Source organism: Aneurinibacillus thermoaerophilus (assembly GCF_019603355.1).
GTDB lineage: Bacteria > Bacillota > Bacilli > Aneurinibacillales > Aneurinibacillaceae > Aneurinibacillus > Aneurinibacillus thermoaerophilus.
On record NZ_CP080764.1, the window covers coordinates 2723015 to 2838357 of the forward strand.

Here is a 115343-nt window from a genome sequence, read left to right on the forward strand (position 1 = left end):
TCATAAACAGAAACGTTCCAAGCAACGCAAAGATAAAAGCAACGAGCATCTTTTGCAAAGGACTCGCCGTCGTGAATATCATTAAGGAAACCAAAATTCCTAATCTGGCGGAATCCATCGTTCCAGCCGTAGTCGGAGATACGAACTTATTCCTGCTTAGCTGTTGCATAATTAAGCCGCATATACTCATACTTACGCCGGCAATAATAATGCTAATAAGACGAGGAAGCCTGCTTACCAATAAAATTTGAGCTTTATCGTCCGTCAAATCAAAAATATCTAAAGGTGATATATCTTTTACACCAATAAAAATAGAAATGAATGACAAAACAATGAGTGTAATAAATAAATATCTTTTTTTCATGACTTTCCCTTTTCTTTTGGTAACTGGTAAGTTTTATGTATGGAATTCATGCTATGATAGAGCAAAATTAGAGATAATGATATTCATTATCATTATTGTTCGCAATTAATATTATAGCATGTCATTGGAATAGATCAACACTGTTCGACATAGCACATCTAAAGAAATGCACACGCATCACACGCTCGTTACGGTAAAGCGCAGAAGCAGAGTTTTATTTTTCGTTAGTGTTTTGCATGTCTGCTTACGCTTATTTTATCGTGGCCATTCATACACGATGATTCACAATGACGATGGGGAATGTTAAGATAAAAAAGAAAAGAAGGGCCTAGTTAACTCCCCTCTCTTTTATGCACTGCTATTGACATTAGAATCTCATTTTCAATGCACCGTGCGGCATATGTAGCTAGTTTTGTTCCTTTGCTTTTCTTGTAGCTTTCGATGGCTTTGATGAGACCGATAGTGCCGATGGAGATAAGGTCTTCGCTGTCTTCCCCTGTGTTTTCAAATTTCTTAAGGTTGTGTCTTCAAACGGATGCTGCTCGATCCGAACAATTCTTCCAGTGCCCCGACGATTTTCACCTCAAATTCTCCGGCTTTTGTATAGTCAATTAGAATTTGATCAACCAGCTTCTCGATAATATAACGCCTTTCCTCAAATGCCAAGGCATCTTTTGATGTTAGCAGCTTCTGCGCTGCTTTTATCATTTCTTCTATTCTTTCTTTTGTTAAAGCATTATTCTTCTTTGTTTCAATTAGTGTTTCATATTTTTTTATTTCGCTTTCGATTTCTTTTAATTCCCGGTTTAATTTTTCAATATCTTTTTTCATCGCTTCCTGATCAATCAAATCTTCTAAAAACATATATTTTACTTTTTCTTTCTGCTTTTCCTTATCATGAAGCCGTCTTTTTTGCTTTTCTATTTCTGTATGAAAATCATGCTGATTTGTATCCAGATTTTCTTTCAGTTGGAAGCGATAGTCCTCAGGATCAGATAAAGTTTCTACAATTAAATTCCAGATGTATGCTTCAAATTCATCTGCTCGTATAGAAGGAGCGATGCATTTTTTTACTTCGGGACCGTATTTTTTTGGTGCTAGGTTCGGACAACGGTATGCTAAATATTTCTTTCTTTCTCCTGTTTCTTTGTTAATGCGCCCGCTGTATGCTGTGGCTTCCCAAGTTCTTCCACAACTACATTTGATTAATCCTTTCAGTAAATACTGATACTTTACATTACCTGCCCTGCGTGTATTTTTATCTTTCTGCACCTGTGCCATATCAAATAAAGACGGGTCAATAATTGCAGGGACTTCAATGCAAATCCAATCAGATTCATCTCGATACTCATACGTTTTTTTAGGCTTTCCTGTCTCCGTACGTTCTCCACGAACTTTTTTCGTTTTTCGGCGATTATAATAGAACTTTCCTATATAAATCTCAGAAGTCAAAATACGGCGAATTGAGCTTGCACTCCAGTTTGGGCTCTCTTTCCGCTTGGGAATTGCGCCCATCTTATAAAGTTTTTCGCCGATTTCGCGTAACGTTAAGTTATCAAATACATACCAGCGATAAATTTTTCGTACAAACTCGGCTTCCTGTTCATTAATAACAAGTTTGCTCTCCAGCCAATCATATCCATATGGCGCGACTCGCATAGGCATAATTTTTTTATCTTTTTCTACTGCCTGTAATCGACCTCGAATGGTTCTCTTTTTAATTAACGCAAGCTCATAAGCTGCGATAGCGGAAATAATATTAAAGAATAAAATGCCTTCAGGCGTTTTGGAAAACTCCGTATCGGTAAAAATAAGTTCTGCGCCATTCTTCTCGAATTCACGACAGACAATAAGTTTGTCTGTCATATCACGACTCAAACGGTCAGGATGTGTAATAATAATATGCGTAATTATTCCATCGGCAACATCGTGACGTAATTTAGTCATAGCAGGACGAATATCAATGTCCTCCCCTGTCATCCCTTCTTCACGATATACCTGTATCTGTTCATCCGAAAAGCCAAGTTGTTTTGCTTTATTCATGCAAAGTTTAACCTGGCTATCAAGACTTGTTCCTTCTTCAACTTGTTGCCCTGTGGAGACACGAGCATAGATTCCAGCTTTCATAACTACATCCCTTCACATTTAAAATAAATATATTTTTATTATAATTATGAAAAGATGTTATTTATTACGAATCGAGTAGGAGGGGGTGACTAGCCCCCGTCCTCTCACACCACCGTACGTACCGTTCGGTATACGGCGGTTCATTATGTACGCCGCAAGGCGTTGTACCGTTCCTCCTTGCGTGAGCGAAAGGTTCCATTTGTGCCGAAGGCACACTCTGCCCTTCCGAAGTCCCCCGTGGAATTCACCACATCCTCCTTCGGATAAGTCCATACGGATTGTCTGCCTTCATCGCGTGTCTTCGAACGCCTGGTCTTTCGTTCTCCATAATGTTCGGCCCTTCCATGTTATGTCGTCACATGGCCTGTACTATGACCTCTGCTGACTTCTGTCTGTTCAGCTCATTCTCGCGAATGAGGTTACCAAGGATACTCGGCCTATCAGACAGACCTCCCCGGGTAAGAGCGCCATCTTCCCCTCCATCTACCTGCCTCATTTACCTTCGCTCGCCTTCGACAGTATGGACTTCGCCTTGTTGTGCAGGCTCATCCAACGAACGCTGGCCTTATATGAGATTCGTGTTCCTCAGGCCGGAGGTTTGCCGCCGGCTTCCTTCAGATTCGACATCACGGTCGACACCCTTTCCACAAGCTAATGGCTACTACTGCCTTCGCCACTCGGGACTTGAACCCTAGAGATGACGCCCATGCCGGGCACACACAATAAAACCCAACTGGCATTCAGTTGGGTTTTTCGAGGACTTTCTGTAGGAGAAAATGAATAACCTGTCTCTTCGCTTCCATTGCTTGCTGGCTCATTTGCTTTGTATTCGAATGCGAGATATAAACGAAGCGAAACGTTTTTCCCCTCTTCTTGTTGATACTTATCACCTCAATATACGATATGAGGTGATAAGATTGTCCTATGAAATATTTATTCTTCCTGAGCTCCCATGATGTTTATCAGGTATGCGCTTTGAGCTTATATAAAACTTTAAAATCCTTAATAAAAGAATACCTATTAAAGTCCCTAAAGTATTTAAAATTAAATCATTAATATCAAATATACCGTATCCTGTATAATATTGTATTGTCTCAATAAATAAAGAGAATATTATTCCACTTGCTAGAGTAAGTAGTATAGTTCTTACTTTAAAAGTACTTTGCTTTTTTATTAAAATAAATAATATACTGAATGGGAGAAAGAGAACTACATTTCCTAGGTAGTTTTTTAGTAGATACGTTCGAGATTGAGCGTTTAATTCACTGAATAAAGTGATTGTTAAATTCGGATATCTCTGATCTTGAGGAAGCTGAAACGAATATTTTGATAAAATCGTTATATATATAACGGATAGTATGTATACAATAAATATGAAAATAAAAATTATGCGTCTTTTACTTTTCATTTTATCTCTACTTTCTATAAGAGATTTAATGTAAAAAGGAAACTTTAATTTAAAGTCTCCTTTTTACGATATTATTATATCTTTCATTGTTCCCATACGGAACCATTACCTGTTATATCGCCATTCTGTTCACGATCAGTCCAGGTTAATCTATGTTTACTCATGTAAAAATAATAGGTTCCTCCTGCTTTTAGATCCTTAAAAGTCCCTGTTTGTTCTCCTGCCCCGATGTCATAAACTACAGTACCATAGCTTTTTCCATTACCATAAAGAGTAATAGTATAATAATCGTAGTCAGTACCACTCCACTTTTTTTCTGTTTCTGGTGAAACCCAAGAAGCTGCGGAAGTGATTTTTAACATAACACGCGAGAAGTCCCCTTCCTCCACGCCTCCGGCGTAGGCGGGGGATGAATCGCGCTTCTTTTTCCCTTCTATTCGTTGTATACTAGGAATGTACGTTCGTAGTGAAAAAGAAGGGGATTCAAATGATTCGAACCGCAAAAGTCGCTTTTACCGCATCCCGCTCCACCATAGATGCCCTGTTTGCCTTAAATCGCTTCTCGGCAGAGGTGTGGAATACGTGCTTGGCTGAAGCGAAAGTCTACCACCAGCAAACCGGGCAGTGGATCGGTAAAACCGAACTACAAAAACGCTTGAAGCGTCGTTTCCCGATGCACAGCCAGAGCATACAAGCTGTGTGCCACAAATATCTTTGGGCGCGAGATAGCGCACATCAGGCCCGAAAGGAAGGGTACACGAACGTCCGCTATCCATATAAGCAAAAGAAGTATTTCAACACAAAGTGGGCGGCAGACGGTTTTACCATTCATCCCAACGGGCGCATTTCGTTGCGTCGCGGCATCTGGGAAGGCAAGCGTCAAGCACCGCTCGTTGTTCGTGTGACTCAGTTACCCGCTGGAACTATAAAAGAGATTGAACTCGTCTACGACCGGGGCCTGCATCTGTGTCTTACCTACGACGATGGCAAGAAAGCACCGAACCCGCCGGGTTCGCATACATGCGCCATTGACCCGGGTGAAATTCATACGCTTGCAGCCGTCGCAACAACTGGAGACAGTCTCATTGTGACCGGACGAAAAATCCGAAGCATTCACCGCCTGCGTAACAAGAAGCTTGCAGAGCTTCAGCGAAAAATGAGCAAGTGCCAGAAATACAGCCGCCAGTGGAAGCGGTACAATCGAGCCAAACAATATCTTCTTTCTAAAAGTAAACGCCAGTTACAGGATGCCTTGCACAAAACGACGAAACAGTTTGTCGAGTGGGTGGTCGCCCAGCAAGTGAACGAAGTCTACCTTGGAGACGTCGAAGGCGTCCAGCGAAAGAAGAAAAAGAAACGTTCTCGCTGCCACAATCAGCGAATGAGCCAGTGGCAGGTTGGGAAAGTAAAGAAGTACCTAACGTACAAACTGAAGGCGAAAGGCATCATGCTCCACAAGCGCGAGGAACGCTATACATCGCAAACCTGTCCGGTTTGCGGGGCGAAAAAGAACGTGCGTGGGCGTATGTATCGCTGTTCGTGCGGCTATACCCAACATCGGGACATTCACGGTGCGGCGAATCTACTGTCCAAAGTGTTGTATGAAAACCGGATTCAGTCCTTGCCGTTTGAAATTCAGAAACCCACGTATCTACGGATCGCCTAAGCGAGAAGTAGTAGATGGTTTGTTCCGACCCACGCCCGTAAGGGTGTGTTGCTGAATGATTCCCCTCGCAGACGGCACGTGTCTGTGAGATCAGCGACAACCCGCTGATCGCCTGTTCTGCCGAGGTGGATAGTTCAGAAACCCCCACTTCAACCTATGGTAAGTGGGGGAGGTTCATTGTAGTTTTATTAACCTTAAAATCTCTAGATTTAAGATTAGAATCAAAAGTAAAAGGGAATGTAAAGATCTGGGTAGCGGCTGCTAATTCTTTGTTTGTATTTTCCTCGGGAACAGCTCGTTTTATCCCGTTAACTTTCATATCATTTTCAATTTGTTTATAAATTTTTTCTCCTTCTTCTCTACTAACAGGTATTAATTGCATTACATTTTCATTTTGCGGGATTGTTTGGGCAGAAACTGAAGTCATTAGTCCAGTCATAGTTAAAGCTGTTAAACTAGCCAAAACAATTTTTTTCATACAGCACCATCCCATATTTTTACTTGTTAATATTTTCTATTATACTGTGTTTTTTTTATTTATCTATGTGTCTAAGAGATTAATCAAATCAAAACTTTATAGTAAAAAAATAACAAATTTAATAAGATGAACACAAAATTAGTAGATAAATATCCAAAGATTAAACCTGCTAATATAGGGCCAATTACATTACCTAAGAATATACAGGACTAATTCATACCCGTTATCTTACCAAAATGTTCGCCTGATGAATTCATTTTTAATACACCTACTACGGTAGGAGAAATTGATGCAATAAATAGACCTTGTACAAACCGAGTAATGTATAAAAAATTAATGCTCTTTATAAAGTAAAGTAAACCAATAGCTAATTCAGCCATAAGCATACACAAGGATAATAATCTGGTTTGCTCTAACCGATCAGCTATTTTACCCCAAAACGGAGATACAATAGAACCAATTAAAAAAGCAACAGAAAATATAGCTCCGGTCCATAATGATAAAGATTTGCTGTCACTAACTCTTAATTCCTTTAAAAAACAGGAAGTACTAGTAACAGCAAACTCATCGCACTTGAAGTAAGAATATTACAAAACCAAAGTATTTTTACATTTTTCCATCGAGTATTATCAATATTATTTTATTATTTTAAATTACATTTTTATTAAAAATAATTTGATAATAAATACGATAAACAGCTTGAACACAAAAAAACAAGATTCTAGTCCATTTTCGGTTTTTTCTTTATTAGACGTAGGGAGACATGGTCTGCGATCAGCAGTAGATATAAAAATGATTTAGAACACATTAAACAATTAGCATATATTTGATAAGCGGAAGGTCTTAGGATTTATTGATGAAAATGATCAGCGTGTAAAGAAACGATGGGGTTCTCTACACGCTGGAAACCCGTTAGGATTTATTTCGCATAAAAATTTTTGAATAGTTTACACTAATCTCCTATAAAAAGTGCAAAACTTATTCTGAAACTTTCCTAGCATAACCTTAGCTTGATAGCGATGTGGCTGTACCCATTACCTAAGCTGATGGATGTGTTGTTTGGGAGGTATACTCAAAAATATCACCATATCAATAAATATACAAGTTATATAAATCTAACTTGAATCTTCAACTTTTGTGTAATGGACGGAAATTTTGTCCATACTGCTCCTAAAAACCTACGATGGTAAAGGAGCGGAATGAAGAATGAAGCGAGTAAAAATTACGAACACTCATGGCTGGACAGTCAAAACATTACGAAAACAGGAACGGAAAGTCAAAGATCCTGCCTTACGGGCGCGTGTCATGGCGGTTCGTCTTATCATGGAAGGCGATCTTGGAAAAGAGGTCGCCGCCATGCTCAATCTTCATCATCAATCTATCTCTACCTACGTCGCTATTTTTAACTAGGGTGGTTTAGACACTTTGCTAGAGCGGAAAAAATCGCCTGGAAAAGAATCCTATCTGACAGAAGAACAACAGGTGGAATGGAAACGAATCATTTTAGAAAGCACTCCTACCGAACAAGGAATGGGCATGTATGCTTTATGGGATACCAAATGTTTTTGAAAGAGAAATTCGGCGTTTCTGTGACCCATGTCGGCATTCTGAAAAAGCTTCGTCGATTGCGTCTTCGTTATACACGCTCTACCTATACACTGGCGAAAGTCGATACAAAAAGGCGGGAAGCTTTTGTCACACAAATGAACATGATAAAAAAACTTGATCACAGAGGATAAGGTTCTGCTTTATGAAGATGAAAACCACATTCGTTCCTATCAAGCCCTGCGCTCTACATGGGCAGAAGTAGGGAAACAGAAACAAATTCCTACTTACTGTTACTCTTGTTTTCTCTGGTTTTCCCTTAATTTTAAGAAATATAAATTCATTTAATATTTGTAAAAATCTATAAAAAAACAAGGTGCGGAGCACCTACAGGCTGTCAAAAAAGTCTCGGTAGCTTTTTTATTTTTTACTATTCAAGTTATGAGCACCGAAAGGTGCCTTTTGTATACTTTCGTTTGAGTTCACAATCTCTTGACGATATGAGCCACCAAACGCAGATTGTGTTCAATCAACCTGTTTCGCGCATGCTTATCTCCTTCTGCCATTCGTTCCAGATACATATTTTCTTCTTCTTCACTTAACGGTTGCGGAAACGCATTATTTTTGATGTATGACACGAACAGCATCAAGTCTCTGAAAAACATCGTGATTACCGTAAGTAACCCTGCCATCGCGTTCACCCCCAGATTATTCGCCCTTATCTTCAGCCTATGAGGCGAACGCCTATCGCGTGCCTGTACGTTGTTCAGATGTAAGCTTAATTTTTTCGTAAAAAAACAAGTGGTTTCACTTTGTAAGCCACGGAATCACAAACGGGGCAAGAAAAGAAACGAAAATTCCGTTGAGCCCCATAGCTACTCCAGCGATCGCTGCCTGAAGCTCCCCCTCTGCTGCGGCTTGCGCAGTTCCGATCCCATGAGCCTGCGTGCCAAAGGCAAGCCCTCTAGATAAAGGATGATAAATCTTCATTTTATTCATAATCCAAGGACCTGTCATGGCCCCTACCATTCCTGTTAATATTACAAAAATAGCGGTCAGAATCCCATCTCCGTGAATGATTGAAGCCACCTCGATAGCAATAGGGGTCGTGATAGTTTTTAAACTCATGGAACGAATAATTTCAGACGATAGATGCAGGCTTTTTAACAGAAAAACGGTCACCATTATACTAACTAGGGAGCCGGCTAACAACCCTGCAAATGAAGGAATGATATTTCGAAATAAAACTTCTCGGTTTTGATATAACGGGATAGCAAGTGCCACTGTAGCAGGACCCAAGAAAAAAGCCAAAACATCCTTTGTGATCTGGTATTCCGTGTAATGAATGTTACTGCATACAAGAACAAAAATAATGAGTAAAGTGCTTACAAACACCGGGTTGGTAAAAGGGGAAGAATATCTTTTATTTAAGAACAGACTCCACATATAAGCTCCAGCCGTTACTGCAAAAGTATATAACGCGATTAATTTATCCATATCGTCGCTCTCCCCTTTGTAGATATTCTTCTTGCTTATGTTCTTTTTTATGGATGAGAAATTGAGAAATACCCCCAGTTGTGTAAATTCCGATCCATAAACTTATCAAAATAAGAAGCAAAAAAATCCAGCCTTGATGTAAAAAAAGATGCCCATAATTCATTAATCCCACCGCAATCGGAATAAAAAAGAGAGATAAATGCTTTAACAAAATGGAAGAACCTTCTTTAACCCAATGTAATGGTACAGCTCCCATCATTAATAAAAGAAAAAGAAGTAACATCCCGATCAAATTTCCGGGTAAAGGAAGACAGGAAACCTCAACGATGAGATTTCCCAGTTCATTAAGCCCGCACAAAAATAAAATTTGAATGGACATCCGAAGGGCCAATCGAATCTTCCCCTTCACATCTCCCACCCCTATCTATAAATTTAAGTAATATTTATCATTTGGATTTTTACTTTAAATATAAAAACTTCAGGATAGGGCGCAAACCCTATCCTGAAAGCAAACCAATATCCAGGCAAAAATTTGATTTCTATTCCAACATTAAGCACCAAAAAAAGGGAATTCCTACAGGGATACATTCATTTTAATTGTTCTTTTATTCTTCCATATTATTTATGCACCGTTCACAAAGATGTAGATAGGATTCGTATTGTTCTCTAATTTCACAGCCGCATTCAATGCATTCTTTTTTCGGAAGATTCTTGTGGAATTCCGATTCCATTTTAGATTCCTCCAGTTTGCTATTTATTGCCCATTGCTGTATAATAAATAAGAATTATCTATAAAACTCATCAGCCTAGATAGTAGAAAAAGTGAATTAGGCTTTGGTGAACTGTTCGGCTTCTGTTGAACCGGCAAGCGCGATCGTGGAAGAGGTTCCGCCGCTAATAACTTGAGAAACTTCATCAAAATAACCGGTACCAACTTCGCGCTGATGCCTTGTCGCAGTGTAGCCGTATTCTTCAGCAGCAAACTCTGCCTGTTGCAATTCGGAGTACGCCGCCATACCGCGCTCTTTATAGCCACGAGCCAAATCAAACATACTATAGTTAAGAGCATGGAAGCCGGCGAGGGTAACAAATTGGAACTTGTATCCCATTTTGCCTAGTTCAATCTGGAATTTTGCGATGGTTTCATCATCCAGCTTCTTCTTCCAGTTAAAAGAAGGCGAGCAGTTATAGGCAAGCAGTTTTCCAGGGAATTTTTCATGAATCGCTTCGGCGAAGCGTCTTGCCTCTTCAAGATTAGGTTCAGAAGTTTCACACCAAATCATGTCCGCATATGGTGCATATGCAAGTCCTCTGGCAATCGCCTGATCAAGACCTGCTTTAGTCCGGTAAAATCCTTCCGGAGTACGCTCACCCGTAATGAACGGAGCATCATACGGATCGGCATCGCTAGTAATTAAGTTTGCTGCGTTTGCATCTGTTCTGGCAATTAATACAGTCGGAACTCCCATTACATCGGCAGCCAATCGTGCGGCAATGAGGTTGCGAACAGCGGTTTGTGTTGGCAGCAGAACTTTACCACCCAGGTGTCCACACTTCTTCTCAGAAGATAATTGGTCTTCGAGGTGGACGCCAGCTGCACCTGCTTCAATCATGGCTTTCATCATTTCGAATACGTTTAACGGGCCGCCAAATCCTGCCTCAGCATCGGCAACGATTGGAGCAAACCAATAGATATCATTTTTTCCTTCCGCATGATGAATTTGATCTGCACGTTGCAGAGCCTGATTAATACGCTTTACGACATGCGGTACACTGTTTGCCGGATACAAGCTCTGGTCAGGGTACATATGTCCGGCAAGGTTCGCATCAGCAGCAACCTGCCAGCCGCTCAGGTAGATAGCTTTTAACCCGGCTTTTACTTGTTGAATGGCCTGATTTCCCGTTAAAGCGCCAAGCGCATTAATATAGTCTTCAGTATTTAAGAGATGCCAGAGACGCTCAGCACCCATGCGGGCAAGTGTATATTCGATTTGAATAGAGCCACGGAGCCGAATTACGTCCTCTGCTGAATATGGTCTCTCAACCCCTTTCCAGCGATCATCTTTCCAGCTTTCCTTTAATTGGGATACATAATGTTCTTTCAACATAATCTCTTCCACCCTTTCAAAAATTAATCAATATATTTATAACCAGGGAGAGTTAAGAAGTCTTCAAACTCATCGTCCAAGATAAGTTTGGAGAACAACTCACTCGCCAGCTGATATTTACCGGAATAATAACGATCTTCCCCGACAGTTTTTTCGATTTTTACTAATTCCTCAGCAAGCAGTTGCTTGAATAACTCAGTAGTAACCTTACGTCCGTCATCAAGGATTCCTTTTGGATGACGAATCCACTGCCATACCTGCGCCCGAGAAATTTCTGCCGTAGCCGCATCTTCCATAAGGTTAAAGATTGGAACAGCGCCAGAACCACGAAGCCAAGCTTCAATATATTGAATTCCTACACTAATATTGGTACGTAATCCTTCCTCTGTAATAGCTCCTTCAGGTACAGCAAGAAGATCCGCAGCCGTCACCTGTACATCCTCACGTTTTTTGTGAATTTGATTTGGTGTTGGCATTAATTCATCAAATACTTCCATTGCGACCGGAACCAATCCCGGATGAGCCACCCAAGTTCCATCATGACCATCTCTGGCTTCTCTTTCCTTATCCGCACGCACCTTGTTAAACGCTTCTTGGTTCGCTACCGGGTCGCCTTTAATTGGAATTTGGGCTGCCATACCACCGATTGCCGGAGCATTCCGTCGATGACAGGTTTTAATGGTCAATTGCGTATAGGCCCTCATAAACGGTACTGTCATGGTAACTGTTGCACGATCGGGCAGGATTACATGTTGTTGATTACGAAACTTCTTGATGTAGCTGAAGATATAGTCCCATCGACCACAGTTTAGTCCCGCTGAATGTTCACGTAATTCGTATAGAATTTCATCCATTTCGAATGTTGCTAAAATCGTTTCGATAAGAACGGTCGCTTTAATTGTTCCCTGCGGAATTCCCAGCTCCTTCTGCGCCAAAACAAACACATCATTCCAAAGTCTTGCCTCCAAATGGCTTTCCATCTTCGGAAGATAAAAGTATGGCCCTGTTCCATTCTTCAAAAGAGTGTGGACATTATGATAAAAGTAAAGACCGAAATCGAACAAACTGCCGGAAACAGGTTCCCCATCGACCAGTACGTGCTTTTCCTCCAGATGCCATCCACGCGGACGAACGATTAATGTTGCAATGTTTTCCTTTAATGCATATCGCTTGCCTTCAGGGCTTACAAACTCAATCGTTCTTCTAATCGCATCCCTCAAGTTAATTTGACCTTCAATCGTATTCCTCCAAGTTGGAGAATTAGCATCTTCAAAATCTGCCATAAATATCTTCGCACCCGAATTAAAGGCGTTGATTACCATCTTGCGATCCCCTGCCGGTCCGGTAATCTCTACCCTTCTGTCTTGCAGATCCCATGGAAGAGGCGCAATGGTCCACGAACCGTCACGAATATGTTTAGTCTCCGGTAAAAAATCCGGCATTTTCCCTGCATCAATTTCTTTCTGTCTTTCTTCACGTTTCCGGAGCAAAGAAATCCGTGTCTTATTGAACTCCCTTTGCAATTTAGCTACAAACCCCAGCGCTTCGGGTGTAAGAATCTCGGCATATCCTTCAGGTACCGCTCCAAGAACCTGAACGCCTATCGGGTAAGTTGTCGTACCCATAAATCAAAAACCTCCTATCCATGACTTTTTACTTGCAGGTTATATTATATAACAGTTTCCGATTTGTTGTTTTTATTATATTACAGAGATTTTGTTTCGGCAATAATTTTTTATTTTTTTTAGAATCGAATGAAAATTAAAATCGCATTCGTTCAAAATCTCTATAATAAGTAAAAAGAGACATCATCATTCATCCTGTGTAAAAATAGATGTACTCCCAACCATTTTTACACAGAAAAGAATGTTAGATGTCTCATGCATATGGCATAGCATCACCAGAAAATTAACAACCTATTTCGTGCGTCGTGATGGCCGCTTCATTTCTCAAAAGCAGTGATGAGCTATTTGTTATACATTTACACATTAGAAAAGTGCAAGCACTTCTTTGGCTTTGTTTCTATTATTCCGATCACAACTTATATTGCGCTGAACTTCTAAGGTTCTAATTTGGGCAGAGGCATAGGCCTTCAAAGTAAAATCGGTCTCATGATTGGAAATAAGGACTGGAATGTTTCGGTCTGCCAGTTCTCTTGCGATGCGCGCCAGTTCGAGTTGCTGTTCCTTGCCAAAACCGCCTGCGCTGTAAGTTGTAAATAGCGCTGTTTCCGATAAAGGCACATATGGAGGATCGCAATATATAACATCGCCTTCTTGGGCGGTATACATTGTATCCGTAAAACCGGCGCAAACAAATGTAGCTCTCTTTGCCTTTTCATAAAAATAATGCATTTCCGCTTCCGGAAAATACGGCTTTTTATAACGTCCGAACGGAACATTGAACTTGCCGCTGGTATTATAGCGGCAAAGACCGTTATATCCGTGACGATTCAAATATACAAATAAAGCTGATTTTACCGTAATATCCTGTTCACTGTTAAATCGTTCCCGTAATATGTAATACATCTCTTCAGAATTATGTTCCGGCGTAAAAAACGACTTGCAGAACTGTATAAATGCCGGCCCTTTTTCCTGCAATGTCTTGTATAAATTGATTAAGTCCCGGTTTATATCTCCCAGTAGGTATTCATCATATTCTATATTTAAAAAAACTGCGCCGCTGCCAACAAACGGCTCAATCAGGCGCCGGGTTTTGGGAAGCAATTCTTTAATATGAGGGACCAGCTTATATTTTCCCCCTGCCCACTTCAAAAACGGCTTCAAAGGGGTTTCCTCCTTACCATTCTGATCAGAGAACAATCTGTATATGCAAAATAAGCAATCATGAAAATATGTAAGAAAAACCTGCAAGCATTGCCGCGCTTCCTTTACCATGAAAAAAGCCCCCTCTTGCATGATACGGGGGCCCCGTTCTTTGCTAGTAGTGGTTCTGGCGTTGCAACGCAAGCATAGTCAACTTGTCTTTCAGCTCTTGTTGCATCTTTTCGATCTCCGCTTCGGCCTGGCGGCGCTTCTCACGCCCCTGACGCTGAATATTCAGCGTTTCCTCCAGCGTTTCCAAAAGATTCGCCTGCGTTTTCTTCAACGTACTGATATCGACAATTCCTCGTTCATTTTCTTTGGCAATTCCGATAGCGTTCATTTTCAGGAGTTCCGAATTTTTCAGCAACAGCTCATTTGTGGTGTCAGCGACCTGTTTTTGCACCTCGAGCGCCTGTTTTTGTCTGTGCAATCCGATGGCAATAACCAGCTGGTTTTTCCAAAGCGGCACAGTTGTGAGAATAGAGGATTGAATCTTTTCCACCAATACCTGGTTATTGTTTTGTACCAGCCGAATTTGTGGCGCCGATTGGATGGTAACCATACGGGTCAATATAAGGTCATGGATTTTCTTCTCCAAACGGTTGATAAGTTGACCCATATCATTCAATTCCTGTACATCCGCCGGATCCTGGGACGCTTCAGCCTTCCGTTTCAACTCTGGCAGGACTTCGCGCTCAAGCTCCTGCAATTTCAACTGGCCTGCAGCAATATATAAATCCAGCTGACGTACAAATTCCCTGTTTTTTTCGTAAAGTGTGTCCAACAGAGAAATATCTTTCAACAATTGCGCATTCGCTTTATTCAATTGACGCGTAATCGTCTCTATCTGGCTGCCCAGCTTTTCATACTGAGCCACTAACTTTTTCCCGGAGTTCACAAGGGAACCGAGCACCGGCATTTTAGAAAGAAATCCTCCTCTTCTGCCGGATAATGTATCGGTGTCTACCTCTTTAACCTTTAGCATTAATTCTGTTAGCGCTTGTCCTACTTCACCGCTGTCTTTGGCACGCACATGATCGAGAACAGTATCGGAAAAACGGGAAATTTCACTCTGCAATCCTACGCCATATTGTAATATAGACATACTATCTTTTACTTCAATCTGTTTCGCCAGTTCCTGTACTTTCTTCCGTTCTTCTTCCGACAAGGACGCAATGTCGAACTGCCCGTTTCTCAAGGTAGCAGCTTCTGTTAACGATAAAAAATCCGCATGCTGGCGATCATTTGTGTTCGATAAGTCATCCATCCCTATCACCTCCCAATATATAAGCCACAAAGGCATTTGTAATTATAAACGATACAACCATAAAAAAGTTCCCTTTACTATTCAATTATAGCGTATACATACAATAAAAAAACGATAGAAATCATGGATTCCTTTATTCAATGCCAATGGCAAACATATTGCCAAAGAAACTATTTTCTTCCTTGTGCGTCTATATAATTGAACATGTTCTTCACTTCCTATTATAGTCGTGATGTAAAATTATAAAAAAACTTTCACTAAAAAACAAGATAACAAGGGAGAGGAAAAAGTGAAAAAAGCATTATCGCTTATGCTAGGACTTCTTCTCGTTTTCGGTGTGTTTGCACCATCGGGTGAAGCGAGAAGGAGCGATTTCAAACTTGGGAATGAGGTATTCCTAGAAAAATATGCTTATCTTATCAATGGAAAGCGGGTCGGACTTGTTACGAACCAGACCGGGGTCAACAGCCAAGGAAAAAGCACGATTTCCGTGTTAGCTGAATATCCGCATGCTACATTAACGGCGCTCTACGGTCCTGAACACGGTATTGACGGCAAAGCGAAAGCCGGAGCTTACGTAGAGTCGTCGATGCACCCAACCTTAAAAATCCCGATTTACAGCCTCTACGGCAAAACGAGGATGCCAACCGCTAAAATGCTGGAAAATATCGACGTGCTTGTTTTTGATATACAAGATATCGGTGCGCGCTCCTATACATACATATCTACCTTAAATTACTGTATGAAAGCTGCCAAACAGAATAACAAAACGATAGTTGTGTTGGACAGACCCAATCCGCTCGGCGGAACTATTGTGGAAGGCCCGGTGCTTGAAGATAAATATAAATCATTCGTCGGTGTTGATAATCTGCCAATGACCCATGGCATGACAATCGGAGAGTTGGCTCTGTTTTTTAACCGCAACATCGGCGCCGATCTTCATGTAGTGCCGATGGAAGGCTACACACGCGATATGATTTTCCAGGACACAGGGCTGCGCTGGGTACAAAGCTCTCCGCTGATTCCGGATTTGCAGTCTGTATTCGGTTACGCAGCTACCGGATTGGGAGAAGGGACAGGCATTTTCCAGGCAGATGCGTTCAAGTGGATTGGCGGCAAAGGAATTGACTCGAAAAAATATGCCGCTCTGCTAAACAAAGCCGGCCTGCCTGGTGTCACTTTCATTCCAGAGAAACGCGGCTCCGCGGGCGGAGTACGTTTGAAAATTACCAATTACCACGCGTTTAATCCGGCCAAAACAGGAATTTACGCGCTGGCGTATGCCCACTCGCTCAATAAATTCAAAGTACCGAAAAGCGGAAAAACGATTGTAATGTTCGATAAAATCATGGGTACCGATAAGATCGGCAAATATCTTTCTCAAGGATTAAGCCCGCAGCAAATTGAAGCAAACTATGCACCGCAATTGAATAAATTCAAACAAGAACGCAAACAATATTTAATTTATAATTAAAAACCACTCAAAACATTTTTTGAGTGGTCAGCTTGCAGACAAACTCCCTCGTTGCCACTAATAGGAGAGGGGGTCTATCTGCAAGCTGACCCTGCCTTCTAACAGGCAGGGTTGATTTTAAGGCACCGTTTTGATAAAAACTTCCATTCCTCTGATCGTTCAATGTCATACACGGAAAAATCGCATACAAATGCGGCGGGCGTTCAGCAGCTGCCAGCAATTGTGTGAATCCATAGTAAGATAGACCAAACATTCCGACTTTTCCAGAAGAATAAGGCAATGATGCAGCCTATTCTACCGTATCATAACCATCTTCTGCTTCATATGTGAATGGATGAAATTCCCCTTCGGAATGATAACGGCCCCGAACATCCTGGATGATGACAACATAGCCATTGCTGACAAGGCGGTTTGTATCAAGGTAACGATGTGAATAAAAGGGCAAATCTTTGCCATAAGGAAGTCGTGTCAATAATACAGGAAATTTCCCTTGCTGATTGGGTCGATAAATATTGGCATACAACACCGTCCCGTCTCGCATCGTACATGGAACATTTTTTTCTAACAAGATTTGTGTTATTTCCAAACCATTCACCCCCTTTGTTTTTCGTATCGTTATTATTCAAAAGTAACTCTTTTCTCAATATATGCTCTCACCCTTGCTTTACTAGTAACAACGCTAACTAGTAACATAACTACTGTATTAATCGTAATCGCTACTATACCAATATCAAGATCCTTTATAAACTGTGGGAAATTAGGAAACAAGGTACCCATAGTCATGTCGGTAATTGTTACATAAGCAACCGTAGCTACACCAGCTATTATCCCGGCAGAAGCACCTAGTTTGGTAACAGGGTTTTTCTTCCATAAACTAAAGAATAAAGCTGGAAATAATTGTAACACAAAACTATAAGCCATTATTAGCAATGCAATCATGGTGTTTCCACCATAAAAAGTAAAAAATAAAGAGATTAGTGCAACGATAGGTACAAAAATACGAGTTAATCGTGCAAGTTGTTCATTGGTTGTATTCGGTTTTATCGCTTTATAAATATTTTTTGACAGAATCGTAGACGCTGTTAGCAGTAACATGGAACAGGGCATAAGCGCCGCCAACAATCCCGCAGCTCCTATGACACCCACAAACCATGGGTCAAATGTTGCTTTTGCTATTTTAAATAAAGCTAAATCTGTATCTGCCCCTTTTAAATTCGGTATTTGTAAAAGAGCAGTGAATCCGATAAATAGTATGAATACCAAAATAATTTGGTAAATTGGTAAAATGGCTGCATTCTTACGCAATGTCCCTTCATCCTTTGATGATAAACTTGCACCAAAGCAATGCGGCCACATATACTGTCCCAAAGCAATGATTAAACATGTAGAAATGTACCAGGATATGCTAAGTCCTTCGTTAGGTAGTAATAAAAATCCCGGCTTTGTAGCATCTAATGTTTCAAACATAGGTTTTATGCCACCATAATAGTGATAGGGTAGATAAATACCTAAAAATAGGATAACGACTAGCATAAGAATGTCTTTTAAAACTGATGTCCATGCTGAGCCATGAATCCCAGACACATAAACAAATATAGTAACAGCAATCATACCTATCCATACTGCTAAATTCGGTGAAATTCTTCCATAAGAAGCTTCTGATACAATGATTTGAAATCCCTTTAACTGTAGAACGATATAAGGGATCATAGACACGACACCAACTGTTGCTACCAATAACCCTAGTGCCTTACTATTATATTTCTTCGCAAAAAAATCAGATTGAGTAAGTAAATTATGTTTTTTTGCATAACGCCAAATAGGAGGTAAAATCCAGTACGGTACAATATAGGTTAGAGCACAAAATATATAAATAGCAGGGCCCCCCATTCTATATGCGCCTCCGCTTGCCCCTAGAAACACAAATGTCGAAAACATTTCTCCTGCCATTAGTACAAACATGATTAATGAACCGAAATTACGATTAGCAACTGCCCACTGTTCTAGTTGCATTTCTTGCCCTTTACGAGCGCGAATACCTAAATAGAAGGCAACTAAAAAAGTGACTATTATGATTAATATTGCGCTATTCATTTATTTACCTCCTTTTTGTCATGGATCATGCTACTAATATATAAACATACTGAAGTTAAAATGAGCCAAGCGGTTGCCCAAAAGACAATAAAGGGTAAACCAAGTATATAAGGTTCTACACGGTTTATTACCGTTAATGAACCAATAGCAGGTATAAGACTCAGTAACCAAATTAAAATTTTCATTACTGCATTCCTCCTTTTAAAAAATATCAATCGTGTTCTGAAATGCTTTTACAAATGCAGGCTAATTAAGTAACTACATTTCCTATCTTTTGTATAAATTATTTTAAATTATCAATCTTTTGAATGTAATAATATATCAATTTTTAAAACGAACCAAATAGTGTTAATAGATCAAAGAGAATACTAGCCTTTCCGCTGCAAATATTTTGCCATTTGAAAGGCTAGTATGCATCGTTATCTTACTCTTCTTCTATCTCAATCACTTCACGAATCATATCATGAAACTGTACGACCCCGTTTTCTGTAGGTGAAAAAATACCTTTTTTAAAGGCTCGAGAGCGGAAACCAATTTGCTCCAACTCGACTAATTCCACATCTTCATCCCGCACTTGTTCCATAAATTTGATTAAATCAAGCTCTTCCTGTGTCAGATTTTCATCTCGGAAGAAATACGTATACACACCTAATGTTGTTTCATGATCAATCGGAATCATTTGGATAAGCGACATATTTCCCGGGCCTGGATAAATTGTAACCATCAGGTTCGGCCAGAGCCAATAAAAACGGCCCCCTTGCATTTCCGCTTTATCCAGTTCTACGCTTCCCACCTGTTTGTTCCGCTTTACAGTCGTACCTTGAATCGAATAATTCTCGCAAGGGATAATCTTGTAATTATTCATATCTAACGTAGCAACCAGAGCCGGATGGGAAATCGGACAATGATCACATTCCAGATAATTGTCAATGAATGCTTTCCAGTTCGCCTTAATGACTCGTGTTTTTTGTCTTACCTTTTTCAATTCTCTAATGAATTCAAATCTATTTAGATCTTCAAAAAAATCACCGTAGCTTTCAGCAAGTGGTTTAGCGCTTTCATCAAGATTCACAAAAATCAAGGAGGCTTCCGTTTCTACCCGAACTGAGCGAAGACAGGCGCTTCCTGAACAAAAATCAGGGACATCCTTAAAGTTCGGCGCTTTATGCAAAGAACCATCCAAATTAAAAGTCCATCCATGATAACCACATTGCAGAACCTTCCTATTCCCTTCTTCCTTTTTCTCTAATTTGGTTGCACGATGTGGACAAACATTATAAAACGCTCTTATTTCTTCGTCTTTCCCACGCACAACGATAATAGGCTCGCCGGCTACCTCACATGTGAAATAGTCACCCTGATTTGCTAACTGGCTAATGTGTCCTACAAATTGCCAACTTTTCGCAAAAATCTTCTCTTGTTCTACCCTTAATACATTCGGGTCGGTATAAAGATAATACGGAATCGTTTGTTTGGGTTTGGATACAACCTTCTGTTCTTTTACTTCCATGACTGAAAACTCCCTTCTCACACTTTTGTTTAAAAATTCGGAGAAAATTGCACAAGTTGTTGCTTTCTTTAACTATTTTTTAAAGCAATATTAATGCCAATAAAAATTCCGCTATTCCCAACACAAATAACTCTATTTTTTCTTTTTTTAACTATAAAAATGAGTTATAATTAACTCAATCGAGTGAATTTATACTCAATTTATTAAATTCTGAATGTTTATACAAAAAATGGAATTAGAGTAAGGCGTGGTGATTATACATGCAAAGAACTGCGGAAAACAATAAACAAATAGAAATCAGTGCCGAAACTCTTATGAACATTCTCGATCATTCATCGGATGAAATTTTTGTGTTAGACAAAGAGGGTCGTATCATCTATGTCAATAAAGTTTGTGAGCGGCATTACGGCTTGAAGCCAAGCGAAGTCATCGGAAAAACGAATGATGAGTTCGTTTCGAAAGGATACTGGTCACCTTCGATCGTTCCTTTCGTTTTAACATCGAAAAAACCAATCACCATTAAGCAGACAACATATATAGGGGGAGAACTCATTACAACAGCCATTCCGATTTTGAACAAAGATAATGAAATCGAATTGATCGTTACGACCTCTCAGGAGCAAAACTACAAAAAGCTCCAAATGCCAGATACTCACGAAAAGAATGATTCCGAAACAGAGTATCCATCTTCAAAAAATCTCATCACAAACAATAAAGAGATGAAAAAACTTATTGCCTTTTGCGAAAAGGTAGCAAAAGTGGATACAACCCTTTTAATTCAGGGGGAATCTGGCACCGGAAAAAGCGTGCTAGCAAAATATATCCACCAGATGAGTACACGAAAAAACGGCCCTTTCTTATCTCTTAACTGCGCGGCCATTCCAGAAGAACTGCTCGAATCGGAACTATTCGGCTATGTCCATGGAGCATTTACCGGAGCAAGCAAAGGAGGAAAAATGGGACTCCTGGAAGCGGCGAACGGCGGTACAGTTTTCCTGGATGAAATCGGAGAAATCTCACCAAAAATGCAGGCTAAACTGCTACAAGTGATTCAGGAACGCCAATTCTTTCCTGTCGGAGGGCGGGAAGCAAAAAAATTGGATATCCGTATTATTACGGCAACAAACCAAAATTTATACGAAATGGTGCAGGAAAAACGCTTCAGAGAAGATCTTTATTATCGGCTCAATGTCATCGAAATCAAATTGCCACCTTTACGAGAGAGAGTAGAAGATATTATTCCTTTAACATATTACTTCCTTAACAAGTTCAATAAAAAATATGAAGTATATCGGCTCATTTCACAAAAAGCGCTCGATATTATATTCAGTTACGATTGGCCCGGCAACGTCCGGCAACTAGAAAATGTCATCGAGAGACTGGTCGTCACAACTGACTCCATAATTGAAGTAGAGGACTTGCCAGACACGATTGTACAAAGTGCAAAACCGAAATCATATTTTACATCTTCCGCTTCGTTGGATGAGGCTATAGAAGAACTTGAAAAAAACATGGTTATCAACTCATACCAAAAAAACAAAAGTTCCCGAAAAGTCGCCAAAGATTTGCAAATTAGCCAAACGAGGGCATGCAAGCTGATCAGAAAATATTGCCGAACCTCATAAACACAAAAAGGATAAACATGCAACCAATCCTTGTGGCGATATTTACGTATAAATCAAACCATATTCTACACAGCAAAAATGAAAGCCCCCTATTCGATAGGGGACTTCCAACCATATCATATCGCCATATTATTGTTGAGAGAACAAGGGACGTTCAAGCTGTTCATCATGCAACATGGAAGAGAGAATTTCTACTATTCTGTCCCCTACTTCCGAAGTAGAAGACGTGCCGTTCATATCCGGGGTGAGAACTTCTTTTTCTTGCAATATTTTTTCGATAGCTTGTATCACAGTGTCTGCCAATGCTTCGTATCCCAAAAATTCAAGCATTTGGCTCGCAGACCATATCGCCGCAAGGGGATTGGCAATGCCCTGGCCTGCAATATCCGGCGCAGATCCATGAATCGGTTCAAACATTGAAGGGTACGTTCGCTCTGGATTGATGTTCGCTCCGGCAGCCAATCCTATTCCTCCGGCAATCGCAGCCCCTAAATCCGTTAATATATCGCCAAATAAGTTCGAAGAGACGACGACTTGAAAGCGTTCCGGCTGTTTCACCATAAACATGCTGGCCGCGTCCACGAGATACGAGCGTGTTTCAACATCCGGATACTCCTGACTTATCTCATCAAAAATTTGATCCCAGAATACCATGGAGTAATTTAACGCATTTCCTTTGCTTATGCTTGTTAACGATTTGCCCATTTTCCGTGCCGTCTCAAAAGCATATCGAATAATTCTCTCCGTCCCTTTGCGAGAAAAAACGCCCGTTTGTAGCACAACTTCTTCAGGTTTCCCTTTAAACAACCAATCCCCGGCACCGGCATATTCCCCTTCGCTGTTTTCGCGGATAAATAGCATATCAATCTCTTCTTTTCTAACATCCTTTAACGGACAAGGCGCTCCTTGTAATAATTTAATGGGACGAATGTTCACATATTGATCAAATTCTTTACGAATCTTTAACAACAAATCCCATAATGAAACGTGATCCGGAACGCCCGGATAGCCGACAGCTCCAAGATAAATGGCATCAAACGCTTTTAATTGCTCAATCCCATCATCATCCATCATTTTTCCATGCTTTAGGTAGTATTCACATCCCCATGGGAAATACGTAAAGTCAAAACAGAAATCTCCGCTACATTCAGCCACTTTGTTTAATACCTTCACACCTTCACCAATAACTTCCGGCCCGATTCCATCACCTGCAATGACTGCAATTTTAAATTTTTTCACCAATCTACTCCTCCTATGCTCTAGTTTTATCTTTGAAGAAGGAAAATTCCTGTTCCCAGATCACTTGACACTAATTTCGGTTCCAGACAATAAGTTTTAGTTCTGTCATTTCCTCAATAGCAAACTTGACCCCTTCACGCCCCATGCCGCTTTCTTTCACACCACCGTAAGGCATGTGATCGACACGGAATGTCGGAATATCATTCAGCATAACCCCGCCTACATGCAATTTCTCAGCTGCATCCAGCGCAGTACGCACGTTTTCCGTATAGATTCCGGCCTGTAGACCAAAACGAGAATCATTCACAAATTCAATGGCTTCTTCAACAGACTTCACTTTATTAATCAACACGATCGGGGCAAACACTTCCTGACAGGAAACTTTCAGGCACGCGTCCGCTTCCAGAATGACGGTCGGATACAAAACATTCCCTTCCGCTTTTCCACCTATCGCTACTTTTGCCCCTCCTTGTTTTGCTTCTTCAATCCAATCAAGCGTACGCTGTACATCCTGGAAAGAAATCAACGCAGATATATCGGTGGCTGGGTCGAGTGGATCGCCTATCTTTAATAGCTTCGTCGCCTCCACAAACTTTTCAACAAAAGCCTCGTATATCTCTTCATGGGCATATACTCGCTGCAAGGAAATGCATACTTGTCCCTGGAAAGAAAAAGCACCGGTAACACAACGAGAAATAATACGGTCAATATCAACGCCCTTATCGATAATAACAGCAGCATTCGAGCCGAGTTCTAACGCAACCCGCTTTAATCCTGCTTTATTGCGTATGCTAATCCCAACGCCAGGACTGCCGGTGAATGTAATCATATTCACTCTCGGATCAGTAACAATTTTCTCCCCTACGTCTTTTCCGCTTCCGGTCACTACATTTAACACTCCTGCAGGCAACCCCGCTTCTTCAAATAATTCAGCCAAAAACAAAGAAGATAATGGAGTTTGTAAAGCAGGCTTCAGCACAACGGTATTTCCCGCTGCAATTGCCGGACCTACTTTATGAGCGACAAGGTTCATCGGAAAATTAAATGGTGTAATCGCTCCAATCACACCGACAGGTTCCCGAACCGTATACGCGACTCTTCCTTCCCCGCCTGGCGCAGCATCAAGTGGAATTGTTTCACCGTGTATTCTTTTTGCTTCCTCAGCAGAAAACTTGTACGTTTCAATCGTACGCGCTACTTCCGCCCGTGCCAATGCAATCGGCTTGGCCGCTTCAACTGCAATGATTTTCGCCGCTTCTTCCATGCGCTCTTGGAGAAGAAAAACCAGTTTCTCCAAAATACTTGCCCGCTTGTGCGCAGGCATCTTTGCCAATATATCTTTGGCCTGACAGGCTGATTCAATGGCGTGTTCAACTTCTTTTTCTGTAGCCATAGGAATGTAAGCAAGCAGCTCGCCTGAATAAGGCGAATAAAGCGGATGATATTCCTTCGATTCGATCCATTCTCCATTGATAAACAATCTTTTTTGCATACTCCCATCCTCTCTTCCTTTGAACATCATCAAGGTGACAAAACATTCATGCATGGATAAGTATAAAAATTTTTACACTATTTTTATAATTGCAAAAGGAATGCCAAGCGAATTTTTCTGATGTTTAACCATATTTTCATTCTCTTGATTTTGTCACTGCGAGTTCATACTAACTCATTTCGAATTGCTATCAACTCAAAACAACCTCAGTATTTATCGGGGTACCGCCACATGCCCATCAAGTTAACGGGATAAAAACCCAAGAGAACGATAAAACTCTATCATTTTATTGCTTGGAAGAATTTTAGGAAATGCGGACAGGAATCCGCTGCCTTTTTAGAGGAGAGGGGAATGTCAATTATTATATCGTCTGGTCTGTAAAATATCGAAGAAAAGTGCTTATGCTATCTGAAAAACCTTTTTTATGTGAAGAGTATAAGACTGTTCATTCGCAAGTTTTGCAAAACGTAGTCGAACGTTTGGATAAAGCGTATCAAGCCTTTTTCAGACGTTTGAAGCATTGACAGGAATAAATTTCCTTCCACAATTATACTAAAACAAAAGTCAAAGAAAGTAAAAGTCGAAAATTGAAAGCCTCCTGTTTTCTCAGAAGGCTTTATTGTCTTCCTAAATAAAAATTTATCCTTTCATTTTCCAGAATAAATCTTACCTTAAAGTCCCAGTTTCTGATTCCAAAAACAGTATTAGCATGGGTTATACGTCAAAATGTTGGCGGTACCCCTTCTAGGCATCTACACGAAACTTCCTTGACCAAATCGTACTTCTGCTATCGCTTGTAGTTGTTTTCGATCTGTCTTTCCATTAGCTAGAACCGGTAAATCAGGAAGCATTTCATAAAAACTCGGTCGGGAAGGCTCTTCTATTCTATCTTTTATAAATAGGTCAATGTCTCTTTTCGTAATAGACTTATCCCCTACCACAAAAGCACACAATCGATTTCCGCGTGTTGGATGAGGAATCCCCACAACAGCTACGTCTCTTATTCCATCATATTCTCTTATGGTTCTTTCTACATATTCTGGGCTGACATTATATCCATTGACAATAATAATATTCTTTTTTCTTCCCAAAATCGTCACATACCCCTGCTCATCCCTCATTGCCATATCACCAGTAAGCAGCCATCCATCCTTAAGCATTGAGGCATCTACTTGTCCATCGGCATAATACCCTAACATTATAGAAGGACTTCGTACCCATAACTCTCTATCCTCGGAAAAGCAAATTTCTGTTCCAACAAGTGGTTTGCCAACCGTTCCGTAACGATAATCGTAAGGACTATTCAGTAATACATTAGGCCCCGCCTCAGTTAACCCGTAACCATCCAATATAGGAACACCCGTCATTTTCACCCACTGTTGAACAAAAGCATAGGGAAGTAAATCACCTCCACATCCCCATCCCTTTACTCCAATATCTACAATCCCTCTACGTTCTTTTAATAGATAAGGAAGCATAGATTGATAAAAAAAAGGAGCACTTTCTACCCATCTAACTCCCTGCTTCTGTAGTACAGTAAGTATAGATCGGGGACGTAAATTAGCAGGAATGACCAAATCCATACCATTTTGCTCCAAGATACCCACAATACTCAATCCATATGCACCCCAAAGCGGTAATGTGAAAAGAAGTCGCTCCCCCTCCTTATACTCGAATACTCGTGTTGTCTCACGTTTCTGATATTCAATTCCCTCTTTACTCCATACTACATATTTAGGTATTCCTACAGTAGAGCCTGAGGTTCTACAAATGAGGGCGGTATTACTAGGTATATTCTTTTCCCCTACCAAGGACAGTCTCTCAATCTGTATCCTGTAATGATCGCTCATATAGCACACATAGTCAGCTCGAACTATCTCTAACTGTTTGTCTAATTCAGCCACCTTTCCGAGCATGATAGGAACCGCTTCTAGTTCCTTGCATGCATAATAGGCAATTAACCAAGAGATAGGCTCATGAATAGCGATTGCAACCAAATGACCCTCAGAAACCCCTAAACGATTCATACTAAACATGAGTTGTTGTATTTCTTGTTTAATAAAACCTGTATAAGATGTACTACCAACAAAAACTTCATAATTAATCAAACCGCTTCTTTCCTTCCTTGAAAGATCATATTTGGATTGCTTTTATGGGTTTTACTAAAGAAATTTGAGAATGTCTTTGGAGGAACTCAATAAAAAATTGATTTTCTTGCATCTTTGTTTGCTCTACTGACTCAATTGTTGCTTCTAAAAACTTTTTAAGTGGTGACTGTCGCATAATATTCTTCATCAGACCAATACTTATAGCTTCCCATTGTTTTACAATCCTATTAAACCAGGCCAAATCCTCCTCATAAGCAGAACCGTATAGCATTACCAAATCTTTAAGCAAATCTAGGTAGTAGTAGCGCATTAATTTTATTTCCAGAACAGCTTGACCATAATCAGAAAGATGACCTCCATTCAGGTGATCATCATATTTATAGGAGATCAAATCCTCTACTAGCTGATTAATCGCACTTCTTCCAAAGTAATGCGTGTCATTACCTTCTCGGATTATGAGCCCCCGATTATATTCAAAAGCAACTGTAACAGCTACACTCTCCATCAATTTCATTACGTCACTCTTACCTATTTTGCAAATTTCATATAGCTGTAGCATTTCAAATTCTTTTTTACCCTGTACTTTCGTATTTTTTTCTAATTGCTTAATAGCCCGATCTCCACGCCAGCATGCTTCAAAGTCTCGAATTTTTATGCTCCCAACATAATCTGCTGGAACACCATCATAAATTAATGCCTTCTGCTCATCTATCCCATATACAGATATCCAATGCTTAATAATTCCAGGGTGAAGACTATTGTACTCAATCAGATACTTATCACTATGATAATATTCACTGTAAGGTAAGTGGAAATACGTAGCACCAATCAATGAGAGATGTTTATTTTTAATATTATGAATAATCGCTGCTTTACCTTCCTCATAGGTTTTAAACGATATGTTCTCTACTTTATAGCCCATATGCTCCGGGCTGACTCCATAGCCCAGCTTACTTAAACGGAAAGAATCTATATATTCGTCCCATAAGCCATACTCCATGTTGATTACATCTTTTTTCTTAGAATAAACCGTTACGCTATACATCTCTAAATTGGGATGTAAACTAAGGAAACTAGTCATTCCCTCATGCCTTAGTCGTTCATGCAAAATAACGTGAAGACAAATGGAATAATACGGAGCTTTCCTTTCTGGTGCGAATGGTTGTATTTCCATTACTGTACGCTCCCTTTCTTATGCAAATGATCGTATTTTCATTATTGTACGCTTCCCTTTTGAACGTATTGGCTCTATACGTTACACAGGGTAAGAGCAATTATAATCAGATATGGATTCCTTGGCAGTATGATTTGTTTAATACGCTCTGGATACTGAAGAGATACTTTCTGCAACCAAATGGTTCTTGGGAGTTCAGTAAGAATCATGTTCTCTACATAATAGGGGAGAGACATTGCTATCTGCTCTCCAAACAATGGTGTCCCAGTTTTATACTGTTTCCAGTTAGTCAAACCAAATCGTGCTTCTTTTTCCATCCCATCCACATATCGAATTATAAATTTATCCTGATAATCACCAAACAGCGAAAAGCCTAGGAAAGCTAAGGTTTGAAAGGAACTTTGAGCGTTTACTTCAATAATTTGACCATCACAACTTATAACATCATTATCAACCGTTTCAGTTAATGGGAAGAAAAAAGGAATTCCCCCATATGAAATTATTTCATCACTTGGAAATATCTCCCCAGGAATACTGCTGTGTACATGATCTAATTGAGCAACATACGTTGGGTCTTGAGTTGATACTCCCTTTGTATTAAAAACGGATGCCAAACTAATTATATGTGCATCTGTCATACTCATTGTTCAAGCACCTCAATTACTTTTCTAACAATCTAGAAATAGCTGATTAACTTTTCATAGACCTCTTTTTCTTTTTCAATAATTTTATCAACCCAATCAATCTGTTTTTGGAAATTAACACTACCTGTAATCTTTGCTTTAATCAAATAATTTCGAAACACAGCCCACATATTTACCGTCTCTTCTACTAAAATAATAAGTGCTGGATCTATCTCACCGCGAACCGGACTTGTTTGATCCTGATTTACATATAAAACAAACTCTAAAAAACCATCCCGATAATTTATTACTCGTTTTAACATATCAAACATTTTATTTAGATGAATTCCCAAATCTCTTCCATACGATATCATATCTTGCTTACATGTAAGCAATGCTTTTTGTCCGCTAAGATAGCCCTCATATCCGGGATCAGTACCAATAATTTTGTCGCAAACAGACCTAAATTGCTGTAGAAGCAATTCCTCGTTGATTTGTAAGGATGGTTCGGTCAATACAAAGCTGTATCTACCTTCTACTTCATAGGCTTGCTTAGTAGGTTCAATCGGGAACCAGCCAGAAAATTCATATGGCCACAAATCTGTTATATAAAAAACCTTGGATGCAGGGTCATAGTCCTGAATTAAAACAAAATGTGAGAAGATTTCCATATCGGTATACCATGGAAGGAATCTACCATCCACAACAGTAAAAAGTTGTCGATTTTGATTGATGGTTTCTTTTACTACATCCAATAGCTCACGTTTTTCGTAATGAATAAATTTTGCCTTGTAAATTTTTTGTAATGTACTTGGAAAAGGTATTAACACCTCTTCTTTTGCTGCTGTAAAATCATCAATGCTTCGATAATAAAATCCCCATCTGTCGGAAAGAAGCCAGTGATACGGTACTCCAAATCCTTGAATATAAGAACAAATAAGATACTCTAAACAATCTAAAAATTCTTTTCGTTTGTTATACATGACAGGATGGTATGTCGGAATAGTCAGATTCATTGGACTCCCCCTAACTTATTTAGACATCTACATATATTGCTTTGAATCAAATACTCCTATGAGACACACTTATTATCCTTTGTTCCCATATTGCATCATTACTGTGATTGGTAAATCTTGATCCCAATTGACTACTAATTCTAGCAAGGCAATCTTATTTTGTTTTGTGTACAACCTTGCTTCTTTTAATGCTACTTGGTATTCATTTAGAGTAGTTAATTTTGCATAATAACCACCAACAGATCGGGCTAAAGCTGCATAGTCTAGCTGTATTTGAAAGCAACACCCTATTTCCATTCCGCTCATGCTTTGTTGAAATCTTGGCCAAGAAAATCCACCATTATTTATTACTATAAAAGTGATACCTAATTGATGCTCAGCGGCACTACCTACAGCAGAGTATCCCATTTCAAACGAACCGTCTCCGAGTAAAGCGATAACATTCGCTTTTCTATCAGCAATCTTCGCTCCTAAGGATATACCCATAGGTAAACCCAAGGCTGTCTGTTCACCTGGAACAACTGTACGACCAGGCGGAGCAACCGTATAAACAGGATACGAATATCCCCACATATCATGTAAGCCGTTATCTTGAACCAAAATGACATATTCTCCAAACTCACGTTCGATTCCCTTCAGAATACTTCTTACAGGTGCCTTTACGTCTTCTATTTCTGACCAGACTGACAAAACTTCTTGTTTTACTTCCTTCATTCTTTTTATCCACTCGTTTTTGTTATTGATACCGCAATTCATATCCTCGCATGAGATTCGCCATAAATTTTGCAGAAAAAGTTGGGCATCCCCAAGTAGCCTGTGATTGGCATGAACAGAGCGTTCTAGCGACTCATAATGGCAATCAATATGCACAAAGAATGTATTTGAGAAAGCTTCCTTCCAACCCATCAAAGCAGTTTCCTCTAATTGAGTTCCAATCGCCATAATCAAATCTGCTTCGAAAAGAAGTTTCTTGATTTGTGGTAACGTATACAATCCTACACTTCCAAAAGCATAGGGATGTCTCTCATCTATGATTCCTCTTCCAGATGCTGTAGTAAAGATGGCTAATCCATGTGCCTCTGCTAAGGAAATTGTTAGTTCAGACACAAATGGACGATGTTGACACCCTCCTCCTAACAGGATGATGGGGCGTTTTGCTTCCGTTAGCTGCTTGAATACTTTATATATACTTTGTTCCTCTGGCTGAGAAAAAATAGGGCCTTGTTCATGAAGGCTCTTTTTATCAGCATCCCATAACAATTCACTACTTAGCTCCTGATATGTGAGATCATCTGGAATTTCAAGATAGACAGGACCGGGCTTTCCATTAATAGCCATAAAAACAGCTCGTCGCAGGGCCCAAAGGGCTTTCTCTGAATGCTCAACACGATAGCACCATTTAGTCATAGACTGCATCATAGCAATAGAGTTGGTTTCTTGAAAGGCTCCTTCACCACGTATGTTCCGTGCTGTGGCATTTGAGATAATTATTAAAGGTACAGCAGCAGAGTATGCCTCTAAAACACCCATCATGCAGTTTGCAATTCCAGGTCCCGGACTGGTAACAAGCACAGCTGGATCTCCTGACACCTGAGCATATCCCATTGCCATTCCAACCGCTATTCGCTGATCACGTGCCGTGAAAATATTTAGCCCCTCTTTTTTGTGTGCAGCTTCAATTAATCCCGCACCATCTCCTACCATACCGAAAAGTTTTGTTATCCCTTGCTCTATAAGTACATTCACATAAGCATCCCAGATCGTTAGACCTTTTATTCCCTCCATTATTTCACATCCTTCTATATGTTAATGTAGCGATTTATTTGCTACCAAATGCAATTGATACTTCTTTGGAGATTAAAAGAGGACGACTAATAAAACTTCCTTGATAGCACACATAATTCGCTTGTAAGCCATAACCACCGAATGGATGATTTCCGTTCTCAATATCATACAGACTCAAATCCTCTGAAACGATATGGGTAGAACGTAATTTTTCTACTAGTTCTGGTACTCCAAAAACAGATGCACCGAGAGTACTCTCTACACGTTCAGGCGCATGCAACCAATCTACTACCTCTTGTTCATCTCGGTAGGTTACAACATGAAAGATAGGGCAGAAAAACTCAATAACGTTACCAATTTTTTCGAGTGGGGATACAACAACAGTCGGCTCTACAAAATTAATGGACAAATCCACTTTTCCACCATAAACAATACGATCCTTCATTTGTATAAGATAATCCTGTGCCTGCTTTGACAATCCATCGTAAAATAACGGAGTAATTACATTTCCTGGTATGTTTCGCTCGCCAATCTGCAATTTTTCAATATCCTGAATCAATGTATTTAGAAAACGATCTTTAATATTCTCATGGACAAAATACACATTGGGGCACATACAATCTTGTCCCGAATTATAAACACGAGCAGCTACGGCTCGTTTGGAAGCATCCTCTATATTTGCTTTTTGTCCAATGATAAATGGGTTGATTCCAGCTCCGAAATACAAGAACAAAGACTGCGGATATGTTTTCTGTACATTCAAACTATTTTTGTAATTACCGGTAAAGACAACTACATCTGGTTGCCCTACCTGTGCCCTAAATTCCCGTTGGGAGATAGGGAGCAGCCGGGACGGTATATCTACCTGCCTCATCAAGAAATCATGAAGTTTTACCATTGTAGATAAAGATTTTGTAGAGGGTCTAATCAAGATTTCCTTGCAAAATAAACTTGGTACTGCGGCATATAACACGTAGGAGTACAGCAAAACATTTGATGAATGATAAACAGCAATTCGATTAATAGTAGGGGGATTGTAAAGATTCACTTCCTCTTCAGCTCCAAGCAAAGTCGAGATGGAAGATTCTATCTCAGCCTCAGCACTATCATAAGTAGCAATCTCCGTCAAAATATCTAGCAGTTCTACTTTGTTGGTTCGAATTCCTGAAACAAGCCTTTCCAATCGTTTTAATTGCACATCTCTTTCTTTTGTGGAAAAAACCATAAATAGTAACCCTCCTTCTATTTACAAACAGAAAAAAATTTATATATCCAAAATTTCCTTTATGTAAGTAGGCCATTCTTGAAGTTGAGTACCATACACAGCTAGCAAAGCATATACCCATCGGTCAATCCCAAAAGCTACACATCCTGAATGTAATATCGAACCATTTGATCCAGTAATGCTAAACTCTTTACATAGTGTATCTTTTACATTATTAAAGGAAGCAATCGAAAAATTACCTATATCCGTTGAAATAATCAGCTCATATTTCATGTGAGCCATCAACTGATACTGGCTTTTTCCAGCATGATGAGGAAAATAAAACGGATCATGTGCCGTCTCTATATAACCTCTAAATCCCAAATTAACAAATAAAATCCATATTAGATCTAAAAAAAAGGACCTTGTTTCCTCTACAAATGATTCATCTCCCATAAAAACAAACTCTCTCATTCTAAAATTATGCAGTCGGTGTTTTCCCAGACGCCATGGGGCTTCATGACGGAAGCAAACACCTTCTGTACTAAGTAGTAATGGTTCATGCAATGTTTGATTGGAATACTCCTCATAGCAATGAAAACATAGGGCTGGCGAAAGAAGATACTCACTACAACGAATATATTCTTCATAATTATCTGTTTGACTAACATTATTAAGCACTTCATACTCATGAGGAAATTCGGCAACTACATATAAGTTTTGAGGGAAGTTTTTCACATACTGACATTTTTCCAATGTCTGTCTTAGAATTAAAGAAGAATAGATTCTCGCCCTCGCCTGTTTAGAAATTGCATATTTGGTAAAAAGGCGCTGTAATGCATCATATAAAATAACTGCAGACTCTTTTCGAATCAGCTCTGAAAACTCCGCTACTATTTTTTCCTCATCAGCCTGTACTTTTGTGATGTCACCATCGGTCTTTCGAATAATTCGCTTAGGAAAAGGTCGGATACTCTTTTGTTCCTCTATCATAGTTTGAATAACCTGGTCAATATGTTTTTCTTTACTTTTGTCCACAATGTCAATTTCAATTTGCTTTGTTTCAGGATAAAAGCAGCAATGAGAAATCCCCTCAAGACTATATATCAATCTCGAAGTAATCGCTTCTACTTGCGATTGAGAAAGTTCTTCAACTACTTGATACTGTTTCTTCATTAATATTCACTCTCTTCTGTATAGACTACTTGCTCTAATTGTCGTTCATTAATTAGAGTTCCTATTTTCTCTAGAGTTCGGAAGTTTTCAAGTAAGAGGTCTTCGTCTCTAAACTCCAGATCAAATTCTTGCTCTAGTGCAACGATTAAGTTAATCGCAACCATGGAATCTAAACCTATATTTGTTAAGTCTTCGCATTCAGCAATAGGCTCTTCGATCTTAAGCAGGTCTTGTAATATTTTACATATCTTATCCTGAATCATTCCTATCATTCCCTTTCATTAGATAGTTTGAACATTCGCCCCTTTTACAAGCAAATGCAAACGTTCCAAACTCTCCATAATTTTCTGTTTTTCTAATCCAAAGTCAATCAGCGCAGCAACCTGTGTAACACCTATCTCCTCTAGCTTTTTCAATACGGTTTTACACGTCTCTGGAGTACCCAGCAAGGAATAATGAGGAGAATACTTTCTAAGCATCAAGGTTTTCGCAATCTCTTCTTCGCGCTTACTTACATAATGGGGAGTAGCCTCTGCCAATGACAGGAAAGCATACTGGTACTCGTAAAAGGCATTTTTTACGACCTGTTCTACCGTTTTAAGGTCATAATCCAGATAGGTATGAAGCAAAATGGTTACATCTTTATCTTTTATACTATGTCCTCCATCTCGTAATCCCGCATAATACAACTCAATCTTCTGCTTTACATCATTCATATCATTAAAAATAAAATGAGTTAACAAATGGTATCCACGTTTCCCCGCTTCATAACAAGTCTTTTTTGAAGAGGCTACTGTTACGTAAATCGGGATTCGTTTCTGGTAGGTTTTAGGAAATATTGTTATATCTTTTTCTCGGTCATTCCAAAGGTTTTCAATCCTTTTCATCCCCTCCCACATTAGTTCTTTTCTATTATCGAAATTCTCTGGATTTTCTATAAAATCGTTAGGGTTCCAACCAGAAGCAAAGGAAACGCTTACTCGCCCTTTTGACAATTGATCCACCATCGCCCATTCTTCTGCAATTCGAATAGGCGAATGGAGAGGCAATATGACACTCCCAACCTGAATACGCAGTTTTTTTGTTTCTCTTGCTACAGCCGCAGCAAAAACGGATGGACTAGGAAATAAGCCACCAAAAGTATGATAATGTCTTTCAGGAAACCAGACACCATACCAGTCGTGCTCCTCCGCAAACTGAATTACTTTGAATAAAAATTCATAGTGATTCTGCATATTTTGCGCTACAGAATCATTTATGTTTGAAAAAAAACTAACTGAGAATTTCATTACTCTTTCACCTCTCTGTGAAAACTCAACTGCTTGCACTGGAATAATTCCGAACAGCTGCCTTCCATAATAACCGAGTCAAAAACAATAATGCTAGTGGAGCAAAGATACCCCACATTATATTCGCTGTGCTTAATTGATTTAAGAGATACAATGGTCCGAAGTTACTTGCTAAAAACAACGGAATAATATAAATACCAATAGTCTGGATTATCTTACCATAAATTCTCGCTGGCATATGACCAAATTCCCAAATGTCATTGCTTAAGTCGTTCACAGATGATGTATTAATAAACCAAAATGAAAAGAGGTGCGGAATCAACATAATCGTATAACTAATTACAATTCCTCCGATTAAAAATAGCGCATAGCCTACGATATTAGCAAAACTAACCTCAATTCCCAATCGAACCCATCCCATCACTAATAGCACACTTCCAACTATTAAGTTTGGAATCGCCAAGCCGAAGTCTATATATCTCATTGTAGTAAGGAATTGTAGGGATATCGGTTTTGTAATATACAAATCTAATTTCCCTTCTTGTATATATTCCTCTGAAATTTTGAAAAAGTTAACGACAAAAAGGCTTACATATGCCCCTGTCACCAACATAAATGTGCCTGAGAACAATAGAATAGAATCTCTGCTTAATCCTTCGATAATCAACCCCGACTGGTATATTACGAAAATATAAATCAACTTCGATAATACAAAACCACTCTCCACAATGACTCCAACAAAGAAATTAAAACGATATTCCATCTGCGCCATCATACAATTTTTACCGAATAGATAATAAATCTTTAGTAATTTTTTTACTTCTCTAACCCATGCCACGTTTATCCACCTATAGCAATATATTTTTTAATACCAATACCCCATAAAAGTTTGGAGATAAGAGCAAAAGCCACAATCCAGAATACCTGTATACCCACTCCTCTCACTAGCTCCATACCTTGGTACTTCCCAATAAGCACATCTACTGGATAATTTACCGTATATTTAAAGGGTAAGTAGTTCAGAAAGGAGAGAATTGTATCACTAAAGACATCTAGTGGAAAAATCCCTCCACTTAAAATCACCAGTAAAATCTTCGGAGCTTCAAATATATAAGAGACATTCTCAAGCCAAAAGGCTATGGTAGTAATACAAAAGAAGATAAAGAAGTTTAATACGAGAGCAAGCAAAAGTGTAATAAGAAAATAACCGATATTAACAGGTCTAATCTCTACTTGAATCAGCCTATTTAACATGAACAAAATAATAAAGATTAAAATAAAACTGACAACAATATAAATTAGCTTAGAACCAAGAAAAGAATAGATTTTATAAGGAAGATAGCCAATCGGTCTAATTATAAATTTGTTAAGTCCACCCTCCTTTATATCTTCCGCTACATCATACTCAAAACCAGCTTGAATGATCCTGGCTGTCACTGCCGCAATCAGTGTATAAGTAATCATCTCCCGATATGTGTACCCAAAAACGGTAGAGCCAGGACTTTGACTATTAAAAATAGCTGTCCATAAGTAAGTCAATATGGTGATGGAGAATACACTTCCTACAATCCCCAAAACAAAATTAGCTCGATATTCAACTGCTGATTGTATACCTAATTGAAAAGTATGAATGTACTTCCTATAACTGCGCAACCTTCTCATTTTTCTCATCCTTCTTATACAAAATCGTAATGCTATCTTCGATGGGGATATCCTCTACATTAATGTCACTTACAGGCAAATGTTCTAATATCAATTTAGAATTTTGTTTTAATTGCTCGCGATCCAGCTCAATCAAACTTTCAAATTCATTGTGTTCTTTTACAATCCCATAAGCTTCTACAGCTGTTTGTGGAACAGGAGAGGAAAATTGAATTTTAACAAGCTTCTTCTGATTCAGTAATTCATTTACTTTGTTTAAGTTGCCATCATAAGCAATCTTTCCTTGATTGATAATAATAACTCTTTTACAAAGGTCTTCTACATCTTTCATATAATGCGTTGTTAGAATGATCGTAGCTTTCGTCTCTTCATTGTAATACTTCAAAAATTTACGAATACTTTTCTGGGAAATAAGATCTAATCCAATTGTAGGCTCATCCAAGAAAATAACCTTAGGTCGATGAATTAATGCAGCCACCAATTCTAGCTTCATTCTTTCTCCCAAAGAAAGTCTTCTCACCTGTACATCCAAAACATCCTTAACATCAAGTAACTCTGTTAGTTCATCCAATGTTTTTTGATACTCACGATCTTCAACTTCATAAATAAATTTATTTAAATATAGGGATTCATTAGCAGGTAAATCCCACCATAACTGACTTTTTTGTCCCATAACGATAGAAAAGTTCATTTTAAATTCCTTTTTACGCTCCCATGGAACATAACCCATCACAGTTGCTTCTCCACTTGTTGGATGCAAGATGCCCGATAAAATTTTCAAGGTTGTTGTTTTTCCAGCACCATTCGGTCCAAGAAAAGCTATCATCTCTCCTTCATCAATATCAAATGAAATCTTCTGTACCGCTTCCTTAACCAGCTTTTCCCGATGAAACAGGTTTTTAATAGAATTGAGTAATCCAACTTCTTTTCTGTAATAAGCATATTCTTTCCGTAGATTAGAAACGTGTATAAAACTCATACTTCCTCCTATTTTCTGACACTATCGCACAATTTTTCTACAAAAATACACTTTTAATACTCATTGTTTCTTAAGATTTCGCTGAAGTAACTACCATAGACACATAATTTCCGCAGAAACCAAAACTATTGATAAGCACAGACTCTACTGTTGCTTTCATACTACGTCCGATTACTGCGTGAATAGTACAGGCCCGATCGAGGTTTATCAAACCAATAGTCGTTGGTATTGCTTGACATTTCAAGGAAATTACCCCTGTAGCTAATCCCATTACTCCTGAACAACGTAATAAATGCCCAATAGCACCTTTATGGGAGCTAACCGGAATCATGTTCCCCTCTTCTATAGCCTCTACAATGCTCACTGCCTCAATAAGATCACCTTGTGGTGTGCCTGTTGCATGTGCCTGAATGCAATCAACTTTTTTACGCTTCGCTTCCTCTAGTGCTTCACGCATGGTTTGCATCGTACTCTCTTTATCTAGCTCAACCATATTTGTTCCATATCCACTAACAATATGACTAATTCCATCTATCCATGCTAGCGGCTTTTTCCCACGATCTCGCAAACATTCCTCTGACTCTAGTAAAATGACCCCCGCCCCTTCTCCTACTAAAATTCCATTACGATTTTGGTCGAAGGGACGTGCTGTGTCTGTTGAAATAGCTTTAACAATGTCAAGTGAAGCATATTCATATTCATTTAATAACTCTGCTCGTGCAATCATTACCATATCAAGCTGTTCTTGTGAAACAAGGCTTTTGGCCATTGCGATTGCAGAACTAATGGAAGAGCATGCTGCTGATACACGTAATACAGGTGTTCGCTCACGCCATGCAAAAGGGAGGAAATCCAAAGGATCTTTTACCCAGATCTCTGCCCTTTCTCCATATGTAGATGAAGAATCCCCACTCACAACTGGTAAAATAATAGCTTTCTTACAGCTCCGCCACGTCTCTATCTTGCATTCTGCTTGTTTTATTGCCTCTTCTAAGGCTTTGTTCAACCAAAATTTCGATATTGATTCCTCCAATTTGTCACTTTGAAAGTCAACTTGTCCACCCACTTGAGATCGAAACCCTCGAGCATCAAATCTGGTTAAAGGAGTAAGCGCGCTTTTTCCAGAAAACAGACCTTTAGAAAACGACTCAAGACCGAATCCATAAGGAGAAACAATACCCAGACCAGCTATACCCACTCTCACTCCTTGTCCCCCCTATGATTTGGTAAAGCAAATTGCCCAGTTGTCGTGATCGACATAACCAAACCTTGGCAATGAATTCTCTGATTCAAGCCAGGTCATTGCCTGTTCTAACTTACTTCCGTATAAACTATCATTTCCTGGATGCCTAAATGACCAATCCACTAATTTACCGATTGGTACTATCCCCCCCAGGGAAGTCTCTTTCATTAACGCCGCAACACTAATACTTCCAACAAAATTATCTGTTAAGGACCGTTCTCTATCTATATCAACTACTAACATTAAATCAGTACGATCCTCCTTTATCAGATTATACGCCCAGCCTAACCCGCTCAAACCACCATACAAGTCAGTCAATGTAGCTGAGGGTCCTTTAAAATTGAATTGTAAGGTAACAAGTGCAGTTGGGGAGCTTGAATCTATAGATAAACTCTGATGAGGTCTGATTCTTCTGCGCGGTTGATGGAAAGCATTAAGATAAGAATCAATTTCTATAGAGATAGCATTAGGCACATTCATAATGACTCCTCTTCGATCCGGTTCCGGTAAAAGATTTCTCTGTTCTAACAAAGAAACAACATAAGCAACGGATTGCAGAAGAAACGGTGCCAATTTTTGATGAATTTTGAACGGTTTTAGTGTAAGTGTTGAAGTGAAAGTTACATCATTTATTTTGCCAAACCATTTATTCGAGCTTATTTGTTCTTTATTTATAAAGAAATGATACCCGGTCACAACTGTAATCAATTCCCTATCCATCACCCTAACCTCTCCATATTTTTCAATATATGTTATTACAAACCAATTTATTTACATATTATCACCATATTTTCCAAAAAACAAGTTGCAGAAATTATATATTTATTACAATATACCATATTTTTCTTGTTATTATACAAAAATATATAGCGAAGTTGGCATAAAAAGAGTATTTGTACTAGCAATATTATCCCTCTCCCCTCTTCCTTTATCAGGTAGCGGAATGAAGAATGAAGCGAGTAAAAATTACGAATACTCATGGCTGGACAGTCAAAACATGACGAAAACAGGAACGGAAAGTCAAAGATCCTGCCTTACAAGCGCGTGTCATGGCGGTTCGTCTTGTCATGGAAGGCTATCTTAGAAAAGAGGTCGCCGCCACGCTAAATGTTAAAAATAGTAAAAATATAATATATTTTTAAATTCATAGGGATGTTTTTTATTTGGAATATAGTACCAAATGATAGAGTTAAATTAAGTAAAAATATGTTAAAATATAGACTGTTATTTGATTTGTTAGGAGGGAGAATATTGAAGTGTAACTTTTTAAAAATTTTTTTATGGATAGGTTTTTTATTTTCTCTAAGCTATTTAATTTTTGATTTAATCCAAACTGGTGAAAAGAAATTTATCACTATATTTATAACTTTGGCTTTTTGTGTCCTTCTGTTTCTTTCGAATAAGGTTGCAGAAAATAATAATAAAGTGAGGGTGGAGTGGAAATATAAAGAGAAAAGGATGAAATCAAGTAATATTGTAGTGGCATCAGCTAATGTTAAAAATCCTGAATTTAATTATTCTTACGCATTTAATAGAGTTGGAGAAATAGGAGTTGATGAGGGTGTTGCAAAACTAAAGTGAAAATCCAAGCGAAAAATATATGAGATCACGGAATCAGGAAGACAGGCATTAATCGAGTGGATGAATGAGCCTAGCGAGCTGGAACAGACGCGCGACGATTTTCTGTTGAAGGCTACAATTCATGGCTTGTAGAGCCATCACAGATGATCAGGCAGGTTACGGAGATGAAGAAACAGCATGAAGAGAGATTAACGGCATACTTGGAAAAAGAAGGAACTTACCCGGATGCTCGAACCGTCCAACAGCGCTGACCCTATTGCCTCCAGCATCTCTGTAGTAGATTTCGGCATCCAATATGAACGGCTCTATATAGAATGGTGTGAGAATTTAATGAAAAAACTTTTAAGGGGCTAGGAAGTACTTAACTGATTCATGGAACTGCTTCGTGATTCGCCCCAACGATCTTCATGAGTTTGGATACGTCCAGGTATATGGAATCATGTTGATTTTTTCCCTATAATCAATTAGAATAAGATTACTATCTTGTTTAACAAGATAGCTTACTTTTGGTCATCTACCTTGTTAAACAAGATAGTATATGCACTACGGATTTGCCAAGCTCTGTAATATCGTAAAGGTTGTTCAGCAAAAAAATGGGGATAGTGGTGAATGAAGCGTGTCGTCTAAGAGTCAATTGCTCAAAGGAGTATTGGAAGGATGTATTTTAGCCGTAATTGCCAGTGAAGAAGTTTATGGATATGAACTTAGCGTTAAATTGGCAAAATACGGTCTATCATTTGTGAGTGAAGGGAGTATCTACCCCGTTCTTCTGCGCATGGAAAAGGATAAATTGATAGCTGGAACGCTCAGAGATTCGCCGAGCGGACCAAAACGCAAGTATTACCATCTGACGGAACAAGGGTACAAGGCTTTAGGGGCATTTAAAGAGATATGGTTGGATATGAAGAATTCAGTTGATCGTATCCTAAATCTAGGGAGTGAGAAAAATGATAGTTAAAGAGATGATTGACGCAAACAATGAACGGCGGAAGCTGTTGAACAAGAAAAACAAAGAGTATTATGAAAAGATGCTTATTTATTTGCGATTGAGTCCAATTCCCGAAAAGCGGACGGAGGAGTTGCTGCTGGAGATTCTTGATCATTTGCTGATTGCACAGCAGGAAGGAAGGTCAGCAGAAGAGGTATTTGGTGAGAATCCGGAAGCCTATTGCGAGGAACTGGTGCAATCAATGGGCAAATATTCTCCTTACAGCATTGGCCGTTTTCTCTTCATATTTGGTGTCGGACTATATGTGGGTTTTCTATATGACGGTATTTTCCGTTTGTTGATTGATCCTTTATTACATCGTTTTTTTAATCTGCCCCATAAAACAGGGATGGATGTGAGTATTTTTCTTTTCCCTATGTTTATGGTTTTCGCGGTAGATCTCGTCATGTTTTTTCTCAGGAAATCAACTTTTATGAAATTAGGCGGGCGTATACTTTGGGGCTATTTTCTGCCCTTAGCCTTTGTTTATATTGTTCCTCTGGTCATCTATTATTTCTTTAGGGATGAACTGCCAGTGATTCCTCTTCCGGCTTGGATGAGTTTGCTCATCGGAGTATTGCTTTGGATTATTCACAAAGCATTGTTTAAGCGCGTTAAAGTTTTTTGACCAACCGTTCACTTATTATGAATAATAACATATAGATGGCAATGAACATGATAACGATTTTTACCGTGCCAGTGCGGTTGTTCTATTCCTTGTTTATTTTTCAAAAAGGAGAAGACACGTTCAATTTTTGAATGGTGCAGAAATAAAGCGCGACCAAATACCAAATAGTGAGGTCTTTCCTTGATTCATCAACAGATACTTTCTGATTTAGACGTAAAACATATTCCTTTAGCTTTAATTGATAGTACTTATGACCAACAGGCAAAATGGGGCATGTCTACACGCCATAAGTGGTACAAGGGTTACAAGTTACATCTGGCAACAACACCGACAGGTATTATTTTGGCACAAGAATTAACAACAGCAAATGTGTACGATAGTGATGCTGTATCCGATTGATTAAGTCAACTTACAGATTTTAATATCCAAATGATGATTGGTGATACCGCTTATGACAACAAAAAAGCACGCAAGCAATCAGAGGAACATGGCATCCTGTTTCTTTCACCAATTCATCCTCGAAAAGGTGATGGAAAGACTCTTGTAGTAGTGTACAAGCAAAAGAGGCTGAAGATTTACAAGAGCATTTACAAAAAATACAGGAAGAAGCTGAGTTAATTTATCCTTATATCAAAGTAAACGGTGAGCAAATAACTTTTGACGCTAAAGCTGCTGAACAAAATAATGTTCCTCAAGAATTAGTTGAAAGAACAAAAAATGAAATAAATAATTATGCTAACACTATGAAACAGAAACAAAGTTCCGCCACTCATGAAAATCAAAAAATGACTGTATATGCAGCCTCTAATTGTCAAGGAAAAAGCGGTACAGAAAGTACCTGGTATGGATCTATTGTGTATTATAATAGCTGTCAAGCAAATGCAATTGTTGGCCTATTAACAAGTGGAACTGGTGCAACGGCAACAGCAGCAGCTTTAGCAGCCTATCATAACAAACCTGTTACAGCTTTATATACAGGAGTTGCAGCTGGATTAATGACTATAGGTGCTGGTGTTGTTTCTGCTGCTAATGCATGGGGAACGGGTATAACAATTAGATATGTAGATTCGTATATTACTTCTGATCTACCTTTTTGGGTGTGGGCTCAATAAATAAAATGAGGTGAGGAAACTGACAAATATATCTAGAAAGGCTTGGCTTTTTCTTTCCATAGGATTAGGTATCATTACTAACAATTACTGTACTTACTGTAATTAACGCTTTAACTTTTATTATCGTTAGTTCTAAAAAATAAAGTTCATGCTTAAGCCGATTTTCAGTACATTAAGGAAATCGGCTTTTTTCATGTGAAACATCGCTTAGCGTATAAGATTTTTTATGAAAATAAAAAACAGGTTATGACCCATTTTTACACGTATCTCGGCTGAACCCCTTATAGAGATCGTATTGATCTTTCACAAAATCTAGCATAAATAAAAAATCGATCAGCTTATTGCTTTTAACCTACCTCGCCAAAAGTCTTCTACTTCTAAACATGAAGGTGTGGTAACACGAGTGAAAGGAGGAAGGAGTATAGCTTACTTACTTCCAAAACGGTCGTGGGTATGCAGACGCGGCTGGTTTCTTGCCGCGCGCTCGGCATGTTCCAATGCTTCTTCAGATCCTGCAAGAACGGCGAACTCTCGGCATTGATTAATCCCCCAAGCATCCTTCTCTCGGGCAAGCGCATCTTGTAGGGAAAGGTCAATGTCAAGGGGGTTGAAAGGATGAAGTGGCTTCGGCTGATTCGTGACGGTATGCGTCTCACGTATCATCACACTCACCTCCTTGCCGCCTAACAACCAGTCTCTGATTTTTCAGATGCTATCGTCACAATAGTTCCCTGGGCGGTGGCACAAAGTGTCTCCTCTCCTCCATCCTTGATAACGAGAACATCACAGCGACATACCGCTTGGAGTTTGCCGGCATAAACAACAGTACCACGGGCGACGAGCTTCTCCCCAATGGCAGGCCTCAGGTAGTTTATCTTGTATTCGGATGTCAAGACATTCGGCCCCAGAACCGAGCCACCAACGAAGGTTAGTGCGTTGTCAGCCGCATAACTGAGAACACCGCCGTGAACGAATCCGTTTTGTTGCAACAATTTTTCGTGCACCGGAAGCTCCAATACAACTTCGCCGGGCTGAAACACCATAAGTTTCGTTCCAAGAAGTCTGCTGAAAGATTGCGCTGCCAATGCATGTTGACCAATACTGAATAATTCATTGCTCTCCATCACTTCAACCTCCTTTTATAATGAACCTCCCCCACCTACGCCGGAGACGTGGAGGAAGGGGTCTTCTCGCGTGTCATATCAAAATATTTCGTGGTTAATTTCCTTCATTTTCCGTATTGCTTCGCTTTAACTCCCACAACCGAGCTTCAAAGGCTTCTTTGAAACTTAGCAATTCATCCCTTAAAACGGTTAATTCTTCAATTTGCTTTTCTACTTGCTTGATTTTCTCCACACCGTATTCGATGGTTCGTTCCAGCTGTTTTACTCCTAAGCGATCTTCATAAAAAAGATCGAGCATTTCTTTGATTTCGTCCAGACTAAAACCAAATCGCTTTCCTCTAAGAATCAATTTCAGCCTGGCTCTGTCCGCTTTTGTGTAACGTCGGGTGCCCCCCGGTGAACGAGTTGGATGCAACAACCCCCTTTCTTCGTAATAACGAATCGTTCGGGTGGATATATCCAATTCACTGGATAATTGAGATATAGAGTAGGTTTCTTGCTTCTTCATCAGCCGTGATCACCTTTTCCTCATATGACTGTCAATTTTGATTATACTAAAAATTCTATTTAACGTAAACGTTATATATTTATCCTATTATATATTTACGAAAAAAAAAGGGGGCCCAAAGTGATGGGGCCCCTCTTTTTTTGCTTTCATTAGATTGCGAAATATTCATTCACACGCTCTTCAGTCATGCGATTGCCGACAATAAACGTGCCGAACTCGCCGAAACGCGCGCTCGCTTCGTCAAAACGCATCTCATACACCAGCTTTTTGAATACAATCGGATCATCCGCAAATAGCGTGACGCCCCATTCCCAATCGTCTAGTCCAACGGAACCAGTAATGATTTGCGTAACGCGTCCCGCGTAACTGCGCCCGATCATGCCGTGACTGCGCATCATCGCGCGGCGCTCTTCCATCGACAGCATATACCAGTTGTCATTGCCTTCGCGTTTCTTGTTCATCGGATAGAAGCAAATATGCTTCGTTTTTGGAAGAATTGGCTTCAGACGCGCCTGAATCGCCGGGTCAGCCTCAGGGTTTTCAGCCTGAGAGACGTAACTGCTTAGTTCGACAACAGAAACGTACGAATATGTTTGTATGGTATACATCGCAAATTGCGTCTTGTTGAATTCTGCCTCCAACGCATCCAGTTCTTCTAGGGTTGGGCGTAAATGCATAAACGCGATATCCGCTTTATGACCGACTACGGAAACCATCGTGCTGCTTCCCTGCTTGTTCGCTTCTACATCCCCCCATTTATGCATAAATGCGATCAACTCTTCCAGCGCCGCCCGACGTTCTTCTTCTGAAGCGCTTTTCCAAGCTGCCCAGTCAATGGAACGGAAGTCATGCAGGGCAAACCAACCTTCAAGCGTGTTTACTGCTTCACTCATCATCGTTCAACTCCTTATTATTTCTTCGTTTATGTATCCTTCTTCCACTATTTTTCATTATAACAAAAACCGCATTCAATTTTGTTTATATTTTTCTTGCTCTGCCTGTGCCAAGTCCGTAATAAACGAACCAAACAGCTTTGTAGCTTGATTCATACCGGTTGTTGGCTGCTCTTCCGCGAGCACCGCAATGGCATAGCGCGGTTTTTCACGCGGAACATAACCGACAAACCAGTGGTTGTTTTTTGGCTCATCCCTCACGATTGTTTGCGCTGTACCGCTTTTACCAGCTACCTTCCACGGCAATCTTTTCAGGATGGTAGCGGTTCCCTGATCCACGACATCTTCCATAAATTTGCGAAGCGTACTTGCCGTAGCGGGTGAAATGTCCGCTCCATCTAACGGTCGATCCTCAAAACGGTAAAACGTTGTACCGTTCTGATAATTAACGGACTGAACAACACGGACTTTTTGTTTTTTCCCCCCGGAAGCAATAATCGCCGCCATATTCGCCGCCTGCATCGGGGTCAGTTGCACATCGCGCTGTCCGATCCCTGTTTGAATTAGAATTCCCTCGTCCTTTACCGGTATATCATGTGCAAATACCTGTCCCCGATCCTCGCTATCAAACTGCCGAAATTTGCCCAGCTTATAAAATGGGAGCTTTTCCCACCCGATTTGCTGATTTAACCCGAGCTTGACCGCATATTGCTGAAGCTTCTCCGGGCCAACTTTTTTGACGATTTCAGCAAACGCAATATTGCATGATTGAGCGAATGCCTGTTCAAATGTAATGTCACCGTGCCCCTCTTTCTTCCAGCAAGAAAAACCATATTTACCCAGATTTCCTTTGCATGTGAAGTGATCGTCCGGTTTTACCACCCCTTCCTCCAGCGCCGCTGCAGCCACAACAATTTTGAAGATGGAACCGGGGATCGCTTGCTTTATTGCCCGATTTCTCCACGCGTCGGAAGCCGTATTCGCCTTTGATGGATCTAAATTCGGCCGCGATACCATGGCCAATACATCTTTCGTCTCCACATCAAGCACGACCGCGGCTCCTTTTCGTACCGGAGAGCTGTCGAATGCCTTTTCCAGTTGTTCTTGAATAGTGGTGTCAATCGTTGTGACAAGCGTGAGCGGATAAAAAGAATTGTCCGCTTTCTGCAGCCGCACATCGAGACCGTTTAATGGATTGCCGCGTCCGTCCACATAATACGAAACCGATGTCTCCCCGACGCCCATAAGAAACGGCTGAAACGTTCTCTCCAGCCCTGCTATGCCGACTTTGCTTGTAGGCTTGAGCACCCCTGCCTCTACATCTTCTTGGTATTTTTCTTGAATCAGCTTCGGATTTTGCCCGATATACCCGATAACATGACGGGCCAGCCAATTTTTTGGATAACGTGTCGTTACAGGTAGCGGAATGACACCGGATAGATTCAACTCGCGGATTTGTCGCGCTTGGTCTTCACGCAGAGAAATAATATTCCCATCCTTGTCCTGCCAGAATCCGGCGTACTTTACGCTCGACAAAAGCATGCCTGCTTCTTCTTTTGTAATACCTAAAATTTGCCCCAGCTTACCAACTTTCCCACTATCCCCAAGCGAATATCGCACCAGCGGAAAAATAGCCAACCCTATTTGTTCATCGCCGGTCAAGGGATTTCCCTTGCGATCGTAAATCATACCGCGCCCGGTATTGAGCACAATTTTCTCCCGACGCTGCGCCACGGCCCGTTCTACAAGATCCACATTATGTACCGAAAAAGAACGAGTAGCAATAACCTGAATCCAGGCCAACCGGGTAATAATACCTGTATACAGGAACGTAAACAGCAAAAGCACGATAAACATCCGGCGCTTTTTCCGATTGAGTGACATAAGAAAGCCCCTTTCCCAAATCGGTAGACTATTTATTCAGTTTTGCCGGGCGATAAGGGGAATAAACACGAAACAGGCCGGAAAATCATAATAAGAAAAAGCCGGGCTTTTATCGCATTGCAAACGCCGGCTTTTCCATATGTGTAAATTACATTCCAGCCGAAAGCGACTGGAGCACAGTATCAATTTTTGTGGAAAGCAAGTCAATAGCCACACGGTTCTGTCCACCTTCCGGAACAATGATGTCCGCGTAGCGTTTAGTCGGTTCGATAAACTGCATGTGCATGGGACGCACAACCGTTAAATATTGTTCCACGACCGACTCGAGCGTACGGCCACGTTCCTCGATATCACGCAGTATACGGCGGATAATACGCACATCTGCGTCCGTATCCACAAATACTTTAATATCCAGCAAGTTACGGAGCCGCTCATCTTCTAAAATAAGAATGCCTTCAAGAATAATAACATCTTTCGGTTCGATCCATACCTTTTCTTTGGCCCTTGTATGCCGTTTATAGTCATATACGGGCTTCTCAATCGGTTCGCGTCGACGCAGACACTTCAAGTGCTCAATAAGCAGATCAGTATCAAACGCCATGGGATGATCGTAGTTCGTTTTCGTCCTTTCTTCAAACGTAAGATGAGATTGATCCTTATAATAAGAATCCTGTTCAATCATCACGACGTTCATATTTTCAAACCGACGGTAAATCTCGCGAGCGACCGTCGTTTTGCCGGAGCCAGTGCCGCCCGCCACACCAATAATAACAGGTGTTACCATTCTTACTTTTTCTCCTTGCGCATCATATCATAACGGCTGACCGGACGAGCTACGCGCAGCTTTATAGTCTGCATTGCGTGCGGTGCGGACGCAATTTCCTCCCCGTCCTCATTCCACATTTCTTTTACCTTCTGCGCAAAACGATCAAGCGTCGGACCGAAAAATTCGACCGTATCTCCCACGCTGAATTTATTGCGCTGCTGCAGCGTCGCAATTCCAGTTTCCGGATCATAATCAAGCACAAGACCCGCAAAATCGTATTGCGGCATCTCTTCATTTTCTCCGTATAATTGATCTTTCTCTGTCGGTACGCCATAAAAGAAACCTGTCGTTAGCGAACGATGGGATGCTTTCCTGATTTCTTCCATCCATTCTGGGTTCAGCTTGTAGTTGTCCGGGTCAGCACAGTACGCATCCACCGCCCGGCGGTACTGGTTGGTTACGGTCGCCACATAATGAATGCTCTTCATCCGCCCTTCGATTTTGAAACTGTCTACACCCGCTTCAATCATGTCTGGCAGGAATTCAAGCATACACATATCTTTCGAACTCATCGTAAATTGTGGATCGTTCTCACTAAACATCGGCAGCGCTTTTTTGCCGATTTGTTCCATTGATTCATCATCTTTCGGTAACTCCTCGAACATATCATACTGCCAGCGACAGGATTGCGAACACCCGCCGCGATTTGAGTCGCGCGCCGTAAAGTGGTTGGATAGCACGCAGCGCCCAGAATAGGAAATGCACATCGCTCCGTGTACAAACGCCTCGATTTCAATATCAACATGCTTTTTGATCTCACAGATTTCGCGGATAGAGACTTCACGTGCAAGCACTACGCGACTTACACCCTCATCTTTCCAAAACTGCACTGTCTGCCAGTTCGTAGTCGAAGCCTGAGTGCTCAAATGGAGCTCCAAATCGGGCGCCGCCTGTTTCGTGCGCTCAATTAGCGCAGGGTCGGCTACAATGATCGCGTCGATGCCGACACGCTGCAAGTTGCGCATAAAATCGTCCACCTGATGCAAATCTTCATTGTGTGCGATAATGTTGGTCGCCACAAATACTTTTGCGCCATGCTCATGCGCAAATTCGACAGCCGCCTGCATTTCATCAAATGAGAAGTTGTCCGCGTTCGCGCGCAGGCCAAGGCTTTGGCCACCAATATATACTGCGTCCGCACCGTAACGCACTGCAAATTTCAGCTTTTCCAAATTGCCGGCCGGCGCCAGCACTTCCGGCTTTTTCAGAATGGTTCGGCGCGGCGTTACAATTTTTTTATCGGAAATGACGTTTATTTCCGTCATGGATTATCACCTCATTAATAAACTTGCTCTTTAAAGAAAAAGCCTGTCGTAAGTTCCCGATCGGCCGGCTGAATGGCGCGCAATTCTTCCATTAATCCACCTACTATGTCCCTGAATTTATCCGGACTTTCGGCGTACGCGTCAATCGCACGGCGGTAAATGGAAACGACTTTTACGTTATAGTCTGTGTCCTTCATAATTCCTTCAATCTTAAAGCTGTCAATTTCCGCTTCCATCAGTTCATCGAGATACTCAAGGATGCAGATGTCTTCTGCGCTCATAATATGAGTACCGTTCCTATCTTCATAAATCGGATAATGTAAATCCTCACGCTTTTCTTCCGTAATGAACAGCCTGCGATCCATTCCAGCCGATTTGGCTTCCTGGCCTTTGAATTTTTCGTAGTTAGACACCAGGTCACGACGGGAATGGAAAATACACGTCATCCCGTGTACCTGTACCTGAATTTCCACATCCGCGTTTTCTTTGATTTCAAAAATCGCGTCCATATTCAACTCACGCGCCACAAACGCGCGCGTCGCACCTTTGCTACCCCAATAGTTAATCGTCTCATAGTTTGTCGTCAGCACTTCCGCATTCCAGTGCAGCGGTGTTTTCAGCCCAAGCTGACGCGCCGTTACAAGAACCGCGGTATCGCCGAAAACAATCGCATCCACACCGATGTCTTCAAGCGCACGCAAGTATCCGGGCAACTCTGCTAAATCATCATTATGAAATAAAGCATTAACCGAGATATATACTTTTGCCTTCCGCCCATGCGCGAGCTCCGTCGCCTGACGAATATCATCCAGTTCAAAATTTCCCGCGACCCGGAGGCCAAATCGTTCATGGCCGATACTTACCGCATCTGCTCCGGCGTCAATGACCCGTACAAGCTCATCCAGATCGGCAGCCGTACAGAGCAATTCCGGTTTTTTCACATTACTTCCCCCCGTTTTATGCATAAAGCTAATCCATCTCCTATGGAAACAAATGACGTCTCAAGCGCCGGATGTTCAGCCAAAAAGTGATTAAACGCGCGCAATTTTTTTATCATGCCGCGCCTGCTTTTAGGAACATCTTCGTCTGCTTCAGCGATCATGCCGCGAAAAAAGACGTTATCACAAATTAAAAGCCCGCCTTCCACTAAATACGGCACATACGTATCAAAATAAGTGCGATACTGCCCCTTAGCCGCATCGAAAAAGATGCAATCAAAACGAGGCTCGCCATCGAGCCCGTCCCGTGCATCCTGATGAAACACGGTAATCCGGTCGCTTACACCCGCTTCAGCGAAGTTTTGCCGTGCGCGCCGCACCATTTCCTCCGAAATCTCAATGGACGTAATGTGGGCGTCCGGCGCCGCCTGCGCAAGCCAAATGGTAGAATACCCGATCGCCATACCTACTTCTAGAATCCGCTTCGGCTTATGCATAGTGAGCAAAAAGCGGATAAACTGAATACTGGGCAACTGGATAATCGGGATGCGCTCCGCAGCAGCTTCGCGTTCCATCCGCATAAGAAGTTCCGCACGCGGCGGAATGAGCGACTCCATATAACGATTGACTTTGTTTGAGGTTATCATTATTTTACACCCCATCGTTTCTTTATAAACTTTTATATAATAACATATCCATAGTGTAAAATCTATTTTTGGTTTGCTTTGCTTTTGTCAATATTTCTGAGGTGTTCCTCATATGTTGTCGCAAAATAATGCTGGCCTGTGCCGTCCTTTTTCGTTACATAAAACAAATAGTTATGCTTCTCCGCGTTGACGACCGCATCAAGCGCCGCTTCGCCAGGATTGGCGATCGGTCCCGGTGGGAGTCCTTTTACTTTATAGGTGTTGTACGGATTGTCCATTTTCAGATCGCTATACGTTATCCGTTCCTTCTGTTTATCGAATAAGTACTGTATCGTTGCATCCGCCTGCAAGGGCATTTGCTTCGCTAGGCGGTTAAAATAGACACCTGCTACTTTTTTGCGTTCATTCTCAGCGCGTACCTCTCGTTCGACAATGGACGCAAGCGTAATTGCCTGATGTTTACTCAAATTACGCTGTTTCAATTTGTCTTCCCATTCTTCGTTCCACACTTCTTCAAAACGGTCAAGCATCCGCCCGATAATTTCATGCTCTGTTATTCCTTTTTTAAACTCATACGTATCTGGAAACAAATATCCTTCCAGTCTGTACTTCATTCGCTTGTCTGCTGGAATGCCTTTTACAATTTCCTGAGCGAACTTTCCCTGGTTTACTTCGCGCAAAAAAGCATCTTTTTTAACAAGCCCTTTTTCCGAAAGTCGTGCAGCAATCTGTTCAACCGTAAAGCCCTCCGGAATGGTCACAGTAATAGTATCTTTATAAACATCCCCGTTTGACATTTTCACAAGTAATTCGTCGATCGACTGCCCTACGGTTAACTGATATTTCCCGGCTTTTAGGTCAGAGCCTTTGCCTTTTATTTTTGCATAAAGGGAAAAAAGGTGCGCGTCTTTAATCAAATTGTTCTCTTCAAGAATTTTTCCTATCCGGCCCACCGATGAATTCGGAGGAATTTCCACTACTTTCTTCTTCCCTTTTTCCTCCTTGACAGGCTGAAGACCATTCCAAATATAGTAATAAATTCCACCTATTACAAGCGCAAACAAGAGCAAAGTTGTAAACGCAAATGTAATGGTCTTACGCACAACGCTTCCTTTCTGATTTCGCATTGGCAATATCCTCTCTCTTTCTCTATCGTTTTCCATCGCTTTATTATACAACAAACTTATCGAAACGTCGTACGGAAAAACGAGGGACGAAGAGGGCCAAGAAGAACGTTTTTCCGTTATGATGTGACGTTCCGGTATTGTCATATGCTTCATCGCTTAGGGGTTTGCTGGAAGCACACAACCTGTGTGCTATCCAGAGCGTTTTTTTATTATTTCCATGAAGGAAGCGACCAGAATGGCTTTGTCATAAGCGTTATGGTCACCGCAGCTAATGTCCATGACAGTCAAATCTTTTCGGACGTTTTTGAACAAGTCGTGGAACATGTAGGAAAACCGGAGGCTGCAAAACGGGGAATCGACACATTTGGGCGAATTACTTGGACGAAGCAAAGCATCTGCGATACAGAAGTGAATAAACGCCTGTATGCATAATGGAAAGAAATGGTTGAACACGTATTTGCATATTTAAAGGAGAAGCATGGATTGCGTTGGCCCCCTTTACGATGACTAAAGAAAGGGACGAAGCAAGCAATGCTTGTTTTTACTCTCTTAGCTTTTGTTGATGTTGTTTAAGCATATCTTCTAAGTATTCTATAGACTTTCCTTTAGGAATACTTAAAGAGGACCAGTTTTCATTTTTAATTTGCTTACCAATGTAAACAATTTGTCCAATATGGTATGAATAGTGGGAAATTTGCCTTTGTATGGCTTTTACAACAGAGTGAGCTTCGCCGCGAATATAAATAGTTTTTAATAGGTCATTCTCCGTTAAACTATGCAAGGTAGTAAAGAGAGTGTTCCACCCATCCTCCCATGCTTGAAGAAGGGCTTTTTTTGTTGGGTATCCTCCTTTAAACTCATCATCCCGGTTTCTATTAGGCTTTTCACCATCTGTTGTTAGGAAGTCCGTCCATCTTGAAAGCATATTTCCACTGAGATGTTTGATAATAATGGCGATACTGTTTGACTGACTCGTTGGACACCAGTGTAATTCCTCGATGTCTAGTTGAGAAATGGTTTTCTCTCCTAAATCTTTGATAGTTTTGAAATTAGCAATGACACATTGTAAGTATTCATTTTGAATGCTCATTTTTCTCCCCCTTTTAAAATGACATATTAATAAGATTATACAAAAAAATGAAATCACCTTCTTGGAGAAGCGAGGTGCATATCCGATAACAGTCATTACAGCAAAAACCCGGAATTCGACCATTTTCAGCCAAAATCCGGGTTTCTTCGTTTAGCCCTATGAATGTTCATTGGAACGAATTATCCTTCAGCCAATCTGCAAACGCGTCAGCCGCGCGCTCCCATTCATCTTCCGCTTCAATCGGCGCAAGGGCGGGAGTTCCGTTCTGCGAAAAAGAATACTTAAAAAGGTACGGATGCGGATCAGCAAAGCTTGCGGGTTGAAGCAACGCATACGTCTGTTCATTCACCCTCATTTCAAACGCGATATCATATCGTTCTGTTCGTCCTAGCTGCTCATCATACCACTCGACTTGGTTTCCCCAGGAATCGCGCAAATGCCTTACCTCCACCGCGTGGCCCGTTTTTTTCCGCACGGATTAGACTTCCTCGTTATCCAGCTCGTTCATGAGTGTTTCAAATGTGGCTTCTACCTGCTCCCATTCCTTCTCGTCCTCAATCGGCTGTAGTGTATCCGTTCCATCGTAACGAAGGAATTCTACTTCGTACTCTTCCTGATCTTCCTGATCGGCCGGAACAAGGCAGAGGTACACCCGATCTTCGATTTCAAAAATATACATGACAAGATATTCATATTCATGACCTGATTCTTCATCCGTAAGCGTGATGTATTCGCCCACTTCGATTCCCATTTTGTCCAAATCCATACGGATAACCTCCTATTTCTGGGCATCCAGGTAATTTTGCAAAATCATTACCGCTGCCATTTTATCAATCACTTGTTTTCGTTTTTTACGGCTGACGTCAGCTGAGAGCAACACCTTTTCCGCCGCCATTGTCGTTAAGCGTTCATCCCACAGTTTGACAGGAAGACGCGAACGGTTGTGCAGATACTCCGCGAAAACCTGGCACATTTCACCTCGAGGGCCGATTGTACCATTCATATTTTTCGGCAATCCAACAATAATTTCTCCAACATCATACTGCTTTATGAGTTCTTCGATGCGGAGATAATCTTTTTTTCTGCTTTCCCGCTGAATCGTCTCAATTCCCTGCGCTGTCCAGCCAAGTTCGTCGCTGATTGCGACGCCGATAGTTTTCTCTCCAACATCTAGTCCCATGATACGCATACATTCTCCCTCAACATATCCGCGCGTGTCATGCCCGGCTTTTGTCATCTAGAAAAAACCGGGCTACGCGTTCAAGGAATTCCCCCTTGTTATTGGTTCGAGCGAAGATATGAACGGACAAGCTCCTCAATTAATTCATCGCGCTCCAGCTTGCGGATAAGCGTGCGGGCGTTATTGTGGCGCGGGATGTAGGCTGGGTCGCCGGAGATTAAATAGCCGACAATTTGGTTAATCGGGTTATATCCTTTTTCTTCGAGCGCCTCGTATACTTGCAACAGGACTTCCCGGGCATCTACCTCGACTTCGTCCTGCTTAAAGTTAAATTTCATTGTATGATCCATGGAACTCACTGCCTAGCACCTCTTTCAAAGGATCTTATTCCTTTCATATTCGCCCTCACCCGTTGAATTCCCTTTTTCAACGATACACTAAATTTGTTCGCTTACCCACTGTTTCACAAATGCCAGTGCTTCAACGAGCTGTGCCGGATTCTTGCCGCCAGCCTGCGCCATGTCTGGACGGCCGCCACCGCCACCACCGCAGCGAACAGCCACTTCCTTTACAACCTTACCTGCATGAATCCCCTGCTTCACCAGATCAGCAGTTACGCCCGCAACGATGTTTACTTTTTCGTCTTTTACGGAACCCAGTACGACAACAACAGAACCAAGCTTCTGCTTCAGGTCGTCTACCATGTTGCGCAAGTTGTCCATATCAACGCCGTTTACTTTCGCAGCAAGAACCTTGATTCCCTTTATTTCTTGCACTTGTTCGGTAAGGGAAGCCGCTTCCAGATTGCTTAATTTAGCACGCAACGATTCGTTTTCACGCTCTAGGTTTTTCATTTCTGCTTTCAGCGCTTCAATGCGCTGCGGCACGTTGACAATGGTTGTCTTCAGCTCATCAGCCACCATTCTCAGCGTTTGCAGCTGTGTATTCAAATATTCGTAAGCCATACGGCCAGTTACTGCTTCGATGCGGCGTGTACCTGCGCCGATGCCCGCTTCACTTACAATCTTGAACAGACCAATTTCCGCGGTGTTACCCACATGGCAACCGCCGCACAGCTCAAGGCTGTAGTCACCTACCTGAACAACACGAACGATATCGCCGTATTTTTCGCCAAATAGGGCCATCGCCCCCATCGCTTTCGCTTCCTGAAGCGGCTTATGCATAATATGGACATCCATGTTGCACCATATTTGCTCATTGACTTTCGCTTCGATTTGCTCCAGCTCTTCCGGGGTCACTGCGCCGAAGTGCGAAAAGTCAAAGCGGAGACGGTCTGGAGCGACAAGCGAACCGGCCTGATTCACATGCTTGCCCAGCACGTCTTTCAACGCCTGATGCAACAGGTGCGTTGCGGTATGGTTCTTAATAATATCGGCGCGGGCTGCACGGTTCACAGCAGCTTCAACTGTATCACCCACTTTTAGTGTGCCGTTTTCCACAAGCACCGTATGCACATGCTGACCGTTTGGTCCCTTTTGCGTATCTTCGACTTTCGCCTGCATGTCGCCCGCACTCAAAAGCCCTTTGTCCGCTACCTGTCCACCTGATTCAGCATAGAATGGTGTACGGTCAAGAATAACCTGGCACTCTGTTCCAGCTCCCACCATGTCGACTGATCGGTTTTCGTGAACAATGGCCACAACTTTGGCGCTGCTAACAAGTTCACTGTAACCGACGAATTCGCTCTTCACTTTAATATCGCCAAGTACGCCGCCCTGTACCTGCATGCTGTCTTCATCCTGGCGGGCTGCCCGCGCACGGGCGCGCTGCTCTTCCATCGCCGCTTCAAATCCTTCGCGATCAACAGTCATCCCCTGTTCAGTCGCAAAGTCTTCCGTCAAATCAAATGGAAAGCCGTACGTATCATACAATTTAAACGCTTCTGGCCCACTGATTTGCGTTTTGCCTTCTTTTTTCGCTTCCGTTACCATTTGCTCCAGAATGTGCAGACCTTCATTCAGCGTTTCACGGAAACGCTCTTCTTCATTTTTGATTACGCGCTCAATAAACTCACGCTTCTCTAGTATTTCTGGATAGTAGGATTTCATAATTTCTCCCACAACCGAGGTCAATGTGTACAGGAACGACTTATCGATGCCGAGTACTTTTCCATACCGAACCGCGCGACGCAACAAACGACGAATTACGTAGCCGCGACCTTCATTAGACGGAAGGGCCCCATCGCCGATGGCAAACACAACTGTGCGCGAGTGGTCGGCAATAACTTTTAAAGCCACATCCTTCTCCGGCGATTGACCGTATTTTACGCCAGCGATATTGCAAGTTGCTTCAATAATCGGGAACAAAAGATCCGTTTCAAAGTTATTGTCCACGTCTTGCATAATGGACGCCATACGTTCAAGCCCCATGCCTGTATCGATGTTTTTCTTTGGCAGCGGCGTGTAAGAACCGTCAGGATTATGGTTATACTGCGAAAACACAAGATTCCAGATTTCAAGATAGCGCTCATTTTCACCTCCCGGATACAATTCCGGATCATTCGGGTCATTGCCGTATTTTTCTCCGCGATCATAAAAAATCTCGCTGTTTGGTCCACACGGCCCTTCTCCAATATCCCAAAAATTCCCTTCCAAACGCACGATGCGTTCATCCGGAATGCCCACTTTTTTATTCCAGATTTCATACGCTTCATCGTCTTCCGGGTGAATGGTTACAGACAATTTCTCCGGATCGAAACCGATCCACTCCGGGCTGGTTAGGAATTCCCATGCCCACAGAATCGCTTCTTCTTTAAAATAATCGCCAATGGAGAAATTGCCGAGCATTTCAAAAAATGTATGATGACGCGCCGTTTTTCCTACGTTTTCAATGTCGTTTGTACGAATTGATTTTTGCGAGTTTGTAATGCGCGGATTTTCCGGCACAACGCGGCCGTCGAAATATTTTTTCAACGTGGCAACACCGCTATTAATCCAGAGCAACGAAGGATCGTCAACCGGAATCAGCGGTGCGCTAGGCTCTACTTTGTGCCCCTTGCTGACGAAGAAGTCCAGAAACTTCTGGCGAATCTCAGCGGATGACATTTGTTTCATTTCAATCTTACCCCTCCATAAAAGTGTATATAATAGCACTCTTTACGGATAAGAAACAGCGTCTTATCCATCAAAAAAGCCCTCCATCCCAGAGTTTCTTCAGGGACGAGAGCTTATCTTCTCACGCGGTACCACCCTGCTTACCCGCACATATAGCACGGATCGCCTTATTTTACAGATAACGGGCTTTTTAACCCGGCAGGATTTTGCGCCCTGCTCTCAGGAGTAGCATTCAACGGCTCTTCTTGTAAAGATTCTCTCAACCATGGAATCTTCTCTCTGTGACAAGGGCTGCCGTCTACTCATTCCTTCAACGATTTAGCGATATTTCTAATGATACAGTATAATTTATTATACAGATTTACCATCTTTCCTGTCAATTAACCCTCTTCTGGACATTCCGATCTGCGTATTGTATGGATAATGATATGCTGAATGACCACTTTCAAGCTTGCCACGATCGGCACCGCAAGAATTAATCCAGCGATGCCGGCGATTTCTCCACCGATCATTACCGACAAAATAATCAACAGCGGATGCATATGAAGCGATCTCCCAACAATCATCGGAGACACAATGTTGCCTTCCAGCACTTGAATGACCGCGTTAACAATAAGCGCATAGAGCGCCATTTTCCAGGAAATCGTCAGTGCAAACAAAACAGCGGGCGCCGCGCCGAATACCGGACCAATGTATGGAATAATGTTTGTAATGGCAACAAATGAAGCAAACACAATCGCGTACGGTAAACCGACGAAAAAATACCCGGCATACGCCAGCGCCCCTACTGCTACGCACACGATAAGCTGACCGCGAATATATTGCCCGAGCGCTGTATCAATATCATGCAGCATCCTGCGTACGGTCGGTCGATGCCGTTTGGGCACAAGCAGCAACATACCTTTTTGCATTGGCTTCATGTCTTTTAGCATATAAAAAACGATAAACGGTACAAGCAAAACAAACAAGATTTTTTCCAACCAACTGTCTACGCCAGTAAATAATCCATTTACATAGTTGGTCATCGCAATCTCAATCTGTTGGATACCCGCGGTTAACCCTCCGTGCAAAGAAAATGGCGTCTGCGCCTGCCGGATGCGCATATAACCAATCCAATCCCTGTACGTTCCGACAAGTTCGGGAAATTTAGCCGATAATTCTTTGTATTCGCGAATAAGGATCGGCCCGGCATTGACAATAAGGAATAGAAGAAACAGAAAAAATAAAGTGTAAATCAGGAGAATGGCCAGGCTGCGGGGAAAATGACGGCGCATCAAAAACGTAACGATAGGATTCAGCAAATAAGCGATAATCAACGCGAAAAAAAACGGCGTTAACACTTTTTTTGCAATCTCAAATGCTCCGATAAAAAATACGCCCACTTTACCCAGCAAAAAAAGAATAAGCAAAGCAAGAGAAATGATTAGCAGAAAATACAACCAGTTGGTTCGCGTAATCCGTTCCATGTTCATTCACTTCCGCCCATGCATAACCTTTTTGGCGTTTCTAGTATGCGCCAAAAAGGGAAAGAAATTTATGGAACTATTTTCCACGATGTAGCAGGATTTTTTTAGAAGGGCGCGAACATACAAGTAGAAACAACTGACAATATATAAACCACCCATGTGTAAAGAAGCAATGAAAGATAGGCCGTCACTCCTTTCTTCCAAAGCTTTAGGCAGTGCCTATCCAACCTCTTTTTACTATAAGACAGGCACTGATGCATAAAAAGTGATATGGAAATAAAGGGGAGTCGCTATGCTGGGTACAGGAAAGTTCAAAAGAATACAGTAAACTACTTAAGCAATACGGAGAAACTTATCTGTATTAAGAAAAAATGAAAAGAAAAAGGAAGTTTACCAATGAAAAAATTTATCTTTGTTATTCTTCTCATCATCTTACTGCTTTCAGCATGTTCGAAGCCTCCGAGTCCTACTCCTAATTCGGAACATACTTCCACTATCAAGAATAACTTTCTTTATATATCACCAACGGATTTATTTGAAGGAGATGCAGCAAAATTTCAAGCTTTCCTTGGTCCTCTATCCGGCGCAGTAAAAATAAAATACAAAGGTAACAAGCGAAAACTAAAATCTACCATTGAGCTTTGGGAAAACGGAAAAAAAACTCAAACGATAGGTGGAGAAGAGACTGACATTTTTAGTAAACAAGGGGAATTTAACGGAGAGCTCGCTTTTTCATTTCAAGAAGAAACCATTGAAAAGACGAAACCTCAATATACTGTCACTTCTGCTCTTATTCATGAGGGAGGATACTCAAGCTCTACTTTTCATCTTAATAAGAATGCACAGCACCATATACATGGCGTAGTGAATCTAAAACAAGACTTAGCTATCGCTGATAATGCAGATGTTGCTGTTTGGGGAATTCAAGCAACGGATGAAAATAGCATATCAACAAGTTCCCCCGAGCAAGCTTTGAAAACTGCCAAGTGGTTATTAATCGTCAAAATTTCATTATTGGATTAGCTGTTTCATCGATATTTGTCAAGCAGCCGAGTCGGAATGATTTACCACGACTACATGACTGAAAAGATACAAGCCCCCATTTCAAACGGTGTGATCCGTTAAGTGGGGGTAGTTGAGTTGGCGTAAGCAAGTCCAAAAAAACAACGACATGTTCTTAAATCACATTGATTGAACAGAGACCTTTTTTCGGCTGGCAATCCACATACTAAAGGGAATACTTAAAAATCCTAAAATAACATAAACAGGGGTGAAATATGGAGCTGCTTCAGCTTCAATAAAGTTCATTACTGTTACTCCACTGGTATCCCCATCTCCTCCAGCTGCAAGCAAAACAGCTCCAATAAAATAGATGAGTACCTTCTCACATACTACTGGTACAACACTTAGCCAAAACGCGCTTTTTACAGGATGAGAAAAAAACATCCGAGCATATATACCAGTTAAAAAATAGGGTACAATAATTAACAAAATTCCAAGATAAGTACCTGAATAGATTCGATAGCGATCAATAGGAAGCCCAGTAATTAGTCCATATAAAGTTGTAGCCACTAAAAAGACCGTAAAATAGCAAAGAGTAATCATCAACCAGCCATTAATAAATTTCCCCATAGATGCACCTCCATCCTTATTTTACCACATAGCTTCGCCTTCATCCTATATCAACTACATTTTTGAAAAAATGACTGAGAAATTATTTTGCCTTATTCTTTCCTCAAGCGTAACTTATGGTGAAGAACCATTTCCCATTCAATTTAACCAAATTTTTATATTGTATTAATATATACCCAAAATTACCCTGCTATCATAAACATTAAATTAGTTCTTAAGACCTCAATAAAGAAGAATAATTCTAGCATATTAAGGCGGAAGAATCATGAAAAAACATATAACTCTCCAGACAAGATTAATGATTTTATTGACAGTAGTAACGGTCATCGCTTTCGCTACCCTGTACTTTTTCGTGGAACGAAGCGTCACCCAATCGCTGCGCTCCGCTACTTTGCAAGGGATGGACCAAGCTTCAAGCGAAGCTGCCATCCTTGTCGGCAAGGATTTGACTGACAGGCAACAATCGCTGTTTCAATTGGCCCAATTTCCCATAATTAAAGCGGTTGACACCCGGTCAGACCAAGCGGATGAAGCGGGCCGTTTTCTGACTTCCATTACTAGAAATCAACCTGAATACGAAGCGTTGTATATTACGATGCCGGAAGGAAACATCATTGCCGGCTCAAACGGATACATGATTGGCCAAACGTTTCCCGAACTTGATGTATTACAAACAGCGCAAAAAGCGGGAAAACGCATCATTAGCAATGTGCGCTATGGAGAGGATGGAAGTCCTTTGCTTTATTTGACAGAGCCGGTTAACAATGGACGCAGCTTCCTCGTGGCTGCCATACGGCTGGACGCTATCGGTTCGCATATTGCGCGAATAAAAATGGGGAAAACGGGATACGCTTATTTGGTTGATAAAAATGGTCTCATATTGGCGCATCCACTGAAAAAACACGTGGCCAAACTCCGGATAAACAAACAAAACTTCGGTCAAGCCATGCTAAAGATGAAAAAGGGGCAACTGGAATACACGTTTGAAGGAAAATCCAACCTCGTATCATTTCGGCCCATCGAACAAACCGGGTGGATTGTGGCTATTACAATGGAAAGTCAAGAAGCGTACGCGGCCATTGCGCAGACCCGTTACATCATTTTAATGATTTCCCTGATTTCCCTTCTTGTTTTGCTGCTTATTCTATCATTCATTATGAAACGTACGCTCGTAAAACCCATTCAGCATGTTCAGGAATGCTTTAAAATAGCCGCAAGCGGCGATTTGACAACACAGGCGCATATTGTACGCGAAGACGAGCTAGGGCATCTGGCGCGTGGTTTTAATCAAATGACCGGTGACTTACGCAATCTGGTAGCTACCATGCAGCGCTCGGCAGAAGAAGTATCTTCCACCTCCGAACAATTGGCCGCCACCGCTGAAGAGACCGGCGCCTCCGCCTCGCAAATTGCCCATACGATACAGCAAATCGCGAAAAATATTAATGAACAGGCAGAAGCGGTTGACCATGTTCATGTAGAGATGAACCATGCCCATGAAAAAGTCAAGGATACCACGACCGCCGCGTCTCAGGCGCTGCAAGTGGCCGAGGAGACACGCCGAGCCGCAAATGAGGGAATGGCGTCTGTTAATGAAGCGATCCAGCACCTTGATACGGTAGCCCAAGCCGTTATCTCCACCACAGAAACCATTCAAAAATTAGGGCAACGCTCGGAAGAGATCGGAAATGTCGTGCATATGATTTCCTCCATTGCCGAGCAGACCAATCTATTGGCACTAAATGCCACTATCGAAGCCGCGCGGGCCGGTCAACATGGAAAAGGATTTGCGGTCGTCGCAGGAGAAGTGCGGAAGCTGGCAGAAGAAGCGGCAAAAGCGGCACAGGAAATTGTGAATTTGGTGAAACATATCCAAAGCGAAACAGCGGTTACTATCCGCTCAATGGAAATGAATGTGGAGCAAGTACAGCGCCAAATCTCCATCATTAATCAAGGGGAAAGGGCTCTATTCAACATTGTGGAGAAAACGAACCAAACAAAAAAAGAGATGGAAAAAATTAAACAAAAACAAGAAGAAGTTCATAAAATGGTAGAAAATTTGCACGAGCGAATCCGGTTTGTTGCGGCAGTGAGCCGGGAAACCTCGGGCGGATTACGTGAAATCTCCGCTTCCATCCAAGAGCAAAGTCAAACAGCTGAAGATATGTCCTTAAATATTGAATCATTGTCTGAACTGGCCGCACGAGCCCATCAAGAAGCCCTTAAATTCAATGTATAAGAAACCGAAGCAATAAAAAACGAGGAAGCATGCACGCGAAAAGTCTATGTCCCAAGCAGGGAAAAAGACAACACGTGTTGCTCCTCGTTTTCGTTTTTATCGAAACGCCTTTCGCAGCATCCGCATGCCGGCGCCTGTCATAAAGCGTGGCGAAATGTTTAACATCCCGGCGAATCTAAAATTGCGCAGCATACGATTTCCGAAACGGAAAATACGCTCCGCACGGCTTCGTCTCGCCCGCCGCATGATTCCGACAAGGCTCATTGCGACCAGTATCGCAGCTCCCATCCAAAGTGAACGGTTCACCGCACTCATCTCCTTACATATTAGTCTCAAACGGCGGTGGGCAATCTTCAAAAAACAAATCATTCAGCGAATGCAAAGTTCCGTCTTCTTCCACCTGGAAAACGGACGATACTTTATTCCCTGAAGTCGTAAATTCAATGTAGCAGTTCCAGCAATAGTACTGATTGGTACCGATTTTACCGATATCTTTTGACTGACAGTTAGGGCAATTTATCATTCCTTTTTTCCTCCTGTACGCGGAAGGGCCGCCTTACTCCCCAGGGGAGACAATTACCGTATCCTCGCCCATTTTTATATTCGGCGCGCTCCGAATCATTTTACGACCGTCCATAATATCCGACAAAATTCCGTTAGACAATTCGTACCCTACTATTCTCCCCGTTTCCGCAGAAAAATAAACATCTTCCACAAACCCCAACTGCTCGCCAGTGTCCGTGATAAACATTCGATTCTGCATGTGAGCCTTTCCGGTCTGAACACATATCCAGTTAGAAGGAAGAGAAGAAAAGAGTACCATCGCCCTCTCAGTTATCGTTACGCAATCGGCACCTATCGCACAAATCGCTTCCGCTGGCACATACTTTCCCTTCCTAAGAAAGTTTTTCTCCACAAGCAAAAGCCCGGCCAGCTCCATCCGTTCATTGAACAGAAGATCATGGACATAGCCCACCTCTTTGCCCCGCTTCAGTTCAATAACAGGAAGTCCAATGATGTCGCGTGCCCGCTGCATAGCGATCATCTCCTTCCATATCCTTTAGTATGGGGCAAAGAGGTGAGACTATGCTACAAAAAGGATACCAATCATCCCTTATTCACAATTCGCGCAATTCGTTCCGCAGCTTCCCGCACTTGCTCTTCCGTATTGCCGTAACCAAAGCTGAAACGAATGGCAGAAATGAGCCGATCTTCCGGCAGGTTCATAGCGCGCAGCACATGAGAAATTTCCAGCGATCCGGACATGCATGCTGAACCGCTCGCAGCGGCAACGCCCGCGATATCGAGCTTCATCAGCATCGCTTCCGTCTTCGTACCAGGAAAACTTACATTCAAAATATGCGGCATATAAAACTTGGGATGTCCGTTCACTACGTAATCAACACTTTGTTCATCCCAAACGGCCATCATCATCCGACGCAGCTTCTCATAATGCGCGCGCCTCTCTTCCCGTGTATTTATAGCGAGCTCAGCTGCGCGGGCAAATCCGACAATACCGGCTACATTTTCCGTTCCGGCACGCCGCTTTTTTTCCTGATTGCCACCGTGTATATAGGAAGCAATTTTAATTCCGCGTCTTGCGTAAAGGGAGCCAACACCTTTCGGCCCGTTGACTTTATGGGCAGAAATCGACAGCAAATCCACATGCAAGCGTTTCACATCCACTTCTTCAATCCCAAACGCCTGCACCGCGTCCGTATGGAAATATACGCCTCGCTCTTTGGCTAGCTTGCCGATTTTACCGATGTGTTGCAACGTACCAACTTCATTGTTGCCAAACATAATGCTAATCATCACCGTGTCCGGACGGATCGCCTGCGCTACATCTTCAACAGCCACGCGTCCCGTCTCATCGACAGGCAAATACGTCACCTCATAACCGAGAGACTCAAGATATTCGCATGTATGCAAAACGGCGTGGTGCTCAATCTGGCTCGTAATCAAATGCTTGCCTTTATCCCGGTTGGCCGTCATCACGCCAATAAGCGCCATATTATCGGCTTCAGTACCACCGCTCGTAAAAATAATTTCTCCCGGTTCTGCATTCACGCAACGTGCGATAATGGAACGCGCTTCATCAACGGTATGTCGTACACGCTGTCCGAATCTATGCATGCTAGACGGATTGCCATGCATGTCACGATAATACGGAAGCATTGCTTCCAGCACTTCAGGATGAACAGGAGTGGTCGCCGCATGATCCAAATAAATTTCTTGCATGGTGTCTCTCCTTACCATTCATCAATTTACCTGTGTTAAATATAAAACATATACGAATCCGTCTGATTTTCGTCTTTATAAGAGATCAAATCCTGCAACGTAGTCGTATCGAGCACCTGACTGATACTGTCACGGATGCGAATCCATAAATTGCGCTTGGCTGGATCTTCTTCCTCTTCAAATTCAACTGGACTGATCGGGCCTTCCAGCACGCGAATAACATCGCCTGCCGTAATCTCTTCCGGCGGATGAGCAAGAATATATCCACCATAAGCGCCGCGGATGCTTTTTACAAGTCCAGCATTCCGGAGCGGAGCCACAAGCTGCTCAAGATAATGTTCTGATAAATCATGTTTCTGTGCGATCGCCTTCAACGACATCTGGCCTTCCCCATATCGGTTCGCCAGTTCCATCATAATAGTCAAACCATATCTTCCTTTTGTTGATATTCTCAAATAAATCCACCCTTCTTTCTATTTTTCTTTCCTTATGGTACGCAAATACTCCTTCATATGGCGTTCATAGCCAATTTCTTTCGGCCGGTAAAATGTCTCGTTTACCCCTTCGGGCAAGTATTGTTGTTTCACATATGAATTCGGATAATCATGCGGATACAGATATCCCTCCCCATGTCCGAGTTTCTCGGCACCTTTGTAATGCTTGTCCCGCAAATGCAGCGGTACAGCACCATGCCCGTGCTGCCGAACGTAACGAAGCGCAGCATTGATTCCCTCGTACGCAGCGTTGCTTTTAGGCGCCGAAGCGAGGTATGTAGTCGCCTGCGCCAGCGGAATGCGTCCTTCCGGCATGCCAACAAGCTCCAGCGCTTGGAATGCTGCGATCGCCACCTGCAAGGCCCGCGGATCGCCATTACCTACATCTTCAGAAGCAGCAATGACCAGCCGACGCGCGATAAATCGCGGATCTTCCCCGGCATCAATCATGCGCGCCAGCCAATACAGCGCCGCATCCGGGTCAGAACCACGAATGGATTTAATGTATGCGGAAATCGTATCATAATGGTTGTCTCCTGTCTTATCATACCGCACCGCGCGCCGCTGGATAGAATCAACCGCTATGTCCAGCGTAATGCGCACATTTCCCTCACTGTCTCTCGGTGTTGTCGCAACAGCCAGTTCCAGCGCATTCAGCAAGCGGCGGCCATCTCCTTCCGCATACCGGATAAAATGATGACGCGCTTCCTCATCTAATTGTACAGAAAGTTTACCATATCCCCGTTCCTTATCGGTAAGCGCCCGGTCAATCACCCGGTTCATGTCTTCCTCCGTTAACGCGCGCAACTGAAACAGTTGGGAACGGGAAAGCAGCGCAGCGTTTACTTCAAAAAAAGGATTCTCAGTTGTCGCGCCAATTAGCCGGATGGTTCCATCTTCCACATACGGCAATAACGCATCTTGCTGGGATTTATTGAAACGGTGGATTTCATCCACAAACAGCGTTGTCCCTTGTCCGTACATCTCTCGGCGCTGCTTTGCTTCTTCCACTACCCGCCGGATATCCGCCACACCCGCGGTGACGGCATTCATATCGGTGAAGTGCGTTTGCGTCGTCCGAGCAATGATGCGGGCGAGCGTCGTTTTTCCGGTGCCTGGCGGCCCGTGAAAAATAAGCGAAGATATGCGATCAGCTTCGATCGCACGGCGCAGAAGCTTCCCTTCACCAAGAATGTGATTCTGTCCAACAAACTCGTCCAGCGTGCGCGGTCGCATGCGATCCGCCAGCGGCTGGTGTCTGCTTTGTCCGCGCTCATTTTCTTCTTCTTGAGCGTAGGAGAATAAGTCCATTCGTCGCCCCCTCCTTGCGCCTCATTCCTAAATCCTACTAATTATAGAAAAAAAATAAGCATAAGTAAAGGATGCCGCCACAAAACCAGCACCCTTTCCTTGCTTTTTTTCCTATCTTAGTCTTCCCGCAACACTTCGATACCGGCTTTCTCCAGCAGGTCACGAATAATGACACTTGTCATGATTAATCCGGCGACAGATGGTACAAACGCCACGCTCGCCGGTGGACGGATCGCTTTGCGGATCGGGGAATTCGGATCCTGCACAACCTCTTTCAATACCTCTTCACGGGCCGCGACCGGCGTTTCAGTAGAATATACCACTTTTACACCTTTCTTGATCCCTTTTTTGCGCAGCTCCCGGCGTAGCACTTTAGCTATCGGATCATAAGAAGTTTCAAACAAATCCGCTACCTGAAAACGCGTAGGATCCAGCTTATTGGCTGCTCCCATGCTGCTGATAAGCGGAATGCCGCGCTCACGACACTGAAGAATCAAGTGCAACTTGGCCGAGATGGTATCCATCGCGTCAGCTACATAATCAAGCTTATGTTTAAACAATTGCTCATACGTTTCCTCGTTGTAGAACATTTTTAACGTAACAACTTCACATTCTGGATTAATGCTCGCAATCCGCTTTTTCATTATATCCACTTTTGACTGCCCGATCGTCTCAAGCGTCGCCGGAATTTGCCGGTTACAATTCGTGATGTCGACATCGTCCTTGTCGATAAGAACCAGTTTGCCGATACCAGTACGGGCGAGCGATTCGACGGTAAAGGAACCGACCCCCCCTACACCCAGCACGGCGACGGCGCTGTCCCTAAACAATTTGATTCCTTCGCGACCGACTGCAAGCTCTGTGCGAGAAAATTGATGCAGCATAACGATCTCCTTTTCATTTTGTTTTCTTATATGGTAAAAGAAAGCCCGCAGAGAGAAATCCTCTGCGGGCCGCAGCATTAACAATAAAAGTAAGAACCCCAGGAATGCCGTGATGCCTGTGTTTTGAACCTGCTCTGGCAGGTGGGAGACCTGTCCGCTGCTTTACAGGTCCGCTCAATTCAGGGCGGCTTCTGCGCCACAGCGGAACCCCAGTTTCCCTTTTCATTAGTGTTGGTACAAAACAAACGGGTCGCTCACGCACATCACAGGGTTCTTAACTTTGTTGTGACTTCATCTTACACAATTTTGAAAACGATTTCAAGCGGTAAATTCGGCCCAATTTTCACTAATTATTACCAAGTTACTTATTTATCATCTGACTTCTTTGGCATAAAAACGCGGATCGATAACTCTTCCAACTGCTTCGGATCGACCGTGCTCGGTGCGTCCGTCATAAAATCACGGGCACTTGCCGTTTTCGGGAATGCGATCGTGTCGCGCAGACTGCTTCGACCGGCCAAAATCATTACGATACGATCCAGGCCAAACGCGATACCGCCGTGCGGAGGCGTACCATACTCAAATGCATCCAGAAGGAAGCCGAATTTCTCCTGTGCTTCTTCCTGGCTAAAGCCAAGCGCTTTAAACATTTTCTCTTGCACATCGCGCTTATAAATACGCATGCTGCCGCCGCCGATCTCAAAACCGTTCAGTACCATGTCGTACGCTTGAGCGCGAATTTTCCCAGGATCGGTATCGAACAATTCCACATCTTCCGGACGCGGGCGGGTAAACGGATGGTGCAGCGCCACATACCGCTTTGCCTCTTCATCCCATTCAAGCAATGGGAAATCCACAACCCATGCAAAGGCAAACTTGCTTTCATCAATGAGACCGAGCTCTTTACCGAATTTCAGACGCAGCGCACCGAGAGAATCGGCCACGACTTTCGGCTTGTCCGCCACAAATAACAACAGGTCATTGTTCTCTACCTGCATGCGATCTTTGATAGCGGCAATTTCTTCTTCCGTAAAAAATTTGGCGATCGGCCCTTTTATTTCATCATCTTTAAACGCCATCCATGCCAGGCCTTTCGCACCATAGCGGCCCGCAAATTTCATCAATTCATCCACATCTTTGCGGGAGTAGTGCGCGCACCCTTTTACGTTGATGCCTTTTACTTGCCCGCCTTTTTTCATTGTGCTGCTGAACACCTGGAAGCCACAGTTTTCTGCGATGTCCGAGATATCTACTAATTCCATACCGAAGCGAAGATCAGGCTTGTCTGAGCCGTAACGATCCATAGCTTCCGCGTATGTTAGGCGCTGGAACGGTGTTTCAATGTCGATATTGAGCACTTCTTTGCAAACTTTTGCCATCATTTCTTCCATCATGGACATTAACTCCTCCATGTTAAGGAACGATGTCTCAATATCGACCTGTGTAAACTCCGGCTGGCGATCTGCACGCAAGTCTTCGTCACGGAAACAACGCACAATTTGGAAATAGCGTTCATAGCCCGCCACCATCAGCAATTGCTTAAAAATCTGCGGCGACTGCGGCAGCGCGAAAAATTCACCCGGGTTCACGCGGCTAGGCACCAGATAGTCACGCGCTCCCTCCGGCGTACTTTTGGTAAGCATAGGCGTTTCGATTTCAAGAAAACCTTTGCTATCCAGATAATCGCGGAACAACTTCGTCACTTTATGGCGCAGTTCCATCGTTTTATACATTTCCGGACGACGCAGATCCAAATAACGATACTTTAAGCGAATTTGTTCATCTACATCGATATTATCTTCAATAAAGAACGGTGGCGTTTTTGCCTGGTTAATGATTTCAATTTCATTTACCTGTACTTCAATTTCCCCGGTTTCCAAGTTCGGATTCACTGTTTCCGGATCTCGCTCTACGACTTTTCCTTTTACGCTGACAACATATTCACTGCGCAGCTTATCACCAACCGCATGCGCTTCCGGATTAATCTCAGGATTAAATACGATTTGCACAATACCCGTACGATCGCGCAAATCGACAAAGATAACCCCCCCCAAGTCGCGGCGCTTCTGCACCCATCCGTTTAAGACAACCTCTTTGCCCACATCTGTTCTGCGGAGCGTGCCGCAAAATACGTTTCGTTGTTGGAATTCCATTTCTCTTCCTACCTTCCTTGCTTATCGTTTTTAGTAATTTCCTGGACTTTTGCTATAACTTTGTCAAAAGCCACTTCCTGCTGATCGCCTGTCTCCATGTTTTTGAGAACGACGATATCCCGCGAAAGTTCATCCTCTCCTATGATAACCACAACTTTCGCCTGCAAACGATCTGCCGCTTTCATCTGAGCCTTCATCTTCCGACCCAAGTAATCCTTATCAGCAGTAAGCCCTTGACGGCGCATCTCGTTCAAAAGCAGAAACGCCTTCTCCTCCGCTGCTTCCCCAAGGCCAATGACAAAGCAATCCAGTCCTTGGTCAATTGGAAGTTCTACGCCTTGGGTTTTCAACGCGAGCAGCACCCGCTCAATACTCATAGCAAAACCGATTCCTGGCATATCGTTGCCGCCGATTTCCTGCACAAGGCCGTTGTAACGTCCGCCACCGCAGATGGTGCTGACGGCGCCGATGCCGCGTTCCATAATCTCAAACGCAGTGTGTGTATAATAGTCAAGACCACGTACCAGATTCGGATTGACTACATATGCGATTCCTAAATCATCCAGATGCTTTTTCACTTTCTCGAAATACGACTTGGATGCTTCATTTAAATAATCAAGAATAGTAGGCGCCGTTTTCATTACTTCTTTGTCCGCATCTTTTTTGCAATCAAGAATACGCAGTGGATTACGCGTAAGGCGCGACTGACAATCGGAACAAAACTCATGGATGTGTGGCGTAAAGTGTTTGATGAGCGCTTCACGGTGCGCTTTGCGGCTTTCCGCGTCACCCAAGCTGTTGAGTTCAACGTGCAGTTTTTTCAGGCCGAGTTCTTCGTACAATCGCATTGCCAGCGCAATGACCTCCGCGTCAATCGCTGGATCATTGCTGCCAATCGCTTCGACACCAAACTGCGTAAACTGGCGCATCCGGCCCGCCTGCGGGCGCTCGTAACGGAACATGGGTCCTATGTAATATAGTTTTGTTGGTTGCTGCGGGGAGCCATACATTTTGTGTTCAATGTAAGCGCGTACCGTCGAAGCGGTCCCCTCCGGGCGCAAGGTTAGACTGCGGCCGCCTCGGTCTTCAAACGTGTACATTTCCTTTTCCACAATGTCCGTCGTCTCGCCGACACCGCGCTGAAACAGCTCAGTATGTTCAAAAACCGGCGTTCTAATTTCCGAATAATTGTAACGACGACAAATGTCTCGCGCCTTATCTTCAATATACTGCCACAGTTCGATCTCGCCAGGCAGAACATCAGCTGTTCCTCGTGGAACCTGGATCATCATTGGCCCTCCTTAAAAATTAAAAATGTATAAACATGGAAGAAGAATGAGCGGTTCGACGATTGCATCCGACCTTTTTTCTCCTGTCTCCTTCCACATTAAAAAATCTCCCGCCACTGACACAGTTGTCAGGGACGAGAGATTGCTATTTATTCCCGTGGTACCACCCTGCTTGGATATATAAATATCCCGCTCTATATCCCGTAACGCGGGAACACGCCATGTGTTTGTTTCCACAAGGTCTTCCGGGTTGTCGTTCATCAAGAGCTGTCGGGAATGCTTCCAGCCTCTGACATTCCTCTCTGTGCGGCAGTACTTCCTGACTACTTTGTGCCCTTCATCAGATCAATATCATTTTGTCACAATTGTTTTTTATATTACTTATTTCGACAGTGTTTGTCAAGAGTGGGGGATTATACTCCTGTCTTGATTCCAAACAAATCATCAAGAACTTTGATTTTGGCTTCAGTGTAATGTTTGTAGTTTTCGTTGTAAGCTTTCGGCTCTTTCGGATTGGCAAAGCGGGAAATAGCCCCGGTCATAGGATGAACCCATTTGCTGGCCGCGCCACATCCCAGACCGATAATGGTTTGCATTTCTTCCATGATCATAATATTGTACAGGCTTTCCTGACCCGGCTTTGCGTAACCAACATTCTCCAAATTCCCAAGGATATTTTTCTGGCGATAAAGGTAGTATGGTACATAGCCGCGCGCTTTCGTCCATTCCTCCGCCCGCTTCATCATCTCCTGGATTTCTTCGCGGCTTGCGACTTTGTATTTTTCTTTATTGCGTGTCATTTCCGAAGCGCGCTTAAAGGATAACGTATGCACCGTCACCGACTCCGGCATTAGCTTCTCCGTTTCCGCAAGCGTATGTTCAAATTCAGTCACACCTTCGCCAGGCAAACCGATAATCAAATCCATGTTGATATTGTTCATCCCAGCTTCGCGTGCGAGGCGGAACTTATCGATCGTTTCCTGCACCGTGTGGTGACGCCCGATAGCTTTCAGTGTTTCTTCAATATACGATTGCGGATTGATGCTAATACGGTCAATCTTCCATTTTTTCAGCACTTCCAGCTTTTCTAGCGTAATTGTGTCCGGGCGGCCCGCCTCCACCGTAAGCTCTCGTACTTTATCCATATGAGGGAAAGAAGCGTACATTTCTTCATATAGCCTATCCATCTCTTCGGCGGTAATGCTTGTTGGCGTCCCCCCTCCGAAATAAATCGTTGTAATTTTCATATCATGCTCTTTTAGCCAGCGTCCGATCTCGCGCATTTCATAATGTAATCCGCCGAGAAAGGAGTCAACAGAGCCCTGCTTTCCGCTAATCGCATAGGCTGGAAACGTGCAATACGCACATTTGGTCGGGCAAAACGGAATGCCGATATAAATGCTGACTTCTCCCCGCAAATGATACAAGTCAGGCACCATCGTCAACTGGCGGTCAACGATTTGTTGCATAAGATCAATTTTTTCCTGGCGAATCAAAAAATCCTCGCGCAACTCACGGTGCGCTTGCTCACGCGGTACATTTCGCTGAACTTTGCGATGCAACAGCTTCGTTGGCCGGATTCCGGTGAGAATGCCCCAGGGCTGTTCAATACCCGTATAGCGTTCCAACACGTCAAGCAGCGGGTGGCTTATCACCTGCTTGGCCTGTTTTCGCCATTCTTTATCCTCCTGACAATACGAAATCCGGCGCAAATACGATGCTTCATATACCTTTCCGCTCCGCTTTTCCGTCAGGCGGGCATGCGCGTACAGTTCCTGTTCCCCTGTAAGCGTAAGCTCGATATTTACATCCGGCGTTCTATCTTCCGCACTTATTCCAAACCAAATCTGTGCTTCTTCAAAAAACAGTTGAACAATATGTTCTAACGGCTGGCGGAATAATTCCGCCGCACCTACTACCTGTATAATCATGAAATAACTCCTTTATCAGCACTTTCCGTTAAGAGGGTAGCGAACGAGAAGAACAGGGGGGACTTTCGACAATCAAGGTAACCGGTCCATCATTGATAAGAGCTACTTCCATCATTGCTCCAAAGATACCGGTCTCGACCTTCAATCCCTGCTCACGAAGCTTCTCATTAAAAAAATCATACAGCGGTTGCGCCTGCTCAGGTCGAGCTGCTTCCACAAAGCTGGGGCGACGTCCTTTGCGCGTATCGCCATACAGCGTAAACTGCGAAACGGAAAGAATCGCCCCGCACACATCTTTTACCGAGCGGTTCATCTTTCCGTTCTCATCCTCAAAAATGCGCAAATTGGCGATTTTTTCCGCGACATACTCCGCATCTTTCTTCGTATCATTATGCGTAATGCCAACCAAAAGAACAAGCCCGCTGTCAATTTTGCCGATCATCTTATGATTTACTGTAACGGATGCTCGTTTGGAACGTTGAACAACTACTCGCATTGTGTGCCAGTCCTTTCTACGTATTCATTACACGACGAACGGAATACACATCGCGAATTTTCTTGATCCGCTCCACTACCTTGTGAAGATGATCTAAATTCTGGATGGAAATCGTCATATTGATTTTCGCCACACGATTTTTATCCGATTTGCCAGAAACGGCCGTAATCCTCGTCTTCATATCAGCTACCGTCGCCAGCACTTCATTCAACAAACCGCTTCGGTCATGACCGGTAATTTCGATGTCCACATTGTACTCATGTTTAAGATCGGCGTCCCATTCAACCGAAATAAGGCGCGCCCTATCTTCTTCACTACAGGCTTGAATATTCAAGCAATCCTGGCGATGGACAGAAACTCCGCGACCACGCGTAATAAACCCAACAATGTCATCACCTGGTACGGGATTACAGCAGCGCGAAAAACGGATCAGCAGATTATCGACACCTTTTACGCTTACTCCCTGATCCGGACGCTTGCGCGGCGCATCCTGCTTAATCTCGGTTACGTTGGATTGCTGTTCTTCTCGCTCTTTACGAATTCTGTCCGTCAGACGGGTAGCGATTTGCGCCGCTGTAATGCCACCGTATCCAACCGCGGCAAACATATCTTCTTCACCCTGAAAGTTAAACTTGTTCGCTACCTCCTGCAAATTTTCCGCAGTCATGATCTCTTTCGGTTCATAGTTATTTTTCTTCAGTTCATTTTCTACCATTTCACGGCCTTTTGCCACGTTTTCTTCCCGTTTTTCCTTCTTGAACCACTGCTTAATTTTGTTGCGGGCGTGGGAAGACTTCGTAATCTTCAACCAATCGCGGCTCGGCCCATAGCTATGCTTCGAAGTAAGAACTTCGACGATATCTCCTGTCTTCAGCTCATGATCAAGCGGAACAATTTTGCCATTGACCTTGGCACCAATCGTCCTGTTGCCGACTTCAGAGTGAATGCGGTAGGCAAAATCGAGCGGAACAGAGCCTTTTGGTAATTCGATGACATCCCCTTTTGGCGTAAAAACAAATACGTGATCGGCAAACAAGTCCATTTTCAATGACTCCATGAACTCTTGCGCATCTCTCGTCTCATTCTGCCATTCTAAAATTTGACGGAACCAAGACAGCTTCCGCTCAAAACTGTTCTCATCCCCGACTGTTTTTCCTTCCTTATAGGCCCAGTGAGCGGCAATACCGTACTCGGCAATCCTATGCATCTCATATGTGCGGATTTGCACTTCCAGCGGTTCACCATTAGGCCCGATAACCGTCGTATGGAGCGACTGGTACATATTCGCTTTTGGCATGGCAATGTAATCTTTAAATCGGCCTGGCATCGGCTTCCACAGCGTATGAACGATCCCAAGCGCTGCGTAACAATCGCGTATATCATCCACAATAATTCGAACGGCCAGCAAGTCATAAATTTCGTTAAATTCTTTGTTTTGCTTAACCATCTTACGATAGATGCTATAAATATGTTTAGGGCGTCCGGAAATCTCCGACTTGATATTAATTTCCTTCAGCTTCTCTTCAAGTGTCTTGATAACACCTTCAATATACTTCTCCCGTTCAGCCCGTTTCTTTTTCATTAAATTGACAATTCGATAATATTGCTGCGGATTGATGTAGCGTAAGCCCGTGTCCTCCATCTCCCATTTAATGGAAGCGATTCCAAGTCGATGTGCCAGCGGTGCAAAAATTTCTAGTGTCTCATCCGAAATCTGGCGCTGTTTCGCTTCCGGAAGATGCTTAAGCGTCCGCATATTGTGCAACCTGTCTGCCAGCTTAATTAGCATGACACGCAAGTCTTTCGCCATAGCGAGGAACATTTTCCGGTGGTTTTCCGCCTGCTGCTGCTCTTTTGATTTGAACTTAATCCGTCCAAGCTTCGTAACGCCTTCAACCAGATTTGCCACTTCCGTCCCAAATTCTTCGGCAATCTGTTCGCTCGTTACTTCCGTATCCTCTACCACATCATGCAAAAACGCGGCGGCCACCGTAACCGCATCCATCTGCAAATTAATCAGAATGCCGGCTACTGCAATCGGATGGATAATATATGGTTCTCCTGATTTCCGCACCTGCCCGTCATGGGCTTTACGCGCGAATTCATAAGCCTTCCAAAGAAATTCGACATCTTTTTCCGGTAAATACGCCTTTGCTTTTTCTATGACTTGATCGATCGCGCTCTCAATCGTCGTTTCGGTGCTCATGACATTAATCTCCTTTGTCACTCCCCTAGAATATTACCTTTTATTATCTGTGAATTACATGGGAAAGTAAAGAGGAAGGAAAAAATCCTTCCTTGTCATGTGTGAGGAAGGATGTTTGTCTGCATCGCGAAAGGGTCGCAAAATCAATACTGTATCAATGTAAAGATATCGTGTTCATCACCAAGTTTCTCGCGGCCGTTCAAATACGTAAGTTCGATCAGGAAAGCAAAGCCAACGATTTCGCCGCCAAGCTGCTTAACAAGGTTAAGCGTCGTTTGAATTGTCCCGCCGGTAGCAAGCAAATCATCAGCAATAAGTACACGCTGCCCAGGTTGAATAGCGTCTTTGTGCATCGCAAGCGCATCTTTTCCATATTCGAGGGAGTACTCCGCCTGGACGGTTTCACAAGGCAGTTTCCCCTTTTTGCGAACCGGCACAAATCCGGCTCCAAGTTGAATGGCAAGCGGACAACCTACAACAAAGCCGCGCGCTTCCGGCCCTACAATAAGATCCGGCTTTTTCTCACGTGCAAATTCGGCCAATTTTTCAATGGCAGCTTTGTAAGCCGGGCCATCTTTTAAAAGTGTCGTAATATCCTTAAAGCGAATGCCTTCATGTGGATAGTCCGGAATGACCCGAATTTTTTCTTTAAAGTCCATGATACATCTTCTCCTTTGTCCCGGCGTCCTGTAGCACCAATTGCTTCAAAAACGCACGCAATGATTGATATGAAGAATATAACAGCTCGGTTTCAAGTTCCAGGGCTTCTTTCTTCCGCTGGTAAACGCGGGATTCGGTCAGATCCCGCTTTTCCGTTTTTTTCACTAGCTCGTACACTTCTCCGTCGTCGGAAAGAAAACCAAGCTCAAGAAAAACTTCCAGAATGAAAGACACAGCCGACGGCATAAGCTTCTTCGCTTTGGCAAGCAACGGAATGTCTTTATGCGCCAGTTTTTTATGCTGATAAACCGCCTTATACACTTCTTTAAACTGCTCACGCGAAGGCAAAGCAGGCAAAGAATCCGGCTCCTCCCCGAACAGACAATACAGCCGCTCCAAGGTCGAACAAGCGTTCAGAACTTCTTTCAGCTCAGCGAAAGAACGCGGCAAATCATATAGCACAAGCTGGCGCGTCCCTGGCTTCGGCTCAAGATAAAGCGTGCGCCAAGAAGCGGATTGCCGCTCTAGCTGTTCCTGTCCGCGCGGCCGAAACGCGACGACACGTGCACGCACCTCCCCGTCCAAGGCTTTTAACTTATCCGCCTTACCGCGCGTACCGCGCCAATCGAAGATCTGCATTCCCGGTATGGCCAAATCTTTCAAAATAAACTGGACTCTGCGCTGGTTATTCCATTCATTCACCGCCAGTTCGCCCACAATATTTGCTTCATCACGAAGCGACAGGTCGGCGCTAATATCGGCCATTTTAAAACCGATTCCATCCAGCGTGACACCATCTTGATGGAACTGGCATTTGATGTGGTTCCCATCTTTGCCGATGATGCGCAGATCCACAATTTCTACGTCTTCGATCAAAATGCGAGGGCTGGGATTGCCAACACCGAACGGAGCAAGCCGCTCCAGCTGCTCAATCGTCTCCAGATTCGCGTCAGCAAGCCGGCATACAGCGTCCACTTTGGTAATCGGAATGTAATCTTCTTTCGTTAGCCAATCTCGCGCCAATTCGTTTAAACGACGGCGCAATTCTGGTACATCGGAAACCGCGAGCGTCATCCCCGCTGCCATTGGATGGCCGCCGTAATGCGGCAAAATATCATCGCATTCTGTGAGTGCTTCATACATATTAAAGCCGGCAATACTGCGTGCCGACCCTTTTGCCTTGTTTTCGTCCGCCTTGACGCTAAGCACGATCGCTGGACGGTAAAACTTTTCTACAAGCCTAGAAGCGACGATGCCGATCACGCCCTCGTTCCATCCTTCCTTCGCCACGACTAGTACATTCGTTTCTTCCTCCGGCATCGCAAGCACTAGCTGCTCCGCCTCCGCTGCAATCGCTTCCACCAGATCCTGTCGCTCTTTGTTTAGCATGTCCAGCTCATATGCGTATTTTTCGGCATCTTCCGGATTGTTCGTAATAAACATTTTGACCGCTCGATCCGCCGTTTCCAGCCGTCCACTTGCGTTAATGCGCGGACCTATACCGAATCCGACGTGATAAGCAGAAACTTTGCCTTCGATACCGCACACCTTCTTCAACGCCTGAATGCCAGGATTAGCAGAATGCTCAAGCGCTTTTAGACCCAGTTTAGAAATAAGGCGGTTTTCATCAACAAGCGGAACGAGGTCAGCAATCGTTCCAATGGCGGCAATTTCGAGCAAGTGATACGGAAACTCGCCGAGCAAAGCGTGTGCAAATTTAAAAGCGACTCCAGCTCCGGCCAGCATTTTAAACGGATACGGACAACCGGGCTTCTTCGGATTAATTACCGCGTACGCATCCGGCAGCACCTCAGGTGGCTCATGATGGTCAGTAATAATCAGATCAAGGCCGAGTTCTTTCGCGAGTTCCGCCTCTTTTACCGCGCTGATTCCCGTGTCGACCGTCAGCACAACCGCAAACCCATTTTCCGCTGCTTTCGTAAGTGCCCCCTCATTCAATCCGTACCCTTCTGTAAACCGGTTTGGGATATAATATTGAAACGTCGCGCCCGCCATACGCATCGTGTGAATCATAATACTGGTGCTGGTCACGCCGTCTGCGTCATAGTCGCCGTAAATCAAAATCGTTTCTCCCGCTTCAATCGCTTCCTTCACACGGGTGACAGCTATGTCCATTCCGTCCAACAAAAAAGGATCATAAAAGTCGTGCACGCTGCCACCCAGGAATTTTTCAGCCTCTTCCAACGTACAAATACCTCGTCCAACAAGAAGTTGGGCAATTAGCGGTGGAATATGTAATCGCTGCTGCAAGCGCAGTGCAAGCTCTTGATCAATTTCTTCTATTTTCCAGCGGGTCTTAGATTTTACCAACGTCTTTCCCCACCTCCCTCTAAACACTTGTTCATTATACTAGAGGGGGGAAAAATTGGGCAACTGCCGTTTAATGCAAAATCGAACCTTCGTGTTCATTTGTTTCCGTTTTGTAAAAGGGGATACGTTGCAGATCGTCTTCAAGGGTGCGCGCATACGGGTTGACATGTACAAATACATTCTGCATATTCGAAAAATTCTCCAGTAATGCTTTTTTTACATGTTTTCCGATACGGCGCCCTTCTTCTACCGTAATATTGTCATCCAGGCTAATTTTCACATCCACAATCACATAATGACATTTCAGTGTATCCTTTTATAGCAGGAGCTGTTAAATCACCATAAATATACTTATGGCCGTTCGGCTCGTCCCATACAATTTGATCAATATATAGAACTGTAACAGGCGGCGCGGAGTCAAATGCACTAATGCCAGATAGCTGCACTTCTTGTTTTGCTTCTTTTTCTACTTTCGTGCGCATTTCTTCCTTGATTTTAATTGATTCCTCCGGTGTTATCTGTTTAATTTCCAAGTTCGGATACTTCTTCTTTGTATCTTTTTCAAAATGTTCAACTACTGACAACTCCTTATCAGTCTTTTTTTCCGCTTGTGTAGCAGCTTGGATAATACCAGAGATGCTGAAACACATTAAAGTTGCAAGAATGGAAAGCTTAAACTTTTTCTTCATCTTTTATCTACCAAAAATGGTTTGATATGGATTTAAAAAACCATTATATAACATTTTATTGTAGATTAAAGTAAAAAAATGCAAATCAATTATTTGAATTTATCCGATATTATTAGTGGTAAGAAAAGCAATTAAATAAAGGAGTTATAAAATGGATACAGGATTCCTAAAAAGTCGTTCTGATTTAGAAATGAGATCTGGTTACTTTTTTCTTCGCGCTTTCTATGGATATAAGGGAAAATATCAAGATTTTAAGGATGCAATGTTAAATACGAAAGAACCCATAAATCCAGATAACGTTAAGCAAGTATCTACAGCAGATGCAAACTGGAAGCGTTCAAACGGAACTAGCGAACTGTTTGTTCAAGTAGAAGAAAGAGCCGGGGAGTTAGGTTTGTTGGATGAAAAAGCGTACCAACAAACAATGGAACGTCTTCAGCAACGTTCCAAGAAGTATGCGTATATGTCTATTGAAGGACGAGGCATAAGTCAAAGCTTCAATCTTTCTCAAGCTTTCACTAATAGCAAATGGCGCACTGTTTCTGACTTGTACGAACGTAACATGTTTTAAGATAATCTTTACGGTGGACTCCCCACCACTTAGCTATCGCTTGAAGTGGGGGCTTCTTGGGTAATACCTGCCAACGCAGATACGTTTAGCAATTTACCAAGCTAACCCCGTTGTCCCAACGGTTCAGAAAAAGGAAATATGATCATGTTTCATAAGAGAACCGTTCCTTTGGTGGTTGTTGTTTCGTCACTTCAATTTTGCCAAATGGAGCGATTCTCTTTTATATTTAAAAAAGAGAGGGCGAACCCTCAAAGGAAATTTTTAGTTCCTTTTGGGTCACCCTCTTTTTTCTATCTCCCTGTAGTATGGCTGGTCTTACGCTTCATTATTAGCAGGCGCCAATTTTTTCTTTTTCTTCAATTCGCGCTCTTTTAGCGATACCCAAATCTGGCTGGCGATAAAGATAGATGAGTACGCCCCGAATACAAGGCCGATAATCAAAGCAAGCGTAAACGAACGGATGCTTTCGCCGCCGAAAATGAAGAGGGCAATCGCGCATACAAGCACGGTCAGAACCGTATTGATAGAACGTGTGAGCGTCTGACGAATACTGAGATTCACCATGTCCTCAATGTCCTGAATCTTTTTGATTTTTGTCTTCTTCAAATTATCGCGGATGCGGTCAAAAATAACGATCGTGTCATTAATCGAATAACCAACAATCGTCAAAATCGCCGCAATGAAAGGCAAGTCCACTTCGATGTGGAACAGGCTGAAAATCGTAATAACAAGAAACGCGTCGTGCAACAACGCGAGGACAGCCGCAAAAGCAAACTTAAACTCAAAGCGTATGGTAATATAGATAATAATCCCTATGGAAGCGATAAGCACCGCATACAGCGCGGAACGCGCCAGCTCACGGCTAACCATAGAGTCAACTGTACTCTGTTGCAGATCGACATGTTTTCCGTATTTGCTCTGCATCGCTTTGGTTAGCTTCGCATAGTCCTCTTTCGTAATCGGGTCCGCAAACTGAATGACCGCAATGTCCCGATTGTCACCGGCGGTCGTAACACTGCCCGGCTTCAATCCAAGCTGCTCCGCGTCCTTTTTGATCTGCTCCTCAGAAAACGTCTTGCCGACGTGCACCTGAACGCGCGAACCGCCCTTAAAGTCGACGCCGAGATTCATCCCCATCGTCAAAAGCGAAACCACGCCGATGAGAACCAAGATAAGCGAAACAATAAAGTAATATTTTCGGTTTTTCACGAAATCAAAATTAGAGTTCACGGATGTCACGCTCCCTTACCCCGAAATACGCCGGTTTTTTGAACAGATTGGAACGTACCACCAAGTTCAGCAGGAGCCGACTTCCCACCACTGATGTAAGCATGCTCATCACGATACTCAGAATCAGGATGACGGCAAAGCCTTTTACCGAACTAGAACCAAACTGGAACAACACAAGCGCTGCGATAATGGTCGTAATGTTCGCGTCGAGAATCGTGCTCAACGAACGCTGGGAGCCTACCCTAAGCGCCGACAGAATCGTTTTGCCGCTGCGCAGCTCTTCCTTGATGCGCTCATACATGATAATATTGGCGTCCACCGCCATGCCGACCCCAAGAATAAACGCCGCGATTCCCGGCAGCGTCAGCGTAACGTCCATCAAGTTCTGCACGAGCAGCAAAAGAAACATATAAGCAGAAATCATGATGCAGGCGATAACGCCCGGCAGACGATATACTGCCAGCATAAAAATGTATACAAGGGCGATTCCGATAACCCCGGCTTTAATTCCGTTCTGCAATGATTGAGTGCCCAGCTTCGCGCCAACGCTTGTCGAGAACACTTCTTTCATTTTTACCGGCAGCGCGCCCGCATTCAGCAAAGCAGCCAAATTTTTCGCTTCCTGTATGCTTTCCTGACCGTCAATCTGAGCGCTTCCGTTCGGGATCACTTCGCGGATGGTAGGCGCAGTCAGCATTTTTTCGTCAAGATAAATCCCCATCGGCTGTCCCACATACTTCTGCGTAACTTCAGCGAATTTTTTCGCGTCTTTAAACTGCAGAGTAACAACCGGTTGCTGTGTCTGAGGATCCAATACACCTTTAGCCCCGTTCTCTGCAAGATCCGATCCTTTCATCAGGATATGACCCTGCATGTCACGGAATGTCAAATTGGCAGGCTTACCAATTACGTTGCGCGCTTGCTCCTGATCATGCACACCGGCCAACTTAACGCGAATCCGATTCGTCCCCTCCACCGTAATCTCAGGCTCGGTTACACCAAGTACATTGACGCGTCTCTCGATTGCAGAAACCGCATCTTTCACCGTCTGCTGCGTCATTTTGGCACCCGGTTCAAGCGGAGACACTTCGTATAAGATTTCAAATCCTCCGCGCAAATCGAGACCGAGCGTAGTGCTTTTCGCCACTTTTTCCCCATACACTCCAATCACGCCGAAAACAAGCAGCGTAATAAGGAGAAAAGTGACGATCCGACTCCAATTAATCATTAGCCGTACTTCCTCCTTTTTCAACCAATACACTCTATTATAGTCGCCCTTATTTTTTACTGTCAATTTAAGGTCCAATGGAAAATAAGACAGCTGACAGACAAGCTCGTCTTTTAGTCCCCGCATCATACGTAAGAACAAAAAGAAAAACGAGCGCATATGACAAATATCAATACGGCTCGTTTTTCTTTTACGCATAAATAAGCGATTGGTTTCTTAAATAGACTGTTACAAATCATTCCACTTTCTTCAAGTCGATTGCTAGCGGTTCTTCCCGATAGGCGCGCATCGTCATCCAATTCATCCAGAGACCGGGTTTTAGTGACAAAATATCGTTGACAATTTTATAAAGCGGGGGCATTTCCTTATATTTCTCTGATACACACTCCCAAATTTCCTCTATTGTAATATCCTCATAGCCGAGCATGGCGAACTCCTGTGCCTTGATTTCGCATACATAAGCCAACTGTTCGTCAAGCGGATAGTTTGCCATTTCACAAAGCCTCCTGTTCTTACAAGTTAGTTTAAGGCATGTTTGCACAGGGTACATGCATATGCTGTCAACAAATACGCATGAGAAAAGTGAGGGCATAGGATGACGAAACAAACGTTTATCAAAGGAACGATAATTCTTGTTCTCGCCGGCCTGATTGTAAAAGTATTGGGCTTCATCAACCGCATTATGCTGGCCCGCATCATTGGCGCAGAAGGGCTTGGCCTATACCAGATGGCGGTACCAACGCTAATTCTTATTATTTCGCTCGCGACATTCGGCCTGAACGTTTCGGTGTCCAAGCTGGTTGCCGAAGCGGACGCGCGGGGCGAAAGCGGAAAAGTCCGCTCCATTCTGCAAATTTCGCTCGTTATCGTTTCAATACTTAGCCTGATATTTACTGCTGTCATGACTATCGGCGCTTCCATTATCTCGCGTTACTTTCTTACGGATGAACGAGCGTTTTACCCGCTGATCGCCATCGCTCCCATCGTTCCGCTTGTCGCTGTCTCCTCCGTATTGCGCGGGTACTTCCAGGGCAAACAAAACATGGTACCAACAGCCAGTTCGCAAGTGGTTGAACAAATCGTTCGCATGTTTACGGTTATTATTCTTGCTTCTTGGCTTATGCCGCGCGGCGTTGAATATGCGGCGGCCGGCGCGATGGTGGGCGTGGTTATCGGGGAAGGATGCGGAATGTTGAGCCTGCTCTTGCAATTTCGCAGGCAACGTCTACCGCGGATTTTCCAGCAGCGCAGCCTGTCCGAAACGTTGGAGCGGAACCGCGGAACATTCCGCAGTCTGCTCGATATTTCCGTTCCGGTAACCACAAGCCGGATTGTGTCTTCCCTTACGTTTTTTATCGAACCAATTATCGTGGCGCAAAGCTTGATGCTCGCCGGCATTTCAGCCAGCGCCGCAACCAGCTTTTACGGGCAATTGGCTGGAATGGCGATTCCTCTCTTAATTTTTCCGACATTTATTACGTATTCGCTCTCGGTTTCGCTTGTTCCTGCCGTCGCGGAAGCGGCAGCGCAAAAAAACGATCAGCTTATCCACCGCCGCATCTATCAGTCGATAAGGCTGGCGCTTGTCATCAGCGCCCCATGCGCCGCCCTGCTTTACGTATTTGCCGAACCGCTTGCTTCTTTGCTGTATCATGACGAAAAAGTCGGACATTTCCTTAAACTGATGGCCCCTTACTCGATTTTCCTGTACTTTCAGGCACCGCTTCAGGCTGCGTTACAAGGGCTTGATTACGCAGGAGTAGCCATGCGAAACACCATTATCGGGGCATTATTAAAAACAGCGGCCATCTTCCTGCTCGCTTCCCGTCCGGAATTCGGATTCGACGGGGTGGTTCTGTCGGTGAATATCAGTATTTTATCGGTGACATTGCTCCATTTCTTCAGCCTTAGCAAAGTAACAGGCTTTACAGTCGAGATAAAAGATTTGCTAAAAGTTATTGTCAGTGTAGTGCTGGCAAGTTACGCCGCGCTACATATGACGCGTCACTGGTCACACGTAATGGAACTTTGGCAAGCGATACTGCTCGGAACCGGACTTGCTCTTATTGTTTATGCGCTTCTTCTCGTCTGGCTCAAAGTGCTCGGTAAACAGGACGTCGAACGCATTCCGTGGATCGGCCCGGCGCTCGCCCACTTCCTGTCTAAACGATAAGCGGTTCAAGCAAAAGCGCAGAAGCGTCCACAACTGTCTCCATCCTTGAACGCGATCCGAATGCTTTACGGACGCCGCTTTTGCTAAGAAGAATGGGATATGGATGAACAGGCTGATTTCGCTACAACCAGCGCTTGCGCTTAAAATAGAGAAGCATAAGAGCAATAACCGTAAACAATATCCCCATAATCGCCCAGAAACTGTAAGGCGAATCCTGTCCAGGCAAATGGACATTCATACCCATAAGACCAGTAATAAAAGTGAGCGGCATCATAATGGTGGAAATAATGGTAAGAATCTGCATCGTTTCAGTCGTTTTGGCGCTAACGATCGAATAATACGTATCGAGCGCACCGTTTACGAGATCGCGGGACGTCTCTGCGGAATCCACAAGCCGTTCAAGATGGTCCACCAAGTCAATATAGAATGGAATATTTTCTTCATTAATTTTGAATAGCATAGTTCCGTTCACCGGTGCGAAAATCCGTTTTTGCGGCAAAATTACGCGACGAATCAGGATAATGGTACGCTTTAGGGCCAGGAACTCTTCCGTAATGGCTTCCATCTGATGCTCATACATCTCATCTTCTAACTCATCAATCCGCGCGCTAATCCGATCCATAATCGGAAAATACTCGTCAGTAATACCGTCTACAATGGAATACAGGAGAAAATCCGGGCCTCGATTCATGTATTTTTTGCTGTGCAGACTAACAGCTGCAATCCGCCCAATACTTGGCATTGGCTTCTTATGAATCGTAACAATATAGTTAGAACCTAAAAACACATTTAATTCAAGCGTCGTAATTTCATTATCGCTCTCTTCGTTATACCTCAACGCATGAATGACGAAAAAATAATAGTTTTCATAGTCATCTACTTTCGCGCGGGGACTTACATGTAAACAGTCTTCGATCGCCAGCGGGTGAAAGTTGAAAATATCGGCCACATATTGTAGTTCATCATTGCCTACATCATACAGATCAATCCACAGCAAATCTTCCGGCGAACGAAGAAAACTATGCACCTGGCTTAAATCGACATCATGGTGCATCGTTTGTTGTGAATGATTATAAAAATATGTTTTAATCACGGATTTTCACCCCCTGAAATGCAATGCAAAAAGCATTGTGCAGTTGTTTTCATTTTACCATCATTCGAAAAATTCTTCCGTGTTTTCAGATGGAATTTATAGAGGAAGCGGGTAGATCTGCTAAGCATAATCCGTCCATTTCGTTCATAGGATTTGTACAAAAAAGCGAGGTGTGTCCGATGTTGAAAATAAGTCAAGTAAAGCTTCCAGTAGTAGCCGGCTTCATCTATACGTTTGTCATTGTATTCATCGGTGCTGTCCTTTTTTCACTTATTCTTGCGTTTACTGGCACGCGCGAAGCTTCCCTTCCCACCTTTGTTTACGCGGTAAATGGCCTGGCATTGTTTTTCGGCGGTTTTGTATCCGGCAAGCGCGGAGGCGAAAAAGGCTGGTACTATGGTGGAATGACAGGACTATTTTATTACCTTTTCGTGCTTCTGCTCAGCTTCCTTGGTTTTGACGCCAAATTCGGCGTAAGTCACCTCTACTCTCTTCTTCTTTCCTTCCTTATAGCCGCTATTGGAGGCATTATCGGAGTAAATATAACAAAGAGGTAAAAAAAAGCGGGAGCATGAGCGCTTCCCGCTTTCTTTACTATTGCGACTTCTGCACGCTTTCGCCGATGACGGACTGTACCGCCATCTTTTCAAACGTCAGCTTATGGCCGCCGGCATTGATTACGATTGTATTGTTTTCATCGTTGATTAAATCAATCGTGCCGTGCAATCCACCAATTGTGACAACACGATCCCCTTTTTTCAGGGCGGCCAGCATCGCATTTCGCTGCTTCTGGCGCTTTTGATTCGGACGAATCAAAAGAAAATAAAAGATAGCAAACAATACAACCCACAAAATTACTTGCTGCATACCCGCACTCATGGTATTCCTCCTTTTTTCATTACTTATATTCTTGCCAGTCCACGTTTTTTCCTAAAACGTTTTCTTTATTATTTTAAAAAAAAACATAGAACTAGGCGGGCTTCATATACCAAAAATTCTAGAATCCTCGCGTCTCTGTGATGCCATACTTCGCAAAAAACTCGTCCCGGAAATCACGCAGACGATCTTCCATAATCGCCTGACGTACCTGCTTCATCAAGTTTAGCAGGAAGTACAGGTTATGATATGTTGTCAGACGTACGCCGAGAATCTCATCACAACGGATAAGATGACGAATATACGCGCGCGTATAATTACGACAGGTGTAGCAATCGCAATTCGGATCAAGCGGCGTAAAATCGCGCGCATACTTAGCATTGCGAATGACCAGGCGACCTTCGCTTGTCATACACGTACCATTGCGCGCAATACGTGTCGGTAACACGCAGTCGAACATATCGATCCCTCGCATTGCCCCTTCGATCAAAGCATCCGGAGAACCAACACCCATCAAATAGCGCGGCTTATTCGCTGGAAGAAGCGGCACCGTATAATCCAATACTTCATACATCAACTGGTGGGGCTCGCCCACGCTTAACCCGCCAATCGCATAACCCGGAAAGTCAAGGGACGTGATGTCGCGTGCGCTCTGCTCGCGCAAATCACGATACATACCGCCCTGCACAATTCCGAACAGCGCCTGATCATGCGGTCGCTTATGCGCTTTTAAGCAACGTTCTGCCCAACGGGTCGTTCGCTCCATAGAAGGCCTGACATATTCTCTCTCAGCCGGATATGGCGCACATTCATCAAATGCCATAATAATATCCGCACCCAGCGCATTTTGAATTTCGGTCGCTTTTTCCGGGCTAATGAACAGCTTTTCGCCGCTTAAATGCGAACGGAACGCTACACCTTCTTCGTCGATCTCACGCAGATTGCTTAAGCTAAATACCTGAAAGCCACCACTATCGGTCAAAATGGCCCGATCCCAATTCATAAACGAATGGAGTCCGCCCGCTTCCGCCACCAACTCATGTCCGGGACGTAGAAAAAGATGGTACGTATTACTCAGAATAATCTGTGCGTTCATCTCTTTCAGCTCTTCTGGCGTCATTGTTTTCACTGTGGCCAGCGTGCCTACCGGCATAAAAACCGGCGTATCTATCGTTCCGTGTGGTGTGTGCAGTTTCCCGAGCCGCGCTCCCGTCTGCTTGCATGTTTTAATCAATTCATAGCGTACTGCCAATGTTATGTCCTCCTACTTCTTACAAAATCAGCATCGCATCACCAAAACTGAAGAAACGATATTTCAGACGAATGGCTTCTTCATAGGCGCGAAGAATATTTTCACGTCCCGCAAGTGCGCTTACAAGCATGACAAGAGTTGACTTTGGCAGGTGAAAGTTTGTCACAAGTCCATCAATGACGCTGAACGTATAGCCGGGATAAATAAAAATATTTGTCCAGCCTTCTTCTGCGACCAGCTTTCCGCCATGCTTTTTGCCGATGGTCTCCAGCGTGCGGCAGGAAGTAGTCCCTACGGCTACAATACGTCCGCCACGCGCTTTGGTTTCATTAATAATGCGAGCATTTTCCTCATTCAGCATATAATATTCGCTGTGCATCTCGTGCTCTTCCACCGTTTCCGCCATGACCGGCCGGAACGTTCCAAGCCCAACATGAAGCGTCAAAAACGCAAGATTTATCCCCATCGCCTTCAGCTCTGCCAAATACTCTTTCGTAAAATGAAGGCCCGCCGTCGGCGCCGCTGCAGAACCACGATGCTTGGCATATACGGTCTGATACCGCTCGCTATCATTCAACTGCGCTTTAATGTACGGAGGCAGCGGCATTTCTCCTAATTGATCCAGAAGCTCGTTGAAAATCCCTTTATATTCGAAACGAATCATTCGCCCGCCCACTTCCGTACTATCCAAGCATTCGGCCGTAAGTAAGCCATCGCCGAAGAGAATACGCGTGCCGGGTTTGACCCTTTTCCCCGGTTTTACAAGCGTCTCCCAACAATCATCACCAAGCGGTTTAAGCAACAGCACCTCAATATGGGCACCTGTTCCTTCTTTCACGCCAAAAAGCCGGGCAGGAATTACCCTCGTATCATTTAACACGAGGGTATCGCCGGCTTTTAAATATCCCTTCAAATCGGTGAATTGTCGGTGCTCAACTGCTCCTGTCTGCTTGTTCAGCACAAGCAGTCTGGAAGCGGTTCTCTCCGGAAGCGGATTCTGCGCGATAAGTTCTTCTGGTAAATAAAAATCGAAATCGTTGACGTTCACGGCCTATCCCTCAGCTTTATTTTAAATCATCAGTATAACGTCCTCTATCATACCGATTTTTTCCCTTATGTGCAAGGAATAGACATAAAACTGTTAATTTCCTGCTTCATAATTTTCGCTAATTTGTGCGGGAGCATAATAAAATTGTAAAATGTCCTGATAGTTCATTCCTTCTTTGGCCATTTGTCTTGCTCCCCATTGACTCATGCCAACACCATGGCCCCAACCGCTTCCAATAAACGTAACTGAAACCGGTTTGACTGCCGGATCGCTACTTCCCTGATCGAGCGTTTTTTTCTGATCGGCCCCTTGCAACACAAGCCCAGAACCAGCGACTGTTTTTTCCGTGGTTCCGTTTGTTATTGTTAATGAACCTATGTCTTTGCGCTCGGTAGTCACCCCATTGTAAGCGGACAGCAACTCTTTTGGCGAAACAGGCGCATTATAATTGACCTGTACATGATACAATGAACTTTTCAGGCCCAGCACGGAACGCGCCTCATCTTTGGTCAAGTGTACCGTACCTTTATCGCCTTCAATCATCAAATCAGCGATACGTCCAGAGGGATACGTTTGCTTTACTTCTACCTTTTTTATCGTACCAATCGCAGGCGTGCGATTTTTAAGTTTTTCCTGCAACTGGGCAATGGTCATCGTCTCCTGCCAATTTTTATACGGCGAAATTTTGGCGTCATACGGATCAGGCTTGGCTGTTAAGTACGGTGCGCCTTTAGAGTTTTTCCACACATTCTCCGGTGCTTCGCTATGTCCGCCGTTGCTAGACGCATATAACGCTTCGATTAATTCGCCATTATATGAAAGAACTTGACCTCTCGTCTCTTCTACTGCGGCGTTGGAATTCGGATGCTCAATCGAGACTCCCTGGTACGCCTGATATTGAGTCGTATCGTTAATAGCCGCACCGTGCTTTGCTATCATTTGGCGCATAGCATACGTACGGGCAGCAACCGCTTGCGCTTTCAGCGCTTCCCGCTCCCAGGAAGCGCTCATCTCTCGCGGAACAACACCTTTTAAATAGTTTTCCATTCCAAGCTCGTTAATAGGAATAATGCGGGGCTTCGTTCCTTTATATCCAAGCTGAAATTCCATGGCTCCGCGGTACTTGAAGCTCTTACTCTTTCCCTGCACTTGTATGATTGAATTTTTCGCTTCCTGTATTACCGGAACAGCCCGAATTGTGCTCTGCCCTTGCAGAAGCGGCACAGGCAAACCAATTGACCCGTATTGGTATAAACTAAGCGTTCCATTTTCGATTTGTACAAAATACTTCTGCCCTGCTAGCAACATAACATTCGGGTGGTTCTCTATGATATAATTGCTTTCTATCGTAAATGAAAGATTCGTTAACGCTTCCTCACTTCCTGACGCAAACGGAGTCACCAATTCTACTCTCACCGTTGGTTCGTCCATCGCTTGCGCTTGGCCGGAAAACGGCAACAGCAAACCTATACTCAAAACTACCGAAAATACTTTCCCCAGTTTCATCTTTCTCGCAACCTTTCTCCTCTATCCACCTGATTTGATATTTTAACAATTGTACACTGGGCATTCGTGCCACAATTCTATTCTATCAACTTTAATTAAATTAGACGTCCAAAAAGAAAGAAAGTCGCCCAAAGTTTACTAAGAAAAATCCAAAGTCTATACCAAATTTTGCGCCTGGCGAATTCTCTATGTAGTAAAATATGAATATCAAATAACCAGATTCTCTTATAAATGGGGATTTCTCGCTTCCATACTAGCTACATTAACCGCAAACTCTTCCGTTTCCTCTGACAAAAGCTGAGAGAACTCGACCCGCTCAGCTCGGCTCTCTATCACTTTCACCGCTCGCTGCATTAAATCTTGAGAGGAAATCTCCCGTCCAATTAGTTCGGATAACGAAGCGACTGTCTCCGGGCGGACAAAAGGAAACGTATCATTTGGACATGCCGCTTTATCATAAAAGCCCCGAACCAGCTCGGCTCTCGCACTGCCGCTTCCATCGGCCAGCAAAAACGCCTGCACAGCTACCGCGCCCCGTCTTCGACGCTGCGCCAGTCCACCGAATTTTCGCCCATCAATGCTTACGTCAAAATCACCCGGACAGTAAGAGCCAGCAACTTCTCCCGTCTCTACTCGCACGCCATAAGGTTCTAGCATGAGGCGAATAAACTCTGCCATTGTCCGGTAGCCAGCGTGAATATCGGCAAATGCATCTTCAGCGGGAAGGATAAGCGACAAATTCAAAACGCCAGCGTCCAGCACAACCGCTGCGCCTCCAGAGTTACGTACGATAGGCAAATATCCTTTTTCCTTCAGATAAGCCAGTCCTTCTCGGATGCCGCTTAATTTATAGTCCACGTTTCCCAGCACGACATTATTATGATGCACCCAGCCACGCATCACCGCCGGACTATGTCGCAGGCGAACTGATGTGCACAACGTATCATCCATCGCAAAGGAATACAACGCATGAAAAGACGGATGGGTTTTCGTCTGATCAATAATCCGCCATTCGGTATGGCCGAACAAACCGCTTTCCTGTTTCATTATTTTTATCCCCTTCATAATATTGAATGCCGATCTATCAAGCTATATTTATATACGATACCTCTTACTTTACAGGAATCTATCCATCGTTTGCAATCCATAATAAATAGCGGACGATGGTTAACTGAAGCATCATTGTATATTGACATTTATCTTGTTTTTCCTTATATTTAGCTAGGTAATTAATTAGTGATAAGGGGTTTTTTGTGTTATGAATGTATACGGCCACCGCATCAATCAGGCAGCCAGACATTTTGTTAAAAAGTTGAATGAACACCTTGCTCCACTCGATTTATATAATGCCCAATGGGCCGTTATCCTTCGTTTACGGGAAAACGGAACATCTACGCAAGTTGAACTATGCAACGAGCTGTGTGTAGAACCGCCCACGATGACGCGTACGCTTGCCCGCATGGAACAGGGGGGATGGATTACCCGTGAAGAAGGAACAGACAGACGTGAACGAAAAGTGAAATTGTCGCAGAAAGCGTATGAAATGCTTCCCGTCTTGGAAAAAGCGTCCGAAATGGTAGAAACGCAGGCACTCAAAGGAATTAAGGAAGAAGATTTAAGGATATTCACCTGTGTGTTGGAGCAAATGGTAAAAAACTTAAATGAAAAATAAAAAGGATGGGAGAGAAGGAGGGTTGTCAACATGAACCAACACCAAAAAGCGGGCAGGTATCTGACACGGTTCATCTTGTTTATCGCGGGCCTGTTCATTCTTTCGCTAGGTGTCGTCATAATGATGCAGGCAGGTTTGGGGGTTAACTCTTGGGATGTGCTGCACATCGGTCTTACACAAATGACGTCATTATCCATGGGTACATGGGTGCAAATCGTCGGCATTATTGTTATCGCGCTTACCTGCTATCTAGAACGTAAATTTCCTTCTGTCGGCACCGTACTCAATATTGTCCTTATCGGTTTCTTTATCAATTGGATTTTGTCCCTGCATATCATTACCTCTCTGCACAATTTCTGGCTTAATCTCATTATGCTTATTTTCGGAATTGTGCTTATGGGATTTGGCGCAGGCATGTATGTCGCTTCCGGCCTTGGTGCCGGCCCGAGGGACGGTCTTACGCTAGTACTGTCCGACCGCCTCGGCTGGTCCATTAGCCGCGTGCGCACAATGCTGGAAGGCATCGCCCTTTTTCTTGGCTGGCTGGTGCACGGCCCTATCTTTATCGGCACTCTACTTTCAGTATTTCTCATCGGCCCGGTCATGCAGGTTTCCCTGCTCTTCTGGCGCAAGCAATTGGTGCCGTCGGTCGCTAAACCGACCAAACTTCAGAAAGTGGCGTCGATTAAGGCTGCGGCACGCCGCTCATGAGAAAAACTCGCGGGTGTTTCCTTGTTTACTCACGAAGAAAAAGCCACGAGCCATCGAAGATGAGGGCTCGTGGCTTTCGTCTATCAACGAAACAGCCGGAACAAATAAAACAGAAGCGAAAGCACGATACTCAGAACGATACTGGTCATTACCGGGAAATAAAAGCGGAAATTTTCTTTTTCTATCACGATATCGCCCGGCAAACGCCCCAAATTCAGAAAACGTCCTCCTACTTGCCAAAGAAAACCAAGAACAATCAATACAACTCCAACAACAATCAGCATTTTCGCCACTGGATTCATACGCCCGGCACCTCCTTGCCGAAATACTGGTACGCGAGCGGCGTTGCCACGCGCCCGCGCGGTGTGCGCTGCAAAAAACCGATCTGCATCAAATAAGGTTCGCACACATCTTCAATCGTCTCCGCTTCTTCACTCACAGTGGCCGCCAATGTATCCAGCCCAACCGGGCCTCCCCCGAACAAGTCTATAATAGATAACAGCAATTTATGATCAATCTCGTCCAGTCCTAACCGATCCACTTGAATACGTTCCAGCGCTTCGCAGGCCAACTCGCCGGTAATCACTCCATCGCCCTGAACCTGGGCAAAATCGCGCACCCGCTTCAAAAGGCGGTTCGCAATCCTTGGCGTACCGCGAGAGCGCCGTGCGATTTCCTCCGCTCCTTCTCCGCGAATTTCGACGCCGAAAATCTCCGCCGCCCGCATCACAATGTATGTGAGTTCATCTACGGCATAATACTCCAGACGACTCACTACACCAAATCGGTCGCGCAGTGGCGCGGACAGCATTCCGGCTCGAGTCGTAGCCCCCACCAACGTAAATGGTGGGAGGTCAAGACGCACCGATTTTGCCCCTGGTCCTTTCCCAATGACAATGTCCAGCGCAAAATCCTCCATTGCCGGATACAGCACTTCCTCTACGCTGCGCGGCAGACGGTGAATCTCATCGATGAACAATACGTCCCCCGGCGCAAGACCAGTCAGAATCGCCGCCAAATCGCCAGGGCGCTCAATCGCTGGACCTGATGTCGTTCGCAAATTGACTCCCAGCTCGTTGGCAATAATCGCGGACAATGTTGTTTTCCCAAGCCCCGGCGGGCCGTACAACAACACATGGTCAAGCGCCTCATTCCGAAGCTTAGCCGCTTCAATAAATACTTTCAGATTCTCCTTAATCTGCTTCTGGCCGATATATTCGGCCAGATACCGGGGACGAAGGCTGAATTCTATGTTGTATTCTTCCATATCGTGCGCATGGGCAGATATGATTCGCTCTTCCATACTATCTCCCCCCTTATGTTGTCAAAAAGAATTGCAAAGCACGCTTTACGATTTTATCGGTAGAAGCCAAATCAGCCCCTTCTTTCTCCAGCTTTTTCATCGCTTTCTGAATTTCCGCCTGACTGTAGCCAAGCGCGGCGAGCGCCTCCATCGCTTCCTGCTTCGGCTCATCAAATGCATGAAGCAGTGTTGGCTGATCCGTTGCCTCCAGCCGATCAGCCACTTTCAGCGCCGTTTGTTCTACGTTTGACATCGCCTTCAGCTTGTCTTTCAAATCGAGAATAATACGCTGGGCCGTCTTTTTGCCGATACCAGGAAAACGCGTCAAAAATCCGATATCCTCACGGGCCACAGCGGCGATAATTTGCTCAGGCGTTCCGGCTGACACCATCGCCAACGCTCCCTTCGGTCCAATGCCAGAGACGTCGAGCAGCTTGCGGAACAAATCGCGCTCACCCCGCGTCGGGAACCCGTAGAGATGCATCGCATCCTCGCGCACATAATGGTGCGTATAGACACGCACCTGCCTTGTTTCTCCCTCTCTATATTGAAAAGGATTCCCCGAAAATATACGGTAGCCAATACCATGGGAGACGATTACAATTGAATCAGCTTCCACATAGGCGACCTGTCCCTCAATAAAATCAATCATGTCATTTTCCCCCTGCTTTTGCCATAAACCTGATTCTTTTATTTTACACTATCTTAAAAAAGGCGAACATGTATTTTACATAAGAAAAAGAGGCGAAGCCTCCTGTTTCGCCCCTTTTTCTTCTCTAATGCGCATGCACCGCTGTCTCTTTTTCTTCGTTCGTAAACTCACTGTACGTTGAGATGATAGAATTATATTCCGCCGCATTGGAAATATGAATCCCTTTGCGCAACAGATCCAATTCCTCTGGCGGAAGGCTGGATTCCAGCTTTTTCGTATCCAGTTGGAAAAATGTCTGGATAATTTGACCTTTCTCCGGGAGTCCATCAAATAAGGTCAGCTCCCCATTTTCATTGATGCCGAAATAAGCGTGTTCCTTGCAGCGTGGAGAAAGATCATTAATTTTCTTCTCGAATGTGTATACATTGCGGTCGCGGGAAACAAAATCCCAGTCATGATAGCGCTGAAGCAATTCCTCCGAAGAGGATACTGTTTCCCGGTGCGTTTCTTTTTCCGTCTCACCGCAAATGTATTCTCGCTTCAGCACAACATCGACGGTTTGCGTTGATGCTTCATTCCCTTTTAGTTCTTGAATCTTATTGTATAAATACCATGTTCCACTGCTTATAACGGTGATGAACAAAAGCGATAAAGCCAGCAGTGTTCTCCAATGTTTCGGCAATTGTTTGCGGACCATCCTTACCCCTTCTTTTCAGGACGAACTTTTTATTCCCTAGCATTTCCAATCTGTAGAAATTTTATACATAACGCTCGCCTACCCGTGGCAAAACGCCCGCCCATGCATATGATGTAAGGTAATTTTCTATGAAAGGATGGTCAAATACATGAAAATCCATATCGTAAAAAAGGGAGACACCCTATGGAAAATCGCTCAAAAATATAATGTGGACTTTGAAACATTGAAAAAAATTAATGTGCATATTAAAAATCCGGATAAAATTATTCCCGGTATGAAAGTAAAAGTGCCGACAAGCGATGTACCGCTGAAAAGCGAAATGCCGAAGGAAATGCCGGTAGCGCCTGAATTGCCAACAACTCCGCATACGCCGAAACCGCAACCGGAAAACCCGGATCTGACGATTGACATGGATACAGATATGAGCATTAATATTCAAATGGCTCCAATGTCCGAAAAAGAAAAGCCGGCAAAAGAAATACCAAAAAAAGAGATGCCTGCTCCGGCACCCAAACCCAAAATGAAACCGCCGGCAAAAGAAATACCCAAACCTTCACCCGCTCCCATAGCACCTATGCCGGCTCCGGCTCCAATGCCAGCCCCTGTGCCCATGCCACACGTGCCCATAGTGCAACCGCAATATTGTGCGCCGCCAATGCCGATGTGTCCGCCAATGCCGATGTGTCCGCCACCGCATATGGTAATGCCTTATCCATGCTACGAAGATAACGATTCTCATATAGCGGATATGCCATACATGATGCCTTGCCCAATGATGCCCATGCCGCACCCGATGATGCCCATGCCGAGTCAACCGATGCCGCAAGCGCAAATGCCGGCCGAATACAAACCGCTTCAACCGCAGCCAATGTCGCACATACCTGAGTGTGCCTACCCAACACAACCGATGATGCCGGCAATGCCGTATCCGGTAATGTCAATGCAAGAAAACGAAGTAAAAAAAGAAGAGATGATATATGATTCATATGAATCGCCCGCGATGACACACGTACCACCGTACGCCCCACCTTCCATGGGAGCACCTTCTGGCATGATGCCGTCTATGGACTATCCGCCCGCAACATCAAGCATGATGAACCCGTATGCGCCCTCGTTTGCATCTCCGTCAGCACCGCAAATGACTTCTTACTACTTCCCGCATATGTCGCATGGCTATCATCCATATACGGGAATGGAAACACCTGCTTATAAAGACAGTTGTGATTGCCGAGAAAGCAGCTCTGCTCTAGGCTCATCAGACTGCTGATCGCCCAGGCGGACTCCTTCTCTACCGGGAGTCCGCTCTTTTAGCAGTCACAGATCAAACGATGAACTCCTTGTTCCCAACTTCATACCAAATAAAGGATGATCACATCATAAGTCGTATTTATATAAAGCAGGAGGATATTTTATGAACCAGGAACTAGCCGCCGCCATTGAAAAGATGTACCGCTGCCGCGTAAAAAGCTTAAAGCCAAAACGCACCGTCTGGCTCTGTGAAACAGATCGAGGCACCTGGGTTGTCAAAGGTTATTCCGACTTTCAAAAAGCCGCATGGGTCACGTATCTGTCACGTACGCTACACGATCGTGGATTTCTCGATGTCGTTCGTTATCTTCCAACGATTCAGGGCGTTCCCGTTTTTAAATGGAACAATACGTATATGACCGTAATGGAACGCATGCCAGGAAGAGAGGGAAGTTATTTTCATAAATCGGATGTCATGCTTTCGCTTCGAAAACTGGCAGAATTCCACAAGTATAGCGTCCGTATTCCACAAGGGCCACCGCCGGAAGAAGGCATTCCTCTTATTGTAAAATGGGAAAAGCGCTATGAATCATTCCTTTGCATCCAACAGGAGATTGAAAGCGGAAGAATCAAGCCGAGTCGTCTGACATATCTTGTACAGCGCAATGCGCCTACCATTCTCAAAGAAGCGAAATATACGCTTGACGTTGCCCGCTGTTCTGGACTTGCTGCTGAATATACGAGCGCACTCTACCGCCAGCACATTGCGCACAAAGATTTAGCCAGCCACAACTTCCTTATCAGCGCTTTCCGTCAGTCGATCATCGACTTAGACACAGCCGCTTACGACACACCGCTTGTCGATATCGTTCAATTAATCAGCCGAGCGCTCGTGCTTCAGCGATGGGATTTGAACGTGTTTACAGAAGCGATCGAAACATATCGCCAAATTCTTCCTCTTTCTGAAGCACAAGTCGCGCTCATTTTCCTTCTGCTTCGTTTCCCGGACAACTTTATACGGGAAGTGACTGGCGTGTTTGAAAAGCGGAAAAACTTCCAAGAAAACCAGGTGGAATATTATTTGCGTATCATTATGAAAAATTGGCAGCACAGGGAGCGTTTCTTTGCTGGATACGAGAATTTTATCTATAACAACTATGTCTAATCCTCAACCAGTGCTCCATCAAGCGCCCTAGTCTTTCATTTGTTCGCGCAATATATAAACGCTTTGCCCTTTTTCCGTTCTTGTGCTACACTGAAAAATGGATTTTTGCGCCGTACAAACAGCGCGCGAGCAATATAGAAGAAAGAGGGATTGATGTATGGCGGGTCATTCCAAGTGGAAAAACATCCAACACCGCAAAGGCCGCCAGGACGCGGCAAAAGCAAAACTTTTCACAAAAATCTCCAAAGAAATCTATCAGGCAGCACGGGCAGGCGGCGCGGATCCAAATACGAACCCGCGTCTTAAACATGCCATCGCGAAAGCGAAAGATGCTAATATTCCAAGCGAAAATATTGAACGGACTATAAAAAAAGCCACCGGCCAGCTCGACGGTGTATCATATGAGGAAATCATCTATGAAGGCTATGGCCCAGGCGGCGTAGCAGTTATGGTGGAAGCGTTAACCGATAATCGAAATCGTACCGCTGCAGACGTGCGCCACATTTTCACAAAAAATGGAGGAAATCTAGGTGAATCGGGCTGTGTTAGCTTCATGTTTGATCGGAAAGGCATTATTGAAATCAGCCGCGAAAACAAAGATTTGGACGAAGATTCCGTAATGATGGCAGCGCTTGATGCTGGAGCGGAAGATTTCGAAGCAACCGAGGAAAGCTTTGAAATTAAGACCACGCCGGAAGATTTCGAAACGGTGCGCACCTCGCTCGAAGAGGCAGGGTATGAACTCGATACAGCCGAGATTTCCATGATTCCGCAGAATACGGTAAAAGTGACGGGAGAAGACGCGGAAAAAATGCTAAAACTGGTGGAAATGTTGGAAAGCAACGATGATGTGCAAGACGTATATACAAACTTCGATATCGATGAAGAAGAACTGGAAAAAATGCAGTAGCGGCTGTCTCAAAAGATTGGTTGATCTCAAATAGAACACAACATATATATAGATCATGTATTGTTTTTCTATACGTATATACGATAACGCAAAAGGGTGCCCCATCACTTTTGGGACACCCTCTGTTTTCGTTTATCTATCGCTATCTCTTTTCCACTCCTGAACATTCATATACTTTCATACCATCTGTTTCTACACGCTCGCGGAACGCCGCCAGCAATTCGTGTGTGACAGCGCCGGGCTTGCCATCCCCGATTTGCCGCGCATCTACCTCAATAACCGGAATCACTTCCGCCGCCGTACCTGTAAGGAAAATTTCGTCCGCAACGAATACATCATGACGGGTAAATGGCTCTTCTTTCACCACATACCCTTTCTCGCGTGCGATCTCAATAATCGTATTACGCGTAATGCCTTCTAGCGCTCCCAGATATGCTGGCGGCGTGTAAATCATGCCCCTCTTAACGATAAAAATATTATCTCCTGATCCTTCGCATATATATCCCTGCTGGTTAAGCATCAACGCTTCATTTACACCCGCGTTATTCGCTTCAATTTTTACTAGGACATTGTTCAGGTAGTTTAAAGATTTGATCTTCGGGTTTAAAGCATCAGGTGTATTACGTCGGGTTGGCACAGTGATAATGCGAATCCCCGTCTCATACAGTTCCTTCGGAAACAGCGCCAACTGTTCGGCAATAATGACAATGTTCGGTTTGGAACAGCGGCGCGGGTCAAGCCCTAAGTCTCCGGTACCGCGAGAGACGACAAGACGAATGTACGCGTTTTTGAGATGGTTCTGGCGTACCGTCTCCAGCACGCATTCACACATTTCTTCCTGTGTCATTCCAATGTCCAGCAGTATGGATTTAGCCGATTCATATAGCCGTTCAATATGCTCCTTTAATTTGAACACATTTCCATTGTACGCCCGGATTCCCTCGAAAACGCCGTCACCATACAAAAAGCCATGATCGTACACGGAAATTTTCGCGTCTTCCTTCTTCACAAATTCCCCGTTTAAATAAATTTTTTGTTCCAAAAGAATTCACCCTCCATCATTCTTTCACGAACTTGCCCTGCTCTCTGGCTGTATCTCTACCGGAGCGAGATGCGGGCCCCATTTCGCTCTTTCACAAACACAGGATATGTGCCAAGAAAACGAACCTGGCACCCCAGCGCTTCCATCTCAGCAAAAGCGCCCGGAAGCAGAACATCATCCATTTTCTGCTCAATATCAATCACAAAATAGTAGTTCCCTAACCCTGTTTTTGTCGGACGTGATTCGATGCGTGACAGGTTCAGGCGGCGCCAGGCGAACGCTGACAGCACCTGATGCAGCGCCCCCGGAAAATCGGATGGAAGGGTCACGAGAATGGTTGTCTTATACTTTTCCGATTCCGGAAATGGTAACGGCTTTTTTCCCAGCACGATAAAGCGGGTAAAATTGTTTTCTGTATCCTCAATGTTTTCGGCGATGAGCGTTACCGGGTACACATGCACCGCCTGCATGGCGGAAATCGCCACCCAAGGTTCTTCGAATCGCTCGCTGACGAGGCGCGCCGCTTCTGCCGTACTGCTTACGTATTCAATCTCTGCATGCGGTAAATGCTCATGCAAATAACTATGGCACTGTGCTACCGCCTGCGGATGTGACAGCACTTTCGTCACCTGGGAAAGCGCAAGCGGCTCTTCGCGCTTCGCGCTTACTAGATGATGGGAAATCGGCATAATAAGCTCGCTTAAAATCGGCAAATCAATTTTATGAATGATCCAATCTAACGTTAAATTCACGGATCCTTCCAGCGAATTCTCCCAAGGCACAACCGCATAATCTACTTTTCCCGCCGCGGCCGCTTCCAAACAGTCAGGAATTGTGCGGTAAGGAAGGAATCTATTTCCTTTCTCCTGGAATATCAGACGCGCGGCTTCTTCCGTATTTGTGCCGCGCGGGCCCAGAAACGCGAATGTTCTCTCCATGTTCGTTATCTCCTTTATCCAGTCACACCCGAGAAGCAGTGTTCAATCTGTACTCCAGCTTCGTCGGGTACAAGCCGCATCACCGTACAATCGACGCCGTGTCCGGCAAGCGTTCTGACCATAAATGCTTCAAGCGGTGCAACCGGCATCCGATTGTCAATAAACGCGATGATCGTTGGACCAGCGCCGGACAGCGCCGCGCCGAGCGCACCGTGCAGGTGTGCTTCATTCAATATTTTTTCCAGTCCCGGCACAAGCGGCACGCGATACGGCTGGTGGACCACATCCTGCATCGCGGATTTAAGCAACGACAAGTTACCGGTCGCCAGCGCTCCCACGAGCACGCCGGTATGACTTACCGTATGAACCACATCCTGGCGGCTATACATGGATGGGAGTACATTCCTTGATTTTTCAGTAGAAAGCATAAATTCTGGAATCACTGCGATGGCCTCAAGATGTTTCGGTACATTAAGCCGCACATATGGCACGTTTTCCCGCTCCATTAATGCGACAACAATGCCACCAAATAACGAAGCTCCTACATTGTCCGGATGTCCCTCCCGCTCTGTCGCCATCATGTACAGATGTTCCTTCGTAAAAGGCCGGCCAGCCAATTCATTGGCCGCCACAAGCGCCCCTACGATGGCGGACGCACTGCTACCGAGCCCGCGGGTCAGTGGAATATCAGAAGCGATCTCAACCACAAGCTCCGGCGCCGCGAGGCCAGCTTTCTCAAACACTTCGGTCGCCACTTTATAAATAAGGTTGCTTTTGTCGGCAGGGATGCCGGAAAGGTTCGGGCCGTGTAAACGAATCGTTGTTTCTTCCGCAAGCTCCAGCGTAATGGTGGTATACAGTTGGAAAGCCATACCTATCGTGTCGAATCCGGGGCCGAGATTAGCCGTGCTAGCTGGAACCTTTACTTTCACCTTTCCGTTCTGCACGCTATACACCCGCTCCCCGGGCGATGATGCCAAGCACTGCTTCTTCCGTGCTTTCCACCACGATCGGCTCCACTCCCACAGACATAAGTGCGATGTTCGGGTCTTTCAGGCCGTTTCCGGTTAATACGCACACAACCTGCTTGCCGGCTTCAATCCGGCCCAGCTTACGCATCTTTATGATACCTGCCAGCGATGCCGCGGAAGCCGGTTCGGCAAAAATTCCCTCTGTCTGGGCCAGCTTGCGATATGCGTCCAAAATTTCTTCATCTGTAACCATGTCGATATGACCGCCGGACTCATCACGGGCGTTGAGCGCAAGATTCCAGCTAGCCGGATTGCCAATGCGGATGGCTGTCGCCAGCGTTTCCGGATTTTCGATCACTTCGCCTTTGACAAGCGCGGCCGCTCCTTCCGCTTCAAACCCGAACATGCGCGGCCTGTTTCTGACAACCCCTGCTTCATAGTATTCTTTAAATCCTTTCCAATACGCTGAAATGTTTCCCGCGTTACCGACCGGAATCGCAAGGATGTCCGGTGCCTTGCCCAGCGCGTCGCAAATTTCAAAAGCCGCTGTCTTCTGCCCTTCAAGACGGTACGGATTCACCGAGTTCACAAGCGTAATCGGATGCTTTTCCGTAATATCGCGCACGATTTTCAGCGCTTGGTCGAAGTTGCCTTCAATGGCGATAATTTCAGCGCCGTAAACCATCGCCTGGGCCAGCTTACCCAGCGCGATGTTGTTATTCGGGATAAGCACGATACAGCGCAGATTCGCGCGCGCTGCATACGCTGCCGCCGCGGCCGAAGTGTTTCCTGTGGAAGCGCACATAATCGTATGGCTGCCTTCTTCGACCGCTTTCGCCACCGCCATAACCATCCCCCGGTCTTTAAACGATCCTGTTGGATTTAAACCTTCGTATTTGAAATAAATCTCCAAGTCTAATTGTTGCGACAATTTCGGCGCAAAAATGAGCGGCGTATTGCCCTCATGCAACGTCAACCGGGGGGTTTTCTCCGTCACCGGTAAATATTTTGCGTAGCGCTCAATGATGCCAGCCATTATTTTTCCTCCCCACCTTCTACCCGATACAGGCTTTTTATTTCAAACACGCTTTCCAGCTCTTCAAATTGGCTGCGTACGGCATAAATATTTTTGCGCGAAGCATGGTGCGTGATCAGAATAATTTCCGACTGCTTGCCGTCATTGTACGGTTGTTGCAGGACTTGTTCTAAGCTTACATCATGGTCAGCGAGAATGCGAGTAATTTGTGCAAGCACGCCCCGTTTGTCTTCCACGATTAGACGAAGGAAATACTTGGACACAATCTGGTCGTCCGTTTTCAAATGCTTCTCGCGATACGGTGCCACGCTGCCGCGTCCGTTTACGCCAAGCTTCATGTTTTTCACAACTGTTACCAGATCGGAAACAACTGCCGTTGCCGTCGGCAACTCGCCCGCTCCTGGACCGTAGAACATTGTCTCTCCCACCGCTTCGCCGTGCACATAAATCGCGTTGAAGACACCATTGACGGATGCAAGCGGGTGTGTATGATGAATAAGCGTTGGTTGTACGCTTACCTCGATCAAATCATCGTCGCGCTGCGCGATGCCGAGCAGCTTAATCTCATAGCCCAGCTTTTTCGCATATGCGATGTCTTCTGCTGTCACTTCGGAGATTCCCTTACAGTCTACATCCTCAAGGCTCATATCGACATGGAAGCCAAGCGTGCTTAAGATAGCCATCTTCCGTGCTGCGTCATGACCTTCCACATCCGCCGTCGGATCCGCTTCCGCGTAACCGAGCGCCTGCGCTTCTTTGAGTACCGCGCTGTAATCGGCACCTTCCTGACTCATCTTCGTCATGATGTAATTGGTCGTACCATTCACAATTCCCATCATTTTCGTAATGCGGTCAGACGCAAACCCCTCCACCAGCGCGCGCAGAATCGGAATACCGCCGGCCACGCTCGCTTCATAGAATACGTCACAGCCTTTTTCTTGCGCTTTGGAGAGAATTTCTGCCCCGTGGAGCGCCATCAAGTCTTTGTTGGCCGTCACAATATGTTTGCCATTCTCAAGGGCTTGCAGAATATATTCTTTCGCTGGATGAATACCGCCAATCACTTCGATAATCACATCGATGTCCGGGTTGTCAAACAGTTCAGAAGCATCGGTTGTAATCATGTGTCTATCCAGTTTCAAGTTGCGTTCTTTCTCAAGATCCTGCACCAGTACCTTAGCGATTTCAATCGCTAAGCCCGTCTGTTTCTGCAAATCCTCCTGGTGACCCTGTACGATACGTACGACGCCCGTACCCACAGTTCCAAGCCCCATAAGTCCTACTTTTACTGTGTTGTTTCGCATCCTGCTCTCTCCTCCATGTGTATATTTTTGTTTGTTTATAATAATATAATGAAAAAAATGCTTATCCCCGTCCGACAATCACTGCACGCTTGACGCCGTCGAGCGCGTTCAATTCGTCAAGAAACTCAGTTGTCGGTAAGTTCAACTGCCCGGTGTCAATGGACATCGCAACATTGGCCATACCCTGTAGCGGAATCGTCTGATTAATCGTCAGGATGTTGCCGCCCTTTTCGGCGACAAACTTCAATACCTGGGACAGCACACCTGCGCGATGCTCTAGATTAAGTGATACGGTAATAATCACTTCACGCATCATAGAATTAAATGGAAAAATCCCATCTTTGTATTTATAATAAGCGCTTCTGCTTAGTCCCACTCTCTCCACCGCTTCATTGACCGTCTCCGCTTCTCCGGAATCGAGCAGCTTTTTTGCCTCTATTGTTTTTATAATTGATTCAGGCAAAATATCGGCCCGGATTAAGTAGAACAGTTCTTCCTGTTTTCCCATTCCGTCCTCCTAGAATAAACAAATGTTTATATATAGTGGACATTATACTTTGTTTTTTCTGATTTCACAAGAGATATTCATTTATTTTTCAAATATTTTCTCTCAACGCTGTCCATAGTGGAAAAACATGAGAAAAACTCGCGGGCGTTGCCGCTCATCACCATAAAAAAAAGCAAGACTTTTCGTCCTGCTTTTTACTCCACGAATTCAAACTCAAACTTGCCAATACGTACAATATCACCATTTTGCGCGCCCTTCTCGCGCAGCGCGTCGTCTACGCCCATATTACGCATCATACGGGCAAAACGCTGGATGGAATCCCGACTATTTAAGTTCGTCATTTTCACCAATTTCTCCATTTTCTCGCCTTCCACCACGAAAATCTCGTTTTCGCGGCGAACCGTAAACGGCTCCTGTTCCTGTTCCGCCTTATACACCACCGTTGTCCCTTCGTCTGCTACATCCTCAATAAGCGGTATCCTCGAAGTATGCTCAAGCATATCGGCCACCTTATACATTAACTCGCGCACTCCTTGCTTGGTCACAGCTGAAATCGGATAAATTGGAATATCATCCCCGACTTTCTTCCGAAACTCCCGCAAATTCTCTTCCGCTCCCGGAAGATCCATTTTGTTGGCGGCTATAATCTGCGGACGCTCTTCCAGTTTCTTATTATACAACTTCAACTCTTCATTAATCTGTATATAATCTTCATACGGATCACGGCCTTCAGAACCTGCTATATCAATCACGTGAACAATGACCCGCGTCCGTTCAACATGGCGCAAAAACTGGTGCCCCAGACCAACCCCTTCATGCGCGCCTTCAATCAGTCCCGGCAAATCCGCCATTACGAAACTGCGTTCCTCGTCAATATCTACCACGCCCAAGTTCGGCGTAATCGTCGTAAAATGATAGGCCGCGATTTTGGGACGCGCCGCCGACACGACCGATAAAAGCGTGGATTTACCCACACTTGGAAACCCTACTAATCCAACATCAGCTAGCACTTTCAGCTCCAGACGCACATAACGTTCCTGTCCGGGTTCACCGTTCTCCGCAATTTCCGGCGCCGGGTTCACCGGCGTCGCAAACCGGATATTACCGCGGCCACCGCGGCCGCCTTTGGCAATCACTGCGCGCTGACCATTCACTGTCAGGTCAGCAATAACCTGTCCGGTATCATCATCAATAACGGTCGTTCCCGGAGGCACGCGAACAACCAAATCTTCTGCGCCCGCGCCATGTTGGCCTTTTGGTCGCCCATTCTCTCCCCTAGCCGCTTTAAAATGGCGTTGATAGCGAAAATCCACCAATGTCCGCAACCCCTCATCCACAACAAACACAACGTCACCGCCACGACCGCCGTCACCGCCGGCTGGGCCGCCCTGCGGCACGTATTTTTCCCTGCGGAAAGCAACGATACCGTTTCCGCCGTCGCCTCCTTTAACATATACTTTTACACTATCTACAAACATCTTGATTCCACCTTTTCCGTAATAACTTCTCCGCTCCTAGGCAAAAGGAAAGACACACTCCAAAACCGATTCTGAAGCTGTATGAGGCATAAGCAATGCTTCGCCACCACATGCCCTCATCCGCGCACACAACTCGTTCAGCCCGGCTTCGATGCCTTTCACATCAAGTTCACCCGCAAAATCTGCCACAATTCTAAGAGCGCTTTCCTGGTAATGCAACGTAAGCAGAAATGTATTACTTTCCCCGCCATTATACAGGGCATGTTGCTGATATAGTTTTACTAAAGAAACAATAAAATCACCCAGCCAATTTCCTTCTTTAAGCTTGAGTAATGAAAAAGAAGCCGGAATTTCCACTTCTATTCGCATATTGGAATGCAGTGCGTTAAACGAGAGAAGATAAGCCACAACAGGAGGGTATTCCAGGCGGGAGACTAACGTGTCCCTGTTTGCCCCCGCAATGATGCGGTGTATGTATTCCTCGCACATATCATATTTCCCAAGTTTCAAATAACTGAGCAAGACCTGAATATGATTAAGCCAGTCATGCCGTTGGTGATTAATTACTTCGATTAATTCCTTCATACCGCGTTCACCCTCTTTGGCTTTTCTGTACATTTTACCACATCCAGGGCTAGAGAAGACATGACGTGTCATAAGAAATAGGGAAAACAGGTACAAAAAGCAAAAGCTTATTTTCGACCTGTTTTCCTCATTCTGCAAAACTGGCTTTTACACACGAAGTATAGGTGGTAACGTAAAGCGTCCTTCCTCTACAAATTCTTTTATCATATGTTTGGTAAACCCTGCTGCCTGACCAAAGGTAATTTTCGGCGGCATCGGTGCTTCGTCTGCTTCCACCAATACGTCAACAATACATGGACGCCTGGCGGCGACAGCTTTCTGTAAAACAGGCAACAATTCCTCACGCTTTTCCACCCTGAATCCCACCGTACCGCACGCTTCTGCGTAAGCTGCAAAATTCGGATTTACCAAATTCGTAGCGTATTCAATATTGCCCATAGCTTCCTGTTCGAACTTAATCATGGCGATTTTATGATTATTAAATACAACAGTAATAATCGGGAGCTTGTATTTGATCGCTGTGACAAAATCGTTCATCGTCATGCCAAATCCCCCGTCACCACAAATCGCGAATACCTGGCGCTCCGGGTACGCAATCTGAGCGGCAATCGCGCCAGGCAGACCGCATCCTAGCGTAGCCAGCCAGCTGGACGTAATAAACGATTGATTTGTCACCCGAAAATGGCGGGCCATCCAGACTGTTACATTGCCGACATCACACGAAAGCACTGCGTTCTCCTCCGCTACCTCTTCCAGTGTTCGTGCTACATACTGGGGCATGATCAAGGAGCTTTCGATTTTCTCCTGCTCCTCCATTTTCCCCCACCATTTATCCATTTTTTCTTTGCACCGAGCCAAAAACTCCCTGTTTTCCTGATAAGGAATTCGCTCTGTCAATCGGGCAAGCGTATGCTTTGCCTCCCCGATAAGACCGATATCTACCGGATAACGCTTGCCGATTTGGCAAGGTTCTGTATCCAATTGGATGGTCATCGCTTTCTCCGGTAAAAATCCCGTAAACGGATACGAAGTACCTACCATAAACAACGTATCTGCTTCTTGCATAGCATCGTACGCCGCTCTCGTTCCAATTAGACCAAGCCCTCCCAGGCAGTACGGGTGTTTATCCGGTACGACGCCCTTTCCAGGAAGCGTCACCACGATGGGCGCCCCAAGCCTTTCCGCGAATGCCAGCAGTTCTTCACGTGCTCCCCGTGCGCCTTTACCCGCTAGAATGACTTTTTTTCCTTCCTTGCTGAGAACCTCGCAAGCGGCATCCATATCTTCCGTACGCGGCTCAAGATTTCCACTGTCCACTTTGGCGTACGTATAGCGCGTTTTTCTGTCTAATTCAATATCGGGCACATCACCTGGAATGGTCAGAACAGCCACGCCTTTGCGCGCATATGCTGTACGAATCGCCTGATTTACTACTGAAGGAATTTGCCCCGGGGAAACGATCATCTGGTTATATACGGCTACATCATCAAAAAGACGCGATACATTCACTTCTTGGAAATAATCAAGGCCCAATAAATCAGTTATTACCTGTCCAGTAATTGCCAGCACCGGTGCATGATCCAGTTTGGCATCATAAAGACCGTTCAGCAAATGAATTGCACCCGGCCCAGCAACAGCAAGGCATACGCCAAGCCTGCCGGTAAGTTTCGCATAGGAAGCGGCGGCCAGGGCCCCCGCTTCTTCATGGCGAACCTGAATGAACTTAATTTTATCCTTCTTCTGACGAAACGCCTCAATAACCGTATTAATCGAATCGCCAGGCATTCCATATACGTGGTCAACTCCCCACTCAATCAGCGTGTCAACAAGTGCTTCTGCCCCATTTTTTCTAAACATAAGCAGCACCCTTTCTTTTTTTTCTAGTGTGCCGCAAAACAAAAAAACAAAACGTCAAGAAAAACTTGCGGGCGTTACCGCTCGTCCTTTTTCTTCAAAGAAAGCCAAACGGCCGTTTCGTGTCCCTTCGGTACGATAAAAAAGACCGTTGACGTACGTCAACGGTCTTTTTATTTAAACGATTATTACACTTCGCTTGCTACCGGTTCAACAACCACTTGTTTGCGATCGCGGCCCAGACGCTTGAAGCGCACGATACCATCAGTCAGAGCGAACAGCGTATCGTCACCGCCGCGGCCTACGTTCGCACCCGGATAAATTTTTGTACCACGTTGACGGTACAGAATGTTACCGGCTTTTACGAATTGACCGTCCGCACGCTTGGCACCCAAACGCTTCGCGATAGAGTCACGGCCGTTTTTGGTACTACCTACCCCTTTTTTCGAGGCGAAGAATTGCAGATCCATTCTTAACATAAGGGACACCTCCTTACTATTTCAATCTGTCGATAACCCGAACATATTTGCCGTTACTTAACGCTACCGAATACAACGAGGCAATCATGCCCTCAAGCAAAAGCTGCACTTTCTCTTGAAGTTCCGGAGCGTAGTCGTCCGGTACTTTCACATGTAGAAAACCACTTTCACCCTGTTTGACTGGCAGCTCTATGTTTAACAACAGTTCAACCGCGTTGATTCCTCCAAGCGAAATGCCCGATACGGCGGCACATACTAGATCATGTCCAGGCTCCCCAGCATAGGCATGTCCAGAAATCTTGATTTCTTCAATGGAGTCATCGCCGCGGCGCTTCACCTGCACCGTAATCATTACGCGTTGATCGCTTCGATAACAACCTTCGTATAAGGTTGACGGTGACCTTGCTTACGACGGTAGTTTTTCTTTGCTTTGTATTTGTACACGATAATTTTCTTACCTTTACCGTGACGTTCTACTTTCGCAGTAACAGTAGCACCTTCCACTACCGGAGCGCCTACTTTCACACCGCCATCGCCAGCCACCAGCAATACGCGGTCGAAAGTAACTGTCTCACCCTCAGCGTTTGCCAGCTTTTCGATGTACAGTTCAGTACCTTTTTCTACTTTGTATTGCTTACCGCCAGTTTCGATAATTGCGTACATTCGTTGCACCTCCCCTATATACTAAGACTCGCCGATATCCGGTGCGGCGCATATACGCCGGCTTGCAAACCTTAATCGAGCGGTTGTAGTATGCTTGAGGTGTCAAGCACACCAGTTAACAAAAAACAGCTTATCATATTCTTGCAAGAAAAGCAACCTAAACACCGCGAGAAGGAAGTGTTTATCACTGTTTCTGTAAGCGTCTCCGCGCTTCTGCTTCACTCCCCGCAAACAGGATGCGATACCGCTGTTGATCAAGAGCAGAATTTTCCGCAATATAGAGAGCAATGCTCGTGCTATTCCGCAATTCTTCTATATAGTCCCGTTCCACAAACACGCGGGCGATATGGGGATGCACTTCAAGCAAGACCGCTTCCACGCGGTCATCGTGACTGAAGCTTGCGAGTTCGCGTTCCAGCGCACTCGCAAGCGTCTCTTCGGCTGTGATTCTGCCTGTTCCTTCGCAGCAAGGACACACGCGCAGCAAGATATCAGCAAGATTTTGCCGCTCTTTTTTGCGTGTCAGTTCAAGCAGCCCCAAGCGGGTAAATCCAAGCACTTGTGTCTTTGTCTTGTCTTTCCGCAATTCCCCTTCCATACACTCCAACACCTGGAGCCGATTTTCTTCTTTCTCCATGTCAATGAAATCGATAATAACAATGCCGCCAATGTTGCGCAAACGAAGCTGGCGGACAATTTCACGACATGCTTCCAGGTTGGTCTTCAGAACCGTTTCCTCAAGGGTATGACTGCCTGTATACTTGCCGGTATTTACATCAAAAACGGTCATCGCTTCCGTCTGATCAATGACCAAATAACCGCCGCTCTTTAGCCATACTTTCCGTCTCAGCGCCCGTTCGATTTCCCCGTCCAAGCCATAATAAGAAAAAATCTCCTCGGCCCCGGTATACAATCGAATTTTCTGCTCCCACTCAGGCCGGTAACGGGCGAGCAATGCTCGAACTTCCGCGTAGCGCGGGCGACTGTCAATCATGATTTCTTCTACTTCTTCATCTACAAAATCGCGCACCACGCGGGAGACAAGATCTAAGTCTTGGTAGACGAGCGCGGGCGGGCGAACATGCTTTTTCTCGCTCCACACCTGTTCCCAACACGCTCTCAGAAATGAAACGTCCGCCTCCAGCTCAGCTCGACTCATTCCCTCGGCCATCGTCCGGATAATGATTCCCTCATTCGGTCCCAGAATCTCGCGTGCCATCCGGCGTAGACGTTCGCGTTCTTTTTCCTTGCGTATGCGACGTGATACCCCAATATAGGTCACATTCGGCAAATATACAATGTAGCGCCCAGGCAAAGAGAGCTGTGTTGTTACTTTAGCACCTTTCGTGCCAAACGCTTCTTTACTGACTTGAACGATAATCTCTTGGCCTTGCGTAATCAGCTCATTAATGGAGGGCCTCTTCCCTTCCTCAGGCTCTGTCTCCGGTGGCAAACAGTCAGCTACGTATAAATACGCATTTTTTTCCATACCGATATCGATAAATGCCGCCTGCATGCCTGGCAACACATTTTCTACCCGTCCTTTATAAATGTTGCCGACGATCCGTCGCCCTTCCGGCCGTTCGATGTATAATTCAACCAACCGACCGCCTTCCAACATGGCCACTCTCGCTTCGCGGCCGGTACAGTTGATGATTATTTGCTTCAACAGTTGTCCTCCTTACGCTTTCTTTTCTTCTCAATTTTACCGCAAAAGTTCCTCTACTGCACAATGGGGTGATCGTCCGGAAAAATAATAGGCAAGCAGCACTTTTTCTGAAAATACGGTACCAGAACTAGGCAGCGAGCGTCCGTGCACAATAAAAAATTGGTAAGAATTGCGCTTGATTTTTTTTACTGCCTGAGCGAGCGTGAGCGTAGGTGGTACGGATACTAAACGTTCTATTTCCGGGCCTAATCCTTCCTCTAATTGCGTCTTTCGTGCAAGCAAAAACCTTATAAATTGAACATGACGCTGCCGATACGCCATCCACGCGCTAAACAGCAGATAAAATGCCACCGCCAACCCGTTCAAATGCGGCGATGGTTCAAAAGACAAACTCCACGCAATCAATCCGGCCGCCCCTGCGCCGCTTATATATATCGACCATAGCATCGCCTGGCGGTAAGGCAAAACAAGACTCAAAGCGGTCTGCATTACCCTCCCCCCATCAAGCGGCCAGATAGGAAGCAAATTAAACCCACCAATTAGCAAATTACTGTACACAAAAAAAGCCGTCCAAACAGACGACCATATTTCAAGCTGCATCATCGCCAAGCCGAAAACGATGAGCAACGCATTGACAAGCGGGCCCGCCAGCGCTACGACGAATTCCGCCCCCGGCATCGTATTTCCCCACTCTTCGATCTCCAACACGCCACCAAACGGAAGCAATTCAATACGTTTAACCCGCCATCCATACCAGCGGGCGGCTGTAACATGTCCCAATTCATGCAGTAACACAATGCTAAACAGCGTAATGACCTCCATAAACTGACCGACAAGCAACGCGCCGAGCATAATCAGCCAGAACAGCGGGTGTACATGTAGTGAGATATTATTCAAAATGAACCACATCCTGTGGATTCACGAATTGCCCATTTTTCTTCACTGCGAAATATACCGGATTAATCAAGTGTCCTTCTTTCGCCGCTTTTCCGATAGTGTGTTGAATCTCCACCCAATCATTTTGCTTTACTTCCACTTCCGCAAGCCCTGCGTACCATGTTTCCATTCCTTTAGCATGCTGGATAATCACCGTGTTGCCTAGCCCTTCTTTTTGGCCCACGAAGGTGACCCATCCTTGATCGACCGCACGGATAGAAGTTTCACCTGGCGTGAAATAAATCCCGCTCCCCTGTTCGGCAAACGTCTGTACGACTTTGCCCGAAGCAGGCGCTTTTAATAGCATATTCTGCGCTCGCAGCACAGGTTGTACTTCGTTGCCAAGACCGCCCACATTTGGCAGCAAGGTGGGCACAGAGCCGAAATTCTTTTCATACCAGGCCGACATACCGGCGAAATCATACGAACGGTGCATAACCTCATTCATTACTGTCCGGTATTTCTCAGCTCCCGGAAAAGAAACATTGTTAATGACATACGCCAAACTAAGCAAAAAAAACGACGCTATAATTTTAATAAATAATTTGTCTCTCCGTTTCACTGTTTTGTGAGACATTCCAAAGCTTAACATAGAACGTGAACTGCTTTCCTTGTGCCCATAGCGCTCCCACGGCTCTTCCCACTCCCGCTGGCGATATATAGGTTCTTTATACACCGGCGGCAACTCGCCACTATCCTCAAAAAAATAAGAAGAATACGTATCTTCCATCTGTTCTCTTAAACGGCGAAGCCTTTCCTCCCTGCGTCGCTTAATGCCATCCATATCAAAACGCGCCATGCTTCCACACCCCTCGCTCCCTTTGCCTTTTGTACAAGTGTATGAGGGAGGAAGGAAGGCTATTCCCACTTAAATCTTGTAGAAAGAAGGAAGCGCGCCTGTCCGTTTCGCGGGATGTACAGGCGCGCTTCCCTTCGCACTTATTCAAACATCAATTTTTTCCGCCGCATTCCAATGCTGAGGACAATCCCCATCACAAAAAAGTTCGTCACAAGCGAACTTCCACCATAACTGATAAACGGCAATGGAAGTCCGGTGATCGGCATCAGCTGAATCGTCATCCCGATGTTCTCGAAAATCTGAAACACATACATTCCGATAACCCCGGCAATGACATACATGCCGAATGTATCTTTTGCTTCCATAGCGATGCGGAGCATCCGATAGATAAAGAAGAAATAAATAAAAATCAAAATGCTGGAGCCAATAAAACCTAGTTCCTCAGCGATTACAGTGAACACAAAGTCGCTCTCCCCAACCGGAACCCAACCGTTGCGTGCCTGTGTTCCTTGGTTAATCCCTTTTCCCAGAAGCTGTCCGGAGCCGACAGCTGTCAATGACTGTCTAAGCTGGTAGCCGTCATCCTTGTATTTCGGGTCATAAGGATCCAGCCAAACCTCAATCCTCTTCCATTGATATGGTTTCATAATATGGTCAAAAAAGAAATCCTTATGAAACATAAAAATATAAGCGATTGAAGCAAAAAAAATCGCGCCTAAAAGGCCAAGCATTACGAAATAACGCATAGGAACACCGGCCACGATCAGCATGCAAAACAAAATTCCGATAAATACGAGCGATGTTCCTAAATCCGGCTGAATAAGAATTAACAACAGCGGCACGCCAATCAGCAGAAAAATCGGAAGCATCGCTTTTAGATTATCGATCTTCTCTTCCTGCTCATCCTTTTTGGAGATGTATTTGGCAACCGCGAGAATGGTAAAAATCTTCATCAATTCGGAAGGTTGAAAGTCAAATAGACCAAGCTGGTACCAGCTGTGCGCACCGCTCTTCTCGGGCGTGAACAGTACGCCAATAATAAGCACCAGCCCAATACCGTAAAGCACATAGGCAAGATTGCCGAATGAATGATAATCAAACAAAAGAACGGTGGCCAGAATCAGAAAGCCAATGGCATACCATACTACCTGCTTCCATTCGTAATTGGCGGTTGTTGTCGCGCCGGAAATCCCGATAAAACTAAAGATTCCCAAGCACACCAGAAGCAAAATTAAGAGCCAATCCAAATTCCGTATATATTTTTTTTCAAAATCCATGCTTCATCCTCCGATGCATGCACCACACCTTATCTAATGCCGAATAAACGCTTCACTTTCTTGAAAAATCCTTCTGGCTCATCCATATTTAGAAACGGCACCGAATCGCCCAAAATGCGGCGCGCGATATTGCGGTATGCAAGTCCGGCTTTCGCTTCGTGATTCATTGCGACCGGCTCTTTTAAATTTAAATGCTTGATTACTTCTTCGTCATCCGGCACATATCCGATCGGATCGATCGACAGCATCGCAACCACGTCATCTACATCAATCATATCGCCTGTACGCGTCATATGCGGCCGGATACGGTTTACGATCAAATAGGTGCCTTCCAGGTTTTCCCTCTCTAATAAACCAATGACTCGATCCGCGTCACGAATAGAAGAAACTTCAGGTGTTGTGACAACAATTGCCTTATCGGCGCCGATGACCGCATTTCTGAATCCTTGTTCGATTCCTGCCGGGCAATCAATCAACACGTAATCAAAATCCGCCTTGAGCTGGTCGATAAGTTCTTTTACTTGTTCGGGCGTAACCGCTGATTTATCTTTTGTCTGGGCAGCGGGAAGCAAGTATAATAAATCATCAAAACGCTTATCTTTAA

At 44.0% G+C, this 115343-nt stretch carries 115 protein-coding genes, 1 other RNA gene, 6 pseudogenes and 2 other annotated features (2 of these 124 running past the window's edge); of the genes and pseudogenes, 21 read left to right on the plus strand and 101 right to left on the minus strand.

From position 1 onward, the window contains the following. From K3F53_RS14120 to K3F53_RS14145, 6 genes and pseudogenes are all read right to left on the minus strand, one after another. Window positions 1-364, minus strand: partial view of an ABC transporter permease gene (locus tag K3F53_RS14120; protein ID WP_057900457.1) — the beginning only. It extends 590 nt beyond the left edge of the window; only the first 364 of its 954 coding nucleotides appear in the window; it begins with the start codon at window positions 362-364; the stop codon falls past the left edge of the window. 344 nt (window positions 365-708) lie between these two features. Continuing rightward, window positions 709-888 (minus strand): annotated as a pseudogene (locus K3F53_RS14125) (sigma factor); the annotation flags it as partial. Then, window positions 878-2491 (minus strand): recombinase family protein, encoded by a 1614-nt coding sequence (locus tag K3F53_RS14130; protein WP_220559057.1) that lies wholly within the window; start codon window positions 2489-2491, stop codon window positions 878-880. The gene K3F53_RS14130 and the pseudogene K3F53_RS14125, both read right to left, overlap by 11 nt. Before the next feature lie 355 nt (window positions 2492-2846). Continuing rightward, window positions 2847-2987, minus strand: a complete 141-nt coding sequence (locus K3F53_RS14135) for a hypothetical protein (protein WP_220559058.1) — start codon at window positions 2985-2987, stop codon at window positions 2847-2849. 426 nt (window positions 2988-3413) lie between these two features. Further along, window positions 3414-3899, minus strand: a complete 486-nt coding sequence (locus tag K3F53_RS19945; RefSeq protein WP_220559059.1) for a VanZ family protein — start codon at window positions 3897-3899, stop codon at window positions 3414-3416. 83 nt (window positions 3900-3982) lie between these two features. Then, complete coding sequence (locus tag K3F53_RS14145) at window positions 3983-4261, minus strand: hypothetical protein (RefSeq protein ID WP_220559060.1); 279 nt, start codon at window positions 4259-4261, stop codon at window positions 3983-3985. Window positions 4262-4386: 125 nt separating this feature from the next. Between K3F53_RS14145 and K3F53_RS14150 the strand changes: the two genes are divergently transcribed. Next, a complete protein-coding gene (locus K3F53_RS14150; RefSeq protein ID WP_220559061.1) occupies window positions 4387-5565 on the plus strand; it encodes an RNA-guided endonuclease InsQ/TnpB family protein in 1179 nt (392 codons plus the stop codon). A 154-nt stretch (window positions 5566-5719) separates the two neighbouring features. Here K3F53_RS14150 and K3F53_RS14155 read toward each other — a convergent pair whose 3' ends face one another. Together K3F53_RS14155 and K3F53_RS19950 are read right to left on the minus strand one after the other, a co-directional pair. After that, the gene (locus tag K3F53_RS14155; protein WP_220559062.1) at window positions 5720-6043 is read right to left on the minus strand and encodes a hypothetical protein; all 324 of its coding nucleotides are present in this window, start codon (window positions 6041-6043) and stop codon (window positions 5720-5722) included. Window positions 6044-6252: 209 nt separating this feature from the next. Then, window positions 6253-6555, minus strand: a pseudogene (locus K3F53_RS19950) (MFS transporter); the annotation flags it as partial. Between the two features lie 694 nt (window positions 6556-7249). On the opposite strand from K3F53_RS19950, the gene K3F53_RS19790 reads away from it, so the two are divergent. After that, window positions 7250-7453, plus strand: a complete 204-nt coding sequence (locus K3F53_RS19790; protein ID WP_327875087.1) for a hypothetical protein — start codon at window positions 7250-7252, stop codon at window positions 7451-7453. A gap of 137 nt (window positions 7454-7590) precedes the next feature. After that, complete coding sequence (locus K3F53_RS19795) at window positions 7591-7782, plus strand: hypothetical protein (RefSeq protein ID WP_327860210.1); 192 nt, start codon at window positions 7591-7593, stop codon at window positions 7780-7782. 294 nt (window positions 7783-8076) lie between these two features. Here K3F53_RS19795 and K3F53_RS14170 read toward each other — a convergent pair. The 8 genes and pseudogenes from K3F53_RS14170 to K3F53_RS14205 form a co-directional block, all read right to left on the minus strand. Further along, a pseudogene (locus K3F53_RS14170) lies at window positions 8077-8280 on the minus strand (RNA polymerase subunit sigma-70); the annotation flags it as partial. A 115-nt stretch (window positions 8281-8395) separates the two neighbouring features. Then, window positions 8396-9085 carry an LrgB family protein gene (locus K3F53_RS14175; RefSeq protein ID WP_057897997.1) on the minus strand — a complete coding sequence of 230 codons (690 nt, stop codon included), beginning with the start codon at window positions 9083-9085 and terminating at the stop codon, window positions 8396-8398. Then, window positions 9078-9464 carry a CidA/LrgA family protein gene (locus K3F53_RS14180; RefSeq protein WP_139184918.1) on the minus strand — a complete coding sequence of 129 codons (387 nt, stop codon included), beginning with the start codon at window positions 9462-9464 and terminating at the stop codon, window positions 9078-9080. Before K3F53_RS14180 ends, K3F53_RS14175 begins: the two co-directional genes overlap by 8 nt. 226 nt (window positions 9465-9690) lie before the next feature. Then, on the minus strand, window positions 9691-9816 hold the full coding sequence (gene yhfH, locus K3F53_RS14185; protein ID WP_082705893.1) for a protein YhfH: 126 nt from the start codon (window positions 9814-9816) through the stop codon (window positions 9691-9693). 96 nt (window positions 9817-9912) lie between these two features. After that, complete coding sequence (gene aceA / locus K3F53_RS14190; RefSeq protein ID WP_057897995.1) at window positions 9913-11193, minus strand: isocitrate lyase; 1281 nt, start codon at window positions 11191-11193, stop codon at window positions 9913-9915. Window positions 11194-11216: 23 nt separating this feature from the next. Continuing rightward, window positions 11217-12818 carry a malate synthase A gene (aceB, locus tag K3F53_RS14195; RefSeq protein ID WP_057897994.1) on the minus strand — a complete coding sequence of 534 codons (1602 nt, stop codon included), beginning with the start codon at window positions 12816-12818 and terminating at the stop codon, window positions 11217-11219. Window positions 12819-13181: 363 nt separating this feature from the next. After that, on the minus strand, window positions 13182-13979 hold the full coding sequence (locus tag K3F53_RS14200) for a Dam family site-specific DNA-(adenine-N6)-methyltransferase (RefSeq protein WP_236781964.1): 798 nt from the start codon (window positions 13977-13979) through the stop codon (window positions 13182-13184). Between the two features lie 154 nt (window positions 13980-14133). Next, a complete protein-coding gene (locus tag K3F53_RS14205; RefSeq protein ID WP_091260124.1) occupies window positions 14134-15285 on the minus strand; it encodes a toxic anion resistance protein in 1152 nt (383 codons plus the stop codon). A 289-nt stretch (window positions 15286-15574) separates the two neighbouring features. On the opposite strand from K3F53_RS14205, the gene K3F53_RS14210 reads away from it, so the two are divergent. Then, window positions 15575-16759 (plus strand): DUF1343 domain-containing protein, encoded by a 1185-nt coding sequence (locus K3F53_RS14210; RefSeq protein WP_408863251.1) that lies wholly within the window; start codon window positions 15575-15577, stop codon window positions 16757-16759. A 7-nt stretch (window positions 16760-16766) separates the two neighbouring features. Here the strand turns inward: K3F53_RS14210 and K3F53_RS14215 are convergent. The 4 genes and pseudogenes from K3F53_RS14215 to K3F53_RS14230 form a co-directional block, all read right to left on the minus strand. After that, window positions 16767-17300 (minus strand): annotated as a pseudogene (locus K3F53_RS14215) (CocE/NonD family hydrolase). Between the two features lie 77 nt (window positions 17301-17377). Further along, window positions 17378-18853: a sodium:solute symporter family protein gene (locus tag K3F53_RS14220; protein WP_091260122.1), complete on the minus strand. Its 1476-nt coding sequence runs from the start codon at window positions 18851-18853 to the stop codon at window positions 17378-17380. Continuing rightward, window positions 18850-19038 carry a DUF3311 domain-containing protein gene (locus tag K3F53_RS14225; RefSeq protein WP_057897989.1) on the minus strand — a complete coding sequence of 63 codons (189 nt, stop codon included), beginning with the start codon at window positions 19036-19038 and terminating at the stop codon, window positions 18850-18852. Before K3F53_RS14225 ends, K3F53_RS14220 begins: the two co-directional genes overlap by 4 nt. Before the next feature lie 239 nt (window positions 19039-19277). After that, window positions 19278-20363 carry an aromatic ring-hydroxylating oxygenase subunit alpha gene (locus K3F53_RS14230; RefSeq protein ID WP_057897988.1) on the minus strand — a complete coding sequence of 362 codons (1086 nt, stop codon included), beginning with the start codon at window positions 20361-20363 and terminating at the stop codon, window positions 19278-19280. 260 nt (window positions 20364-20623) lie between these two features. Between K3F53_RS14230 and K3F53_RS14235 the strand changes: the two genes are divergently transcribed. Beyond that, complete coding sequence (locus K3F53_RS14235) at window positions 20624-21988, plus strand: sigma-54 interaction domain-containing protein (protein WP_057897987.1); 1365 nt, start codon at window positions 20624-20626, stop codon at window positions 21986-21988. Between the two features lie 129 nt (window positions 21989-22117). On the opposite strand, the gene K3F53_RS14240 is transcribed toward K3F53_RS14235, so the two are convergent. From K3F53_RS14240 to K3F53_RS14315, 16 genes are all read right to left on the minus strand, one after another. After that, window positions 22118-23227, minus strand: a complete 1110-nt coding sequence (locus K3F53_RS14240) for a tartrate dehydrogenase (protein ID WP_281423699.1) — start codon at window positions 23225-23227, stop codon at window positions 22118-22120. A 70-nt stretch (window positions 23228-23297) separates the two neighbouring features. Next, window positions 23298-24719, minus strand: a complete 1422-nt coding sequence (locus K3F53_RS14245; RefSeq protein WP_246615646.1) for an aldehyde dehydrogenase family protein — start codon at window positions 24717-24719, stop codon at window positions 23298-23300. 752 nt (window positions 24720-25471) lie between these two features. Next, entirely contained in the window at window positions 25472-26827 is a 1356-nt protein-coding gene (locus K3F53_RS14250; RefSeq protein ID WP_057897983.1) for a class I adenylate-forming enzyme family protein, read from the minus strand. A 25-nt stretch (window positions 26828-26852) separates the two neighbouring features. Next, entirely contained in the window at window positions 26853-28001 is a 1149-nt protein-coding gene (locus K3F53_RS14255; protein ID WP_057897982.1) for a cysteine peptidase family C39 domain-containing protein, read from the minus strand. 74 nt (window positions 28002-28075) lie between these two features. Beyond that, the gene (locus K3F53_RS14260) at window positions 28076-28645 is read right to left on the minus strand and encodes a hypothetical protein (RefSeq protein WP_057897981.1); all 570 of its coding nucleotides are present in this window, start codon (window positions 28643-28645) and stop codon (window positions 28076-28078) included. Between the two features lie 32 nt (window positions 28646-28677). Then, window positions 28678-29640, minus strand: coding sequence for a hypothetical protein (locus K3F53_RS14265; protein WP_220559065.1), 963 nt, complete (start codon window positions 29638-29640; stop codon window positions 28678-28680). A 72-nt stretch (window positions 29641-29712) separates the two neighbouring features. Continuing rightward, entirely contained in the window at window positions 29713-31425 is a 1713-nt protein-coding gene (locus tag K3F53_RS14270; RefSeq protein WP_091260117.1) for a thiamine pyrophosphate-binding protein, read from the minus strand. 34 nt (window positions 31426-31459) lie between these two features. Then, complete coding sequence (locus K3F53_RS14275) at window positions 31460-32650, minus strand: aldehyde dehydrogenase family protein (protein WP_057897978.1); 1191 nt, start codon at window positions 32648-32650, stop codon at window positions 31460-31462. Between the two features lie 39 nt (window positions 32651-32689). Beyond that, window positions 32690-33805, minus strand: coding sequence for an aminoacyl--tRNA ligase-related protein (locus K3F53_RS14280; RefSeq protein WP_057897977.1), 1116 nt, complete (start codon window positions 33803-33805; stop codon window positions 32690-32692). Next, window positions 33805-34068 (minus strand): acyl carrier protein, encoded by a 264-nt coding sequence (locus K3F53_RS14285; protein ID WP_057897976.1) that lies wholly within the window; start codon window positions 34066-34068, stop codon window positions 33805-33807. Before K3F53_RS14285 ends, K3F53_RS14280 begins: the two co-directional genes overlap by 1 nt. 18 nt (window positions 34069-34086) lie before the next feature. Continuing rightward, window positions 34087-35094: a MupA/Atu3671 family FMN-dependent luciferase-like monooxygenase gene (locus K3F53_RS14290; protein WP_057897975.1), complete on the minus strand. Its 1008-nt coding sequence runs from the start codon at window positions 35092-35094 to the stop codon at window positions 34087-34089. A 25-nt stretch (window positions 35095-35119) separates the two neighbouring features. Continuing rightward, entirely contained in the window at window positions 35120-35932 is an 813-nt protein-coding gene (locus tag K3F53_RS14295; protein ID WP_057897974.1) for an ABC transporter permease, read from the minus strand. A gap of 2 nt (window positions 35933-35934) precedes the next feature. Continuing rightward, window positions 35935-36756 (minus strand): ABC transporter permease, encoded by an 822-nt coding sequence (locus K3F53_RS14300; protein WP_091260115.1) that lies wholly within the window; start codon window positions 36754-36756, stop codon window positions 35935-35937. Continuing rightward, window positions 36734-37735 carry an ABC transporter ATP-binding protein gene (locus tag K3F53_RS14305; RefSeq protein WP_057897972.1) on the minus strand — a complete coding sequence of 334 codons (1002 nt, stop codon included), beginning with the start codon at window positions 37733-37735 and terminating at the stop codon, window positions 36734-36736. The genes K3F53_RS14300 and K3F53_RS14305 overlap by 23 nt, the downstream gene beginning before the upstream one ends. A gap of 70 nt (window positions 37736-37805) precedes the next feature. Continuing rightward, window positions 37806-38939 (minus strand): beta-ketoacyl synthase N-terminal-like domain-containing protein, encoded by a 1134-nt coding sequence (locus K3F53_RS14310; protein WP_220559066.1) that lies wholly within the window; start codon window positions 38937-38939, stop codon window positions 37806-37808. Between the two features lie 12 nt (window positions 38940-38951). After that, window positions 38952-39698, minus strand: a complete 747-nt coding sequence (locus tag K3F53_RS14315) for a beta-ketoacyl-[acyl-carrier-protein] synthase family protein (RefSeq protein ID WP_057897970.1) — start codon at window positions 39696-39698, stop codon at window positions 38952-38954. Between the two features lie 531 nt (window positions 39699-40229). Here K3F53_RS14315 and K3F53_RS14320 point away from each other — a divergent pair. From K3F53_RS14320 to K3F53_RS14340, 5 genes are all read left to right on the plus strand, one after another. Continuing rightward, window positions 40230-40559: a hypothetical protein gene (locus K3F53_RS14320; protein WP_057897969.1), complete on the plus strand. Its 330-nt coding sequence runs from the start codon at window positions 40230-40232 to the stop codon at window positions 40557-40559. A gap of 616 nt (window positions 40560-41175) precedes the next feature. Continuing rightward, window positions 41176-41517 carry a PadR family transcriptional regulator gene (locus K3F53_RS14325; protein WP_057897968.1) on the plus strand — a complete coding sequence of 114 codons (342 nt, stop codon included), beginning with the start codon at window positions 41176-41178 and terminating at the stop codon, window positions 41515-41517. A gap of 37 nt (window positions 41518-41554) precedes the next feature. Further along, window positions 41555-42175: a DUF1129 family protein gene (locus K3F53_RS14330; protein WP_162264999.1), complete on the plus strand. Its 621-nt coding sequence runs from the start codon at window positions 41555-41557 to the stop codon at window positions 42173-42175. A gap of 180 nt (window positions 42176-42355) precedes the next feature. Then, complete coding sequence (locus tag K3F53_RS14335; RefSeq protein ID WP_062731146.1) at window positions 42356-42574, plus strand: transposase; 219 nt, start codon at window positions 42356-42358, stop codon at window positions 42572-42574. 344 nt (window positions 42575-42918) lie between these two features. Further along, window positions 42919-43287: a hypothetical protein gene (locus K3F53_RS14340; protein ID WP_057897966.1), complete on the plus strand. Its 369-nt coding sequence runs from the start codon at window positions 42919-42921 to the stop codon at window positions 43285-43287. Window positions 43288-43713: 426 nt separating this feature from the next. Here K3F53_RS14340 and K3F53_RS14345 read toward each other — a convergent pair whose 3' ends face one another. The 10 genes from K3F53_RS14345 to mltG all read right to left on the minus strand — a co-directional run bounded on the left by K3F53_RS14345 (window position 43714) and on the right by mltG (window position 52499). Continuing rightward, window positions 43714-43950 carry a hypothetical protein gene (locus K3F53_RS14345; protein ID WP_220559067.1) on the minus strand — a complete coding sequence of 79 codons (237 nt, stop codon included), beginning with the start codon at window positions 43948-43950 and terminating at the stop codon, window positions 43714-43716. A gap of 20 nt (window positions 43951-43970) precedes the next feature. Next, window positions 43971-44411, minus strand: a complete 441-nt coding sequence (locus K3F53_RS14350; RefSeq protein WP_057897964.1) for a PaaI family thioesterase — start codon at window positions 44409-44411, stop codon at window positions 43971-43973. A gap of 94 nt (window positions 44412-44505) precedes the next feature. After that, a complete protein-coding gene (locus tag K3F53_RS14355; RefSeq protein ID WP_220559068.1) occupies window positions 44506-44919 on the minus strand; it encodes a MerR family transcriptional regulator in 414 nt (137 codons plus the stop codon). Between the two features lie 149 nt (window positions 44920-45068). Next, entirely contained in the window at window positions 45069-45812 is a 744-nt protein-coding gene (gene hemQ, locus K3F53_RS14360) for a hydrogen peroxide-dependent heme synthase (protein ID WP_057900241.1), read from the minus strand. Window positions 45813-45887: 75 nt separating this feature from the next. Continuing rightward, window positions 45888-47696 carry a peptidoglycan D,D-transpeptidase FtsI family protein gene (locus tag K3F53_RS14365; protein WP_220559069.1) on the minus strand — a complete coding sequence of 603 codons (1809 nt, stop codon included), beginning with the start codon at window positions 47694-47696 and terminating at the stop codon, window positions 45888-45890. Window positions 47697-47844: 148 nt separating this feature from the next. Next, complete coding sequence (gene udk, locus K3F53_RS14370) at window positions 47845-48480, minus strand: uridine kinase (protein ID WP_057897961.1); 636 nt, start codon at window positions 48478-48480, stop codon at window positions 47845-47847. A gap of 2 nt (window positions 48481-48482) precedes the next feature. Next, window positions 48483-49778, minus strand: coding sequence for a peptidase U32 family protein (locus tag K3F53_RS14375; RefSeq protein ID WP_408863347.1), 1296 nt, complete (start codon window positions 49776-49778; stop codon window positions 48483-48485). Between the two features lie 23 nt (window positions 49779-49801). Next, the gene (locus tag K3F53_RS14380) at window positions 49802-50728 is read right to left on the minus strand and encodes a peptidase U32 family protein (RefSeq protein ID WP_057900240.1); all 927 of its coding nucleotides are present in this window, start codon (window positions 50726-50728) and stop codon (window positions 49802-49804) included. Then, window positions 50725-51372 (minus strand): O-methyltransferase, encoded by a 648-nt coding sequence (locus tag K3F53_RS14385; RefSeq protein WP_057897959.1) that lies wholly within the window; start codon window positions 51370-51372, stop codon window positions 50725-50727. The genes K3F53_RS14380 and K3F53_RS14385 overlap by 4 nt, the downstream gene beginning before the upstream one ends. A 62-nt stretch (window positions 51373-51434) precedes the next feature. Then, window positions 51435-52499: an endolytic transglycosylase MltG gene (gene mltG, locus K3F53_RS14390; protein WP_057897958.1), complete on the minus strand. Its 1065-nt coding sequence runs from the start codon at window positions 52497-52499 to the stop codon at window positions 51435-51437. A 356-nt stretch (window positions 52500-52855) separates the two neighbouring features. Between mltG and K3F53_RS19955 the strand changes: the two are divergent. Then, a pseudogene (locus K3F53_RS19955) lies at window positions 52856-53003 on the plus strand (IS5/IS1182 family transposase); the annotation flags it as partial. A gap of 37 nt (window positions 53004-53040) precedes the next feature. Here K3F53_RS19955 and K3F53_RS14400 read toward each other — a convergent pair. From K3F53_RS14400 to K3F53_RS14430, 7 genes are all read right to left on the minus strand, one after another. Continuing rightward, window positions 53041-53589 (minus strand): DUF1572 domain-containing protein, encoded by a 549-nt coding sequence (locus K3F53_RS14400; protein WP_057897956.1) that lies wholly within the window; start codon window positions 53587-53589, stop codon window positions 53041-53043. 166 nt (window positions 53590-53755) lie between these two features. Continuing rightward, entirely contained in the window at window positions 53756-54064 is a 309-nt protein-coding gene (locus K3F53_RS14405; protein ID WP_057897955.1) for a DUF1292 domain-containing protein, read from the minus strand. A 3-nt stretch (window positions 54065-54067) separates the two neighbouring features. Continuing rightward, window positions 54068-54355, minus strand: coding sequence for a DUF1292 domain-containing protein (locus K3F53_RS14410; RefSeq protein ID WP_057897954.1), 288 nt, complete (start codon window positions 54353-54355; stop codon window positions 54068-54070). Between the two features lie 12 nt (window positions 54356-54367). Beyond that, window positions 54368-54778, minus strand: coding sequence for a Holliday junction resolvase RuvX (gene ruvX, locus K3F53_RS14415; RefSeq protein WP_057900239.1), 411 nt, complete (start codon window positions 54776-54778; stop codon window positions 54368-54370). An 89-nt stretch (window positions 54779-54867) separates the two neighbouring features. Next, window positions 54868-55128 carry an IreB family regulatory phosphoprotein gene (locus K3F53_RS14420; RefSeq protein WP_057897953.1) on the minus strand — a complete coding sequence of 87 codons (261 nt, stop codon included), beginning with the start codon at window positions 55126-55128 and terminating at the stop codon, window positions 54868-54870. Window positions 55129-55206: 78 nt separating this feature from the next. Beyond that, window positions 55207-57843, minus strand: a complete 2637-nt coding sequence (alaS, locus tag K3F53_RS14425; RefSeq protein ID WP_057897952.1) for an alanine--tRNA ligase — start codon at window positions 57841-57843, stop codon at window positions 55207-55209. Between the two features lie 380 nt (window positions 57844-58223). Further along, entirely contained in the window at window positions 58224-59315 is a 1092-nt protein-coding gene (locus K3F53_RS14430) for an AI-2E family transporter (protein WP_057897951.1), read from the minus strand. A 390-nt stretch (window positions 59316-59705) separates the two neighbouring features. Here K3F53_RS14430 and K3F53_RS14435 point away from each other — a divergent pair, with 390 nt between their 5' ends. Further along, the gene (locus tag K3F53_RS14435; protein WP_091260109.1) at window positions 59706-60332 is read left to right on the plus strand and encodes a hypothetical protein; all 627 of its coding nucleotides are present in this window, start codon (window positions 59706-59708) and stop codon (window positions 60330-60332) included. 159 nt (window positions 60333-60491) lie between these two features. Here K3F53_RS14435 and K3F53_RS14440 read toward each other — a convergent pair whose 3' ends face one another. Next, complete coding sequence (locus K3F53_RS14440) at window positions 60492-60941, minus strand: hypothetical protein (protein ID WP_057897949.1); 450 nt, start codon at window positions 60939-60941, stop codon at window positions 60492-60494. 265 nt (window positions 60942-61206) lie between these two features. Between K3F53_RS14440 and K3F53_RS14445 the strand changes: the two genes are divergently transcribed. Further along, entirely contained in the window at window positions 61207-63180 is a 1974-nt protein-coding gene (locus tag K3F53_RS14445; RefSeq protein ID WP_220559070.1) for a methyl-accepting chemotaxis protein, read from the plus strand. A 96-nt stretch (window positions 63181-63276) separates the two neighbouring features. On the opposite strand, the gene K3F53_RS14450 is transcribed toward K3F53_RS14445, so the two are convergent. The 17 genes and pseudogenes from K3F53_RS14450 to K3F53_RS14530 all read right to left on the minus strand — a co-directional run bounded on the left by K3F53_RS14450 (window position 63277) and on the right by K3F53_RS14530 (window position 79865). Beyond that, entirely contained in the window at window positions 63277-63486 is a 210-nt protein-coding gene (locus K3F53_RS14450) for a hypothetical protein (RefSeq protein ID WP_057897947.1), read from the minus strand. 13 nt (window positions 63487-63499) lie between these two features. After that, a complete protein-coding gene (locus tag K3F53_RS14455) occupies window positions 63500-63703 on the minus strand; it encodes a hypothetical protein (RefSeq protein ID WP_057897946.1) in 204 nt (67 codons plus the stop codon). Between the two features lie 33 nt (window positions 63704-63736). Then, a complete protein-coding gene (locus K3F53_RS14460; RefSeq protein ID WP_057897945.1) occupies window positions 63737-64216 on the minus strand; it encodes a PRC-barrel domain-containing protein in 480 nt (159 codons plus the stop codon). Window positions 64217-64287: 71 nt separating this feature from the next. After that, window positions 64288-65421 carry a cysteine desulfurase family protein gene (locus tag K3F53_RS14465; protein WP_057897944.1) on the minus strand — a complete coding sequence of 378 codons (1134 nt, stop codon included), beginning with the start codon at window positions 65419-65421 and terminating at the stop codon, window positions 64288-64290. Window positions 65422-65456: 35 nt separating this feature from the next. Then, window positions 65457-65876, minus strand: a complete 420-nt coding sequence (gene cymR / locus K3F53_RS14470) for a cysteine metabolism transcriptional regulator CymR (protein ID WP_057897943.1) — start codon at window positions 65874-65876, stop codon at window positions 65457-65459. Window positions 65877-65894: 18 nt separating this feature from the next. Next, window positions 65895-67226, minus strand: a complete 1332-nt coding sequence (locus K3F53_RS14475) for an AAA family ATPase (protein WP_057897942.1) — start codon at window positions 67224-67226, stop codon at window positions 65895-65897. A 116-nt stretch (window positions 67227-67342) separates the two neighbouring features. After that, entirely contained in the window at window positions 67343-68110 is a 768-nt protein-coding gene (locus tag K3F53_RS14480) for a tRNA threonylcarbamoyladenosine dehydratase (RefSeq protein WP_220559071.1), read from the minus strand. Between the two features lie 91 nt (window positions 68111-68201). Then, window positions 68202-68385: non-coding RNA, 6S RNA (gene ssrS / locus K3F53_RS14485), on the minus strand. A gap of 90 nt (window positions 68386-68475) precedes the next feature. Beyond that, complete coding sequence (gene aspS / locus K3F53_RS14490) at window positions 68476-70263, minus strand: aspartate--tRNA ligase (protein WP_057897940.1); 1788 nt, start codon at window positions 70261-70263, stop codon at window positions 68476-68478. 8 nt (window positions 70264-70271) lie between these two features. After that, window positions 70272-71555, minus strand: coding sequence for a histidine--tRNA ligase (hisS, locus tag K3F53_RS14495; RefSeq protein WP_057897939.1), 1284 nt, complete (start codon window positions 71553-71555; stop codon window positions 70272-70274). A 124-nt stretch (window positions 71556-71679) separates the two neighbouring features. Beyond that, window positions 71680-71902, minus strand: a binding site (T-box leader). 63 nt (window positions 71903-71965) lie between these two features. Beyond that, window positions 71966-73483 carry a coproporphyrinogen III oxidase gene (locus tag K3F53_RS14500; protein WP_057897937.1) on the minus strand — a complete coding sequence of 506 codons (1518 nt, stop codon included), beginning with the start codon at window positions 73481-73483 and terminating at the stop codon, window positions 71966-71968. 28 nt (window positions 73484-73511) lie between these two features. Then, complete coding sequence (dtd, locus tag K3F53_RS14505) at window positions 73512-73979, minus strand: D-aminoacyl-tRNA deacylase (RefSeq protein ID WP_057897936.1); 468 nt, start codon at window positions 73977-73979, stop codon at window positions 73512-73514. A gap of 16 nt (window positions 73980-73995) precedes the next feature. Further along, window positions 73996-76185, minus strand: a complete 2190-nt coding sequence (locus K3F53_RS14510) for a RelA/SpoT family protein (RefSeq protein WP_057897935.1) — start codon at window positions 76183-76185, stop codon at window positions 73996-73998. Between the two features lie 143 nt (window positions 76186-76328). Then, window positions 76329-76844, minus strand: a complete 516-nt coding sequence (locus tag K3F53_RS14515; RefSeq protein ID WP_057897934.1) for an adenine phosphoribosyltransferase — start codon at window positions 76842-76844, stop codon at window positions 76329-76331. Beyond that, window positions 76834-79176 (minus strand): single-stranded-DNA-specific exonuclease RecJ, encoded by a 2343-nt coding sequence (gene recJ / locus K3F53_RS14520; protein ID WP_220559072.1) that lies wholly within the window; start codon window positions 79174-79176, stop codon window positions 76834-76836. Before recJ ends, K3F53_RS14515 begins: the two co-directional genes overlap by 11 nt. A gap of 70 nt (window positions 79177-79246) precedes the next feature. Continuing rightward, window positions 79247-79474: pseudogene (locus tag K3F53_RS14525) on the minus strand (cation transporter dimerization domain-containing protein); the annotation flags it as partial. After that, the gene (locus tag K3F53_RS14530; RefSeq protein ID WP_057897931.1) at window positions 79446-79865 is read right to left on the minus strand and encodes a hypothetical protein; all 420 of its coding nucleotides are present in this window, start codon (window positions 79863-79865) and stop codon (window positions 79446-79448) included. The gene K3F53_RS14530 and the pseudogene K3F53_RS14525, both read right to left, overlap by 29 nt. 151 nt (window positions 79866-80016) lie before the next feature. Here K3F53_RS14530 and K3F53_RS14535 point away from each other — a divergent pair, with 151 nt between their 5' ends. Beyond that, window positions 80017-80436 (plus strand): hypothetical protein, encoded by a 420-nt coding sequence (locus K3F53_RS14535; RefSeq protein WP_057897930.1) that lies wholly within the window; start codon window positions 80017-80019, stop codon window positions 80434-80436. Between the two features lie 315 nt (window positions 80437-80751). Here K3F53_RS14535 and secF read toward each other — a convergent pair whose 3' ends face one another. From secF to K3F53_RS14550, 3 genes are all read right to left on the minus strand, one after another. Beyond that, window positions 80752-81666 (minus strand): protein translocase subunit SecF, encoded by a 915-nt coding sequence (gene secF / locus K3F53_RS14540; protein WP_082705889.1) that lies wholly within the window; start codon window positions 81664-81666, stop codon window positions 80752-80754. Beyond that, complete coding sequence (gene secD, locus K3F53_RS14545) at window positions 81656-82894, minus strand: protein translocase subunit SecD (protein WP_082705888.1); 1239 nt, start codon at window positions 82892-82894, stop codon at window positions 81656-81658. Before secD ends, secF begins: the two co-directional genes overlap by 11 nt. A 235-nt stretch (window positions 82895-83129) precedes the next feature. After that, on the minus strand, window positions 83130-83387 hold the full coding sequence (locus K3F53_RS14550; protein WP_057897929.1) for a post-transcriptional regulator: 258 nt from the start codon (window positions 83385-83387) through the stop codon (window positions 83130-83132). A 102-nt stretch (window positions 83388-83489) separates the two neighbouring features. Between K3F53_RS14550 and spoVB the strand changes: the two genes are divergently transcribed. Continuing rightward, complete coding sequence (gene spoVB / locus K3F53_RS14555) at window positions 83490-85067, plus strand: stage V sporulation protein B (protein WP_057897928.1); 1578 nt, start codon at window positions 83490-83492, stop codon at window positions 85065-85067. Between the two features lie 121 nt (window positions 85068-85188). Here spoVB and corA read toward each other — a convergent pair whose 3' ends face one another. Continuing rightward, entirely contained in the window at window positions 85189-86160 is a 972-nt protein-coding gene (corA, locus tag K3F53_RS14560) for a magnesium/cobalt transporter CorA (RefSeq protein WP_057897927.1), read from the minus strand. 179 nt (window positions 86161-86339) lie between these two features. On the opposite strand from corA, the gene K3F53_RS14565 reads away from it, so the two are divergent. Then, a complete protein-coding gene (locus tag K3F53_RS14565; protein ID WP_057897926.1) occupies window positions 86340-86717 on the plus strand; it encodes a TIGR04086 family membrane protein in 378 nt (125 codons plus the stop codon). A gap of 37 nt (window positions 86718-86754) precedes the next feature. Here the strand turns inward: K3F53_RS14565 and yajC are convergent, their stop codons facing one another. The 5 genes from yajC to K3F53_RS14590 form a co-directional block, all read right to left on the minus strand. Further along, window positions 86755-87039 (minus strand): preprotein translocase subunit YajC, encoded by a 285-nt coding sequence (yajC, locus tag K3F53_RS14570; protein ID WP_057897925.1) that lies wholly within the window; start codon window positions 87037-87039, stop codon window positions 86755-86757. 118 nt (window positions 87040-87157) lie between these two features. Continuing rightward, window positions 87158-88288, minus strand: a complete 1131-nt coding sequence (tgt, locus tag K3F53_RS14575; RefSeq protein ID WP_057897924.1) for a tRNA guanosine(34) transglycosylase Tgt — start codon at window positions 88286-88288, stop codon at window positions 87158-87160. A 19-nt stretch (window positions 88289-88307) separates the two neighbouring features. After that, the gene (gene queA / locus K3F53_RS14580) at window positions 88308-89336 is read right to left on the minus strand and encodes a tRNA preQ1(34) S-adenosylmethionine ribosyltransferase-isomerase QueA (RefSeq protein ID WP_057897923.1); all 1029 of its coding nucleotides are present in this window, start codon (window positions 89334-89336) and stop codon (window positions 88308-88310) included. Between the two features lie 93 nt (window positions 89337-89429). Further along, window positions 89430-90842, minus strand: coding sequence for a SpoIID/LytB domain-containing protein (locus K3F53_RS14585; RefSeq protein ID WP_220559073.1), 1413 nt, complete (start codon window positions 90840-90842; stop codon window positions 89430-89432). Between the two features lie 225 nt (window positions 90843-91067). Continuing rightward, window positions 91068-91889, minus strand: coding sequence for a lipoate--protein ligase family protein (locus K3F53_RS14590; RefSeq protein WP_057897921.1), 822 nt, complete (start codon window positions 91887-91889; stop codon window positions 91068-91070). A gap of 211 nt (window positions 91890-92100) precedes the next feature. Here K3F53_RS14590 and K3F53_RS14595 point away from each other — a divergent pair, with 211 nt between their 5' ends. Together K3F53_RS14595 and K3F53_RS14600 are read left to right on the plus strand one after the other, a co-directional pair. Continuing rightward, window positions 92101-92514 carry a MarR family winged helix-turn-helix transcriptional regulator gene (locus tag K3F53_RS14595; RefSeq protein ID WP_057897920.1) on the plus strand — a complete coding sequence of 138 codons (414 nt, stop codon included), beginning with the start codon at window positions 92101-92103 and terminating at the stop codon, window positions 92512-92514. 30 nt (window positions 92515-92544) lie between these two features. Further along, a complete protein-coding gene (locus K3F53_RS14600) occupies window positions 92545-93225 on the plus strand; it encodes a YczE/YyaS/YitT family protein (RefSeq protein WP_057897919.1) in 681 nt (226 codons plus the stop codon). Between the two features lie 83 nt (window positions 93226-93308). On the opposite strand, the gene K3F53_RS14605 is transcribed toward K3F53_RS14600, so the two are convergent. The 4 genes from K3F53_RS14605 to K3F53_RS14620 form a co-directional block, all read right to left on the minus strand. Next, complete coding sequence (locus K3F53_RS14605) at window positions 93309-93527, minus strand: DUF2905 domain-containing protein (protein WP_057897918.1); 219 nt, start codon at window positions 93525-93527, stop codon at window positions 93309-93311. Then, on the minus strand, window positions 93524-94528 hold the full coding sequence (ruvB, locus tag K3F53_RS14610) for a Holliday junction branch migration DNA helicase RuvB (protein ID WP_057897917.1): 1005 nt from the start codon (window positions 94526-94528) through the stop codon (window positions 93524-93526). The genes K3F53_RS14605 and ruvB overlap by 4 nt, the downstream gene beginning before the upstream one ends. Window positions 94529-94541: 13 nt before the next feature. After that, a complete protein-coding gene (ruvA, locus tag K3F53_RS14615; protein ID WP_057897916.1) occupies window positions 94542-95180 on the minus strand; it encodes a Holliday junction branch migration protein RuvA in 639 nt (212 codons plus the stop codon). 124 nt (window positions 95181-95304) lie between these two features. Further along, on the minus strand, window positions 95305-95877 hold the full coding sequence (locus K3F53_RS14620) for a BofC C-terminal domain-containing protein (protein WP_057897915.1): 573 nt from the start codon (window positions 95875-95877) through the stop codon (window positions 95305-95307). A gap of 148 nt (window positions 95878-96025) precedes the next feature. On the opposite strand from K3F53_RS14620, the gene K3F53_RS14625 reads away from it, so the two are divergent. The 3 genes from K3F53_RS14625 to K3F53_RS14635 all read left to right on the plus strand — a co-directional run bounded on the left by K3F53_RS14625 (window position 96026) and on the right by K3F53_RS14635 (window position 99200). Beyond that, complete coding sequence (locus K3F53_RS14625; RefSeq protein ID WP_175493560.1) at window positions 96026-97144, plus strand: LysM peptidoglycan-binding domain-containing protein; 1119 nt, start codon at window positions 96026-96028, stop codon at window positions 97142-97144. A 144-nt stretch (window positions 97145-97288) separates the two neighbouring features. Then, the gene (locus K3F53_RS14630) at window positions 97289-98290 is read left to right on the plus strand and encodes a phosphotransferase (RefSeq protein WP_057897913.1); all 1002 of its coding nucleotides are present in this window, start codon (window positions 97289-97291) and stop codon (window positions 98288-98290) included. A gap of 157 nt (window positions 98291-98447) precedes the next feature. Further along, a complete protein-coding gene (locus K3F53_RS14635) occupies window positions 98448-99200 on the plus strand; it encodes a YebC/PmpR family DNA-binding transcriptional regulator (RefSeq protein ID WP_057897912.1) in 753 nt (250 codons plus the stop codon). A gap of 142 nt (window positions 99201-99342) precedes the next feature. On the opposite strand, the gene ilvE is transcribed toward K3F53_RS14635, so the two are convergent. The 17 genes from ilvE to minD form a co-directional block, all read right to left on the minus strand. Continuing rightward, window positions 99343-100242 (minus strand): branched-chain-amino-acid transaminase, encoded by a 900-nt coding sequence (gene ilvE / locus K3F53_RS14640; protein ID WP_408863252.1) that lies wholly within the window; start codon window positions 100240-100242, stop codon window positions 99343-99345. Window positions 100243-100298: 56 nt separating this feature from the next. Continuing rightward, complete coding sequence (gene pheA, locus K3F53_RS14645) at window positions 100299-101180, minus strand: prephenate dehydratase (RefSeq protein WP_057897910.1); 882 nt, start codon at window positions 101178-101180, stop codon at window positions 100299-100301. Between the two features lie 14 nt (window positions 101181-101194). Continuing rightward, window positions 101195-102127: a homoserine kinase gene (thrB, locus tag K3F53_RS14650; RefSeq protein ID WP_057897909.1), complete on the minus strand. Its 933-nt coding sequence runs from the start codon at window positions 102125-102127 to the stop codon at window positions 101195-101197. Window position 102128: 1 nt separating this feature from the next. Beyond that, on the minus strand, window positions 102129-103187 hold the full coding sequence (gene thrC, locus K3F53_RS14655; RefSeq protein ID WP_220559074.1) for a threonine synthase: 1059 nt from the start codon (window positions 103185-103187) through the stop codon (window positions 102129-102131). Continuing rightward, on the minus strand, window positions 103187-104491 hold the full coding sequence (locus K3F53_RS14660) for a homoserine dehydrogenase (RefSeq protein WP_057897907.1): 1305 nt from the start codon (window positions 104489-104491) through the stop codon (window positions 103187-103189). The genes thrC and K3F53_RS14660 overlap by 1 nt, the downstream gene beginning before the upstream one ends. Before the next feature lie 61 nt (window positions 104492-104552). After that, window positions 104553-104999 (minus strand): ACT domain-containing protein, encoded by a 447-nt coding sequence (locus tag K3F53_RS14665; protein WP_057897906.1) that lies wholly within the window; start codon window positions 104997-104999, stop codon window positions 104553-104555. A 194-nt stretch (window positions 105000-105193) separates the two neighbouring features. Beyond that, the gene (gene obgE, locus K3F53_RS14670) at window positions 105194-106477 is read right to left on the minus strand and encodes a GTPase ObgE (RefSeq protein ID WP_091260091.1); all 1284 of its coding nucleotides are present in this window, start codon (window positions 106475-106477) and stop codon (window positions 105194-105196) included. Window positions 106478-106513: 36 nt separating this feature from the next. Continuing rightward, complete coding sequence (locus tag K3F53_RS14675) at window positions 106514-107095, minus strand: Spo0B domain-containing protein (protein WP_057897904.1); 582 nt, start codon at window positions 107093-107095, stop codon at window positions 106514-106516. A 114-nt stretch (window positions 107096-107209) separates the two neighbouring features. Beyond that, complete coding sequence (locus tag K3F53_RS14680; RefSeq protein WP_220559075.1) at window positions 107210-108919, minus strand: pyruvate oxidase; 1710 nt, start codon at window positions 108917-108919, stop codon at window positions 107210-107212. 185 nt (window positions 108920-109104) lie between these two features. After that, the gene (gene rpmA, locus K3F53_RS14685) at window positions 109105-109395 is read right to left on the minus strand and encodes a 50S ribosomal protein L27 (RefSeq protein WP_057897902.1); all 291 of its coding nucleotides are present in this window, start codon (window positions 109393-109395) and stop codon (window positions 109105-109107) included. A gap of 16 nt (window positions 109396-109411) precedes the next feature. Further along, a complete protein-coding gene (locus K3F53_RS14690) occupies window positions 109412-109747 on the minus strand; it encodes a ribosomal-processing cysteine protease Prp (RefSeq protein WP_057897901.1) in 336 nt (111 codons plus the stop codon). Further along, the gene (gene rplU / locus K3F53_RS14695; protein WP_057897900.1) at window positions 109747-110058 is read right to left on the minus strand and encodes a 50S ribosomal protein L21; all 312 of its coding nucleotides are present in this window, start codon (window positions 110056-110058) and stop codon (window positions 109747-109749) included. Before rplU ends, K3F53_RS14690 begins: the two co-directional genes overlap by 1 nt. Window positions 110059-110072: 14 nt before the next feature. Continuing rightward, window positions 110073-110153 (minus strand) — a sequence feature (ribosomal protein L21 leader region). A gap of 89 nt (window positions 110154-110242) precedes the next feature. Then, entirely contained in the window at window positions 110243-111727 is a 1485-nt protein-coding gene (locus K3F53_RS14700; protein ID WP_057897899.1) for an Rne/Rng family ribonuclease, read from the minus strand. Window positions 111728-111763: 36 nt separating this feature from the next. After that, on the minus strand, window positions 111764-112624 hold the full coding sequence (locus K3F53_RS14705; protein WP_057897898.1) for a M50 family metallopeptidase: 861 nt from the start codon (window positions 112622-112624) through the stop codon (window positions 111764-111766). After that, the gene (locus K3F53_RS14710) at window positions 112617-113462 is read right to left on the minus strand and encodes a M23 family metallopeptidase (protein WP_220559076.1); all 846 of its coding nucleotides are present in this window, start codon (window positions 113460-113462) and stop codon (window positions 112617-112619) included. Before K3F53_RS14710 ends, K3F53_RS14705 begins: the two co-directional genes overlap by 8 nt. A 140-nt stretch (window positions 113463-113602) precedes the next feature. After that, window positions 113603-114739 carry a rod shape-determining protein RodA gene (gene rodA / locus K3F53_RS14715; protein WP_057897896.1) on the minus strand — a complete coding sequence of 379 codons (1137 nt, stop codon included), beginning with the start codon at window positions 114737-114739 and terminating at the stop codon, window positions 113603-113605. A gap of 29 nt (window positions 114740-114768) precedes the next feature. After that, window positions 114769-115343 carry the 3' portion of a septum site-determining protein MinD gene (gene minD / locus K3F53_RS14720; protein ID WP_057897895.1) on the minus strand. The gene runs 223 nt beyond the window's last position, so the window shows 575 of its 798 coding nt (coding positions 224-798); the start codon falls outside the window, past its right edge — the gene reads right to left on this strand; the stop codon is at window positions 114769-114771.

What these genes read in the sequence shown, in the direction of transcription:
- K3F53_RS14130 (WP_220559057.1), bottom strand. Translation starts at nt 2,491, where the DNA reads ATGAAAGCTGGAATCTATGCTCGTGTCTCCACAGGGCAACAAGTTGAA.
- K3F53_RS14135 (WP_220559058.1), bottom strand. Translation starts at nt 2,987, where the DNA reads ATGAGGCAGGTAGATGGAGGGGAAGATGGCGCTCTTACCCGGGGAGGT.
- K3F53_RS19945 (WP_220559059.1), bottom strand. Translation starts at nt 3,899, where the DNA reads ATGAAAAGTAAAAGACGCATAATTTTTATTTTCATATTTATTGTATAC.
- K3F53_RS14145 (WP_220559060.1), bottom strand. Translation starts at nt 4,261, where the DNA reads ATGTTAAAAATCACTTCCGCAGCTTCTTGGGTTTCACCAGAAACAGAA.
- K3F53_RS14150 (WP_220559061.1), top strand. Translation starts at nt 4,387, where the DNA reads ATGATTCGAACCGCAAAAGTCGCTTTTACCGCATCCCGCTCCACCATA.
- K3F53_RS14155 (WP_220559062.1), bottom strand. Translation starts at nt 6,043, where the DNA reads ATGAAAAAAATTGTTTTGGCTAGTTTAACAGCTTTAACTATGACTGGA.
- K3F53_RS19790 (WP_327875087.1), top strand. Translation starts at nt 7,250, where the DNA reads ATGAAGCGAGTAAAAATTACGAACACTCATGGCTGGACAGTCAAAACA.
- K3F53_RS19795 (WP_327860210.1), top strand. Translation starts at nt 7,591, where the DNA reads ATGGGATACCAAATGTTTTTGAAAGAGAAATTCGGCGTTTCTGTGACC.
- K3F53_RS14175 (WP_057897997.1), bottom strand. Translation starts at nt 9,085, where the DNA reads ATGGATAAATTAATCGCGTTATATACTTTTGCAGTAACGGCTGGAGCT.
- K3F53_RS14180 (WP_139184918.1), bottom strand. Translation starts at nt 9,464, where the DNA reads ATGTCCATTCAAATTTTATTTTTGTGCGGGCTTAATGAACTGGGAAAT.
- yhfH (WP_082705893.1), bottom strand. Translation starts at nt 9,816, where the DNA reads ATGGAATCGGAATTCCACAAGAATCTTCCGAAAAAAGAATGCATTGAA.
- aceA (WP_057897995.1), bottom strand. Translation starts at nt 11,193, where the DNA reads ATGTTGAAAGAACATTATGTATCCCAATTAAAGGAAAGCTGGAAAGAT.
- aceB (WP_057897994.1), bottom strand. Translation starts at nt 12,818, where the DNA reads ATGGGTACGACAACTTACCCGATAGGCGTTCAGGTTCTTGGAGCGGTA.
- K3F53_RS14205 (WP_091260124.1), bottom strand. Translation starts at nt 15,285, where the DNA reads ATGGATGACTTATCGAACACAAATGATCGCCAGCATGCGGATTTTTTA.
- K3F53_RS14220 (WP_091260122.1), bottom strand. Translation starts at nt 18,853, where the DNA reads ATGAATAGCGCAATATTAATCATAATAGTCACTTTTTTAGTTGCCTTC.
- K3F53_RS14225 (WP_057897989.1), bottom strand. Translation starts at nt 19,038, where the DNA reads ATGAAAATTTTAATTTGGTTACTGAGTCTTATACCTGCTATTGGTTCA.
- K3F53_RS14230 (WP_057897988.1), bottom strand. Translation starts at nt 20,363, where the DNA reads ATGGAAGTAAAAGAACAGAAGGTTGTATCCAAACCCAAACAAACGATT.
- K3F53_RS14235 (WP_057897987.1), top strand. Translation starts at nt 20,624, where the DNA reads ATGCAAAGAACTGCGGAAAACAATAAACAAATAGAAATCAGTGCCGAA.
- K3F53_RS14245 (WP_246615646.1), bottom strand. Translation starts at nt 24,719, where the DNA reads ATGCAAAAAAGATTGTTTATCAATGGAGAATGGATCGAATCGAAGGAA.
- K3F53_RS14255 (WP_057897982.1), bottom strand. Translation starts at nt 28,001, where the DNA reads ATGGAAATACAACCATTCGCACCAGAAAGGAAAGCTCCGTATTATTCC.
- K3F53_RS14260 (WP_057897981.1), bottom strand. Translation starts at nt 28,645, where the DNA reads ATGAGTATGACAGATGCACATATAATTAGTTTGGCATCCGTTTTTAAT.
- K3F53_RS14265 (WP_220559065.1), bottom strand. Translation starts at nt 29,640, where the DNA reads ATGAATCTGACTATTCCGACATACCATCCTGTCATGTATAACAAACGA.
- K3F53_RS14270 (WP_091260117.1), bottom strand. Translation starts at nt 31,425, where the DNA reads ATGGAGGGAATAAAAGGTCTAACGATCTGGGATGCTTATGTGAATGTA.
- K3F53_RS14275 (WP_057897978.1), bottom strand. Translation starts at nt 32,650, where the DNA reads ATGGTTTTTTCCACAAAAGAAAGAGATGTGCAATTAAAACGATTGGAA.
- K3F53_RS14280 (WP_057897977.1), bottom strand. Translation starts at nt 33,805, where the DNA reads ATGAAGAAACAGTATCAAGTAGTTGAAGAACTTTCTCAATCGCAAGTA.
- K3F53_RS14285 (WP_057897976.1), bottom strand. Translation starts at nt 34,068, where the DNA reads ATGATTCAGGATAAGATATGTAAAATATTACAAGACCTGCTTAAGATC.
- K3F53_RS14290 (WP_057897975.1), bottom strand. Translation starts at nt 35,094, where the DNA reads ATGAAATTCTCAGTTAGTTTTTTTTCAAACATAAATGATTCTGTAGCG.
- K3F53_RS14300 (WP_091260115.1), bottom strand. Translation starts at nt 36,756, where the DNA reads ATGAGAAGGTTGCGCAGTTATAGGAAGTACATTCATACTTTTCAATTA.
- K3F53_RS14305 (WP_057897972.1), bottom strand. Translation starts at nt 37,735, where the DNA reads ATGAGTTTTATACACGTTTCTAATCTACGGAAAGAATATGCTTATTAC.
- K3F53_RS14315 (WP_057897970.1), bottom strand. Translation starts at nt 39,698, where the DNA reads ATGGATAGGGAATTGATTACAGTTGTGACCGGGTATCATTTCTTTATA.
- K3F53_RS14340 (WP_057897966.1), top strand. Translation starts at nt 42,919, where the DNA reads ATGAAACAGAAACAAAGTTCCGCCACTCATGAAAATCAAAAAATGACT.
- K3F53_RS14345 (WP_220559067.1), bottom strand. Translation starts at nt 43,950, where the DNA reads ATGATACGTGAGACGCATACCGTCACGAATCAGCCGAAGCCACTTCAT.
- K3F53_RS14350 (WP_057897964.1), bottom strand. Translation starts at nt 44,411, where the DNA reads ATGGAGAGCAATGAATTATTCAGTATTGGTCAACATGCATTGGCAGCG.
- K3F53_RS14355 (WP_220559068.1), bottom strand. Translation starts at nt 44,919, where the DNA reads ATGAAGAAGCAAGAAACCTACTCTATATCTCAATTATCCAGTGAATTG.
- hemQ (WP_057900241.1), bottom strand. Translation starts at nt 45,812, where the DNA reads ATGAGTGAAGCAGTAAACACGCTTGAAGGTTGGTTTGCCCTGCATGAC.
- K3F53_RS14365 (WP_220559069.1), bottom strand. Translation starts at nt 47,696, where the DNA reads ATGTCACTCAATCGGAAAAAGCGCCGGATGTTTATCGTGCTTTTGCTG.
- udk (WP_057897961.1), bottom strand. Translation starts at nt 48,480, where the DNA reads ATGGTAACACCTGTTATTATTGGTGTGGCGGGCGGCACTGGCTCCGGC.
- K3F53_RS14385 (WP_057897959.1), bottom strand. Translation starts at nt 51,372, where the DNA reads ATGATAACCTCAAACAAAGTCAATCGTTATATGGAGTCGCTCATTCCG.
- mltG (WP_057897958.1), bottom strand. Translation starts at nt 52,499, where the DNA reads ATGCGAAATCAGAAAGGAAGCGTTGTGCGTAAGACCATTACATTTGCG.
- K3F53_RS14400 (WP_057897956.1), bottom strand. Translation starts at nt 53,589, where the DNA reads ATGAGCATTCAAAATGAATACTTACAATGTGTCATTGCTAATTTCAAA.
- K3F53_RS14410 (WP_057897954.1), bottom strand. Translation starts at nt 54,355, where the DNA reads ATGGATTTGGACAAAATGGGAATCGAAGTGGGCGAATACATCACGCTT.
- ruvX (WP_057900239.1), bottom strand. Translation starts at nt 54,778, where the DNA reads ATGCGTATCATGGGACTAGATGTTGGAGAGAAAACTATCGGCGTCGCA.
- alaS (WP_057897952.1), bottom strand. Translation starts at nt 57,843, where the DNA reads ATGAAACAAATGTCATCCGCTGAGATTCGCCAGAAGTTTCTGGACTTC.
- K3F53_RS14430 (WP_057897951.1), bottom strand. Translation starts at nt 59,315, where the DNA reads ATGAACATGGAACGGATTACGCGAACCAACTGGTTGTATTTTCTGCTA.
- K3F53_RS14435 (WP_091260109.1), top strand. Translation starts at nt 59,706, where the DNA reads ATGAAAAAATTTATCTTTGTTATTCTTCTCATCATCTTACTGCTTTCA.
- K3F53_RS14440 (WP_057897949.1), bottom strand. Translation starts at nt 60,941, where the DNA reads ATGGGGAAATTTATTAATGGCTGGTTGATGATTACTCTTTGCTATTTT.
- K3F53_RS14445 (WP_220559070.1), top strand. Translation starts at nt 61,207, where the DNA reads ATGAAAAAACATATAACTCTCCAGACAAGATTAATGATTTTATTGACA.
- K3F53_RS14455 (WP_057897946.1), bottom strand. Translation starts at nt 63,703, where the DNA reads ATGATAAATTGCCCTAACTGTCAGTCAAAAGATATCGGTAAAATCGGT.
- K3F53_RS14460 (WP_057897945.1), bottom strand. Translation starts at nt 64,216, where the DNA reads ATGCAGCGGGCACGCGACATCATTGGACTTCCTGTTATTGAACTGAAG.
- K3F53_RS14465 (WP_057897944.1), bottom strand. Translation starts at nt 65,421, where the DNA reads ATGCAAGAAATTTATTTGGATCATGCGGCGACCACTCCTGTTCATCCT.
- K3F53_RS14475 (WP_057897942.1), bottom strand. Translation starts at nt 67,226, where the DNA reads ATGGACTTATTCTCCTACGCTCAAGAAGAAGAAAATGAGCGCGGACAA.
- K3F53_RS14480 (WP_220559071.1), bottom strand. Translation starts at nt 68,110, where the DNA reads ATGCTGCATCAATTTTCTCGCACAGAGCTTGCAGTCGGTCGCGAAGGA.
- aspS (WP_057897940.1), bottom strand. Translation starts at nt 70,263, where the DNA reads ATGGAATTCCAACAACGAAACGTATTTTGCGGCACGCTCCGCAGAACA.
- hisS (WP_057897939.1), bottom strand. Translation starts at nt 71,555, where the DNA reads ATGATGATCCAGGTTCCACGAGGAACAGCTGATGTTCTGCCTGGCGAG.
- K3F53_RS14500 (WP_057897937.1), bottom strand. Translation starts at nt 73,483, where the DNA reads ATGATTATACAGGTAGTAGGTGCGGCGGAATTATTCCGCCAGCCGTTA.
- dtd (WP_057897936.1), bottom strand. Translation starts at nt 73,979, where the DNA reads ATGCGAGTAGTTGTTCAACGTTCCAAACGAGCATCCGTTACAGTAAAT.
- K3F53_RS14510 (WP_057897935.1), bottom strand. Translation starts at nt 76,185, where the DNA reads ATGAGCACCGAAACGACGATTGAGAGCGCGATCGATCAAGTCATAGAA.
- K3F53_RS14515 (WP_057897934.1), bottom strand. Translation starts at nt 76,844, where the DNA reads ATGGACTTTAAAGAAAAAATTCGGGTCATTCCGGACTATCCACATGAA.
- K3F53_RS14530 (WP_057897931.1), bottom strand. Translation starts at nt 79,865, where the DNA reads ATGAAGAAAAAGTTTAAGCTTTCCATTCTTGCAACTTTAATGTGTTTC.
- K3F53_RS14535 (WP_057897930.1), top strand. Translation starts at nt 80,017, where the DNA reads ATGGATACAGGATTCCTAAAAAGTCGTTCTGATTTAGAAATGAGATCT.
- secD (WP_082705888.1), bottom strand. Translation starts at nt 82,894, where the DNA reads ATGATTAATTGGAGTCGGATCGTCACTTTTCTCCTTATTACGCTGCTT.
- K3F53_RS14550 (WP_057897929.1), bottom strand. Translation starts at nt 83,387, where the DNA reads ATGGCAAACTATCCGCTTGACGAACAGTTGGCTTATGTATGCGAAATC.
- spoVB (WP_057897928.1), top strand. Translation starts at nt 83,490, where the DNA reads ATGACGAAACAAACGTTTATCAAAGGAACGATAATTCTTGTTCTCGCC.
- K3F53_RS14565 (WP_057897926.1), top strand. Translation starts at nt 86,340, where the DNA reads ATGTTGAAAATAAGTCAAGTAAAGCTTCCAGTAGTAGCCGGCTTCATC.
- yajC (WP_057897925.1), bottom strand. Translation starts at nt 87,039, where the DNA reads ATGAGTGCGGGTATGCAGCAAGTAATTTTGTGGGTTGTATTGTTTGCT.
- K3F53_RS14585 (WP_220559073.1), bottom strand. Translation starts at nt 90,842, where the DNA reads ATGAAACTGGGGAAAGTATTTTCGGTAGTTTTGAGTATAGGTTTGCTG.
- K3F53_RS14590 (WP_057897921.1), bottom strand. Translation starts at nt 91,889, where the DNA reads ATGAAACAGGAAAGCGGTTTGTTCGGCCATACCGAATGGCGGATTATT.
- K3F53_RS14595 (WP_057897920.1), top strand. Translation starts at nt 92,101, where the DNA reads ATGAATGTATACGGCCACCGCATCAATCAGGCAGCCAGACATTTTGTT.
- K3F53_RS14600 (WP_057897919.1), top strand. Translation starts at nt 92,545, where the DNA reads ATGAACCAACACCAAAAAGCGGGCAGGTATCTGACACGGTTCATCTTG.
- K3F53_RS14605 (WP_057897918.1), bottom strand. Translation starts at nt 93,527, where the DNA reads ATGAATCCAGTGGCGAAAATGCTGATTGTTGTTGGAGTTGTATTGATT.
- ruvB (WP_057897917.1), bottom strand. Translation starts at nt 94,528, where the DNA reads ATGGAAGAGCGAATCATATCTGCCCATGCGCACGATATGGAAGAATAC.
- ruvA (WP_057897916.1), bottom strand. Translation starts at nt 95,180, where the DNA reads ATGATTGATTTTATTGAGGGACAGGTCGCCTATGTGGAAGCTGATTCA.
- K3F53_RS14620 (WP_057897915.1), bottom strand. Translation starts at nt 95,877, where the DNA reads ATGGTCCGCAAACAATTGCCGAAACATTGGAGAACACTGCTGGCTTTA.
- K3F53_RS14625 (WP_175493560.1), top strand. Translation starts at nt 96,026, where the DNA reads ATGAAAATCCATATCGTAAAAAAGGGAGACACCCTATGGAAAATCGCT.
- K3F53_RS14630 (WP_057897913.1), top strand. Translation starts at nt 97,289, where the DNA reads ATGAACCAGGAACTAGCCGCCGCCATTGAAAAGATGTACCGCTGCCGC.
- K3F53_RS14635 (WP_057897912.1), top strand. Translation starts at nt 98,448, where the DNA reads ATGGCGGGTCATTCCAAGTGGAAAAACATCCAACACCGCAAAGGCCGC.
- pheA (WP_057897910.1), bottom strand. Translation starts at nt 101,180, where the DNA reads ATGGAGAGAACATTCGCGTTTCTGGGCCCGCGCGGCACAAATACGGAA.
- thrC (WP_220559074.1), bottom strand. Translation starts at nt 103,187, where the DNA reads ATGGCTGGCATCATTGAGCGCTACGCAAAATATTTACCGGTGACGGAG.
- K3F53_RS14660 (WP_057897907.1), bottom strand. Translation starts at nt 104,491, where the DNA reads ATGCGAAACAACACAGTAAAAGTAGGACTTATGGGGCTTGGAACTGTG.
- K3F53_RS14665 (WP_057897906.1), bottom strand. Translation starts at nt 104,999, where the DNA reads ATGGGAAAACAGGAAGAACTGTTCTACTTAATCCGGGCCGATATTTTG.
- obgE (WP_091260091.1), bottom strand. Translation starts at nt 106,477, where the DNA reads ATGTTTGTAGATAGTGTAAAAGTATATGTTAAAGGAGGCGACGGCGGA.
- K3F53_RS14675 (WP_057897904.1), bottom strand. Translation starts at nt 107,095, where the DNA reads ATGTACAGAAAAGCCAAAGAGGGTGAACGCGGTATGAAGGAATTAATC.
- K3F53_RS14680 (WP_220559075.1), bottom strand. Translation starts at nt 108,919, where the DNA reads ATGTTTAGAAAAAATGGGGCAGAAGCACTTGTTGACACGCTGATTGAG.
- rpmA (WP_057897902.1), bottom strand. Translation starts at nt 109,395, where the DNA reads ATGTTAAGAATGGATCTGCAATTCTTCGCCTCGAAAAAAGGGGTAGGT.
- K3F53_RS14690 (WP_057897901.1), bottom strand. Translation starts at nt 109,747, where the DNA reads ATGATTACGGTGCAGGTGAAGCGCCGCGGCGATGACTCCATTGAAGAA.
- rplU (WP_057897900.1), bottom strand. Translation starts at nt 110,058, where the DNA reads ATGTACGCAATTATCGAAACTGGCGGTAAGCAATACAAAGTAGAAAAA.
- K3F53_RS14710 (WP_220559076.1), bottom strand. Translation starts at nt 113,462, where the DNA reads ATGGCGCGTTTTGATATGGATGGCATTAAGCGACGCAGGGAGGAAAGG.
- rodA (WP_057897896.1), bottom strand. Translation starts at nt 114,739, where the DNA reads ATGGATTTTGAAAAAAAATATATACGGAATTTGGATTGGCTCTTAATT.